The following is a 112,387-nucleotide window of genomic DNA, read 5'->3' as shown; positions in this document are numbered from 1 at the left end:
AGCATGATTCCGCACGATCCCGAAGAACGTCGCGCCTTGATCGGCGAGTACCTGCTCGGCCTGCTCGACGCGTCTGACGCTACCGAGATACGCCAGCTGCTGGAGGAGGATCAGGACGCCGCCCGCATGGCCCTGGAGTGGGAACGGCATTTCCTCGAACTGAGCGACCAGCTGCCGCCCCAGCAGCCCTCCCCGGCACTCTGGACGCGCATCAGGCACAGCCTGGGGACGACAGGCACGCCGCGCAGCGGTCTCGCGGCCAGCTGGTGGAACAGCCTGCTGACCTGGCGCCTCACCACTGCGGCTCTGGCCATGGCCCTGCTGGTCGCCATCCTGCTGCCCCTGCTGCAGGCTCCACAGGTCGAAGGTGAACGCTATACCGTCGTCCTGCAACAGCCAGGGCAAGCGGCTCAGCCCGGCTGGGTGATCCAGGTCGGCGGCGACGGCACGCTGCAACTCGAACCGCTGGTCGCCGATCGCATTCCCGAAGGCCGCACGTTGCAGTTCTGGACGCTGCAGGACCCGGCCGACGGCCCAAGATCGCTGGGGCTGGTCGAAGCTGGCCAGCCACTGCATCTGCCCGCCGAACGGATAGGCGCGGTACAGGCCGGGCAACTGTTCGAGCTCACCCTGGAACCCGCAGGCGGCTCACCCTACAACCGCCCGAGCGGACCGGTGCAATACATCGGCCGTGCCGTGCTGGCCAGCGCCAACTGATGGATCGCCGGCCCTGCGGCCGGCGATCTCACCCTCCGCAAAATATTTTCTGCCTGCCGACATCCAGCGGCGTTCCTCGCGGGTATCGCTATCAGGTGTTTCGTCGAGGCACCTGCGAAGCCGCCACGCGGCTTCGTCTCGATGCTGAACCGTTGAGAGGAACCATCATGAAGCGCATTACCCTCCTGTGCACCGCCAGCCTGCTGACCCTGGGTGCAGGCGCAAGCCATGCCACCGAACTGATCGCCCTGGGCGCCGATGGCAAGCTGTTCAAGATCGATGTCGCCGACCTCAGGGTCGCAGCCAGCATGAACGTCAGCGGTGCCAGCGACCTGCGCGGCCTGGACGTGCGCCCGGCCAGCGGCCAGCTCTACGCGCTGGGTGGCAACGACCGGCTCTACACCCTGGACGCCAGCAGCGGCAAGGCAACGCCAGCCAGCACGCTGAAGACCGCACTCCCCGGCAACAGTCAGGCCGTGGTCGACTTCAACCCGGTCGCCGACCGCCTGCGCCTGATGAGCCCGGACGGCACCAACCTGCGGGTCAATGTCGACACCGGCGAGGCGGTGGTCGACGGCAAGCAGGCCTACGGGGCGGACGGCCCCTACGCGGGGCAGCAGCCGCAGGTGGTTGCCGGCGCCTACACCAACTCCTATGCCGGTACGCCGAGCACGGCGCTCTACAACATCGACCTGGCCAGCGGCAGCCTGATGCTGCAGAACCCGCCAAACGATGGAGTGCAGCAGCTGGTGGGCAAACTGGCGGATGGCTTGCAGACGGCCGCACTGGACATCGCCAGCGACGGCATGGGTGGCAATACCGCCTACGTGCTGACAGGCAAGACCCTGCACCGGCTGGACCTGGCCAGCGGCAAGCCGACCACGCTGGGAGATATCGCGAACCTGCCTGACGGCATCATCGACATCAGCGTATTGCCAGCGAAATAGCGCCACCCAGGCTGCGTCCACCGGGCGCAGCCTCCCTCATGACGGATCACGGCTCGGCGAAGACCTCGTCGAACAGGTCGTTCATCGCCTTGAACGCCCGCGCGGCAACCACCGGGTGGTACTGATTGCGCCCCGGCACGTTGGCCTTGGGATCAGTGAACGAATGCACCGCGCCACCGTAGCTGACCAGCTGCCAGTCGACCCCGGCGGCCTTCATCTCGGCGACGAAGCCATCCACCTGTGCCTGAGGCACCGCCGGGTCATCCGCACCGTGCAGCACCAGCACCGGCGCCTGGATGTTCTTCGCATCCGCCGGGTTGGGGGTGTCCAGATTGCCGTGAAACGAGACGAAACCTTGCAGTGGCGCGCCCGAGCGAGCCAGTTCGAGCACCGCGCCGCCGCCGAAGCAGAAGCCGATGGCCCCCAGCTTGCGGGTATCCAGGGCGACCTCGTCACCCTGCGCCTTGAGCACCTCGACTGCCGCCTGGGCGCGCCTGCGCATCAGCGCGCGGTCGGCGCGCACGCTCGTGGCGGCGGCCCTGGCCTCGTCCGCATTGCTGGGGCGCACCGCCTTGCCATACATATCGGCGAGAAACACCACGTAGCGGCTGCCCGCCGCACGGGCGGCCTTGTCCACGGTGTCGTCGTTGACGCCCATCCAGTTGGGAATGGCCAGCAAGCCGGGACGTGGCGTGGTGACCGAATCGTCGTAGAGCAGAACGCCCTCGAAGGCTTCGCCGTCGATCTCGTAGGGAACCGCCTTGGCCACGACGGCCGCGTCGGCAAGGCCGGCGAATGCTGCACACAACAGGGGAACCCATGTCTTCTTCTGCATGCTGAGACCTGCCCTTGGCAATGGTGAGTGCTCAACGATAGACCGCCGGCGGTCGATGACCAAGCCGCAGCACCCGGCAGTGTTGCACAGGACATGTCAGGCGACGGGCTGCTCGGCCCAGCGTTCCTTGATCTGCAGAATCTCCGGCAGGCAGCCGATGAACAGCTCCACCAGGCGCGGATCGAAGTGCCGCCCGCTCTGCTCACGCAGAAAGGCCACCGCCTGCTCGACGGGCCAGGCCTGCTTGTAGGGCCGCACGCTGGTCAAGGCGTCGAACACATCGGCAATCGCGACGATGCGCCCCTCCAGGGGAATGTCCTCACCGCAGAGACCGTTGGGATAGCCGCTGCCATCCCACTTCTCGTGATGCGACAGGGCAACCCGCTGCGCCGTCCTGAGCAGCCCGGAGCTGTGTTCGCCGATGATCCTCGCACCGATCTCCACATGCTGGCGCATCACCTGCCATTCGGCATCATCCAGCTTGCCCGGTTTGCGCAGTACCGCATCGGGAATGCCGATCTTGCCGACATCGTGCATGGGCGCGGCGTGCAGCAACTCCTCCGCAGCGCTCTCGGAGAAGCCGGCAGCCAGGGCCAGCACCCGGGAGAAGTGACTCATGCGAATCACATGCAGGCCCGTCTCGTTGTCCTTGTACTCGGCCGCCATGCCCAGGCGCTGGACGATCTGCAGACGGGTGTGCGTCAGCTCGTCAATCCTGACCAGCGACAGGTGGGTACGTACCCGGGCGCGCACGATGGGCGGGCTGATCGGCTTGGTGATGTAATCCACCGCACCGACCTCGAAGCCGTGCGTCTCGTCCTCCACATCCCCCAGGGCGGTGACGAAGATCACCGGAATTCCCTGCAGCAGCGGGTTGGCCTTGAGCTGCTCGCACACCTGGTAGCCGGTCATGCCCGGCATCATCACGTCGAGCAGGATCAGGGCCGGTTGCTCGCGCTCGGCCATTTCCAGCGCGCGCGCACCCTCCTTGGCGAACAGCAGGCGGTAGTCATCCTGCAGTACATGCCGCAGCACCTGCAGGTTGGTGGGTTCGTCATCGACCAGCAGCAACAGCGGACGGGTATCGGCGACCGGGCTCATGATGGGGTGGTTTCCTCGTCTTGCAGCTGCAATAACAACCGATCCAGCGCAGCCAGGGCCTGATCGAAATCGAACTCGTCGAGGGCCTGGCGCAACTCGCTCATCCTGTTCGCAAAGGCCGTGCCGCTCAGTGCCTGCTCGAGCGCGGACAACGCCTGGTCGTCCAGCCCGCCCCTGGCCAGCACGGCCCGCAAGTGGCCGGCGCGCTCGCGCAGCAGGCCCGGATCAGCGGCCGCGGATTCTAGCGCATTGGTCTCCTCCGGCAACTGCGGCAACGTTTCGATGACGGCCTGCAGGGCCTGTTCGAGTTCGACCAGAAGCGCGCGCAGACTGTCCTCGTCACGCGCCTCGAAGCCCTGTTCGAGGCTGCGCCCCAGCTGCGTCAGACGGGTCAACGCCAGGTTGCCGGCAGCGCCGTGGAAGCGGTGTGCCAGTGCCCGGCCTTCGTCCCACTCGGCGGCCTCGAGGAACTGCCTCATGCTCGCCACCAGCGCGCCCTGCTCCTTGATGAAGGCGGCAATCGCCTGGGCCATGCGCAGCGGACCGCCCCACAGGTGGCTGCCGCGCACCCAGTCGAACAGCCCCGTCTCCAGGTGCGGCCCGCTGGCACCTGCGACACGGGCGGTCTCTGTCACACCGAGCAGCCTGGCCATTTCCCAGAGCAGCGCGGTCATGTCCAGCGGCTTCGAGGCGAATGCGTTCATCCCGGCGTCTAGCGCGGCCTGACGGTCGCGGTCCAGCACACTCGCCGTCAATGCGATGATCGGTATCGCCTGGCGCCCTTCGCTGGTTTCCAGCTGGCGAATCCGCCGCGTGGCCTCCAGGCCATCGACACCGGGCATCTGCACATCCATCAGAATCAGGTCGAAGCGCTCCTCGCCGAACGCCCGCAGGGCGCTCTCGCCATCGGCGACGCAGCGTACCTGGTGGCCCCGGTACTGCAGATTGAGCTGCAGCAGTTCGAGATTCTGCGGCACGTCATCGGCAGCCAGGATGTTCAGTACTCCCAGCTCCGGCAGCGTGGTCGGTTGCTGAGGCGCAGCGCGTTTACCGACCTGCAGGGGCAACTCGACACTGAAGCAGCTGCCCTGCCCCTCGACGCTTTCCACGCGCAAGCGCCCGCCCATCAGCTCGACGAGCTGACGGGAAATGGTGGTCCCCAGGCCGGTGCCACCGAAACGCCGGCTCATCGAGGCGTCGGCCTGGGCGAAAGGCTCGAAGATCTTCTCCAGGCGGTCGGCGGCGATGCCGATGCCGGTGTCCTTCACCGCCAGGCGGATCGCACCAGGCTCGCCAGAGACCTTCAGGCACACCTCGCCGTGCTGGGTGAACTTGACCGCGTTGCCCAGCAGGTTCGTCAGCACCTGCTGCAGGCGCAGCGGATCGCCGCAGAAGAAGTCGCTGACCGTGGCCGGGTAATCCAGGTGCAGTTGCAGCCCTTTGCCTTCGGCGCCGAGGCGCTGGGTCGTCACGACCTGCTCGCACAGCTCGCGCAGGGAAAAGTCCAGTTGCTCCAGCTCGATCGCGCCACGGTCGAGCTTGGCCGTGTCGAGGATGTCGTTGAGCAGCCCGAGCAGCGAGCGGGAAGACTGCTGCACCGTCGTCAGGTGCCGCCGCTGCTCGCCCGACAGCGAGGTTTCCAGGAGCAGCTCGGTAAAGCCGATGATGGCGTTCATCGGCGTGCGGATTTCATGGCTCATGTTGGCCAGGAAGCTGCTGCGCGCCGCAGCGGCCGCTTCGGCGTGATCGCGGGCGGCGCGCAGCTCCTGTTCCATCACCCGCCGCGGGGTCAGGTCAGTGGCCAGCTTGACGACCTTGAACGGCTTGCCATCGGTGTTCAGGATCGGGTTGTAGCTGGCCTGGATCCAGACCTCGCGCCCGCCCTTGCCGATGCGCCGGTATTCGCCCGTGCGGAAATGCCCGGCGCGCAGCTCCTGCCATATCTGGCGATACTTCGCACTGGCGACCAGTTCGGGGTCGCAGAACAGCGAATGGTGCTGCCCGAGCACCTCGGCCCTGTCGTAGCCATACAGGGCCAGGGCATTGTCGTTGATGTCGAGAATGGTACCGTCGAGGTCGAACTCCGTGAGCGCCATGGCCTTGCTGATGGCCGTCACCTTGCCTTCGTACTCGGCATTGCGCCGCTTGGTCTCGGTCTGATCCAGCAGCACGCCGTCGATCCAGCGCGGCACGCCATGCTCGTCGCAAACCGCACTGCCGCTCTCCCAGATCCAGTGCTCCGCCCCGGCGCTGTCGAACAGCCGGTACTCGACGGTGTAGTTGCGGCCCTGTTCGATCGCCTCCACCACCTCGCTGGCGACTCGCTCGTAGTCATCCGGGTGGTACATGTCGGCGATCGAGCAGCGCCGGTTGATGAAATCGTCAGCGCTGCGCCCGGTCAGGGTCTGCACCGCATCGCTGATGAACAGCATGCTCCAGTCGCGATCCAGCAGACAGCGGAACGACACCCCCGGAATGTTGCTGATCAACGAGCGGTATTGCTGCTCGCTGTCGCGCAGCGCCTTCTCCATGCGCTGCCGCTCGCTGATGTCGGCGACGAACACCACGAACAGCGGCCGGCTGTCGACATGGGTGATGCCGACGCTGATGCGTATGGGCTTTTCCTTACCCTGGCGCGTCAGGCCGATCAGGTCCTGCTCGCCCCTGGGCAGGCTCAGGTTGCCGGTGCGCAGGTAGCTGGCCAGCCGCTCCTCCACCTCGCGCACCAGGCGCGCAGGCACCAGCGAGCGGATGTGCATCCCCACCATCTCCTGCGGGCTCCAGCCGAACAGGCCCGTCACCGCGGGGTTGGCGGAACGCACCCGGCCTTCGTAATCGACGGTCACGATGGCGTCCAGGGCGGTGTCGAAGATCGAGCGCAGGTGCTGCTCGCTGGCCTTGAGCTGCAGGCTCAGGCGGCGATAGCGCAGCAGGGTGTTGGCGGCCACCACGAACACCGTCAGCGCCACGGTCAGCAGGGTAATGGCGATGGCGATGTAGCCGCTGTCGACCACGGCCATCGGGCTGTCCGACTCGGGCGTGCCCACGAAGCGAGCGGCCGCCATGCCGGTGTAGTGCATGCCACTGATGGCCAGGCCCATGACCATGGCACTGATCAGCAGGGCCCAGAGCGCAGGCAGGCGCCCTTCGAGGCCGAAGCGCACCCACAGCGCGATGATGGCCAGGCCGATGGCCACGACGATGGACAGCGCGAACATCCAGGGGTCATAGCGCAGCAACGGCGCCATCTCCATCGCCGCCATGCCGCTGTAATGCATCGCCCCGATCCCGGCGCCGACCAGCACGCCGCCGACGCACAGCTGCACCAGGCTCAGATTGGGCCGAGCCAGCAGGCTCAGGGCCACCCAGGAGGCGCCGAGGCTGGGCAGCATCGAGAGCAGCGTGATGCCCAGGTCGAAACGCACGGCGGCACACAGCTCGAACGCCAGCATCCCGAGGAAATGCATGGCCCAGATGCCCCCGCCAAGCGCGAGCGAGCCGGTGAGAATGGTGACCTGTCGAGCAATGGGTTGAGTGCTGTTGCGGGCTTCGCCTGCGAGTTGCAGTGCCATGCCCGCGGCGAATACGGAGATGGCAAGAGACAGCAGTACCAGGACGGGGTCGTAACTGCTGAGTATCAGGACGCCGGGGTCCGCCCCCATGATGAAGAATAGCTCGAGAATCGACATACAACCCCAAGGAAAACGCCGACAAATGCTATCGGAATGCAATCATCTGAAACGACGGGATAGTTCTTGTCAATTGCGGCCTGTCTATCGCGCCCCATGAAAAAAGCCCGCCGAAGCGGGCTTTTCACAAGCTTAGCCGGTCAGGCGGACAATTCCACCAGCAGCTTGTTGAGGCGCTGCACGTACGCGGCCGGGTCCTTCAGGCTGTCACCGGCAGCCAGCGCGGCCTGGTCGAACAGGATGTGCGACAGGTCGGTGAAGCGGTCTTCGTCCGGCTCGGCATCCAGGCGCTCGATCAGCGGGTGCGCCGGGTTGAACTCGAAGATCGGCTTCGCGTCCGGCACCTTCTGCCCGCTGGCTTCGAGAATCTGGCGCATCTGCAGGCCGAGGTCCTGCTCGCCGATGGCGAGAATCGCCGGCGAGTCGGTCAGGCGGTGAGACACGCGCACCTCGGCGACCTGCTCGCCCAGGGCACCCTTGAGGCGCTCGATCAGCCCTTCCTTGGCCTTGGCGACTTCCTCCTGGGCCTTCTTGTCCTCTTCCGAGTCCAGCTTGCCCAGGTCCAGATCGCCACGCGCCACGTCGACGAACTGTTTGCCGTCGAACTCGGTCAGGTAGCTCATCAGCCACTCGTCGATGCGATCGGTGAGCAGCAGGACCTCGATGCCTTTCTTGCGGAAGACTTCCAGGTGCGGGCTGTTCTTGATCTGTGCGTAGCTCTCGCCGGTGAGGTAGTAGATCTTGTCCTGCCCGTCCTTGGCACGGGACAGGTAGTCGGCCAGCGACACCGATTGCTCGTCGCCTTCACCGGCGGTGGACGCGAAGCGCAGCAGACCGGCGATCTTCTCCTTGTTGGCGAAGTCTTCCGCCGGGCCTTCCTTGAGCACCTGACCGAAGGCCTTCCAGAACGCCTTGTAGTCGTCCGGCTTGTCCTTGGCCAGTTTCTCCAGCATGTCCAGCACGCGCTTGGTCAGGGCCGACTTCATCGAATCGATGACCGGACCGGACTGCAGGATCTCGCGGGAAACGTTCAGCGACAGGTCGTTGGAATCCACCACGCCCTTGATGAAACGCAGGTACAGCGGCAGGAACTGGTCGGCCTGGTCCATGATGAACACGCGCTGCACATAGAGCTTCAGGCCCTTGGGCGCCTCGCGGTGGTACAGGTCGAACGGCGCGCGGCCCGGCACGTAGAGCAGCGAGGTGTACTCCAGCTTGCCCTCGACCTTGTTGTGGCTCCAGGACAGCGGGTTCTCGAAGTCGTGGCCGACGTGCTTGTAGAACTCCTGGTATTCCTCGTCCTTGATCTCGGTACGCGGACGGGTCCACAGGGCGCTGGCGCGGTTGACGGTTTCCCACTCGACCTCGGCCGGCGCGTCTTCGCCGTGCTGCTCCTTCGGCAACTCGATGGGCAGGGCGATATGGTCGGAGTACTTCTTGACGATGTTGCGCAGGCGCCAGCCATCGGCGAATTCTTCCTCACCACTCTTGAGGTGCAGGACGATACGCGTACCACGCTCGGCCTTGTCGATGCTGGCGACTTCGAACTCGCCCTCGCCCTTCGACGACCAGTGCACGCCTTCGCTGGCGGCAGCGCCGGCACGTCGCGTGAAGACTTCGACCTGATCGGCCACGATGAACGCCGAATAGAAGCCCACGCCGAACTGACCGATCAGGTGCGAATCCTTCTTCTGGTCGCCGGACAGGTTCTTCAGGAAATCGGCGGTACCGGATTTGGCGATGGTACCCAGGTGCGCGATCACTTCATCGCGGTTCATGCCGATGCCGTTGTCTTCGAGGGTGACGGTCTTGGCGTCCTTGTCGAAGGACAGGCGAATCTTCAGCTCGGCGCCGCCTTCGAGCAGCTCGGGCTTGGCCAGCGCCTCGAAACGCAGCTTGTCGGCGGCATCGGACGCGTTGGAGATCAACTCGCGAAGGAAGATTTCCTTGTTCGAGTACAGGGAATGGATCATCAGGTGAAGCAGCTGCTTCACCTCGGTCTGGAAGCCCAGGGTTTCTTTTTGAGTTTCCACACTCATGGTCTTCTAACTCCATCTGCAGGACAGGAACCGCTATCGCGGCGGATGTCCTGCAGATGGGGGCAACCTGATGGATTTCAAGGGCCTAGGGTTCCAGCAGCTCCAGGTTGCCGATCTCCTGCGGTTTGAAGCTGAAGCTGGCCTGCCCGCCGCCGCTACCCAGTTGCTGGCTGATGCGGATACTGCCGTCGTCGTCGACGCCGACGAAGCGCCCCTCCACGGTGCCCCCGCTGGCACGCTTGAGGCGCATGCTGAGGTTGCGGTACTGCTCCGGGTTGCGCTGCAGGCGTGCCAGGCTGAAGCGCTGACGACGATCGATACGCCGGCTGAGGCGCTCCTCCGTCGGGGTCGCCTCGGACGGCGGCGCGGCCTGCGCCACGGTGGCCTTGGGCAGCGCCGGGAAATGGTCGCCTTCGACACTCCAGCCCTGGCTGGCGCTCTTGTGCAGGCGCAGCGCCAGGCGCTCGTCGCGCTGCTCGACCCGGGCCTCGACCTCCAGCTCCAGGCGGTCGCCGCCAAAGGTGAACGGCGGCAACTTCAGGTCATGCACATCGCGGCTGGCGAAGCGTCGTTGCAGGTAGTCCTGCAGGACATGGGCAACGGTGTCGCGCGAGTCGAAACGCCTGTCGACCTGACCATCGACATAGCGCAGACGGTCACGATAGAGCTCGACACGGCCACTCAGGCTGGTTTTGAAGCGCGGCGGCAGGACCAGGTGAAAGTCACCGACCAGACGATTCGGCGCCTGCGGCTGCAGATCCAGGTGCAGGGTGTAGCCTCGGCTCAGGCGCCGCGCCTCGGGCAGGTCCTGTTCCGGAAGCAGCCAGCTCAGTTCCACCTCGGGCAGATCGCCGCTGTCCTGTGGCAGAACGTCGATGCGCACGGGGCCCTCGACAGGCTGTGGCAAACGGATGCTCAGTTCGCGCAGGGCAAAGAAGTCGAGCCCCTCACGCAGGCTCAGCACGCCATCGATCAGCTCGCCCTGTTGCGGCCGAAATGCGTGGCCGTTGAGCTCGCCATCCAGATCGATGGCCAGTTCGGCCGGTGCCTGGGCTTCGGGTTTCAGCCAGTCGAGGCGAACGATCGCGGCAAGCCGTTCGGCATCCTTGCTGGCGAGCAAGGTGAAACCGACCACCAGCGGGATCACCCCCAGGCCGATGAGCATCACGGCACTGCGCGCGCGCGCCCAATGGCGCACGACATAGATCAGGGTGAGCGGCGGCAGCAGGCTGCCCCACCCCCACAGCAGGCTCGTGGCGAAGGCCCGCATGACCAGCCAGACCAGACCGGCCAGCATCAACAGCAGACCACCGATTATCAGCAACGCATCCATCTACAGATTCCTTGTCATCATTTCGCTGCGCTACCGATCCGTTCCGTCATGCAAGCAATCACCTCGACAAGGGCTCAGGGCTCATCGACCTTGAAATGGGCACGGGCTGTGGCAATCGGCTCGGTCTGGCTGGTCTGCCAGGCATTGATCGCCACGTTGGCGACCCGTCGCCCCTGGCGCCAGACCTGGCACTGCGCATAGGTGTCACGATAATGGCCGGCGCGCAGGTAATCTATCGAGAAGTCGATGATTTTCGGCAAATGTGGAATTCCCATGAACATCAGCAGATGCAGCATGGCGGCATGCTCCATGAACCCGGCGATCACGCCGCCATGCAGCGCCGGCAGTACCGGGTTGCCGATGCAGTCACGATTGGCCGGCAGGCGAAAGACCATGTCATCGCCCAGGCGCAGGCACTCGATCCCCAGCAGCTTGGCGTAGGGGATCAGGCTGATCAGCGGGTCGTAGTCGTTCTGCTGGTGCGCGCGTGCGACCAGCTGCTCTAGGTTGAGCTCGCTCATGCCGCACCACCCTGCTGAATGTCTTGTTTCAGCTCACCGCCACCCTGCGCGGCCTTGCCCATGCGCATGAAGGCGCCGACCACGTGGGCGATGGGCTGCTCGGGGTCATCCTGATAGGCGTAGCCACGGGTGAAGATGACGTTGGGGGTCACGCGATAGCACTCAGCGAAACCGAACACATCCTTGCCCGGCTCGGCGGGATGCATGTAGTCGATGCGCAGGTCCAGCGTCGGGCAGATCTCGAACTCGGGCAGCACGCACACGGTGGAGATGCCGCAGGTGGTGTCCATCAGCGTGGTGATCGCCCCGCCATGGATAACGCCGGTATCCGGATTGCCGACGATGTGCGGCGCGTACGGCAGGCGCAGGGTCAGGCCCTTGCTGTCAGCGCGCTCGACCGCCATGCCGAGCACCTGACAATGACGCAATGCAGCAAGAAACCGCTGCGCGCGATCCTCAATCGACTGTTCACTCATCTCTCTACTCCCGACCGCACCAGCAGCAATGCCTGGGGCACTCCTGACGTCCGCATGCGTTGGACAATGGATCGCAGCTGCCAGGCGCGTTTCCGGGCGGCGCCGGCGCGGCGCAATGGCCCGACACGCGCGCTGGCAGGCTGCAAAAAGGGCTGCGCATCATAGCGCCTCGAGGCGCTGCCTCACACCGGCGTCGTGCCAGCGAAACGAAAACGCAGGGAACTTGCGCAGTCGATCAAGGTTCAGAGTGGGTGTGCGCTCTTGGGGTCAACCCAGCCACCTATAACTCTCACACATGGAGTGATGACTGTGAACAAACCTCTGACTTATGCCCTTCTGCTTGCCACCGCCCTGGGTCTCGCCGCCTGCGAGAAAACCCCGGAGGACAAGATGGAGTCAGCCAAGGAGTCAGTCTCCGAAGCCATGGAGAATCTGGGCAATGCGGCCGAGGAAACCGGCGAAGCCATCGAGCAGAAAACCAACGAGGCCCTGGGCAACGAGCCCACCACCGGCGAGAAGATCGAGAACGCAGCCGACGACGCAGCCAACGCCCTCGAAGATGCCGGCAACAAGGCCAAGGACGTCGTGGACGGCGAGTAAGCCTCAGGCGCCTGCGAAAAGGCCCGCATTTTGCGGGCCTTTTTTCATTTCAATGCCGGGCTGATCATCAGCAGCAGGCTGCACGCCAGGCCCACGACCCAGACCAGGCTGCGCTGCCAGTGCAGGTCCCACCAGTAGAGCAGCAGGTACAGCACGCGACTGACGACGAAGGTCACCGCCAGCACGTCGACGAGCACGCCGTAGGTCTGGGTGACATGCGCCATCAACACGCCGACGGCGAACAGCGGGAAGGCCTCGATGCTGTTCAGGTGCGCGGCCAGCGCACGTGCGCCAAAGCCGGTAAGACGCGCCTGCTGCGCGCGCGGATGGTGGTTGTCGTAGCGACCACCACCCTCCTTGGCCATCGCCTTGGCGACCGGCGCCTTGGCGATGAAGATCAACAGGGCACTGATGAACACACACCAGAACGGCAGACTCATTCACTCTTCTCCTTGGCCACGTCCGTAGCCGGTGTTGGGGTATAGACCATCACTTCCAGTACATCCGAATGGAACTCGCGGCGGTAGAGGATCAGCACCACGCCGGTGGTCACCAGCATGAAGAACCAGGGGTTGATGAACCAGGCCAGCGTCGACATCCCGAAATAATAGGCACGCAGGCCGAAGTTGAACTGGTTCGCGGCCATCGAGATGACCCGCGCGGTGCGCTCGGCGAACGCCTTGCGCTCCTGCTCGGTGACATGGCGCTCCCCCACCATCGGCGCGGAACCGACCAGCACCGCCGCGAAGTTGTACTGACGCATGCACCAGCTGAAGGTGAAGAAGGCGTAGACGAAAATCACCCCCAGGCACAGCAGCTTGATCTCGGACAGGCCGCGGCTGGCCGGTTGCACGAAGGGAATGTCGGCCAGCAGCGAAAGGGCCCGGTCGGACGCGCCGAGCACGGTGAGGATACCGGCCAGGATGATCAGCGTGCTGGAGGCGAAGAACGAAGCGTTGCGCTCCAGATTGCCGATCACGTTGGCATCAGCAATGCGGTTCTCGCGCAGCAGCATGCGGCGCATCCAGTCCTCGCGGTACAGGTGCAGCACGCTGGCGAGACAGGGCGTGGTCCGGCCCTTCCAGGAAGCGTAGCGGGTGTAGCCGCCCCAGCACAGGACGAACCAGAGCACGGCGAGAAAGTGAGGCAGGTACGGGTAGCTGTCGAGCATGCCAACTCCTTGTATGACTGCCGCGGATTATAGCCAGAGCGCCAGGCGACTTGTTCGACAAAAAGAAGGCCGCCTCGTGGGCGGCCTTGCTTTGACGGCGACGTGCCTCAGGCAGTGGCGCCCTGGCGCAGACCGAGGATGCGGTCGAGCACCACGACCAGCGCCAGCGTGATCGCCACCGGCAGCAGCCAGCCCAGGCTCTGCCCTGCCAGCGGCAACTGGCCGAACCACGCCGGCACCTTGTCTGCCCACGGCGTCGCTGCGACGCCATCGGCCACGCCGAAGATCAGCGTCACCGCCATCACCGGCACGAAAACCAGGGACTGCGAGAGCCACAGGCGGTTGGCCAGGCTCAGGGCGACCAGCACGATCGCCAGCGGATAGAGGCCGACCAGCACCGGGATGGAGAAGCTGATCAGCTGGGTCAGGCCCTGGTTGGCCACGATCAGGCTGAACAGGCCGAAAACGATCACCACGCTGCGATACGACACCGGCAGCAGCTTGCTGAAGAATTCGCCGCAAGCGGTCAGCAGGCCGACGGCGGTGGTCAGGCAGGCCAGGGTGATGACCACGGCCAGCAGCAGGCTGCCGGTGGTACCGAAGGTGTGCTGGACGTAGGTGGTCAGGACCTGCACGCCATTTTCCGCATCGCCGGCGATGCCCTGGCTGGTGGCGCCGAGGTAGAACAGCGCCAGGTACACCAGCGACAGGCCGATGGCGGCGATCACCCCGGCGACGATCGAGTAGCGGGTAACCAGGGCGCCGTCGGTGACACCACGGTCACGGATGGCACTGGCGATGACGATACCGAATACCAGGGCGCCAAGGGTGTCCATGGTCAGGTAGCCCTGGAGGAAACCCTGCACCAGGGGCGCCTCGCGATAGCTGTCGGCGACCACGCCGATCTCGCCAGCCGGTGCGAACAGCGCGGCACCGCCCAGTACCAGCAGTGCAGCCAGCAATACCGGGGTGATGAACTTGCCGATACGGTCAACCAGTTGCCCGGGGTTGAGCGAGAGGAACAGGACGGCGGCGAAATAGACCAGGGTGTAGATCAGCAGCGGCGTGCCTTCGTTGCCGGCGAACGGGGCGATGCCCATCTCGAACGACACCACCGCCGTGCGTGGCGTGGCGAACAACGGCCCGATGGCCAGGTACACCGCCACGGCCAGGATCGCACCGGCGACCTTGCCCAGCGGCGCGGTGAGCAGGTCCATGCCGCCGCCGACACGGGCCAGCGCCACGACGGTCAGCAGGGGCAGCCCGACACCGGTGAGGAGAAAACCGACTGCGGCAGGCAGCAGGTTGGCCCCGGCAGCCAGGCCGGCGCTGGGCGGAAAGATGATGTTGCCGGCGCCAAGGAACAGCGCAAATGTCATGAAGCCAAGGGCCAGGAGATCCGAGCCTTTCAAACGAGTCATAGAAGGGAATACCACGGGCAGGAAATCGAAGAGTTGCGGGGGTTTCCTCAGGGATCAGGGAAACGTCGCCCGAGCGTTTTGGCTCGAACCACTGCTGGTATCGCCAGGCGCTTGTGGCGCCACGGACACGATAAGCCGCGCATACTAGCGAAAACCGCACTGCAGCAGCACAGTTGCCGGACGAGCTGTCGAACTGGCGTAACTGCCTGTCGCCTCAGCAACAGTTACCGTGCATTTCCATGCGGCTGCTCACGCCACACCGTGCCAGAGCGGGCAGAAAAACAAAAAGGCCACCCGAAGGTGGCCTTTTTGCGAGCATCAGGAACGCTTAGGCGTTCTTGACTTCCCAACCGGTCAGCTCGGCCAGGGCCTTGCCGATGTCAGCCAGGGAACGCACGGTTTTCACACCCGCGTCCTGCAGTGCAGCGAACTTCTCGTCTGCAGTGCCCTTGCCGCCGGAAATGATGGCGCCAGCGTGGCCCATGCGCTTGCCGGGAGGAGCGGTCACACCTGCGATGTAGGAAACTACAGGCTTGGTGACGTTGGCCTTGATGTAGGCAGCCGCTTCTTCTTCAGCCGAACCGCCGATCTCACCGATCATGACGATCGCTTCGGTCTTCGGATCTTCCTGGAACAGCTTCAGGATGTCGATGAAGTTGGAGCCCGGGATGGGGTCACCGCCGATGCCCACGCAGGTGGACTGGCCGAAACCGGCGTCGGTGGTCTGCTTGACGGCTTCATAGGTCAGGGTGCCGGAACGCGACACGATGCCTACCTTGCCTGGCAGGTGGATGTGACCCGGCATGATGCCGATCTTGCACTCGCCGGGAGTGATCACGCCCGGGCAGTTCGGGCCGATCAGGGTAATGCCCAGCTCGTCGCAGATGACTTTGGCATCCAGCATGTCCAGGGTAGGAATGCCTTCGGTGATGCAGACGATCAGCTTGATGCCGCCGAATGCAGCTTCCAGGATCGAGTCCTTGCAGAACGGAGCCGGAACGTAGATGACCGAAGCGTCAGCGCCGGTGGCTTCTACGGCTTCTTTCACAGTGTTGAACACTGGCAGGCCCAGGTGGGTAGTGCCACCTTTGCCCGGAGTCACGCCGCCAACCATCTTGGTGCCGTAGGCGATGGCTTGTTCGGAGTGGAAAGTACCCTGCGAGCCGGTGAAGCCCTGGCAGATGACTTTGGTGTCTTTATTGATCAGGACGCTCATTACTTGCCCTCCGCAGCTTTGACGACTTGCTGAGCAGCGTCGGTCAGGCTGGTTGCCGCGATGATGTTCAGGCCGCTTTCAGCCAGGACCTTGGCGCCCAGCTCGGCGTTGTTACCTTCCAGGCGGACGACCACCGGGATCTTCACGCCGACTTCTTTCACGGCGCCGATGATGCCTTCGGCAATCATGTCGCAACGAACGATACCGCCGAAGATGTTCACCAGAACGGCAGCAACGTTGCTGTCGGACAGGATGATCTTGAAGGCTTCGGTCACGCGCTCTTTGGTCGCGCCGCCACCTACGTCGAGGAAGTTGGCTGGCTTGCCGCCGTGCAGGTTGACGATGTCCATGGTACCCATGGCCAGGCCGGCACCGTTGACCATGCAGCCGATGTTGCCTTCCAGGGCCACGTAGTTCAGCTCGAAGCTGGCAGCGTGGGCTTCACGAGGATCGTCTTGCGACGGGTCGTGGAAGGTCTTCAGCTTCGGCTGACGGTACATGGCGTTAGCGTCGATGTTGATCTTCGCGTCCAGGCAGTGCAGGTCGCCGTCGGCCTTGATGACCAGCGGGTTGACTTCCAGCAGAGCCAGATCGTGATCTTTGAACAGCTTGGCCAGACCTACGAAGATCTTGGCGAACTGAGCGACCTGCTTGCCTTCCAGGCCCAGCTGGAAAGCCAGCTCGCGACCCTGGTACGGCTGAGCGCCGACCAGCGGATCGACGGTGGCCTTGAGGATCTTCTCAGGGGTTTCGTGGGCCACTTTCTCGATGTCCACGCCACCTTCGGTGGACGCCATGAACACGATGCGACGGCTGGAGCGGTCCACTACAGCGCCCAGGTACAGTTCCTTGGCGATGTCGGTGCAGGATTCGACCAGGATTTTGCTGACCGGCTGACCGTTGGCGTCAGTCTGGTAAGTCACCAGACGCTTGCCCAGCCAGTTGGCGGCGAAGGCTTTGGCGTCTTCCTTGCTCTTGACCAGTTTTACGCCACCGGCTTTACCGCGGCCACCGGCGTGGACCTGGGCCTTGACGACCCACTCGCTGCCACCGATTTTTTCGCAGGCTTCTGCGGCTTCTTCCGGGGTGTCTACCGCGAAGCCCTTGGATACAGGCAGGCCGTATTCAGCGAACAGCTGCTTACCCTGATACTCGTGAAGATTCATGCTTGTCTACCGTCTTCGTTTAGGTATTGCGCATTCGGCGCTGTACTTTTGATACCGCGCCACCTGTGACTGCCGAGGCAGTCCGCCGGGCATTCCGCTGCGAGTCGAGCTCGACGCGGGCCACCCGCCGTGGTTCTGCTTGCAAAAACCACCGCGACGATGAGGCGATTACGCGACGCCCCACCTACCACGGCGGCTTACAACAACTCGGGTGGCCGGCAGATGTCGACCACCTTTCACACTTAGCGCTTCTTGCGGTTGGCGATGTGGATCGCGCCACCGTTCACTGCCAGGGCCGCTTCGTGCAGCGCCTCGGACAGGGTCGGGTGCGAGAAGACCATCATGCCCAGGTCTTCGGCGCTGGTGCCGAATTCCATACCGATGGCGCCTTGCTGTACCAGCTCGGCAGCGCTTGGGCCGATCACGTGAACGCCCAGTACGCGGTCGGTGTTGGCATCGGCGATGACCTTGACCAGGCCACCGGTGTCGTTGGCAGCCATGGCACGGCCGCTGGCAGCGAACGGGAAGGTACCGATGTTGATGGCAACGCCCTCACCTTTCAGCTGCTGCTCGGTCTTGCCGACCCATGCGATTTCCGGGTGGGTGTAGATGACCGATGGGATCAGGTCGTAGTTCATCTGCGCCTTGTGGCCGGCGATACGCTCGGCGACCATCACGCCCTCTTCCGAGGCCTTGTGCGCGAGCATGGCGCCACGCACCACGTCACCGATGGCGTAGACGCCCGGTACGCTGGTTTCGCACTGATCGTTGACGTAGATGAAGCCACGCTCGTCCAGGTCCACGCCGCTGTCGGCGGCCAGCAGATCGGTGGTCACCGGGCGACGGCCCACGGCCACGATCAGCTTGTCGAAGACCATCTTCTGCTCGCCGTTGGCGTCGGTGAAGCTGACGGTGACCTGCTTCTTCTTGACTTCCGAACCGGTGACGCGAGCGCCCAGGCGGATGTCCAGGCCCTGCTTGGTCAAGGTCTTCTGGGCTTCCTTGGCGATCTGCTCGTCAGCAGCGGCGAGGAACTTGTCCATCGCTTCGAGCACGGTGACTTCGGAACCCAGACGGGCCCATACCGAGCCCAGCTCCAGACCGATCACGCCAGCGCCGATGACGCCCAGCTTCTTCGGTACGCTCTGGAATTCCAGGGCGCCGGTGGAGTCGACGATGACGTCCTGATCGACCGGAGCCGGCGGAATCTCGACCGGCTTGGAGCCGGAAGCGATGATCACGTGAGCGCCTTCGACCACCTGGGTCTTGCCGTCGGTGCCGGTCACTTCGACCTGCTTGCCAGCCAGCAGCTTGCCGTGGCCTTCCAGCAGGGTCACGCCGTTGGCCTTGAACAGCGAGGCGATACCACCGGTCAGGTTCTTAACGATGGTGGCCTTGCGCCCGATCATCGCCGGAACGTCGATGGTCACACCCTTGGCTTCGATGCCGTGAACGGCGAAACCTTCCTTCGCTTCGTGGTACTTCCAGGAGCTGTCCAGCAGCGCCTTGGAGGGGATGCAGCCGACGTTCAGGCAGGTGCCGCCGAGGGCGGTCTTGCCGTCCTTGCCCTGATATTTTTCGATACAGGCGGTCTTCAGACCGAGTTGCGCTGCTTTGATGGCGGCAACATAGCCACCAGGGCCGGCACCGATGACTACCACGTCGAATTTCTGGGTCATAACGTATTCCTTCTCGAATAAACCGGACGGCCCTGTAAACAGGGCCGCCGTGGAGGAGACTGGCTTTTAGATGTCCAGCAGCAGGCGAGCCGGGTCTTCAAGCAAGTTCTTGATGGTCACCAGGAAGGTCACGGCTTCCTTACCATCAATCAGGCGGTGGTCGTAAGACAGCGCCAGATACATCATCGGGCGGATCACCACCTGGCCGTTGATCGCCATCGGACGCTGGATGATGTTGTGCATACCCAGGATGGCGGCCTGCGGCGGGTTGACGATCGGAGTCGACATCATCGAACCGAAGGTACCACCGTTGGTGATGGTGAAGGTGCCGCCGGTCATTTCTTCGATCGCCAGCTTGCCGTCACGGGCCTTCTTGCCGAAGGTGGCAATGCCGTTCTCGATTTCAGCCAGGCTCATCAGCTCGGCGTTGCGCAGAACCGGGACCACCAGGCCACGGTCGCTGGACACGGCGACGCCGACGTCGGCATAGCCGTGGTAAACGATGTCGTTGCCGTCGATCGAGGCGTTGACCGCCGGGAAGCGCTTCAGCGCCTCGGTAGCCGCCTTGACGAAGAACGACATGAAGCCCAGGCGTACGCCGTTGTGGGACTTCTCGAACAGGTCCTTGTACTTCGAACGCAGCGCCATCACTTCGGTCATGTCGACTTCGTTGAAGGTGGTCAGCATGGCCATGGAAGACTGCGCTTCGACCAGACGCTCGGCGATCTTGGCACGCAGGCGGGTCATCGGTACGCGCTTCTCGGTACGGTCGCCAGTGGCGACTACCGGAGCGGCAGCGGCCGGAGCGGCAGCCGGCTTGGCAGCAGCGGCCGGCGCGTTCTTCTTCGCTTCGACGGCGGCGACCACGTCTTCCTTGGTCACGCGGCCACCCTTGCCGGTGCCGGCGATGCTGTTCGGGTCGATGCCGTTCTCTTCGGCCAGCTTGCGCGCAGCCGGGGACAGGATCGCATCGTCACCGCCAGCAGCGGCCGGAGCAGCAGCCTGGGCAGGCGCTGCGGCAGGAGCGGCAGCCGGAGCAGCGGCGGCAGCGCCACCTTCGGTCAGTTTGCCCAGCAGCTCGTTGGACAGAACGGTGTCGCCTTCGTTCTTGATGACTTCAGCCAGGACACCATCGGCCTCGGCCAGGACTTCGATCACCACCTTGTCGGTTTCGATGTCGACGATCAGCTCATCGCGCTTGACCGCTTCGCCCGGCTTCTTGTGCCAGGTGGCCACGGTGCCGTCGGCAACCGATTCCGGGAAGGTTGGGGCTTTGATCTCGATAGCCATTGTATGCGTTTCCTTAAATTCGGTTTTACCGCCAGGTGGCACCTGCCACCTGGCGGATGAAGGCGTTAAACAGTAAAGGCGTCCTGCAGCAGTTTTTCCTGCTGCTCGGCGTGCATCGAGGCATAACCGCAAGCCGGCGCTGCCGACGCATCACGACCGGCGTACTCGAGGAACAGGGCTTTCTTGTGCGCAGTGGCGACGCGACGCATGTGGTGCTGACTGCAGTACCAGGCGCCCTGGTTCATCGGTTCTTCCTGACACCAGACGATGTGCTTGAGGTTCTTGTACGGTGCCAGCGCCTCGGCCAGGTCCTCTTCCGGGAACGGGTAGAGCTGCTCGATACGCACGATGGCGATATCTTCGCGGCCCTCGGCACGACGCTTCTCCAGCAGGTCGTAGTAGACCTTGCCGCTGCACAGGACCAGACGCTCGACCTTCTTCGGATCCAGCCCATCGATCTCGCCGATGACGGTCTGGAAGGAGCCTTCGGCCAGGTCGTCCAGGGTCGAGATGGCCAGCTTGTGGCGCAGCAGCGACTTCGGCGTCAGCACCACCAGCGGCTTGCGCAGCGGACGGATCACCTGGCGACGCAGCATGTGGTAGACCTGTGCCGGGGTGGTCGGTACGCAGACCTGCATGTTGTGCTCGGCGCACAGCTGCAGGTAACGCTCCAGACGCGCCGAGCTGTGCTCAGGCCCCTGCCCTTCGTAACCATGCGGCAGCAGGACGGTCAGGCCGCAGAGACGACCCCACTTGTGCTCGCCACTGGAGATGAACTGGTCGAATACCACCTGGGCACCGTTGGCGAAGTCGCCGAACTGGGCTTCCCAGATCACCAGCGCGTTAGGCGTGGTGGTGGCGTAGCCGTATTCGAAGGCCAGTACGGCTTCCTCGGAGAGGTAGGAGTCGTACAGTTCGAACTTCGGCTGACCGTCGTACAGGTTCTTCAGCGGAACGTAGGTCGCGGCGTCCTTCTGGTTGTGCAGCACCGCGTGGCGGTGCGAGAAGGTGCCACGGCCGATGTCCTGGCCGGTCATGCGGATCGGGTGACCTTCGACCAGCAGCGTGGCGTAGGCCATGGTCTCGGCGAAGCCCCAGTTGATCGGCAGGCCACCGGCACCCATCTTCTGGCGATCCTCGAGAATCTTCGCGACCTGACGCTGGACGACGAAGCCTTCCGGGATTTCCAGCAGCTTGGAGGACAGATCCTGCAGGGTCTTGAGGTCGAAACGCGTGTCGTGACGCGCGGTCCAGGCGTGGCCCAGGTACGGACGCCAGTCGACGAACAGTTCCTTGTTGGGCTCCTTGACCAGGCTCTTGACCACGTGCTGACCGTTGTCCAGCGCGGTGCGGTACTCGTCGATCTTGGCCTGCACGTCGTCGTTGCTCTGCACGCCGGCCGCAATCAGGGCATCCGCGTACAGCTCACGAGTGGTGCGCTGCTTGGAGATCTGCTGGTACATCAGCGGCTGGGTGCCGTTCGGCTCGTCGGCCTCGTTGTGACCACGGCGGCGGTAGCAGACCAGGTCGATGACCACGTCACGCTTGTACTGCATGCGGTAGTCGACGGCCAGCTGGGTGACGAACAGCACCGCTTCCGGATCATCGCCGTTCACGTGGAAGATCGGCGCCTGGATCATCTTGGCCACGTCGGTAGCGTACTCGGTGGAGCGCGCATCCAGCGGGTTGCTGATGGTGAAGCCGACCTGGTTGTTGATCACGATGTGGATGGTGCCGCCAGTCTTGTAGCCGCGGGTCTGCGACATCTGGAAGGTTTCCATGACCACGCCCTGACCGGCGAAAGCCGCGTCGCCGTGGATGGAGATCGGCAGGACCTTCTCACCACCGGCATCGCTGCGGCGATCCTGACGGGCACGTACCGAGCCCTCGACCACCGGGGAAACGATTTCCAGGTGCGAGGGGTTGAATGCCAGCGCCAGGTGCACTTCGCCACCCTGGGTCATCACGTTGGACGAGAAACCCTGGTGGTACTTGACGTCACCGGAGGACAGGCCCTCGGTCTTCTTGCCTTCGAACTCGTCGAACAGGTCGCGCGGGTTCTTGCCGAAGGTGTTGACCAGTACGTTCAGACGGCCACGGTGGGCCATGCCGATGACGATTTCCTTGGTGCCGTAGGAACCGGAGCGCTGGATGATCTCATCCAGCAGCGGGATCAGGCTCTCGCCACCTTCCAGGCCGAAACGCTTGGTGCCCGGGTACTTGGTGCCCAGGTACTTCTCCAGGCCTTCGGCAGCGGTGACGCGCTCGAGCACGTGCGCCTGAACCTCGGCGGAAAACTGCGGGCGACCGCGTACGCTTTCCAGGCGCTGGGCGAACCAGTTGCGCTGACCGGAATCGACGATGTGGGTGAACTCGGCCCCGATGGTGCGACAATATGTCTGCTGCAGCGCATCGCGGATTTCGCGTAGCGTTGCCTCTTCTTTGCCGATGTACAGTTCGCCAGTACGGAACGTGGTATCCAGATCCGCATCGGTCAGACCGTAGTGATTGATCGACAGATCAGACGGCGCAGTGCGCACCCACAGACCCAGAGGGTCGAGCTGGGCGGCCTGATGGCCACGCATGCGGTAGGCCTGGATCAGACGCAGCACTTCCACCTGCTTTTTCTCGTGCTCGCTGCTGACGGCCCCGGCGGAAACCGGCTGGGCACGACGCGAATTCTTGGCGAGCAGGACGAAATGATCGCGAATGGTCGAATGCGATACGTCCGTTGCAGCGCTGCCGTCGGTCGGCAACTTCTGGAAGTAAGTGCGCCACTCTTCTGGCACAGCGTTGGGATCGTGCAGGTAGAGCTCGTAGAGCTCTTCCACGTAGGCAGCGTTGCCACCGGATAGGTGGGCACTGTCCCACATGCGCTGCATCACGCTTTCTTGCATGCTTGGTCACCCTCGGTAAGGGGACACCACCGGCGTGAAAACCGCATGGTCCGATCAGAAGTCATGATGCTGCGACTCGGATACAGCCACTTGGGTTCCCGCAGATAGCCCGGGTACCAGCCCGGATGCCCCTGCTGGTCGTCATGTTTTTCGAGTATGAACCGCGGCTTTGTGGGCTGCGGTTCTGGCTTTTGCTGCGAAACCGACCGGAGTCGGTCCCGCAGGTGTTACAGGTATAGCAACTTGCGAATCAGGTACCGCTCTGCAGCAGCATGTTGCGCACGTGACCGATGGCCTTGGTCGGGTTCAGGCCTTTCGGGCAAACGTTGACGCAGTTCATGATGCCGCGGCAGCGGAACACACTGAACGGATCATCCAGGGACGCCAGACGCTCGGAGGTCTTGGTGTCGCGGCTGTCGGCCAGGAAACGATAGGCCTGCAGCAGCGCAGCGGGACCGAGGAACTTGTCCGGATTCCACCAGAACGACGGGCAGCTGGTCGAGCAGCAAGCGCACAGGATGCACTCGTACAGGCCGTCGAGCTTCTCACGCTCTTCCGGCGACTGCAGACGCTCGATGGCCGGAGCCGGCGTGTCATTCTGCAGGAACGGCTGCACTTTCTCGTACTGCTTGTAGAAGATGCTCATGTCGACGACCAGGTCACGAATGACCGGCAGCCCCGGCAGCGGACGGATCACCAGCTTGCCACCCTTCAGCCCCGCTGCGGACAGCGGAGTGATGCAGGCCAGACCGTTCTTGCCGTTGATGTTCATGCCGTCGGAGCCGCACACGCCTTCACGGCAGGAACGACGATAGGAGAAACCCTCGTCCTGTTCCTTGATCAGCGCCAGCACGTCCAGGACCATGATGTCCTTGCCGTTGGTGTCGATCTGGAAGTCCTGCATGAACGGAGCAGCGTCTTTCTCCGGGTTGTAGCGATAAACACTGACTTGCAACATATCAGTCACCCTTAATAAGTCCGAACCTTGGGTTCAAACGCCGGAACGGTCTTCGGCGCGAAGTTCACGTCACGCTTGGCTACGCGCTTCTCGCCCGGGAAGTACAGGGAGTGGCACAGCCAGTTCTGATCGTCGCGCTCTTCGAAGTCTTCACGAGCGTGGGCACCACGGGACTCCTTGCGAGCCTCGGCGGCAACCGCAGTCGCTTCGGCGACTTCGAGCAGGTTTTGCAGTTCCAGCGCCTCGATACGCGCAGTGTTGAACGCCTGGCTCTTGTCGGAGATCTTCACCGTCGCGATACGCTCGCGCAGGTCGGCCAGTTGTTGGATACCCTTCTGCATGTATTCGCCGGTACGGAATACACCGAAGTAGTTCTGCATGCACTGTTGCAGCTCGCGCTTGAGCGGCGCGACCTCTTCACCGGTGCTGCGCTCGTTGACGCCGGCCAGACGGGCCAGCGACTGCTCGATGTCGGTTTCGCTGGCGCCACGCACCTCGACACCTTCCTTGAGCGCTTTTTCCAGGTGCAGGCCAGCCGCGCGGCCGAATACCACCAGGTCGAGCAGCGAGTTGCCGCCCAGACGGTTGGCACCGTGCACCGATACGCAGGCGACCTCGCCCACGGCGAACAGACCTTCGATGATGGTGTCCTTGCCGTTGGCGTCCTGAGTGATGGCCTGACCATGGATGTTGGTGGCCACGCCGCCCATCATGTAGTGGCAGGTCGGGATGACCGGAACCGGGGCAACGACCGGGTCGACGTGCGCAAAGGTCTTGGACAGTTCGCAGATGCCCGGCAGACGGCTGTGCAGCACTTCTTCGCCGAGGTGATCGAGCTTCAGCAGTACGTGGTCCTTGTTCGGGCCCACACCGTTGCCGGCGATCACTTCCTTGACCATGGAACGGGCGACGACGTCACGACCGGCGAGGTCCTTGGCGTTCGGCGCATAGCGCTCCATGAAGCGCTCGCCATGAGCGTTGATCAGGTAACCACCCTCACCACGGCAGCCTTCGGTGACCAGTACACCAGCGCCGGCGATACCGGTCGGGTGGAACTGCCACATTTCGATGTCCTGCACCGGCACGCCGGCACGCAGGGCCATGCCCACGCCGTCACCGGTGTTGATCAGGGCGTTGGTGGTGGAGGCGTAGATACGGCCAGCACCGCCAGTGGCCAGGACCACGGCCTTGGAGCGGATGTATACGGTCTCGCCGGTCTCGATGCAGATGGCGATGATGCCGACGATGGCGCCGTCCTGGTTCTTCACCAGGTCGACGGCGTACCACTCGTTGAGGAACGAGGTGCCGGCCTTCAGGTTGGCCTGGTACAGGGTGTGCAGCAGCGCGTGACCGGTACGGTCGGCAGCGGCGCAGGTACGAGCAGCCTGGGTCGGATTGTCCGGACCCTTGGACTGGCCGCCGAACGGACGCTGGTAGATGCGGCCCTGTTCGGTACGGGAGAACGGCAGGCCCATGTGCTCAAGCTCGAACACGGCTTCCGGACCAACGGAGCACATGTATTCGATGGCGTCCTGGTCACCGATGTAGTCGGAGCCCTTGACGGTGTCGTACATGTGCCAGCGCCAATCGTCGTTCGGGTCGGCCGACGCGATGGCGCAGGTGATGCCACCCTGGGCGGAAACGGTGTGCGAGCGAGTCGGGAACACCTTGGTGACCACGGCAGTCTTGTGACCGCCCTGGGCCAGTTGCAGCGCAGCACGCATGCCGGCGCCGCCGCCACCTACGATGATGGCGTCATAGGAAAGAGTACGGATGCTAGACATGAATCAGAAACCCCACAGAATCTGCACGCCCCAGACGAACATCGCGAACATGGCGATGCCACACACGGCCTGGAACAGGAAACGCACACCAGTCGCCCACTTGCCCAGCGCCATCGGCGTCAGGTAGTCGGTGGAAATGGTCCACATGCCGACCCAGGCGTGCACGCTCAGTGCAACCAGTGCCAGCAGGCTGAAGATGCGCATTGCGGTACTGGAGAACAGGCCGTGCCATTCGGCGTAGCCCATGCCCGGATTGCAGATCACATAGCCCAGCAGGAACAGCGTGTAAGCCGCGAGAACGACCGCAGAAACGCGCTGAGCCATCCAGTCATAGAGGCCCGAACGCGAGAAGTTCGTGACATTAGTTACCATATCCATACCCCCAGCAGCACGATCACGACCGCAGCAACGGCGATGACGATTTTCGAGCCCAGCTTGCCGCCTTCCAGCGTCTCACCGATGCCCATGTCCATGATCAAGTGGCGCACACCGGCCACCAGGTGGTACAGCAGAGCGGACAGAAGACCCCAGATCACGAACTTGGCCAGCGGGCTGGTCAGGCATTCTTTCACCTGGGCGAAGCCCTCTTCGGACGCCAGCGACTTGTCGAGGCCGAACAGCAGAATGGCGATACCGACAAAGAGGATGACACCGGAGATACGGTGAAGAATGGACGTGTAAGCGGTGATTGGGAGCTTGATAGTCCTAAGGTCTAGGTTTACAGGTCGTTGGCTATTCACGGCTTTTTATCACACTGAGAGCCCCTAAACTTCAGGGCAAAGTTGTTGGGAAGTGCACTGGTCAGGTACCCATCACCCAAGGAGTGACGACCGCCATGATATGGCCGCAAAGCCCCTGGCGGTCGGGCGCAGAGTATAGACAGTTAGCAGACTAATGACAATGCAATGGCCTACCCCAAAAAGCGCATTGCAGCCTGCAAACAAATGGCGTAAATAGCGGCCTTTTTTCGCTGAAAATCCCGCCCAAACCCTTCTACCGCCTGGGTTCTCGCAAATTGACTTTCGAATTTATCCCACTATAGTGGTGCGGGCCCTGCGTGGGGGGCCGTCTGATGATTTCAAGCATAACTAGGAGGCCACATATGGCTGACAAAAAAGCGCAGTTGATCATCGAGGGCAATGCCCCCGTCGAACTGCCCGTTCTGACCGGCACTGTTGGTCCCGATGTAATCGATGTGCGGAGCCTGACCGCCACGGGTCGGTTCACATTTGATCCTGGTTTCATGTCGACCGCCTCTTGCGAGTCGAAGATCACCTATATCGACGGCGACAAAGGGATTCTGCTGCACCGCGGCTACCCCATCGAACAGCTCGCCGAGCAATCCGACTACCTGGAAACCTGCTACCTGCTGCTCAACGGCGAACTGCCGAGCAAGGAAGAGAAGGCCAAGTTCGTCAGCACCATCAAGAACCACACCATGGTTCACGAACAGCTGAAGACCTTCTTCAACGGTTTCCGCCGTGACGCCCACCCGATGGCCATCATGTGCGGCGTGGTCGGCGCCCTGTCCGCCTTCTATCACGACTCGCTGGACATCAAGAACCCGCAGCACCGTGAAGTGTCCGCCATGCGCCTGGTCGCCAAGATGCCGACCATCGCCGCGATGACCTACAAGTACTCCATGGGCCAGCCCATGATGTACCCGCGTAACGACCTGAACTACGCGGAAAACTTCCTGCACATGATGTTCAACACCCCGTGCGAGATCAAACCGATCAGCCCGGTGCTGGCCAAGGCGATGGACAAGATCTTCATCCTCCACGCCGATCACGAGCAGAATGCCTCCACCTCCACCGTACGCCTGGCTGGCTCCTCGGGCGCCAACCCGTTCGCCTGTATCGCAGCCGGCATCGCCGCGCTCTGGGGTCCGGCTCACGGCGGCGCCAACGAAGCCGTGCTGACCATGCTCGACGAGATCGGCAGCGTGGACAACATCGAGAAGTTCGTGGCCAAGGCCAAGGACAAGGATGACCCGTTCAAGCTGATGGGCTTCGGCCACCGCGTGTACAAGAACTTCGACCCGCGCGCCAAGGTCATGAAGCAGACCTGCGACGAGGTTCTGGCGGAGCTGGGCATCAACGATCCGCAGCTGGAGCTGGCCATGAAGCTGGAAGAGATCGCGCGCAACGATCCTTACTTCAAGGAGCGCAACCTCTACCCGAACGTGGACTTCTACTCGGGCATCATCCTCAAGGCCATCGGCATTCCGACCTCCATGTTCACCGTGATCTTCGCCCTGGCACGCACCGTGGGCTGGATCTCGCACTGGAAGGAAATGCTCTCCGGTCCGTACAAGATCGGCCGTCCGCGCCAGCTGTACACCGGCTACGAGCAGCGCGACCTGCCCGCCGACCGCGGCTGATCGATCGCTGCACGACAAGAAAGGCTGCCATCCGGCAGCCTTTTTTCATTCCCGCCCGTCAGCGCCCCTCGACCCGGGCACGCAAGCCCTGCAAGGTCTGCAACGGCGCGTCGACGACGAAGCTGTTGGCCAGCCACGAAGGCACGCTCCCGCCTGGCTCGGTATGCACCTCGTAGGTCACCTCTACCCTGCCCTCGCCCATTGGCTGCAGGTGCCACTGGCCGTCGACCCGCTGCACCCGCACGAAATCATCGTTTTCCGGCAGGCGCTGCGGCACCGCCTCCAGCACCCGCGTGACAGCGCCATCGGCATCCGTGCGCGTCGTGACCTCGATCACCGAGTCGCGCGCCTTGACCGGCCAGGGCATGTCGAAGCGCGTGTACACCTCGCTCACCTCGCCCTCGTGCTTGAGCAGGCGTTGCTGCTGGCAACTGAATATCCAGGCACAGGAGCCGGCGACATCCTCCTGGGCGGCCTGCACGGCGGCCAGATCCCCCTTGATCGTCACCACGCCGCGATAGGCCTTGTACTTGGAACCCGGCACGTCAGCCAGATAGACGCGCACGCCATCCTCCTCACGCTCCAGCTGCCATTGCCTTTCGGCAGCCTGGGCGGCGGTTGCACACAGCATCACGGCCAACACGGACATACGGATCATCTTGGAACCTGTTCTCTGGGTAGTGTTTGCGTTTCGACCGCAGCAAGGGGAAACGGGTTCAGCCGTCAGACCGTCGCCTGCTCCAGCCAGCCGAGCATGCGAATGGCGCTGTCGCGACTGTCGCCGCAAAGCTCGACCTCGGCCTTGAACGCCGAGCAGACGGGTGGCCGCTCCGGTTTGCCGAACAGGGCACAGAGCGCATCGACGGACAGATGAATGCAGCGCACACCCGCCGGCTTGCCGTCGGGCATGCCAGGGATGGGCGAACTGATGGAGGGCGCGACGCAACAGGCGCCACAGCCGGCACGGCATTCCATGGGGAACCTCGACGAGGCAGAACGAACGGCGCGATGCTAATGAGCCGCGCGCCGTCAGTCGAGGGCTTTCGTGATCAGCGGTTACGCTGCAGGCGCGCCAGCAGGCTGGAGGTATCCCAGCGTCCACCGCCCATGGCCTGGACGTCGGCGTAGAACTGATCGACCAGCGCCGTCACCGGCAACTGCGCACCGTTGCGACGCGACTCCTCGAGCAGGATCGACAGGTCCTTGCGCATCCAGTCGACGGCGAAGCCGAAGTCGAATTCCCCGGCCAGCATGGTCTTGTAGCGGTTCTCCATCTGCCAGGACTGCGCAGCGCCCTTGCTGATCACATCGACCACCGCCTGACCATCGAGCCCGGCGCACTGCGCGAAGTTCAGCGCCTCGGCCAGGCCCTGCACCAGGCCGGCAATGCAGATCTGATTGACCATCTTGCTCAGCTGACCGCTGCCCGCAGGCCCCATCAGACGCATCATCCGCGCGTAACTCTGGATCACCGGCTCGGCCACTGCATAGGTCTCGGCCTCGCCGCCCACCATGACCGTCAGCGCACCATTGACCGCCCCCGCCTGGCCACCGGAGACCGGCGCATCGAGAAAGCCCAGCCCGCTCTCGGCGGCCATGCTCGCCAGCTCGCGAGCGACATCGGCGGATGCCGTGGTGTGGTCGACCAGGATCGCCCCCGGCGACATCCCGGCGAAGGCACCCTGCTCGCCCAGGATCACGCTGCGCAGATCGTCGTCGTTACCCACGCAGCACATCACCAGCTCGGCGCCCTGCGCGGCCTCGCGCGGCGTCGGCGCCACACTGCCGGCGTACTCGCCGAGCCACTGCTCGGCCTTGCCCGGCGAGCGGTTGTACACCGTCACCTGGTGACCGTTGCGGGCGAGATGCCCGGCCATCGGATACCCCATCACGCCCAAGCCGATAAACGCGACCTTAGCCATAGCAACCTCCTGCGGACATAGGCGGCAGAGCCTAACACGACGTTTGCCCTCGCCGGAAAGCCCTTCCATACTGCCAGCGGACCCGCTCGAACCGGGCATCGGACGCTAAGGAGTGCCAATGGGACATTGGTTGGTCATCGACCTGGAAGCCACGACCGACGAAGGCGGCTGGCCGGTGGAAGAAATGGAAATCATCGAGATCGGTGCCAGCCTGGTCGGAGCGGACGGCCATGAACGCGACCACTTCCAGCGCATCGTCAGGCCGCAACGACGCCCCTGCCTGACCGACTTCTGCCGCCAGCTCACCCACATCACCCAGGCGGACGTCGACAGCGCGGCGCCACTGCCCCAGGTCTGGGCGCAGTTCGAGCGCTGGCTGACGCAGCATGCGCCGCGCCTGGTCGGCTGGAGCAGCTGGGGCGACTACGACCGCCGCCAGCTGCACCTGGAGTGGCGCCAGCACCAACTCCTCAGCCTGCTCGCCGACGTGCCCCACCTGAACCTCAAGCAGGCCTTCGCCAAGGCCCGCCAGCTGCAGCGCCCGGTAGGCCTGCACAGCGCCCTGCAACTGGCCGGCATGCAGTTTCAGGGGCAGCAGCACCGTGCGCTCGAGGATGCCCGCAACACCGCTCGCCTGCTGCCGCTGGTACTGCCCATCAAAGGGTGATGACGAAAAAAAGGCGCTTGGGCATACTGGCGCCCCTTTTGTGGCCATGCCCGCCGTGGCGGCCTGCCTTCGGGGCGGCGCCAGGCGACGTTGCAAATGGCTCCCAGCAGTTTGTCCACCCACTTCCGAGGAATCGCAGATGTTCAAGGTCAACGAGTACTTCGACGGCACCGTCAAATCCATCGGCTTCAGCATGGCTGAAGGCCCGGCCACCCTCGGCGTGATGGCCCCGGGCGAATACGAGTTCGGCACCAGCCAGCTGGAAGTGATGCACGTCGTCGCCGGCGCCCTGACCGTCAAGCTGCCGGGCACTGACAGCTGGACCACCTTCGAGGCCGGCAGCCAGTTCACCGTCGAGGCCAACAGCAAGTTTCAGCTGAAGGTCGCCGTGGATACCGCGTACCTCTGCGAATACCGCTAAGCCGCAAGCCTCATGAAGAACCGGCCCCTGCGGCCGGTTTTTTCGTTGAACAGCACCAGGACACAGCCTCATGCCCCGCCCCGCCCTCCTTGTCCCCATCGCCCTGCTCGTGGTGGCCATGACCTCGATCCAGAGCGGCGCATCGCTGGCCAAGAACCTGTTCCCCCTGGTCGGCGCCGAAGGCACCACGGCCCTGCGCCTGGTGCTTGGCGCGATCATCCTGTCGCTGGTGATGCAGCCCTGGCGCGCCAGGCTGGACCTGCGCAAGTGTCACGCCCTGCTCGCCTACGGCCTGGCCCTCGGCGGCATGAACCTGTTGTTCTACATGTCGCTGCAGAGCATTCCGCTGGGCATCGCCGTCGCCCTGGAGTTCACCGGGCCACTGGCCCTGGCGCTGTTCTCGTCGCGACGCCTGCTGGATTTCGTCTGGGTGATCCTGGCCATCGCCGGCCTGTGGCTGCTGCTGCCCACCGGCGCGACGCAGAGCGCCATCGACCCGCTCGGCGCGGGCCTGGCACTTGGCGCCGGCGTGTGCTGGTCGCTGTACATCATCTTCGGCCAGAAAGCCGGCGCGCAGCATGGCCGTCACACCGTCGCACTGGGCACCTGGGTCGCCGCATTGCTGGTCCTGCCGGTCGGCCTGTGGCACGCCGGCGGCGACCTGTTCGACCTCGACCTGCTGCCCATCGCCCTCGGCGTGGCGGTGATGTCATCGGCGCTGCCGTACAGCCTGGAAATGGTCGCCCTGACACGCATGCCCGCGCGCACCTTCAGCGTGCTGATGAGCCTGGAGCCGGCGATAGCCGCGCTCTGTGGCCTGATCTTCCTCGGCGAGAAGCTGCTCTGGGGGCAGTGGCTGGCCGTGGCGGCGATCATCATCGCCTCGACCGGCGCCGCAGCCACCATCAAGCCGCAGCGCTAACTGCCGAACTGCAGCTCTGCCAGACGCGCATACAGCGCGCTGCTGTCGATCAGCTCGGCATGCCGGCCAATGGCGGCCAGACGCCCGCGCTCGATCACCGCGATGCGGTCGGCCTGCTTCACCGTGGCCAGGCGATGGGCGATCACCAGGGTCGTGCGCCCGGCCATCAGCGACGGCAACGCCTGCTGGATCAGGTGCTCGCTTTCGGCGTCCAGCGCACTGGTCGCCTCGTCCAGCAGCAGGATCGGCGCATCGGCGAGCAAGGCGCGGGCAATCGCCAGGCGCTGGCGCTGCCCACCGGACAAGCCCAGCCCCGCCTCGCCCAGATGAGTCTGGTAGCCCTGCGGCAGGCGCTGGATGAACTCGTGCGCATGCGCGGCGCGCGCAGCGGCCTCGACCTCGGCCTGACTCGCATCCAGGCGGCCATAGCGGATGTTGTCTTCGATCGAGCCGTAGAACAGCGCCGGGTTCTGCGACACCAGCGCGAAGCAGGCTCGCAGCTCACGCGGATCGAGCTGATCGATCGGCACCCCGTCGATGAGGATGCGCCCTTGCTGCGGGTCGAAGAAGCGCAGCAGCAGATCGAACAGGGTCGACTTGCCGGCCCCGGAGGGGCCCACCAGCGCCAGCGTCTCGCCTGCGGCCACCTGCAGGTCGACGCCATCGATGGCATAGCTGTCCGCACGCGACGGATAGGCGAAGCGCACCCCCTGCAATTCGATGCGCCCCTGCACCGGCCGCTGCAGCGGCTGCGGCCGTTCCGGCGCCACGATGGCGTTGCGCGAACGCAGCAGCTCGCCGATGCGCTCCGCTGCCCCGGCTGCACGCTGCAGCTCGCCGACCACCTCGCTCAGCGTACCGAAGGACGAGCCGACGATCAGGCTGTAGAACACGAAGGCCGCCAGCTCGCCACCGGAAATGCGCCCGGCGATGACATCCATGCCGCCGACCCAGAGCATCACCCCCACCGCGCCGAGCACCAGCACGATCACCACCGTGATCAGCCAGGAGCGCTGGGCGATGCGCTTGCGTGCGACGTCGAAGGCCGCCTCGGCGGACTCGCCGAAACGCCGCTTGTCTTCATCCTGGTGGTTGTAGGCCTGCACGGTCTTGATCTGCCCCAGCACCTCGCCGACGTAGCTGCCGACGTCGGCCACGCGATCCTGACTCTGCCGCGACAGTGCCCGCACGCGCCGGCCGAACAGCAGGATGGGCGCCACCACCAGCGGCAAGGCCAGCAGCACGATGCCGCTGAGCTTGGGGTTGGTGACCACCAGCAGGATGCTGCCGCCGATGAGCATGATCAGGTTGCGCAGCGCCATCGACAGCGATGAACCGATCACCGATTGCAGCAAGGTGGTGTCCGCGGTCAGTCGCGACTGGATCTCCGAACTGCGGTTGCTTTCGTAGAAACCGGGGTGCAGCTCGATCAGGTGATCGAACACCCGCCGGCGGATGTCGGCCACCACCCGCTCACCGATCCACGACACCAGGTAGAACCGCGTATAGGTGCCGAACGCCAGTGCCAGCACCAGCACGAAGAACAGCAGCAGGGAATGCCGCAACGCGGCCGGGGACTGCGTGGCCAGGCCCTGGTCCACCAGCAGCTTGATGCCCTGGCCCATGGACAGGGTGATGGCCGCCGTGAACAACAGCGCCAGCAGTGCACCCAGCACCCGGCCGCGATACGGCGCGATGAAGCGCCAGGCCAGGCGGACGGCACCACGCTGGCGAGAAGAAAGCATCGATGTCATGACAGGTCTCAGGAGTCAGCAGCCGAGGGCGCTTCGGCCAGCCAGGCCACTGCGCACAAGGCCAGCGCAGCCAGGTTGGTGGAAAGCGGGTTGAACGCCTGAAGCAACAGATGGGGACTGAACAGCGCAACATCAAGCCGCAGCACCAGCAATACCGCGACAGCGACCCGCAGCGGCCAGCTCCGGCGACGCATCGTCAGCAGAACGATACCCGGAGTCTTTCCCCCACGCCGGCGATGCGGGCGATCAGCTCCGGCGCAAACAGCGGGTGCTGCGGGCGCCCATGGGCACCGATCATCGCCACCTCGTCAGGACTGAGCCAGAGGATCTTCGGCGCCAACCCATGCCAGATGAACGCCAGCGCCAGGGCCAGGCGATCCGCGCCAGACGCGGCTCAGTCATGCAGGAAGCGTTCGCCATGGTCGGCCGTGGGCAGCAGGCAGACGTCATGCCGACCGAACAGGCGGTAGCGATTCAGCGCGATCCGGTCATAGCACCAGTCACGCAGCGGCCTGGGCACCAGGCGCAGCCAGCTCAACCCGCGCCATGGCCAGGGCAGCCTGGCGAGAATGCGCAGCAGCGCGGAGGAACGCAGGTGCAAGCCCTGCTCGTCGATCAGCGCCATGCTGTCGAAGTGATCGGTCGGCAGGCCGTACCAGGCCAGCAGCGCCTGACCCTGTGCGGACTGCACCGAGGCCAGACGAAAGCGTCGTTCGGGGTCATGCCGGATGAGAAACTTCGCCCAGCCGTTGCACAGCTTGCAGACGCCGTCGAACAGCACGACGCGCTCTCCAGCGGCCAGCCCCGGCGGCAGATTCGACTGCGTCATCGCGCGGCACTCGCCTGTTGCGCCTGCGGGCGATAATGGCCGGTGATCCGGAAGGCGAACAGGATGTCCTCCTCCTGCGTGCCACGGCCGATGTTGTGCAGCACCAGTGGCACGCCATCTGGTGCCCGACGGTCGCTGACGATGCCGATATGGGTGAGACCACGCCCCAGATCCCAGGTGACGATATCACCGGCCGCGTAGGCGGCTGGCTCCTGGCTGACCGGCAGGGACCAGCCCTGGCGCGCGAACCAGGTCATCAGGTTCGGCACGCGGCGATGGTCGATGTTGCTGTCCGCCCGCTTCAGCCCCCAGTGCTGCGGATACACAGCGAAGTTGCCGCGCATGTCGCGGTGCACGGCCTCCTGCAGGTCCAGCCCCTGCTCGCGCAACGCCCGGATCACCACATCGGTGCAGACCCCGGTGGCCATGGGCACATCGCCGCCCGGGTAGCTCAAGCGCCGGTACGCCGGGTCATAGCTCAGGGTCACACCCACCTGCTTGCGCGCATCCAGCACCAGCCGGTCGGCCTCGATGGCCTGCGCGGCGAACGCCAGCGACCAGGCCAGCAGCAGCATCACTACCCGCATTTCGATCTCCTATCGACTCAGGGGATAAAGCAATTCTTCCTTGTAGCCCGCCCAGACCCGCACGGCATCGGGAAAGGCGTCGTCCAGCGTCACGTCGCCGCTGTCGACCAGCAGCGGGCGGCCTTCCAGCGTCGCCAGCTTGCGCTTGGTGGCGACCACCCGCAGGCGCTCCAGGCCGACTTCGCGCAGCACGCGCGGGCTGATCTGCTGATTGCCACGGCCGATGACATGCCCCTGGCCGCCGATGGCGGTCACCAGGATGTAGGCGGGATGGCCGGCGACCAGGGCGAACAGTTCGGCCTCGTTGACGTCGCGGGCGATCACCTGACCATCCTCGATCACGTCGACGCCCAGCAAGGTTGTTTCCAGTCCCAGATTCTGCGCCAGGCCGTGCAGGGTTGAACCGGGGCCGAACACATAGCGCACGCCCGACTCCCACTCTGCTTCCAGCCAGGCGGCGAGGTCGGCCAGCACCAGTTCCTCGGACTCCATGCCGCCCTGCTTGACCGCCTGCACATAGCCGCCCTCCTGCGGCACGCACAGCTCGCCGTACCAGCGCGCGGTAACGCGCCCCTCACGCAGGGCGCTCTCGTCGATATCGCGCACCTCGCCACTGGCCAGGCGCACCAGGCCGCCCTCCACGAGGCGAGCGGTCAACTCGCCCGCCGCGCGCGGGCTGATGGCATAGACCCCGGACTGGATCTTCACCCCGGCCGGGATGCCCAGCACCGGCTGCCCGTCTCGCACCACCGCGCAGACATCGCGCGCCGTCCCGTCACCCCCGGCGAAGAGGATCAGCGCCACACCGGCGTCCTGCAGTTGCTGCACGGCGCGCCGGGTATCCTCGGCAGTGGTCGGCTGCGCACCCAGCGAGCCCAGCAGGCGGTGCTCGAAGCCCATCTGCGCCAGCAGATCGCCGCCCATGGCACCGGGATAGGTGACGAACTCGATACGCTCATGCAAGCCCTGCAGTTGTTCGAGCGCGGTGCGCGTACGCTGCGCCGCCTTGGCCTCGACACCCAGCGCCAGCGCCTGCTCGGCCATGCCATCGCTGCCCTTGAACGCAGCCGGACCGCCAAGCCCGGCCAATGGATTGATGATCAGCCCAACATGAAAACGCGACATGTATTCCTCGTTCCACGCAGGCTGGCACGCAGCCTGCAATACCACTTTCGCACTGTGTTTCGTGACGGAATTCCGCCGTTGCAGCTGTCACCGCGCCTTCATCTGGACTTCCTAGAATGGCGCGCATCATTGATCAGGAGACAGGCCATGAACTTGCACGACAACGCCGCCCAACGCCCCGGCACATCGCTCCGGCAACTGCCGGTCGGGGGCTTCGTCATCGACGCCGAAGGCCGCGAAGTGCCCATCACCGAAGACATGATCCAGCGCGCCTGCAGCGAACTGGAAGAAAACCGCCAGACCAGCGACAAGCCGGATTGAATCGCACGCCAGACAGGATCGAGCCTGGCGCGCAGGCTCAATCGCGCGGCACCAGCTTCAGCGACAGCGAGTTGATGCAGTAACGCAGCCCGGTAGGCCGTGGCCCATCGGGAAACACATGCCCCAGGTGGGCATCGCACTTGGCGCACTTGACCTCGATGCGGTGCATGCCGTGGCTGAAATCATCGACGCTGGCGACCACCTCGTCGTTGACCGGCTGGAAATAGCTCGGCCAGCCGCTGCCGGAATCGTACTTGGCAGCGGAATCGAACAGCGCCTCGCCGCAGCAGGCGCAATGGTAGATACCTGGCGTCTTGCTGTCATGGTACTCGCCAGTGAACGGCCGCTCCGTGCCCCCCAGGCGGCACACGTGAAATTGCTCCTGCGACAGCTCTTCGCGCCAGGTTTCCAGGGATTTGTCGACTTTATCCACGGGCTGCTTTCCTCCTCGACGATCAGGTGAACGGTGGCGACGGTGAATCTTCGTGATCGCGGCCAGTCCAGGCGCAGTCCGCACGGCACTGCCGCCATCCTCCGCCTCGTTGCCAGGGTAGCAGGCATGAAAAAAGCCCGACTGGTACCTTTGCCGCGATCAGGTCGCCACGTATGATTCGACCCCAGTCTGTCACCCACGTTACAGGCTGCCAAGACTCACCCACGGGGAATCTCGGCAGCCTGAGCCGGTGGGTTCTTCATAGATCGGGATCCCATACATGCAGGTCAGCAAATCGAACAAGCTCGCCAACGTCTGCTACGACATCCGCGGGCCCGTGCTCAAGCACGCCAAACGCCTGGAAGAGGAAGGCCACCGCATCCTCAAGCTGAACATCGGCAACCCGGCACCGTTCGGTTTCGAAGCACCGGAAGAGATCCTCCAGGACGTCATCCGCAACCTGCCGACTGCACAGGGCTACAGCGACTCCAAGGGGCTGTTCAGCGCGCGCAAGGCGGTGATGCAGTACTACCAGCAGAAGCAGGTCGAAGGCGTCTCCATCGAGGATATCTACCTCGGCAACGGCGTCTCCGAACTGATCGTCATGGCCATGCAGGCCCTGCTCAACAACGGTGACGAAGTGCTGATCCCGGCGCCCGACTACCCGCTGTGGACCGCCGCTGTGGCGCTGTCCGGCGGCAAGCCGGTGCACTACCTGTGCGACGAACAGGCTGGCTGGTTCCCCGACATCGCCGACATGCGCGCCAAGATCACCCCGAACACCAAGGCGCTGGTACTGATCAACCCGAACAACCCGACCGGCGCGGTGTATTCGCGGGAAGTCCTGCAGGACATCGTCGAACTGGCCCGCCAGCACAACCTGGTGATCTTCTCCGACGAGATCTACGACAAGATTCTCTACGACGAAGCCGTGCACATCAGCACCGCCTCGCTGGCACCGGACGTGCTCTGCCTGACCTTCAACGGCCTGTCCAAGAGCTACCGCGTGGCGGGCTTCCGCTCCGGCTGGGTGGCCATCTCCGGGCCCAAGCACCGGGCACAGAGCTACATCGAGGGGCTCGACATCCTGGCCAACATGCGCCTGTGTGCCAACGTGCCGAGCCAGCATGCGATCCAGACCGCTCTCGGCGGCTACCAGAGCATCAACGACCTGGTGCTGCCCAACGGCCGTCTGCTGGAACAGCGCAACCGCGCCTGGGAGCTGCTCAACGACATCCCCGGCGTCAGCTGCGTCAAGCCCATGGGCGCGCTGTACGCGTTCCCGAAGATCGACCCCAAGGTCTGCCCGATCCACAACGACGAGAAGTTCGTCCTCGACCTGCTGCTCTCGGAAAAGCTGCTGATCGTGCAGGGCACCGCCTTCAACTGGCCCTGGCCCGACCACTTCCGCGTGGTCACGCTGCCCCGTGTCGACGACCTGGAGCAGGCCATCGGCCGCATCGGCAACTTCCTCAAGGGCTACAGCCAGTAAACCGGCATGGACCTGCAGATAGACGATTTCTACAAGGACGCGGCCAGCGGCCTGCTCATGCTCTACCAGGCCTTCCCGCGCAAGATGGCGCTGTACGTGGAAGACCTGATAGGGCGTGAGGAGCCGGATGAGTTCGGCCTGCCCAGCAAACGCCATCAGGCCTGTCTCGGCGCACTGCTGTGGCTGGCCGAGGAAGGCTACCTGCGCTTCGAGTCGACCATCGCCTACGACGCGCTGGATCAGGCGGTGCTGACCGAGAAAGGCTTCCTGCGCCTGTCGCGCTCCATTCCCCACGCCCTGCGCGAAGGCGAAGTGCTGCCGCCGAGCGTGCGCCGCGTGCACGCAACGCTGGCCTTCCAGCTGCGCGAAGCCCTGGCGCAGCGCCACGGCGAGCGCACCGCACGGCTGACTCGCCTGCTGTTCGAGAGCACGCTGCACGGCCAAGAGACATAGTTTGAAATAGTCGCCGGTTGAAAGCCCCGGGGGCGCGCCCTTATATAGCCCGCATTACTCGTACGTCTTTCCCGTGAGGAGTCCGTTCACACCATGATGCGCATTATGTTGTTCCTGGCCACCAACCTGGCGGTCCTGGTTATCGCCAGCATCACTCTCAAACTGCTGGGCGTCGACCGCTTCACTGGCCAGAACCACGGCAGCCTGCTGATCTTCTGCGCCGTGTTCGGTTTCGCCGGCTCGCTGGTCTCGCTGTTCCTCTCCAAGTGGATGGCAAAGATGAGCACCGGCACGCAGATCATCACCCAGCCGCGCACCCGCCACGAGCAGTGGCTGCTGCAGACCGTCGAGGAGCTGTCCCGCGAAGCCGGCATCAAGATGCCGGAAGTCGGCATCTTCCCGGCCTACGAGTCCAACGCCTTCGCCACCGGCTGGAACAAGAACGATGCGCTGGTCGCCGTCAGCCAGGGCCTGCTCGAGCGTTTCTCGCCGGATGAAGTACGCGCGGTGCTGGCCCACGAGATCGGCCACGTCGCCAACGGCGACATGGTCACCCTGGCGCTGATCCAGGGCGTGGTGAACACCTTCGTCATGTTCTTCGCACGCATCTTCGGCAACTTCGTCGACAAGGCGATCCTGAAGAACGAGGAAGGTCACGGCATCGGCTATTTCGTCGCGACCATCTTCGCCGAACTGGTACTGGGCATCCTGGCCAGCATCATCGTCATGTGGTTCTCGCGCAAGCGCGAATACAAGGCCGACGAAGCCGGCGCCCGCCTGGCCGGTACCGGCGCGATGATCGCCGCCCTGCAGCGCCTGCGTGCCGAACAGGGCGTGCCGGTGCAGATGCCCGACAGCCTCACCGCCTTCGGCATCAACGGTGGCCTGAAGAATGGCCTCGCCGGCCTGCTGATGAGCCACCCGCCGCTGGAAGACCGCATCGAGGCGCTGCGCCGCCTCGGCTGATCGACAGCCGCAAAAGAAAAGGCGACCCCAGGGTCGCCTTTTTCATGCCGCTGCCGAATCAGCGCCGCGTGAGGTGGAACACCACCTCGTCCACCGCCTCGAGCTGGTTCTCGCTGAAGCGCGGATTGCCGCTCAGCACATCCTTGCGTTCGACCTCCTGCAGCACCCAGCCCCCGCTGAAGAGGCGCTCGGCCTCGGCATCCTCGACCGAGAATGGCGGGCCATCCATGCGCTGCTGGTCATAGACCAGGGTCACCAGCAACCCCTGACAGGCAGCCGGCAATATCGCCTGCAGGTGCGCGGCATAGCGCTCGCGCATCTCGGCCGGCAAGGCGATCAGCGCCGCACGGTCATAGAACGCCTGGCACCCGGCAACGTCCTCGCCAGTCAGGGCGAAGAAATCGCCACAGAGAATCTGCAGGTTGCCGGCGGCATAGACCTTGTATGCACCGCGTTGCGAGATCTGCGGCTGCACATCGCGCTCGGCGAAGAAATCCTGCACGGCGCGCTCGGCCAGCTCCACGCCGATCACCGCATGCCCCTGCTCCGCCAGCCAGGCCAGGTCGAGGCTCTTGCCGCACAGCGGCACCAGCACCGTCGCCTGCGCCGGCAACCCCAGGGCAGACCAGTGACGACGCAGGTAGCCGTTGACCTTCTCCTGGTGAAAACCAATCTGGCTACGCGCCCAACGATCCTGCCAGAACGCCTCGTGCATCAGAAACCCTCCATGAAATTCGATAGGAATACTCAATAATTTATACTGGAAGTCGATACTTCCAGCGCCGAAGATGGCCACATCCTACTTCAGGAGCCAACTTCCATGCTGCCTTCCCTGTACATTTCCCACGGTTCCCCCATGCTCGCACTGGAGCCCGGCGCCAGCGGCCCGGCGCTGGCGCGCCTGGCCAGCGAGCTGCCGCGGCCGCAGGCCATCCTGGTGGTCTCCGCGCACTGGGAAAGCCGGCGCCTGCTGCTCACGGCGGGTGAACGACCGGAAACCTGGCACGACTTTGGTGGCTTTCCAGCGGCGCTCTACGCCGTGCAATACCCGGCACCCGGCGCTCCGCAGCTGGCCGAGGCGATCGCCCGGCAACTGGACGCCGCCGGCCTGCCGGCCGAGCTGGACGCACGCCGCCCCTTCGACCATGGCGCCTGGGTCCCGCTGTCACTGATGTATCCGGACGCGGACATCCCGCTGCTGCAACTGTCGCTGCCCAGCCAGCTCGGCCCCGAGCTGCAGACGCGCGTGGGCCGAGCGCTGGCGAGCTTGCGCGAGCAAGGCATATTGCTGATCGGCTCCGGCAGCATCACCCACAATCTCGGCGAACTGGACTGGCGGGCCGGGCCGGATGTCGTCACGCCCTGGGCCAAGGCGTTTCGCGACTGGATGGTGGAGCAACTCGAAGCCGGGGACGAGCAGGCGCTGCACCACTACCGCCAGCGGGCGCCAAGCGCCGTACGCAACCACCCCAGCGAAGAGCACCTGTTGCCGCTGTTCTTCGCCCGTGGCGCTGGCGGCAGCTTCTCCGTGGCGCACACAGGCTTCACCTACGGCGCACTGGGCATGGACATCTATCGCTTCGACTAGCCGCCGTTCCTCACGCTGTCCCAGGCGATCTGCGCCAGCAGCTCACGGCAATCGCGCAGCGCGCTGCGGGTCCGCCCAGCCAGCCAGTTGCGCGCCAGGTCCTGCGTCGGACCGATCACCACCGAGGCGAAGCAGTCATCCGGCAGTGCCTTGAACAGCCCCTGCTGACGGTATTCGGCCAGCGCCGCGAAAATCTGCGCGAAGTGCTCACGGTTGGCCTCGCGCAGCGCATCCCCCATCTCCCCCGCCTCGACCCGACTGCAGCTGTGCAGAATGAAGCGCGCCCAGTCCGGGTTGGCCACCACCCAGTCGATGTAGCTGGTCACCAGCAGCCTGACGCAGGCCTCGGCACTGTCTGCGCTGGCGAAACCGCGCTGCAGCATTTGCGCGTACTGCGCGGTGCCGCTCATGTACAGCGCAGCGATGATCCGCTCCTTGTTGCCGAAGTGGTGGTACAGGCTGCCGATGCTCGCACCGGAGCGGTCACGGATCATCTCGATGGTGGTGCCATCGACCCCCTGCTCGGTGACGCAGGCCAGTGCGGCCTGGAGGATTTCGTCTTTGCGTGATGGACGGGCCATGCCGCTCCTCGCTGACTAGAATATTTTTCTAGAATAATTTTCTAACGCTCGTATACTGCCTCGGCGCGCGCTCATCTTCAATCGCAGACACGCAGGAGAGAGTCATGAGTCAGATGTTGCAGATGTTCCAGCAGGCCGGTGCTGCCCAGTTCAGCGCGATGATCGGCCAGGTCGCCCCCTACTTCGCCAGCATCGCCCCGCAGATGGTCGAGTTGCGCCCCGGCTACGCCGAGGTGCATTTCGCCAAGCGTCGCGAAGTGCTGAACCATATCGGTACGGTGCACGCCATCGCCCTGTGCAACGCGGCGGAACTGGCCGCCGGCAGCATGACCGATGCCTCGATTGCCAGCGGTTGCCGCTGGATTCCCAAGGGCATGACGGTGGAATACCTGGCCAAGGCCGATGGCGACATCCGCACGGTGGCCGACGGCAGCGCGGTGGACTGGAGCCAGACCGGCGACATCAGCGTGCCGGTGATGGCCTACGTCGGCGACAAGCCGGTGTTCCGCGCCGAGATCACCATGTACGTCAGCCAGGCCTGAAAACACGAGGCCCGTCATCGACGGGCCCCGTGCCTGCATTCAGTCCAGCCGCACCAGGATACGGCCGACCATGCCGCCGGAGAGTATGCGCTCGATGGCTGCCGGCAACTCCGCCAGGCCAATTTCCTGGCACAGCGGCGCAAGGTCGAGTTTCCACTGCAGCGAGAGCTTGTCCCACATCGACGCCTTGACCACCAGCGGCAGCTCCACCGAGTCCACGCCCAGCAGGTTGACCCCACGCAGGATGAACGGCAGCACGTTGGCCTGGAAGCCAACGCCGGCCGTCAGCCCGCAGCAGGCCACACTGGCACTGTGACGCAGCGACTTGACCACGTTGAACAGAATCTCGCCGCCCACGGTGTCCACCGCGCCGGCCCAGCGCTCCTTGAGCAGCGGACGCTCCCCGCCCTGCTGCAGCTCCTCGCGGCTGACGATCTCGTCGGCCCCGAGCCCACGCAGGAAATCGCCCTGCTCGGCCTTGCCGGTCGCGGCGGTGACCCGGTAGCCCAGTTGCTTGAGCAGCACCACGGCAATGCTGCCAACACCACCCGTGGCGCCGGTGACCAGCACCGTGCCGGCCTCGGGAACCACACCGGCCTGCTCCAGCTTGTCCACGCACAGTGCGGCAGTCAGTCCGGCGGTACCGAGGATCATCGCCTCGCGCAGCGGCAAGCCCTGCGGGCGCTTGATCGCCCAGGCAGCCGGCACGCGGATGTACTGGCCAAAACCGCCCGCCGTGTTCATGCCCAGGTCGTAGCCGGTGACGATCACCTCGTCGCCCACCGCGAACTCGGCCACGCCGGACGCCTCGACCACCCCGGCGGCGTCGATCCCCGGCGTATGCGGATACGCCTTGGTGACACCACGGTTGCCGCTGGCGGACAGTGCATCCTTGTAGTTGAGCGAGGAGTAGCGCACCCGGATCAACAGCTCGCCCTGCGGCAACTGTTCGACGTTGCGCCCGACCACTTCACGCTTGAAGGCGCCAGTGGCGTCTTCGCTGACCAGCAAGGCCTTGAACTCAGTCATCACCCTCTCCTCTTGTCATTGTTCGCGCTGTACGCCGTACACGAAGCGCTACCAGAAACGCTGCTGATTGAGACGACTCAACCAGGTCAGGACGAAGCGGTCCAGCGCCATGCTGGCAGCCAGGCCGACACGCTCCTGCAGGCTCTTCTTCTGAGCGAAGTGCAGATGGAACAGTTCAGCCTCGGCGGCACGCTCGGCCAGGTACTGGTCGCTGGTCTTCAGCTCATCCACCAGCAGCCGCTCCTGCGCCGCCATGCCCAGCCAGACCTCGCCGGTGGCGATGGCATCGATATCCAGTTGCGGGCGATAGCGCGCGACGAAGCCCTTGAACAGCTCGTGCGTGGTTTCCAGGTCTTCCTGGAACTTCTCCCGGCCCTTCTCGGTGTTCTCGCCGAATACGGTCAGCGTACGCTTGTATTCGCCGGCGGTGAGCACTTCGAAGTCGATCTCGTGCTTCTTCAGCAGGCGGTGCACGTTCGGCAGCTGCGCCACAACGCCGATGGAGCCGAGGATGGCGAACGGCGCGCTGAGAATCTTCCCGCCGATGCAGGCCATCATGTAGCCGCCGCTGGCCGCCACCTTGTCCACGCATACCGTCAGCGGTATGCCGGCATCGCGGATACGCACCAGTTGCGAGGATGCCAGGCCGTAGCTGTGCACCATGCCACCCCCGCTTTCCAGGCGCAGCACCACCTCGTCATCGGCCTTGGCCATCGACAGCAGCGCCGTGACCTCGTGGCGCAGGTTCTCGGTGGCCGATGCCTTGATGTCGCCATCGAAGTCGAGCACGAACACCCGCGCCTTGCTCGACGGCGCCTTCTTCTCTTGCTTGGCCGCCTTGGCCTCGGCCTTGCGCACGGTCTTGAGCTGATCCTTCGACAGCACGCTGTGCTCGAGACGCTCGCGCAGGTCCTTGTAGAAATCGTTGAGCTTCTGCACCTGCAACTGGCCGTTGCCGCGTCGCCCCTTGCCGCGCGTGGCGGCCACCACCAGCAACACCGCGACGATGGCGACCAGCACGGTCAGGGTCTTCGCCAGAAAGCTGGCGTACTCGCTAAGAAACTCCACGGATCCCCCTTGGGTAATACAGCGGCGCCTGGGCGCACAAAGGCCCAAGCATACCGGCGCGGCAACGGGTCGGCCAAGCGCGATGGCGGTTCAGGAATGCCATACAAGCATTTCAAACAAGCGTATGTTTTTTCATTGACAGCCCCCGAGCTTCCTCATAACCTCGCGAAACCTTCAACGTGCCGAGACCGATACGGACGTGGGCAGCATTTACCTGATTCGACATGGCCAGGCTTCATTCGGTGCAGACGACTACGATGTCCTGTCTCCCGTCGGTGTACGCCAGGCCGAAGTGCTGGGCGAGCACCTCGAGCAGCTCGGCATCGCCTTCGATCGCTGCATCAGCGGCAGTCTGCGCCGCCAGCAGCATACGGCCACGTCGGCCCTGCAGCGCATGAGCAGTGCCCCGGCACTGGACATCGACGACGCCTTCAACGAGTTCGATGCCGACGCGGTGATCCGCAGCCTGCTGCCCGATCTGCTGCCCGAAGAACCCGAGGCGCTGCACATCCTGCGCAACGGCGCACAGAACCGTGCCGAGTTCCAGCGCCTGTTCGCCAAGCTGATCCAGCGCTGGGTATCGGGCGAGCACGACACGCCCGAACTGCAAAGCTGGCAGGCCTATGTCGAGCAGGTCGCTGGCGGCCTGCAGCGGATTCTCGAACAGGCCCACAGCAAACAGAACATCGCCATCTTCACGTCCGGCGGCACCATCACCGCCCTGCTGCGCCTGATCACCGGCGTACCGGCAGAGAAGGCCTTCGAACTGAACTGGCAAATCGTCAACACCTCGCTCAGCCTGCTGAAGTTTCGCGGCAGCGAGGTAAGTCTGGCTTCCTTCAACAGCCATGTGCATTTACAGCTGCTGAAGGCGCCGGAGCTCATCACCTACCGTTGAGCTCCAGCCCACTGCGGCCATCAGGCTGCGCGAAAAACCCGAGAAAAGGATAAGACCATGAGCGTTGCTGACATCGTCCAAACCATGCAATCCAAGTTCAACGCCAGCGCCGCTGCGGGCCTGGATCTGGTATTCCAGTTCAACATCGAAGATGGCGAGAACTACGCGCTGATCGTCAAGGATGGCACCTGCGCCATCGAACAAGGCGACAACCCGAACGCCAACGTGACCCTGATCATGGACAGCGAAACCCTCAAGGGTATCGTCAGCGGCGAAACCGACGGCATGCAGGCCTTCATGGCTGGCAAGCTGCGCGCCGAAGGCGACATGATGCTGGCGATGAAGCTGGGCGAACTGTTCCCGGTCTGATCGGCGAGCCGAGCGCAAGACACGAAAACCGGAGTCCTGGACTCCGGTTTTTTATTGCCCGGCATCCTGGGCGGCACCCTTGCAGACTGCCTCCAGGCGACGTCAAAAGCGTTCTCCTTGAATTTTTTCCACACCGGTGCACTGGCGAACGGCTCAGCGCGAAGATGACTGATCAGGCAGTTTGATCGTGGTGCAACACGCCCGCCTATAACGGCGCGTATTGCTTGTGACAGCCTGAGTGCAGCATTAGATTAGCCAATTATCTAGGGCACCCATCATAAGTAGAAGGGATAAGCATGGCGCTCACTGACCAGTCCACCCGTATCCGCTCAGGCGAAGAGCTCGACGCCAGCGTCATCGACGCCTACCTCAAGGCCAACATTCCCGGCCTGAGCGGCGAAGCCAGGATCAGCCAGTTCCCTGGCGGCGCTTCCAACCTGACCTACCTGATCGAGTACCCGCAGCAGGAGTTCGTCCTGCGCCGTCCGCCGTTCGGCCACAAGGCCAAGTCGGCGCACGACATGGGCCGCGAGTACCGCATCCTCAACCAGCTCAACGCAGGTTTCCCCTACTGCCCCAAAGCCTACGTGCACTGCACCGACGACGCGGTGATCGGCGCCGAGTTCTACGTCATGGAGCGCGTCAAGGGCATCATCCTACGCTCCGAGATGCCGGCCGAGCTGAACTTCACCCCGGAGCAGACCAGTGCCCTGTGCAAGAGCTTCATCGACAAGCTGGTGGAGCTGCACAACGTCGATTACAACGCCTGCGGCCTGGGTGACCTGGGCAAGCCCGAGGGTTACGTCGAGCGTCAGATCAAGGGCTGGAGCGATCGCTACGAGAAAGCCCTGACCCCGGATGCGCCGACCTGGGAACCGGTCAAGGCCTGGCTGAACGACAAGATGCCGGCCGACCATCACAAGCCGGGCATCGTGCACAACGACTACCGCTTCGACAACGTCATCCTCGATCCGAACAACCCGATGCAGATCATCGGCGTGCTCGACTGGGAAATGACCACCATCGGCGACCCGCTGATGGACCTGGGCAACACCCTGGCCTACTGGATCGAAGCCGGCGACCCGGCGCCGGTGCAGCTGATGCGCCGCCAGCCGAGCAACGCCCCCGGCATGCTCACCCGCCAGCAGTTCGTCGACTACTACGCCGAGCAGGCCGGCATCGAGATCAACAGCTTCGATTTCTACTACACCTACGGCCTGTTCCGCCTGGCCGGCATCGTGCAGCAGATCTACTACCGCTTCTATCACGGCCAGACCCAGGACAAGCGCTTCGCCCAGTTCATCCACATGAACAAGCTGCTGGAACAGATGTGCCTGCAGGTCATCGGCAAATCCACTCTCTAACCCCGGGGTAACCACCATGTCCAAGACCCAACTGTTCGATCTCGACGGCAAGATCGCCTTCGTCTCCGGCGCCAGCCGTGGCATCGGCGAGGCCATCGCCAAGCTGCTGGCCCAGCAAGGTGCCCACGTGATCGTCTCCAGCCGCAAGATCGAAGGCTGCCAGGCCGTGGCCGACGCCATCGTCGCGGAAGGTGGCAAGGCCACCGCGATCGCCTGCCACATCGGCGAGATGGAGCAGATCGCCAGCGTCTTCGCGCAGATCAAGGAGCAGTTCGGTCGCCTCGACATCCTGGTCAACAACGCCGCCACCAACCCGCAGTTCTGCAATGTGCTGGACACCGACCTGGGTGCCTTCCAGAAGACCGTGGACGTGAACATCCGTGGCTACTACTTCATGTCCATCGAAGGCGGCAAGCTGATGAAGGAAAACGGGGGTGGCAGCATCATCAACGTCGCCTCGATCAACGGCGTCTCCCCAGGCGAGTTCCAGGGCATCTACTCGGTGACCAAGGCCGCGGTGATCAGCATGACCAAGGTGTTCGCCAAGGAGTGCGCGCAGTTCGGCATTCGCTGCAACGCGCTGCTGCCGGGCCTGACCGACACCAAGTTCGCCTCGGCGCTGACCAAGAACGACGCCATCCTCAAGCACGCCCTGCAGCGCATCCCGCTCAAGCGTGTGGCCGACCCGAGCGAGATGGCCGGCGCCGTGCTGTACCTGGCCAGCGAAGCCTCCAGCTACACCACCGGTGTGGCCCTCAACGTGGACGGTGGCTTCCTCTCCTGAGGCCCCGGCCAGAATGAAAAAGGCACCCGATGGGTGCCTTTTTCGTTTCAGGACGACCAGCCACACACACGGACCGGTTTCACTGACGCATCCCGCGACCACTGACCAGCAGGCGGATGCACAGCGTGTAGAGCGCTGCGGTGGCCAGCAACATGAAGCCGATGGCCACGCCGATGCGGATGTCCGACACCCCGAGGATGCCGTAGCGGAAGGCGTTGACCATGTGCAGGATCGGGTTGCCCAGCGAGACCGCCTGCCAGAACGGCGGCAACAGGGTGATGGAATAGAACACCCCGCCCAGATAGGTCAGCGGCGTCAGCACGAAGGTCGGAATGATCGAGATGTCGTCGAAGTTGCGTGCGTACACCGCATTGACGAAGCCACCGAGGGAGAAGATGGTCGCCGTCAGCAGCACCACCAGCACGGTCACGCCGAGGTGATGCACCTGCAGGTGGGTGAAGAACAGCGACAGCATGGTGACGATCACGCCCACCGCCAGCCCGCGCAGCACGCCCCCGACGACGAAGCCGATGAGGATGGTGTGCGGCGATACCGGCGACACCAGCAGCTCCTCGACGTTGCGCTGGAACTTGCTGCCGAAGAAGCTCGACACCACGTTGCCGTAGCTGTTGGTGATCACCGACATCATGATCAGCCCCGGGACGATGTACTCCATGTAGGTGAAACCGCCCATGTCGCCGATCTGCCGGCCGATCAGATTGCCGAAGATGACGAAGTACAGAACCATGGTGATCGCCGGCGGCAGCAGGGTCTGCGGCCAGATGCGCAGGAAGCGCCGCACCTCACGGTGGACGATGGTACGCAGAGCCACCAGGTTGGCGGCGAATTCGCTGTTGAGGTACTGGGTATTCATTGCGCCACCTTGGCCAGGTTCTTTTCCACCAGGGAGACGAACAGCTCCTCCAGGCGATTGGTCTTGTTGCGCAGGCTGAGCACCTGCACCTGCTGCTGCGCCAGTTGCTGGAACAGGGCATTGAGGCCCTGGCTCTTCTCCACCTGCACCTCCAGGGTGTGGTGGTCGAGCAGGCGCGCCGGGTAGCCGACCAGGTCAGGCGCCTCGCGGTAGGAGTCCTGCAGGTCGAGCAGGAAGGTCTCGACGTGCAGCTTCTTCAGCAGGTCCTTCATGCTGCTCAGCTCGACGATGCGGCCATGGTCGATGATGCCGATGTTGCGGCACAGCTGCTCGGCCTCCTCCAGATAGTGAGTGGTGAGGATGATGGTGATGCCCTGCTTGTTCAGGTCGGTGAGGAAGCTCCACATCGAGCGACGCAACTCGATGTCCACCCCGGCGGTGGGCTCGTCGAGAATCAGCAGGCGCGGCTGATGCACCAGCGCGCGGGCGATCATCAGGCGCCGTTTCATGCCACCGGACAGCTCGCGCGAGGCGACATCACGCTTCTCCCACAAGCCGAGCTGGGTCAGGTACTGCTCGGCACGCTCCTTGGCGATGGAGCGCGGAATCCCGTAGTAGCCGGCCTGGGTGACGACGATGTCGAACACCTTCTCGAACTGGTTGAAGTTGAATTCCTGCGGCACCACGCCCAGACAGCGCTTGAGCGCATAGGGCTCGCGGTCGAGGTCGTGGCCGAACACATTGACCGTACCGCTGCTCTTGTTCACCAGAGTGGAGAGAATGCCGATGGTGGTGGACTTGCCGGCGCCGTTGGGTCCGAGCAAGGCGAAGAAGTCTCCCTCGGCGACGTCCAGATCGATGCCGTGCAGGGCCTGGAAGCCGTTTCCGTAGGTCTTGGTCAACTGGCGAATGGTCAGGGCGGAGCTCATGAAGATGGGGTTTCCCGCGCGAGTGAGGTCGTTGAAGGCAGCTCTGAAAACATGGGCGAAGCAGTCAGCACGATACCGACGGCGGCCCTGCGAGAACAGGCGAAAAGCGCTCGCAGCCGCGCTGCAGATCAGCCGGGCCAGCAAAGCGTTTTCAGAGATGCCTTGTTGATGAGGGCGAAGAGGCGTGATTGCAACCAGGTGTTTCCGCTCTTCGCAGGCATGCACCCTACCGACCCTGGCGTGCGGAGAAAAGGCCGTCGTGACGATCTTGACTATCGACTCAGTCGATAACACCCGCCTCGCGCTGCATGTCGCCGCTGGGTCGCTGCGCGCCCGGCTCGAACAGATGCGGGTAGCAGTGGCGCAGATGGCCGAAGAACAGCTGCTCGGGCAGGTCCTCGAACTGGCCGTGGTCCTGCAGGTATTCCATGTAGCGCTCGCCCTGCTCGTTGTAGGGGTGGAAGACGCTGTCACAGGTACCGTCGAACGCCAGCGGCGCCACCTTGAACACCCGGCACAGCGCCTCGTTGAACGCAGGCGTGGCCTTGACCCAGCGACCATCGAGGTACAGCTCGGTATAGCCATGCATGGCGAACACCTCGCTGCGCAACAGCTCCAGCAGACGCGGGGTGGACAGGTGATTGCGCACGTCGGCCAGGCCGATGCGCGCTGGAATGCCGCAGTGCCGGGCGCAGGCCGCGAGCAGGATGGCCTTCGGCACGCAATAGGACTCCCCCGCCAGCAGCGCATGGCTGGCCTTCAGCGTCTGCGCATCGAGGCTGAAGGCATAGGGGTTGTAGCGAATCTCGTCACGCACGGCGAGATAGAGTGCGACAACCTGACTGCGCGGTTCTCGTGACGCACCACGGTAACGTTCGGCGAACTCGATTACCCTCGGGTGGTCACTGTCAATGAAGCGGCCGGGACGTAGGTAGGTCTGCATGGGGGCTCCTGAAGTTCGTTTCAGTGTAAGCCTGCCGATTGCGCCAACTTAACGACGATCCGGCCAAGCTCACCGCCCTTGCCGCCATTTGTGGCTATGCTCGGGGCGTCGCCCGCTCGAATCATGGAGGAATGCAAATGCTCGTCATCTGGTTGCTGGTTCTGCTACTCGGGGTCGTCTATCTGGCCCATAGCCGTACCGCCGCCCTGCCCGCGCTGGGCATCACCGCCGCCTACCTGCTGGCCATGGCTCTGTTCAGCCCGGTACCCGGCTGGCTGCAGCTGCTGCTGTGGATCGTCACCGGCGCGGTCGCCGCCTTCATCCTGCTCGGCGACCTCCGCCGGCAGCTGTTCACCAGCCCGCTGTTCGCCTGGTTCCAGCGCGTGCTGCCGCCCATGTCGAGCACCGAGCGCGACGCCATCGAAGCCGGCACCGTCTGGTGGGATGGCGAGCTGTTCAGCGGCAGACCGAACTGGGACAAGCTGCTGGCCTACCCCAAGGCCACGCTGAGCGAGGAAGAGCAGGCCTTCATCGACGGCCCCACCGAGGAACTCTGCGGCATGATCAGCGACTGGCAGGTCGGCCAGCAGCTGGACCTGCCGGAGAAAGCCTGGCAGCACATCAGACAGCACGGTTTCTTCGCCCTGATCATCCCCAAGGAGTACGGCGGCAAGGGCTTCTCCGCCTACGCCCACTCGCAGGTGGCGATGAAACTGGCCACCCGCAGCGGTGACCTGGCCTCCACCGTGATGGTGCCCAACTCGCTCGGCCCCGCCGAGCTGCTGCTGCACTACGGCACCGACGCGCAGCGCCAGCACTACCTGCCGCGCCTGGCCAGCGGCGAGGACATCCCCTGCTTCGCCCTCACCGGTCCGCTGGCCGGCTCCGATGCCGGCGCGATGCCCGACACCGGGATCATCTGCAAGGGCCAGTGGAATGGCGAGGAAGTCATCGGCCTGCGCCTGAATTGGGAGAAGCGCTACATCACCCTGGGCCCGGTCGCCACCCTGCTCGGCCTGGCGTTCAAGGCCTATGACCCCGAGCACCTGCTGGGCGATCAGGAAGACCTCGGCATCAGCCTGGCCCTGGTGCCCACCGACACCCCCGGCGTGGAAATCGGTCGCCGCCACCTGCCGCTGGGCGCCGCCTTCATGAACGGGCCCAACAGCGGCAAGGACGTGTTCATTCCGCTGGACTACCTGATCGGTGGCCAGGAGTACCTCGGCAAGGGCTGGATGATGCTGATGAACTGCCTGTCGGTCGGGCGCTCCATCTCGCTGCCGGCCGTCGGCACCGGCGCCGCCAAGTTCACCAGCCTGACCACTGGCCAGTACGCCCAGCTGCGCGAGCAGTTCAACGTGCCGCTGGCCGCCTTCGAAGGCATTCAGGAGGCCCTCGCGCGCATCGGCGGCAACGCCTGGCTGATGGACAGCGCGCGCATCCTCACCGCCAATGCCGTCGACCTGGGCGAGAAACCGTCGGTACTGTCGGCGATTCTCAAGTACCACCTCACCGAGCGCGGCCGCGAGTGCATCGGCCACGCCATGGACGTGCACGGCGGCAAGGGCATCATCATGGGCCCGAACAACTACCTGGCCCGCTCCTGGCAGGGCGCGCCGATCTTCATCACCGTCGAGGGCGCCAACATCCTCTCGCGCAACCTGATGATCTTCGGCCAGGGCGCCATCCGCTGCCATCCCTATGTGCTCAAGGAAATGGCCCTGGCAGACCGCGAGGACAAGGACCAGGCGCTGGCCGAATTCGACACGCTGCTGATGAGCCATATCGGCTTCGCCGTGGGCAACGCCGCCAGCAGCTTGCTCCTGGGCCTGACCCTCAACCGCCTGGGCCAGGTTCCCGGCGACGACATCAGCCAGCCCTACTACCGTGCGCTCAACCGCCTGGCGGCTGCGTTCGCCCTGTGTGCCGACAGCAGCATGATGCTGCTCGGCGGCGACCTGAAGCGCCGCGAGCGCCTCTCCGCACGCCTCGGCGATGTGCTCAGCCACCTGTATCTGGGCTCGGCGGCGCTCAAGCGCTATCACGACCTGGACTACCCGGAGGCCCTGCGGCCGCTGCTGCGCTGGGCCATGGAGGAAAACCTGTACCACGCCGAGCAGGCCCTCGATGAGTTGCTGGGCAACTTCCCCAACCGCCTGTTCGGCTGCCTGCTCAAGGTGCTGGTGTTCCCGCTGGGCCGCCGCCATCAGGGCCCGAGCGACGAACTGGATGCCGAAGTCGCCGCGATCATTGGCCGCCAGGCCGGCGACCCGGCCCTGGAGTCGGTACTGGAAGGCTGCTACCGCCCGCAGGCCGACCAGGATTCGGTCGGCGCCCTGCAGCATGCGCTGAACCTGGTGCACGCCAGCCACGACGCCCGCAAGCGCCTGCACCAGGCACTCAAGGATGGCAGCCTGCAACCGGCCCCCGGCCAGGACGCCATCGAAGCGGCGATTGCCGCCGGCATTCTCGACGGCGAGCAAGGCCAGCGCCTGCAGGATGCCGAAGCGGCGCGGCGCCGCGTGATCGACGTCGACGACTTCGCCAAGGAAGAGCTCAAGCTCGGTCGCGGCAAGGTGCGCTGACAGCAGCCGGCACCAGGCCGGCAATCACCCGGACGGGACAGCGGGCGCCAGGAACTCTATACTCCTGCGCCCGTTTTACCCTTCAGGAAATCGCATCATGGCCAGCCATCTCGAACACCACCTCGCCCTGCTCAACCACCTGCGCGGCATCCTCGTCGCCCTGGGCGAAGCCGAACAGGTGCTCGACGACAGCCACGCCCTGTTCCTCGAACGTTACGACGAACTGCTCGCCGAACTGCCGCGTGATCCGGTCTCCAGCCAGTACCTGGGCCAGGACCTGATCAGCCAGGTGTTCAACCGCTACCCGCAGATCGCCCATCTGGTGCCGCGCGACCTGCTGTGGTTCTTCGGCGGTGATTGCCTGCACTTCATGCCGGACGAGGAAATTGCCCTGTACCAGACGCTCGATGAACGCCGCTTCGCCGCCGAAGAGAACGGCGAGCCGTTCGACTGGCACCAGGAAAAGCAACTGCTGACGCTGCCCACCGACGGCGCCCGGCACTGATCCGCACCTGAATGCACCACGAGTCGTCATGTCGCAGGTCGTGGCGATGACAGCGCGCAGGTTTCGTGCATAAATACCCCCACCAGTATTTATGAGGATCGATCATGCGCACCCTGCTGCTCGCCGCCCTGCTTACCAGCGACACCCTGTATGCCGCCACGCCCTGGCAAGACGACGCAGCCAAGCAAATACCCGCGTTCGCCGAACAGCTGCTCGGCACCGTGCGCCAGGCCATCGCCGATGGCGGGCCGGGTGCAGCGGTCCAGGCCTGCCACGCACTGGCGCCGCAGATCGCCAGCGAACACAGCCGGCAGGCCTGGCAGATCGGCCGCACGTCACTGAAGGTACGCAACCCGGACAACGCCCCCGATGCCTGGGAGCGCCGCGTACTGCACGATTTTGCCGCCGCAGCCGCCAGCGGCACGCCCGTCGCGCAGCTGCGCCATGCCGAGGAAGTCGACGGGCAGTACCGCTACATGCAGGCCATCGCCGTCGGCGAGCCTTGCCTGGCGTGCCACGGTGCGACGATCAGGACAGAGGTAGAGAATGCGATTGACCAGTACTATCCGCATGATCAGGCCCGCGGCTACCAGCTTGGCGAACTGCGCGGCGCCTTCACCCTGAGTCGCCCCATCGCACAGGACACGCCATGACCGAACCTACCGACCTGCACGCACGCATGCTCGAGCAGCAACAAGCGATGCTCAAACGCCTGGCCCGGGTCGAGGGCCAGATACGCGGCATCCAGGCGATGATCAGGCGCGGCGAGGATTGCGCCGCCATCGCCCAGCAGTTCTCGGCGGCGCGCAGTGCGCTGGACAAGTCCTATCGGCTGATGCTCACCTGCCTCATCGAAGAAGCCATGCTCGACCCGGAGCAGGACACCGAAGCGTCACTGCAGCGCGTACGCGAAATCTTCACCAAGTACACCTGATCCCCCTCTCCGGCGTGCGTTCGAGTCCGCCGGATCTGGCAAAGCCAAGTCATTCAACGACTTGCAGGACGGTTATGGCCGTCCTGAACAAGGCCACCCCCGCTTATTCCATATCAATCTATGCATAGAACCAAAACACAGTTAAGCTCTTTCTTAATTACATACTCCCACGGGTATAAGAAGGAGCCTGGTCATGCAGCCCGATGTCGTCGAATTCTTCGATCCTGCCACCTACACCTACAGCTATGTGGTCATTGACCCAGCCTCGCAGCATTGCGCGATCATCGACTCGGTGCTGGACTACGATGCCGCCTCCGGGCGCACCTCGCACGCCAGCGCCGAGCGCATCGTCGCCTTCGTCAGGGCACGCGGCCTGCACGTCGAGTGGCTGCTGGAAACCCACGTGCACGCCGATCACCTCTCCGCCGCGCCCTTCCTCAAGCGCGAACTGGGCGGCCAGTTGGCCATCGGTGAGAACATCAGGGTGGTGCAGAACACCTTCGGCAAGCTGTTCAACGCCGGCAGCGAGTTCGCCACCGACGGCAGCCAGTTCGACCGCCTGCTTCGCGATGGTGACGAGTTCCGCATCGGTGAGCTGCGTGGCCGGGCCCTGCACACCCCTGGCCATACCCCGGCCTGTATGACTTACCTGATCGGCGACGCCGGCTTCGTCGGCGACACGCTGTTCATGCCGGACTACGGCACCGCGCGCTGCGACTTCCCCGGCGGCGATGCCCATGTGCTGTTCCAGTCGATCCAGAAGCTCTTCGCCCTGCCCGACGACACCCGCCTGTTCATGTGCCACGACTACAAGGCACCGGGCCGCGACGATTTCCGCAACCAGACCACGGTCGCCGAACAGCGCGCGCACAACGTGCACGTTCATCAGGGCATCGCCGAGGCCGATTTCGTCGCCATGCGGCGCGAGCGCGACGCCACCCTGGGCATGCCCAACCTGATCCTGCCCTCGGTACAGGTCAACATGCGCGCCGGTCAGCTGCCGCCGGCCGAAGGCAACGGCACCCGCTACCTGAAGATCCCGCTCGACGTGCTCTGAGGTCATCACCATGGAATCGCTCAAGCGCCTGACCCCGTTCATCGCCGTGGCAGCCCAGTTGCAGCCGGCGGACATGGGCATGCTCGCCGCTGCCGGTTTTCGCAGCGTCATCAACAATCGCCCCGACGGCGAAGAGCAGGGCCAGCCCGGCTCCGCCGAACTGGCGGCCGCCGCCCAGGCCAATGGCCTGGAGTACTACCACCTGCCCGTGGTTTCCGGACAGATCGGCGATGACGACGTCAGCGCCTTCAATGCCCTGCTGACACAGGCGCGTGGCCCGCTGCTGGCGTTCTGCCGAAGCGGCACTCGCTCGACCAGCCTGTGGGCGCTGAGCGAGGCCCACCACCTCGACCCGCAGGTGCTGCTCAGCACCGCAGGCGAGCACGGTTACGACCTCAGTGGGCTGGCGCCACGCCTGCAGCAGCGCTGGCAGCAGGCGCCGCTGCCCCAGGCGCAGTCCGCCAGCACGCCCACCCAGCGCTACGACGTGGTCGTGGTCGGAGGCGGCGCGGCGGGCTGTGCGGTGACTGCCAGCCTGTTCAAGCGCAACCCCGAGCTGCGCATCGCGGTGATCGAACCGCGTGAGCAGCACTACTACCAGCCGGGCTGGACCCTGGTCGGCGCCGGCGTGTTCGATCGTGCCCGCACCGAGCGCCCGATGGCGCGCTGCATTCCCCATGGCGCGCACTGGATCCACGCGGCGGTGGCCGGCTTCGAGCCGGAGCAGCAACGGGTGGTGCTGGAGGACGGCAACCGGATCAGCTATCGCGCCCTGGTCGTGTGCCCCGGCCTCAGCCTGCACTGGGATGGCATCGAAGGTCTCAGGGAGACGCTGGGCAAGAACGGCGTGACCTCCAACTACCAGTTCGAACTGGCGCCCTATACCTGGCAACAGGTACAGAACCTGCGCGAGGGCCGCGCCCTGTTCACCCAGCCGGCCATGCCGATCAAATGCGCGGGAGCGCCGCAGAAGGCCATGTACCTGTCGTGCGACTGGTGGCTCAAGCAGGCGGTGCTGGCGCAGATCGACGTCGAGTTCTGCTCGGCAGGCGCGGTGCTGTTCGGCGTCGCGGCCTTCGTTCCGCCGCTGATGCAGTACGTCGAGCGCTATGACGCACAGCTCAACTTCAATACCGATCTGATTGCCGTCGATGGCCCCGCCAGACGGGCGTGGTTCCGGCAGACCGATGCCAATGGCGAAAGCCGGACAATCGAGAAGACCTTCGACTTCCTGCATGCCGTCCCACCCCAGCGCGCCCCCGAGTTCATCCGCCAGAGCCCGCTGGCGGGTGCCGATGGCTGGCTCGAGGCCGATCACGAAACCCTGCGCCACCCGCGCTTCGGCAACGTCTTCAGTCTGGGCGACGTCTGCGCGGCGCCCAATGCGAAAACCGCAGCCGCCGTGCGCAAGCAGGCCCCGGTCGTCGCCGAGAACGTGCTGGCGCTGCTCGCTGGCCGAGGCCCACAGGCGATCTATGACGGCTACGGCTCCTGCCCGCTGACGGTGGAGCGCGGCAAGGTGGTGCTGGCCGAATTCGGCTATGGCGGCAAGCTGCTGCCGACCTTCCCCCTGGACCCGACCGTGCCGCGCCGCCTGGCCTGGGACCTGAAGGTGAAGATGATGCCTGGCATCTACTTCGACCTGATGCTCCGGGGCCGCGAGTGGCTGGCCGAGCCCAGGCACCTGCCGCATCAGCCCCTGGCGGTGGAGGCACCCGCAGCGTGTGACTTCGACAAGGAGCAGAAATGAAGCTGAGCCACTGGCTGCCCTGTCTGCAATGGGGGCGGGCGTACAACCGCGCCAGCGCCTCGCAGGATGGACTGGCCGCGGTGATCGTCACGCTGATGCTGATCCCGCAGAGCCTGGCCTACGCCATGCTCGCGGGCCTGCCGCCGGTGACCGGTCTGTACGCCAGTATCCTGCCGCTGCTGGCCTATGCCGTGTTCGGCACCAGCCGCACCCTGGCCGTCGGCCCGGTGGCCGTGGTTTCGCTGATGACCGCCGCCAGCCTGGCACCGCTGTTCCCTGCCGGCAGCCCCGAATACATCGGCGCCGCGATGCTGCTGGCCTTGCTCTCGGGCCTGCTGCTGGCCGCGATGGCCATGCTGCGCCTGGGTTTCGTCGCCAACTTCCTCAGTCATCCGGTGGTTTCCGGCTTCATCAGCGCCTCCGGCATCCTCATCGCCGTCGGCCAGCTCAAGCACCTGCTGGGCGTCTCCGCCTCCGGCGAGAACCTGCTGCACCTGCTGCCAGAGCTGCTGCAGGCACTGCCACAGACGCACTGGCCCACCCTGATCATCGGCCTGCTCAGCCTTGCCTGGCTGGGATGGGCCAGGGGCTACCTCAAACAGACGCTGCAACGCCTCGGGCTGTCGGCGCAGCTGGCCGGCAACCTGGCCAAGGCCGGGCCGGTGCTGGCCATCGTCGTCGCGATCATCGCGGTCAGCCTGCTGCACCTGCAGCAGGCCGGGGTCAAGGTCGTCGGCAGCGTGCCCCAGGGCCTACCCGGCCTGACACTGCCGACGCTGAACCTGGAGCTGGCCGTGCAACTGCTGCCGGCCGCGCTGCTGATCAGCCTGGTGGGCTTCGTCGAGTCGGTCTCCGTCGGCCAGACGCTGGCGGCGAAACGCCGCCAGCGCATCCAGCCGGACAACGAGTTGCTCGGCCTGGGAGCGGCGAACCTTTCCGCAGCCTTCAGCGGCGGCTTTCCCGTCACCGGCGGCTTCGCTCGCTCGGTGGTCAATTACGATGCCGGGGCGCAAACCCCCATGGCCGGCGTGTTCACCGCCATCGGCATCGGCGTCAGCGTGATGCTGCTGACGCCCCTGCTGCACAACCTGCCGCAAGCGGTGCTGGCAGCCACCATCATCGTCGCGGTGCTCAGCCTGGTGGACCTGCGATCGCTGCGCCATACCTGGCGTTACTCGCGCCAGGATGGCGCAGCGCAGGCCGCGACCCTGTTCGGCGTGCTGCTGATCGGTGTCGAAGCCGGCATCCTCATCGGCGTCGGCCTGTCGCTGCTGCTGTTTCTCTGGCGCACCAGCCAGCCGCACATGGCCGTGGTCGGCCAGGTACCGGGCAGCGAGCACTTTCGCAACGTCGAGCGCTTCGCCGTGGTCGAGTCACCCAGCGTGCTGTCGCTGCGTGTCGACGAGAGCCTCTACTTCCCCAATGCCCGCTATCTGGAAGACCGTATCGGCGAGCTGATCGCCAGCCGCCCGCAGGTGCGTCACCTGGTGCTGATGTGTCCGGGCGTCAACCTGATCGACGCCAGCGCCCTGGACTCGCTGCACGCCATCGTCGAGCGCCTGCATGCGGCCGGCGTGCAGTTGCACCTGTCCGAGGTCAAGGGACCGGTGATGGATCAGCTGCGCCGCTCCGACTTCCTCGAACGCTTCGCCGGCCAGGTATTCATCAGCCAGTTCCAGGCGCTCAAGCACCTGGCGCCGCAGCTGACCCGGGAGACCCTGGAGCGTGCCGATACTCCCTCCCCCATACGCGACGAAAGGAACGTTTCATGAAAAGCGCACATGACCTGGTGGCCGCTGCCAGGAGCCGCATCGACGAAGTCGATCTGCCGCAGGCTGACGCGGCCATCCGGGCTGCCGACCTGCTGATCGACGTGCGAGAGGCGGACGAGTTCAGCGCGGCGCACATTCCCGGCGCCGTCCACATCCCTCGCGGGCTGCTGGAGTTCAGGCTGAGCAACGACCCGCAACTGGCCAACCGCGACCTCAGGCTGGTGCTCTACTGCAAGAACAGCGGACGCTCGGCGCTGGCCGCCGACGCCCTGCGGGAAATGGGCTACCGCCAGGTGCTTTCCCTGGCAGGCGGTATCGATGCCTGGCAGGCCGCCGGACGCGACGTGCTCGCCCCCAGCCTGCCGGAATTCGACTGAAACGGCCCGTGACCGGGAACGCCTGTCACCGTCGGCAGGCTAATCGCGGTTCTACTGACCTGCATCAATCCCCGGCACTTCTATACTCCCCCAGGTAATCAGTAACATTAGGACACACACTGCCAGCGAGCGTTGCCCGCTCAGGGCCGCCCGCTGCCGGCAAGGAGCTCCTGGATGTCCACACGCCAACCCTCCGCCTCCGTATGGCGCATCCCGCTGGTACGCGAGATCGCCGTGATCCTGCTGATCAAGCTGACCCTGCTGCTGAGCATCAAGGCCATCTGGTTCAACGAGCCGACCGTCCCCGGCGACGGCCAGCAACGCGTCGAGGCCCACCTGTTCGGCCCCGCTGCCACCCCCTCTTCAATACCCACCGAGGAGAAACCGAGATGATCTCGGAATCAGTCGTCGACCTGTCACGCCTGCAGTTCGCCATGACAGCGATGTATCACTTCATCTTCGTCCCCCTGACCCTGGGCCTGGCCTTCCTGCTGGCGATCATGGAGTCGGTCTACGTGATGACCGGCAAACAGGTCTATCAGGACATGGTCAAGTTCTGGGGCAAGCTGTTCGGCATCAACTTCGCCCTGGGCGTCACCACCGGACTGACCATGGAGTTCCAGTTCGGCACCAACTGGGCCTACTACAGCCACTACGTCGGTGACATCTTCGGCGCGCCACTGGCCATCGAAGGGCTGATGGCCTTCTTCCTCGAATCCACCTTCATCGGCCTGTTCTTCTTCGGCTGGGATCGCCTGTCCAGGCTGCAGCACCTGACCGTGACCTGGCTGGTGGCACTGGGCTCGAACCTCTCGGCGCTGTGGATCCTGATCGCCAACGGCTGGATGCAGAACCCGGTGGGCGCCGAGTTCAACTTCGAGACCATGCGCATGGAGCTGACCGACTTCGGCGCCCTGCTGTTCAACCCGGTGGCCCAGGTCAAGTTCGTGCACACCGTGGCGGCCGGCTACGTCACCGGTTCGATCTTCGTCCTGGCGATCTCCAGCTACTACCTGCTGAAAAAGCGCGACCAGGGCTTCGCCCGCCGCTCCTTCGCCATCGCTTCGGCCTTCGGCCTGGCCTCGATCCTCTCGGTGATCGTCCTGGGCGACGAATCCGGCTACGAGATCGGTGACGTGCAGAAGACCAAGCTGGCCGCCATCGAAGCCGAGTGGGACACCCACCCGGCACCGGCCGGCTTCACCCTGTTCGGCCTGCCCAACCAGCAGGAGCAGCGCACCGACTATGCGGTGAAGATTCCCTACGTGCTGGGCCTGATCGCCACCCGCTCGCTGGATGAAGAGGTCAAGGGCATCAAGGACCTGCTCATCGAGCACGAGGCACGCATCCGTACCGGCATGAGCGCCTACGCGCTGCTGGAGCGTCTGCGCGGCGGCGACAAGTCGGCAGAGACCATCGCCGCCTTCAACGAGGTCAAGAACGACCTGGGCTACGGTCTGCTGCTGAAGAAGTACACGCCGAACGTGGTCGATGCCAGCGAAGCGCAGATCAGGCAGGCGGCGCTGGATACCATCCCCAACGTGTTCAGCCTGTTCTGGACCTTCCGCATCATGGTCGCCTGCGGCTTCCTCATGCTGGCGCTGTTCGCCTGCGCCTTCTGGGCCTCGGCGAAGAAGAACGAGGAAAGCAAACCCTGGCTGCTGAAATGGGCGCTGTGGAGCCTGCCCCTGCCGTGGATCGCCGCGCAGACCGGCTGGTACGTGGCCGAGCATGGTCGCCAGCCCTGGTCGATCGGCGAAGTGCTGCCGACCCACCTGTCCGCCTCCAGCCTGTCGACCGGCGACATCTGGGGCTCGCTGACGGCGCTGATCGCCTTCTACAGCCTGCTGCTGGTGGTGGAGATGTACCTGATGATCAAGTTCGCCCGCCTTGGCCCCTCCAGCCTGCACAGCGGACGCTACCACTTCGAGCAACAGCAGCCGGCCCACGCCTGAGGACTTCGTCATGTTCGACTACGAAACACTGAAACTCGTGTGGTGGGTGCTGATCGGCGTGCTGCTGATCGGCTTCGCCCTGACCGATGGCTTCGACATGGGCGCCATGGCGCTGATGCCCTTCGTGGGCAGGACCGACAACGAACGCCGCGTCGCCATCAACACCATCGCCCCGCACTGGGACGGCAACCAGGTATGGTTCATCACCGCCGGCGGCGCGCTGTTCGCTGCCTGGCCAATGGTCTACGCGGTGGCCTTCTCCGGGCTGTACTGGGCGATGCTGCTGGTGCTGTTCGCCCTGTTCTGCCGGCCCGTCGGCTTCGACTACCGCAGCAAGGTCAGCGACCCGCGCTGGCGCAGCGCCTGGGACTGGGCCCTGTTCGTCGGTGGCGCGGTGCCTGCGCTGGTATTCGGCGTGGCCTTCGGCAACCTCTTCCTCGGTCTGCCGTTCCAGCTCGACGACATGATGCGTTCGACCTACCACGGCTCCTTCTTCGCCCTGCTCAACCCGTTCGCGCTGCTCTGTGGCGTGGTCAGCCTGAGCATGCTCTGCGCCCATGGCGGCGCCTGGCTGATGCTGCGCACCGAGGGTGACCTGGCAGCACGTTCGCGCCGCGCCACCTACCTCTGTGCCCTGGTATTCCTGGTTGGCTTCCTTCTCGCTGGCAGCTGGCTGGCCATGGGCATCGAAGGCATGACCCTGGCCAGCGCCGTGGATGCCGGCGCCGCCCTGAACCCGCTGAACAAGCAGGTGATCGCCGACAACGCCGGCTGGCTCGGCAACTATGCCCGTTACCCGGTGACCCTGGTCGCCCCCGTACTGGCCCTGCTCGGCGCCCTGCTGGCGATTCTCGCCAGCACCTGGCGACGCGCCGGCCTGGCCTTCGCCGGCAGCAGCCTGATGATAGTCGGGGCCATCTGCACCGCAGGCTTCGCCCTGTTCCCCTTCGTCTTCCCCTCGAGCCTCGATCCGGCCTCCAGCCTGACCCTGTGGGACGCGGTATCGAGTCGCAAGACCCTGGGCATCATGTTCGTCGTCGCCTGCATCTTCGTTCCGCTGATCCTCATCTACACCCTGTGGGGCTACGTGAAGATGTGGGGCAAGCTCAACGAGCAGAGCATCGAAGCCAACCCCCACGGCCTGTATTGAGGAGAAACGCGATGTGGTACTTCACCTGGATTCTTGGCGTGCTGCTGGCCTGCAGCTTCGGCATCATCAACGCCCTGTGGCTGGAAACCACCCAGGACCTCGACACCGAGAGCGAGCATGAGTGAACTGGCCCTGAGCGAGCGCGCGCCACTGCGCGCGCTCTCCTGGCTGCTGGCGGTGCCCATGGCGCTGGTGCTGCTGATCCATCCCGGCGCCATGCTCGACAGCCAGGGAGGCTACAGCCATTCGCTGCTGATGCTGGTGATGTGGGGTGTGTCCTGCGCCTTCATCCACGGCGTCGGCTTCACGCCGCGCCTGCGCCTCTGGCGCACGCTGTTCTCGCCCTGGCTGGGCTGGGGACTGTGCGGGCTGGGCTATGCCCTGCTGGGCCTGGCACAAGCGACCTGAAGGAAAATCGCAGAAACGAAAACGCCGCTCGAATGAGCGGCGTTTTCGTTTATTTGGAGCGGGAAACGAGACTCGAACTCGCGACCCCGACCTTGGCAAGGTCGTGCTCTACCAACTGAGCTATTCCCGCGGTACAACTTGAAGTGGCGTCCCCTAGGGGACTCGAACCCCTGTTACCGCCGTGAAAGGGCGGTGTCCTAGGCCACTAGACGAAGGGGACCTGGAACTTCGTTTGAAACCCTGCCGAAGCAGTATTTCGAAAATCTGGAGCGGGAAACGAGACTCGAACTCGCGACCCCGACCTTGGCAAGGTCGTGCTCTACCAACTGAGCTATTCCCGCATGTACAACTTAAAGTGGCGTCCCCTAGGGGACTCGAACCCCTGTTACCGCCGTGAAAGGGCGGTGTCCTAGGCCACTAGACGAAGGGGACACACCCCGGAACATCAAGCAAGTTTCCGGCTTCCTTCGCTCTGTTTCTAGCATTGCGCTGGAAGTGGCGCGCATTCTATGGAGCCTTTCGGAGTCCGTCAACCTCTCTCTAAAAAATTTTTAAAATCAAAGACTTCAGACCATAAATTGACATGGCACTAGGAGCCATGCGGCCAAGCCACTACACTCGGTCGAAAAGTCGATTTCCGAGAGGTCCCAAGCAGTGTCCGCACTCGTGATTACCCTGCTGATCGTCGGCGGCATCGCCCTGTTGATGGTGATTGCCTATATCAACCACGCCGTCGAGAACAGCAAGCTGGAGAAGGCGCGCCAACGTGCCGACCTGCTCGACCGCATCCGGCGCTGCCAGGACCTCTCCGAACGCCTGCCAGGCCAACTGATGACCCCGCAGCTGAAGCTGCTGCTCGCCAAGCTGCAACTGCAGGCCAGTGAACGCCTGCTGCCGCTGGAAAAACAGAACGCCACGCTCAAGACCGACATCGAGACGCTGAAGGCGCAGATCGCGCAAGGCGAATCCATCGCGGTGAAGAATCCCCCACAACCGATCGCCAACGAAGCCAAGGCCAAGGATGTGCGCTTCCTGCTGGAGAACCTTCACGCCCTGGTCACCGGTTCGGTACAAGGCGGGCTGCTGCCGGCCAACGAAGGCAAGCACTGGCTGAAGCAGATCCGTCAGATGCTGGTGCTGGTGCATATCGAGTTCTTCAGCACCCTGGGCCAGGCGGCCCTGCAACAGAAGCAGCCAGGACAGGCCCGCCTGGCCTTCGAGCGAGGCGTCCAGTACCTGCGCAAGCAGCCTGAGCCCGCCCAGTACCAGGCGCAGCTCAAGCGCTTCGAAGAGCAGCTGGCGCGCGCCAACGCCATGGTACTCAACAACAACGCCCCGAGCGTCGAGGAGTCCAGCGAGCTGACCGAAGGCCTGAAGAACCTGGGAGACGACGACTGGAAGAAGAAGAACATCTACGACTGAGCCTCGCGCGACTTCATCCGGCCCAGTCGAAAACACCGTTCGCCGATAGCAAGGAACCGCAATGAGCCTGACCGTCTACGGGGCACCCCTGTCCCCTTTCGTCCGCAAACTCTGCCTGTGCCTGATCGAAAAGGAGCTGGATTACGAGCTCGAGGTGGTCATGCCCTTCGGCCAACCCGACTGGTTCCGTGAGCTCAACCCGCTGGGGCGCATTCCGGCCTTTCGCGACGGCGACCTCAAGCTGGCCGACTCCAGCGTCATCTGCCAGTACCTGGAAGAACGCTACCCCGAGCGCAAGCCTCTCTATGGTGCGGACGCGCAGCAGCGCGCCCAGGTCCGCTGGCTGGAGAAGTACGCCGACTACGAGCTGGCCCCCTTGTGCACCTTCACCGTGTTCCGCCATCGCGTGCTGAAAACCAGCATGGGCCAGCCCTGTGACGAGGACAAGGTGCAGCAGACGCTCAAGGACAAGCTGCCCGGCCATTTCGACTATTTCGAGACAACCCTGGGCGACGCGCCCTACTTCCTGGGCGAGCAACCGAGCATGGCCGACCTGGCGCTGGCCAGCCAATTGCTGAACATGGAACACGGCGGGGAGACGCTGGACGCTGCGCGCTGGCCGAAGCTGGCTGCTCACTACCTGCGCATCAAGGCCAGCGCCTCGATGCAGCAATTGCTCCCGCGCGAACTGCGCACGCTGGAAAAGATCGGCATCAAGCGCTGAACCGCAACGCACGCGCGGGCAAACAACCCCGCCGAAATTCCCCCTGAAAGAACAATGCCCCTGATCCTTGCGAGGATCAGGGGCATTTCACGTCACCTGAGCGCTGCGCTCACCAGTCCTTCAGCGCCGCCTCGGCAGCAGAATTCATCGGCTCGGCCAGCAGCCCCGTCGGGGTCAGGCTCACGCTGTACACGGCATCCGCCGCGATCGGCAGGTAGGTCACGCGCAGCGCCTGCGGATCGAACAGCAGCAGGTCACGCTGGCTCAGGCGCAACCAGCGCCAAAGGTCGACGCCATAGGGACTCTCGGCCAGCTGCACGCGGCCATGCTGCGCCAGTGCCTGCTGCTCGATGGCGAGAAAACGCCCGGAAAGGCGCTCCAGGCGGTAACCGGGCTCGAGGCCGATCAGCTCGGCCAGGCCCTTCCAGCGAATCAGCCGGCCATCGAGCTGCCACATGTCACCCTCGAGGGTGACGACCCGCTCCCGCCCGCCTTCCAGCAGGCTGACCCGATAGCGCTGCGGGCCATCCGCCTTGAAGCTCAGCGTCACCAGCGGCTTGCCCGGCTCCAGCGGCTCGTAGGTATACAGGTCGTAGGCCACCAGGCCAATCAGGCCGGCCAGTGCGAGAAACGCCAGGCCGCAGGTGCCGCGCAGCCAACCGAGGAACCAGCCTGTATTGAGCAGAACGCGCAATGCCACCAGTAGCGCCAGCACGGCCAACAGCGCCACGGCCCAGGCCAACCCATCGTATTGCATCGCTCGCATTCCTTCTCTGACGAAATCCCGGCATTATGCGCAGCTCTCCCTGCCACGAACAGCCGCCAGGCTGCGCACTTGCCCACAAGTCGACATTTTTAATATGCCCCTGCTCGAACTCGCCATCGACCCCAGCACGCTGGCCATCCTCGCTCTGGTTGCCTTCATCGCCGGTTTCATCGACGCCATCGCCGGCGGCGGTGGCCTGCTGACCATCCCGGCACTGCTGACCGCTGGCCTGCCACCACACCTGGTGCTGGGCACCAACAAGCTCTGCGCCACCTTCGGCTCGGGCACCGCCGCACTGACGTTCTACCGGCGCAAACTGTTCGATCCGAAACAGTGGCGCAACGCCCTGCTGGCCACCCTGATCGGCGCCCTGCTCGGCGCCGTCATCGCCCACTGGATGCCGGCCGCCTGGCTCAATCAGATGCTGCCGGCCGTGGTCTTCGCCTGCGGCATCTACCTGCTGTTCGGCCGCATGCCGGAGGCCCCGGCCGAACACGACCTGCCGATCGCCAAAGCCCGCCAGTGGCCTCAAGGCCTGGGGCTCGGTCTCTATGACGGGGTGGCCGGCCCTGGCACGGGCGCATTCTGGACGGTCAGCAGCCTGCTGATGTACCCGCTGGACCTGGTTCGTGCCAGCGGCGTCGCACGCACCATGAACTTCGTCAGCAACGCGGCGGCACTGGTGGTCTTCATCGCCTTCGGCCAGGTGGCCTGGGTGCTCGGCCTGAGCATGGGCGCAGCCCTGATGATCGGTGCCTTCCTGGGCGCGCGCACCGCGATCAAGGGCGGCTCGAAGTTCATTCGCCCGGTATTCATTCTGGTGGTATTGGCACTGACCGCCCGCCTGGTCTGGCAACACTGGGTCGCCTGAGCGACCTCGCACCGCGCACGAGCAGGCCTTGCGCCTGCTCTGTCAGGCCTGCAGCTCGGGCTCCGGCAGGCCCAGGCGGCGTGCCACGTAGAGATCGATCAGGTGGCGCGCGATGGAGCGCGAAGCCGGCAGCGGTGGCAGGTCGTCGACACGGAACCAGCGCGCGTCCTCGATCTCGTCCTCCTGCATGACGATGTCGCCGCCGGCGTACTCGGCATGGAAGCCCAGCATCAGCGAGTGCGGGAACGGCCAGCCCTGGCTGCCGATGTACTGCAGGTTCTGCACCTCGACACCGACTTCCTCGCGCACTTCACGCGCCACGCAGTGCTCCACCGACTCGCCTGGCTCGACGAAACCGGCCAGGGTGCTGTAGATCCCCGTGACGAAGCGCGGCGAGCGCGCCAGCAGGACCTCATCGCCACGCGTGACCAGGACGATCATGCTCGGTGAAATCCGCGGATAGTGCTGCGATTCGCAGTTGTCGCAGCGCATCGCCCGCTCGCCAGGCAACTGGTGGGTCGCAGCCCCGCAGCTGCCACAGAAACGGTGCTCGGCATACCAGGTGCCGATCTGCGCGGCGTAGGCGAGCATGCGGAAGGTTTCCGCCTCGCCCTGCAACATGAACTGACGCAGGCTCTGCCAGCTGCAGCCCTCGAGCTGGGTCGACGGTTTCACCTGCAGCAGGTAGACCGCATCCTCGCCGAAGTAGCCAATGCCCTGCTCACCGACTATTTCCAGGTCCTGGCGCTTGATCCAGTCTCGCGGGAACAGGACGCCGTTGCTGTCGGCCAGAAAGTGCTGCTGGTTGTACAGCAGCGCCCAGCCCCCCGCCTGCGCGGGGTCGAGAAAGGCATTGCGCCAGGCCATCAGGCGGCCACCGGCATGCCCAGCGCCTTGACGCTTTCCTCGGCCAGGTCGAGCACGCTGGGCCGCGTTTCCGGACGCATCACGGCACCGGCTTCCAGGTAGTACTCCAGGCTGCTGAGGGCATCAGCCAGGGTTTCGAGCATCTGCTCGGAGGGCATCTGCCCCGAATCGAGCATGCGCGTCTGGATGTAGTCGGCGCAGGCGCCGACCAGGTTCGCCGCACGACGCTGCTCGAGGAACCACAGACCACCCCGGACGGCCTGCAGGCTGAACGGTACGTTGGCCAGGTGCATCTTGTCGCCACCCGCTTCCAGGTAGGCGGTGATGGCCCGCTTGGCCAGCGCCAGGCCGGCCTGAGCCTCGTCGACCACCACGATGCGCGCTTCGTTGAGCTGGTGATGGGCGAAGGAGTCGGCCTCGTTGCCAGGCTCGGCCGCCGCCGGCCGTACCTCTCGCCCTTCGCCCCGCTCCAGGCTGGCCACCATGCCCTCGACGTACAGCACCGCGTCGGCGAGCTTGTGCAGCTGCTCCGGTTGCGGCGGTGTCTCGGCATTCCAGGCGGCGACGTGCGGCAACTGGGCGCTGAGCGAGTTGCCAGCGGAGTTCAGGCCGACCATGCCAAGGGTCTTGGCCAGCTTGCCCAGCAACGCATGCAGGGTCCCCAGGGTCTCGCCCTGCAGGGTGCCGCGCTCGAGCAGGTCGAGCATGTCCTTGACGCTGGCCAGCTCCTCACGGATCGCCGAGGACAGCGAACGCATCACCGCCTTGCCCGGCCCGGACAGGCGCTGGTATTCCTCTTCCAGCAGGTGATCGGTGAACGGCAGCGGCGTCAGACCGAATACCTCGCGCATGGCGCTCGCCTGGGGACCATGGCTGTCCGCCAGCGCGACGAGATACAGCAGTTCCTTCAGCAGACTGCGCGGGGCTTCGTACTGCGGGTTGCCCAGCATCAGCTTGAGTTCGCGGTCGACCCGCGAGAACAGCTGCTTGCGGGACTTGCGCGCCAGCAACTGCGCGTCGCACTGCGCCTCGATGGCCGCCGCGCCGATCCAGCACATGCGCCCGCGCGGCTCGTTGGCGAACAGGTTGTCGAGGCGCACCATCGCCCGCACCATCAGCTTCAGGCTGGCCTGCGGGTTCTGTTCGCGGATGAAGCCCAGCAGGCCGACCTGGTACATGTGACGCAGGCGCTTGCCTTCCGTCAGCTTGGCCGCGCCATCGAGCGGCTGGGTCGCGGTGTGCGGCCGCGCATGATCGAGGCGCACGCTGAAGAAGAAGCTCTCCGGCAAGGGCTGCTGCGCACCGGCCTGGCGCAGGTCATTGATCGCCGGCAGCAGCAGCTCGGGCATTTCCTGGCGATGGGCATCGACGTTTTCCAGGTAGCGGCGCAGCACGTGCAGCGCATTGCTCAGCGCCGCCAGTTGCACGTCACGCTCCTCGCCCGCCCCGACCGGAATGTCGGTGGCCTGGTCCAGCACTTCCTGGGCCAGCAGTTCGGCCCCGGCCAGCTCGATCAGGTTGAGCGTGCCACGCACCTGCTGCAGGCTCTCTACCGCCTGCTGCAGCAGGCTGCCGTTGTGCCGCTCGGCAATGAAATGCTCCAGGCTCTGCTCGGCCTCTTCCATGGTGACGAACAGCTCGTCGCGCACCAGACTCAGGGATGTGGCTCCACTTACCATGCTCTATGCACCTCGCGGTTCGCTCGCATCAAACGACAGTGGAACGGCATCAGTCGGCGAACTCCGGCTTCTGCTTGCTCATGTGCGCGGTCATCGCCAGGCGCAGGTCTTCCGACTGCAGCATGGCGGCATTCCAGGTGGCAATGTACTCGAGACCATCGTCGACCCGATGATCACGCATGTAGCGAATCATTTCCTTGGTTCCTCGTACCGCAACCGGTGATTTGCTGGCGATCTCCGCAGCGATGCCCATGACCCCGTCCAGCAGCGCCTCCTGGCTGGCATAGGTGCGGTTGACCAGGCCGATACGTGCGGCCTCGGTGCCATCGATGCTGCGCCCGGTGAAGGCCAACTCGCGCATCATGCCGTCACCGATGATACGCGGCAGACGCTGCAGGGTGCCGACATCCGCGGCCATGCCCATGTCGATCTCCTTGATGGAGAACTGCGCATCGACCGTCGAATAACGCATGTCGCAGGCACTGACCAGGTCGATGGCACCACCGATGCAGTAACCCTGGATCGCCGCCAGCACCGGCTTGCGGCAGTTGTCGACGGCATTGAAGGAGGCCTGCAGCTCGAGAATCTTGCGGCGCAGGGCGTCGGCGTTGCGACCGACGTCCTTGCCCAGCTGCGCGCCGACCGAAGCCAGCAGCATCAGGTCGATGCCCGAGGAGAAATGCTTGCCCGCACCGGAAAGCACCACGACACGCACTGCGTCGGTGGCATCGACCCAGCGGAAGATCTCGATGATCTCCCGCCAGAAATCGGCGTTCATCGCGTTGACCTTTTCCGGACGATTGATCTGCACATGGGCGATCTTGTCCGCCAGGTCGACGCGGAAGGCTTTGTAGTCGGACATGGCAGGCATCCTCAGCCGCAGCTCGGCACAATGATTATTTTGTGATTAATAACCGAGCAACTATAACAAGCACGCCATAAAAGTCGATGCTTGCCAGTGTGACGCAGGGCACGCCCCGGATGTTAACGAACGCTTTGAATATCTGTGGTAAGGGTTTGATCTGCCGAGAATCCTGATCCCCGGCAGAGCGACCCTGCGGTCATTCCACCAGGCAATCCACGCAGTACTGCCCCGCCTCGGTCTGCAATCCGTGCACGTCGATGTCGAAGCCCGGGAAGGCCTGGTCGAAGGTCCGCGCGAAGGCCAGATAGTCGAGAATAGAGCGCGTCGCTGCCGTGAAGCGCTCGCCCGGCATGATCAGCGGAATGCCCGGCGGATAAGGCACCAGCATCACCGCCGCGATGCGCCCCTGCAGCTGATCGATGGGCACCGCCTCGACCTCGCCGCGCACCAGCCGGTCATAGGCATCGGCCGGTTTGATCGCCACTTCGGGCAGCGCCGTGTACATGCTCTTCAGCGCCTTGGCCGTGGCGTTGTCGCGGTAGCAGCCATGCAGCGCATCGCACAGGTCGCGCAAGCCCATGCCCTGGTAGCGCCCGGCGCCGGCATGGGTGATGGACGGCAGCACGTCGATCAGCGGCAGGTTGGCATCGAAGCTGCGTTTGAACTCCAGCAGCTCGGTCAACAGCGTGCTCCACTTGCCCTTGGTGATGCCCATGGAGAACAGCACCAGGAAGGAGTACAGGCCGGTCTTCTCCACCACCAGGCCGCGCTCCCAGAGGAACTTGCTGACCACGGCGGCGGGAATGCCCTGTTGCTCCAGCTTGCCCGCCGCGTTCAGGCCGGGCATGACCAGCGTGACCTTGATCGGATCGAGCAACACGTAGTCGTCGGCCACCTCGCCGAAGCCATGCCAGTCGGCATCCGGCTGCAGCACCCAGTCGGCCGTGGCCAGCTCATCGGCACCGTCGACCGCCCCCGGCTGCCAGATGCTGAACCACCAGTCGTCAGCACTGAGGTTGCGGCGCACGTTGGCCAGGGCGCGGCGGAAGCTCAGCGCCTCGTCGAAGGTTTCCTGGATCAGCGAACGACCGGCCGGCCCCTCCATCATCGCCGAGGCCACATCCAGCGAAGCGATGATGCCGTACTGCGGCGAGGTCGAGATGTGCATCATGAACGCCTCGTTGAAGCGATCACGGTCGAGCTGGCGCTGCCCGCCATCCTGCACATGGATCATCGACGCCTGGCTGAAGGCCGCCAGCAGCTTGTGCGTCGAATGCGTGGTGAACACCAGCGGCGAGTGCTCGTCGCACTGGGTGCCCATGCCAAAGCGCCCGGCGTAGAAGTCGTGGAAGGCGGCGTAGGCGTACCAGGCCTCGTCGAAGTGCAGCACCTCGACCGAATCGCCCAGGGCCTGCTTGACCATCTCGGCGTTGTAGCAGAGCCCGTCGTAGGTGGAGTTGGTCACCACGGCCAGCTTGACCTTCGGCGCCCGGCCGCGCGCCAGTGGGCTGGCGTCGATCTTGGCCTGGATCGACTCCCGGCTGAACTCGCTCAGCGGAATGGGGCCGATGATGCCCAGCTCGTTGCGCTCGGGGCAGAGATACAGGGGGATCGCCCCGGTCATGATGATCGAATGCAGGATCGACTTGTGGCAGTTGCGGTCGACCAGCACCAGGTCGTCACGGCCGACCATCGAGTGCCAGACGATCTTGTTCGCCGTGGAGGTGCCGTTGATCACGAAGAAGGTGTGATCGGCGCCGAAATTGCGCGCAGCCCGTGCTTCGGCCTCGGCCAGCGGCCCGGTGTGATCGAGCAGCGAGCCCAGTTCCGGTACCGACACCGAGAGGTCCGAGCGCAGCGTGTTCTCCCCGAAGAACTGGTGGAAGGCCTGGCCCACCGGGCTCTTGCGATAAGCCACGCCACCGCCGTGCCCGGGCGTGTGCCAGGAGTAGTTGGACTGCGCGGTATGCTGCACCAGCGCCTTGAAGAAGGGCGGCAGCAGGCCTTCCAGGTAGTTGTGCGCGGCACGCGCCACCTGCCGCGCCAGGAAGGACACGGTGTCTTCGTAGAGGTAGAGGATGCCACGCAGGTGGTTGAGATCGGCCATCGCCTCGGCCGGGGCATTCTCGATGGTGACCTGTTCGCCGAGGGCGAAGATCGGCAGCTGCGGCGCCCTGACCCGCGCCACGCGAATCAGCTCGACCATGTCCTGCAGCAGCCGGCTGTTCTCACCGGCGCCCTCGGCGGCGACGAGGATGCAGGCCAGGCCATGGTGGGTCGAGGCAACGATACGCCCCTCGGCCGCACTGGCCGTGGGCAGGATGCTGAAGCCGTCCTGGGTGAGTTCCTGAGCGATGGCGCGCACCCGATCACCGGCCACGGTGTCGGCCTTGATGTCGCGGTGCACGATTAGGACGGGAAACTTGAGATCTTTATACATTGTGACGTCCTGAAGGCTGGCAGGCCTGGCCTGCCCATCGCCTCAGGTTAGAGGCTCCCCCCTGGCGGCGGAACCCCCTGTGCATCACGCTATAAGAAAAGGTCGCAATTGCGCTGTTCGGTTATTCCGGCGCCTTTTCCAGCTGGGCCCACAATGCCGGGCCGCCGGAGGATTTCTCGATGGCGGCGAGCCGCGTCAGATGCGCCGCCAGCTCGTCTTCACTGGCGCGGATGACCCGCGTGCGAGGACGAGCGGCATCCAGCCGGCGAATCGGCGTGGCCTGCTGGCGCCCGCTGCCATCGCCATCACCGCCCTCGCCCGCCAGCGACAGGTGGGTCTGCCCACCGGTCATGGCCAGGTAGACGTCGGCCAGGATCTCGGAGTCGAGCAGTGCGCCGTGCAACTCACGGTTGGAGTTGTCCACGCCGTAACGCTTGCACAGCGCATCCAGGCTGTTGCGCTGCCCCGGATGGCGCTCACGCGCCATCATCAGGGTATCGAGCACCGAGCAGTAGTCACTGACATCGGCGCGTTCGCTCTGCCCCAGCAGGGCGAACTCGTTGTTGATGAAGCCGACGTCGAACGCCGCGTTGTGGATGATCAGCTGGGCGCCCTTGATGAACTCGTAGAATTCATCGGCCACTTCCCTGAAGCGCGGCTTGTCGGCCACGTAGTCGTTGGTGATGCCGTGGACCGCGATGGCGCCTTCGTCGATCTCGCGGTCCGGATTGAGGTAGACATGGAAGTGACGCCCGGTCAGGCGCCGCCCCAGCAGCTCGACACAACCGATCTCGATGATCCGGTGCCCGTCCGTGACCGGCATGCCCGTGGTTTCGGTATCCAGCACCACATAGCGGTTGGGGGTGTTTTCGGTCGTCACGCCTTGTCTCTCTCATCGTTCAGGTTGCCGCACAAGCGCGACATGTTAACCCAGGTTGCCGGGCATCACTCAGCGCGCTGCGCGCACCTCGTCGACACCGCGGTTGGCCAACTGGTCGGCACGCTCGTTGCCCGGATGACCGGTGTGACCACGCACCCACTGCCAGCTGACCTGGTGGCGATTCACCTCCTCGTCCAGCTTCTGCCAGAGGTCGGCATTCTTCACCGGCTCCTTCGAGGCGGTTTTCCAGCCACGCTTCTTCCAGTTCGGCATCCATTCCTGGATACCCTTCATCACGTACTGCGAATCGGTCACCAGCTTCACCGCGCAAGGGCGGGTCAGCGCGATCAGGCCGGCAATCGCGGCCATCAGCTCCATGCGATTGTTGGTGGTACTCGGGTCGCCGCCCCACAGTTCCTTCTCCACGCCCTTGTAGACCAGCAACGCGCCCCAGCCGCCGGGGCCGGGATTGCCCTTGCAGGCGCCATCGGTGTAGATCACCACTTCATCGGTTTCAGACATTCATCAGCTCTGTACGGGTTTGACCAACCGGGGCGCGGCGCCTAGCTGTCCAGATCGCGCCGGCTGACCTTCGCCACCGGCATCGGCAACAGCTTGCCCATCGGCTCGCGGCGCGCCTGCCGCAGCGGACGCAAGCCGACCACCAGCTTGCGCGCCACCAGCAGGTAGAAGCCGGCACCCGGCAGCTGCCAGGTATCGCCCCAGCGCTCCATCCGGCGCAGGCGCATCTGCCAGGCCAGTGAAGCGAGCGGCGGACGATAGCACCCGAACCGGCGTTTCTCCAACGCAAAGCCGAGCAGCGCCAGCCAGTCGCCAACGCGTCCGGGGTCGATGCAACGCGCCTTGCTCAGACCATCGCGCGCGAACAGGCGGCGAGCGCCCCACGCGCTCCAGGGGTGAATGCCCAGAATCAGCAGATGCCCACCGGGCCTGACGCTGCGCGCCGCCTCGCGCAGCAGGCCGTGAGGCGACAGGCTGAAATCCAGGCCGTGCTGCAGCAGCACCACATCGGCAGCGTGCTCGCCCAGCGGCCAGGACTGTTCTTCGCAGACGATCTGCACACCGGGCAGCGGCGCCCCCAGGCGCACGTTGTGCTGAATCTGCCCGGCCTCCGGCGTGCGCTCGGCACCCGGACCGTAACTCACCAGATAGCCGCCGAAGAAACGCGCCAGCTCGTCTTCCAGCAAGCGCCGCTCCTCCTCCAGCAGCAACTGCCCAAGCGGCCCGGAAAGCCAGTCGCGCGCCTCGCTGATGAGCTTGAGCCACTCAGGATCAGCCTGAGCGAATACCTGATCGGTCATCGCTGCCTCCGCATGACAGTCTCTGCATCCAGTGTCTAAGATGCACCTTTATATCCAGCTTAGCGACCCACAATGATTCAGATCGACGCGCTACCGGCCTTCAACGACAACTACCTCTGGCTGCTGCAGGAGCCGACCAGCAAGCGCTGCGCGGTGGTCGACCCGGGCGATGCGGCGCCGGTGCTGGCGTGGCTGGAGGCGCACCCCGGCTGGTGCCTCAGCGACGTTCTCATCACCCACCATCACTTCGACCATGTCGGCGGCGTCGAGACGCTGAAGAACGCCACCGGCGCCCGCGTGGCCGGCCCGGCGGCAGAGAAGATCCCGGCACGCGAGCTGGGCCTGGGCGACAACGACACGCTCGAGGTGCTCGGCCTGCGCTTCCAGGTCCTTGCCGTTCCGGGGCACACCCTCGGCCACATCGCCTACTACAACGCAGAACAGCAGCTGCTGTTCTGCGGCGACACCCTGTTCGCCGGTGGCTGTGGCCGCCTGTTCGAAGGAACGCCGCAGCAGATGCACGCCTCGCTCGGTCGCCTGGCTGCCCTGCCCGGGAGCACGCAGGTCTACTGCACCCACGAGTACACCCTCAGCAACCTGCGCTTTGCCCATGCCGTGGAGCCGGACAACCTGCGCCTCAGCGAGCGCCTGGCCGAAGTGACGCGCTGGCGCGAGGCGGGGCGCATCAGCCTGCCCTCCTCGATCGAGCTGGAACTGGCCACCAACCCGTTCCTGCGCACCGATGCGCCAGGCGTCATCGCGGCGGCTGCGAACCGTGCTGGCGAGTCCCTCGACGAAGCCAGTGCGGTGTTCGCCAGCCTGCGTGCGTGGAAGGATAAATTCTGAGTCGCCGACGAACGCGCTGGCGCCTTGCCAGCAGCGGTTTTCTGGCGCCATGACCCAGGCATATTGAACCAAGTGAGAGGGATGCAGGTCACAATTGGCTGGTGAAAACTTGACCAACCTTGACCCGATTCCTAGAATCGCCCGATCTTTTTGTCGGGAAAAACACCTCACCCAATGCCTTTTTTGTCACGTAAGCCATTGAATTTCAAGGCATTGGCGCGAAGCTCTCGAGTGCTCGCGGTGATGTGTTGCATAACCCTGGCCGGCTGCCAGAGCCTGCCCAGCGAGGGCCCGGACGGCGCGACCGATACCTCGCGCGCCGTCGGCCTGGAGCGCGAGCCCGAGTGGCTGAGCAACGAGATCAAGCCGCGCGAGTACAACGATATCTGGGAGCGTCTGCGCGACGGCTTCCAGCTGCAGGACGAGATCGGCGTCAACCCGCGCATCGAGCGTCTGCGTCTCTGGTACGCCAGCAACCCCCGGCACGTCAACGCCGTCAGCGAACGCAGCGCGCCGTACATCCATTACATCGTCGAGCGACTGGCAGAGCGCGACATGCCGATGGAACTGGCGCTGCTGCCGGTCATCGAGAGCGCCTACGACCCCCAGGCCTATTCCCCGGCGAATGCCGTCGGCCTGTGGCAGTTCATCCCCTCCACGGGCCGCCACTTCAATCTGCGCCAGACCAACTGGTATGACGGCCGTCGCGACGTCACCGCCTCCACCCAGGCGGCGCTGAACTACCTGAGCCGCCTGCACGAGATGTTCAATGGCGACTGGCTGCTCGCCCTGGCCGCCTACAACGCTGGCGAAGGCCGCGTCAGCCGCGCCATCGAACGCAACGAGAAACTCGGCCTGCCCAGCGACTACTGGAACCTGTCGCTGCCCAAGGAAACCGAAGACTACGTGCCCAAGCTGCTGGCCCTGTCGCAGGTGATCCTCACCCCCGAGGCCTACGGCGTGAACCTGGCGCCGATCGCCGACGCGCCCTACTTCGAACAGATCGCCATCAAGCAGCACATGGACCTGTCCCGCGTGGCCAAGCTGGCCGACCTGGACGAAGAGGAACTGCTGCAACTGAACCCTGCCTACAAGCGCGGCATCACCCTGGACGGCCCGCAGCATCTGCTGGTGCCTACCGACAAGGCGGAAATGCTCAGCGCCAACCTGGCACTGATGAAGCCCCAGGAGCTGGTCGACTGGCAGACCTATACCGTGCGTTCCGGCGATAGCCTGCATGCTATTGCCAATCGCAATCACCTGACCGTCAGCATGCTCAAGGACGTCAACCGCCTGAGCAGCAACAACCTGCGCATCGGCCAGGTGCTGACCATTCCGGGCAAACCCGGCGCCCAGCCGAGCGAGCCGCTCTACCAGCAGCGCACACTGGCCAGCGCTAGCCGCACCTACAAGGTGAAGAATGGCGACAACCTCTGGCAGATCGCCCGCGAACACCAGGTTGCAGTGCACGACCTGCGCCGCTGGAACGCACTGCAGGGCAACAACCTCAAGGTCGGCCAGGTGCTCAATCTGGCCGCCGCCGAGAGCGCACCCCAGGCCGTCGCCACGACACGCCGGCAGAACGCCGCACGCGACAAGGCGACCTACTATCGCGTGCAGCAAGGTGACTCGCTCTACGTCATCGCCAAGCGCTTCAAGATCGAGCTCAAGCACCTGCAGGCCTGGAACCCGCGCAGCAACACGCTGCGCCCAGGGCAGATGCTGACGCTCTACCTGCCCTGATCAGCGTTTGCTGATCGCCTCCAGGCAACGCCCGGTCAGCTGGGTAAAACGCTGGAACGCCACGAACTGCTCGTGGCGCAAGGCGCGGCCGGACAAGCGACTGTCGGCATAGAGCACGCCGATCTCCCGCGTACCCGCAACGATCGGTGCGATGAAGAACATGCCACTGCCGAGGCTGCGGCGAATCGGCTGGGTGACCAGCTCGGCCAGGTTGTAGCTGGCCGGCACCCCCATCCAGATCGCTTCGCGATGGCGCAGCACGTAGCTGAAGATGTGCGGCTGCTCCGTCTGCTCCGCTGGCAGGACGAAGTCGTCCAGCCAGTGCTGGGTGTCTTCGCCAACCACGCGCTTGGCGCGAAAGCGACTCTGGCCATCGGCCAGCACCGTGAGCATGACCCGCTCCAGCCCCACCCCACGATGCAGGCCCTTGAGCAGGGTATCGAGCACCAGGCCTACATCGGCTCGCGCACTGACCATCAACCCCAGGTCCTGCAGCGCCTGCTGCATCAGCAGCAGGTCCGGCTGCAGCAGCCGCGCGCGCCGCTCCTCCTGCTGCAGGCGAATCTGCTCCGGGTCGGTATTGGGTATCAGGCGGCAGAGCTTGCTGGCACCGAAGGTCGAGGCGACCTTGACGGCCTCCTCGGCGCTGGCCAGCACCTGCTGCAGGGTTTCCTCCTGGGTCAGCGCGGTGAAGCTGGCCACCTTGGCCAGCACCTCCTCCATCTCTGCGCAATCCCAGCCATCGAGCGCAGCCTCGCTGATACGCACGCCCAACTGCACGGCATAGGCGGCGGGGTCATGCTGATTGCTCCCGGCCTGCGCCAGGCTGGCGGTCTCACCCAGGTTCCAGCTCTTCAGCAAGGCCTGCGTCAGCTGTCGGAAGCTGGTGCCGAGAACCTCGCGCACCGCTTCATCGACGTCCACCCCCGGCCGCTCGAGCACCGCGACCAGCTCATCGGCCTGCTCGCCAGCGCAGCCCCAGAACGCCAGCTCACCCAGATGATGCAGCAAGGCGGCGATGAACACCTCCTCGGCATGCCCGGAGAGGGCGTAGCCCGCAATGTTGCGCGCCTGCACGGCGGCGTGGAAGGAACGCGCGAGCAGCATCTGCAGCTGCTCGCGCGGGGTTCGGGTCAGCAACCCGTCGATCAGGCTGACCGACAGGCCGATCAGGCGCACGTTCTCGAAACCGATCAGGACGATGGCCCTGGAGATGGTCTTGATCGCTTCCTGCGACGGGTTGTAATAGACGCTGTTGCCGACGCGCAGCACCTTGGACGTCAGCGACGCGTCGCGCAGCAGCACATCGGCCAGTTGCTGCACCGAGGCGGAGTCCTGCTGGGCAAGGCGCTGCAGGTCCTGCACGACGGCGGCCAGCGCGGGGAGTTCGGCTTGGTTGAGGCGATCGATCCATGACTGCAAACCATGGCTACGTTCCGGCAAAATCTTACCCTCTAGGTGTCTCCTTCAAGTGTATGTCAAAGCGCCACGACTGCTCGCTCGCCAGCCCACTCTTTTTCCTGCCGATACAAGCTGTTACTGTACCGCTCAAGAAGCCCAAACGCCGCCATGGATCGGATCTCACCTCCCGATGCGACCCCTCCTCCTGCTGTTCCTCAGCCTGGCCTTGAGCTTTCCCGCCTCTGCGACTATCAGCGAGAGCCACGGCTACGCCCAGTTCGGGACACTCAAGTACCCTGCCAGCTTCAGTCACTTCGACTGGGTCAACGCCGACGCGCCCAAAGGCGGCACGTTGCGCGTCATGGCGTCCGGCACCTTCGATACGCTCAACCCCTACACGTTCAAGGGTACCAGCCCGATCTCCACTGCACATTTCCTGCAGTACGGCGTCAATGAACTGAACGAACCGCTGATGGTGGGCACCGGCGCCTACGATCCCTCGGGTGACGAGCCGGCCTCCAGCTATGGCCTGATCGCCGGAAGCGTGGAGTACAGCGAAGACCGCAGCTGGGTGGTCTTCAACCTGCGCCCGGAGGCGCGCTTCAACGATGGCAAGCCGATCACGGCCTATGACGTGGCTTTCTCCTATCGCCTGCTGCTTGCCGAAGGCCATCCGCAGTACCGGACCAACCTGCAGGAGGTGAAGCGTGTCGACATCCTCGGCCGTCACCGCATTCGCTTCGTCTTCAAGCGTGCCGGCAACCCCCTGCTGATACTGCGTCTGGGTGAACTGCCGGTCCTGCCGCAGCACTACTGGAAAGGCCGCGACTTCAAGAGCACCACCTTCGAGCCACCACTGGGCAGCGGCCCCTACCGCATCGTCGAAGTCGTGCCCGGGCGACGCCTGGTGTTCGAACGGGTGAAGAACTGGTGGGGCAAGGACCTGCCGGTCAATCGCGGCAAGTACAACTTCAACCGGGTTGAAGTGGAGTTCTACCGCGACAACAACGTGGCCTTCGAAGCGTTCAAGGCCGGTGAATTCGACTTCTACATCGAGAACCAGGCGAAGAACTGGAGCAACGGCTACAACTTCCCGGCCGTCGCCCGCGGCGAGGTGGTCCGCGCCGAGATTCCGCACCGCATCCCGACCCAGACCCAGGCGCTGTTCATGAACAGCCGGCGCGCCCTGTTCAGCGACCGTCGGGTGCGCGAGGCGCTGGGCCTGATGTTCGACTTCGAGTGGACCAACCGCACGCTGTTCAACAACGCCTACGTGCGCGCCGCCAGCTACTACCCCAACAGCGAATTCTCGGCGACCGGCAAGCCCGAGGGCGCCGAGTGGCTGCTGCTGTCACCGCACCGCGACAAGCTCCCCGCCCGCCTGTTCACCGAACCACCGACCCAGCCGGTGACCAACGGCCGTGGCATCCCCCGGGAAACCTTGCGCCGTGCCCTCGGTCTATTGGCCGAAGCCGGCTGGAAGCCGGTCGGTCAGGAGCTGCGCAATGCCCGCGGGCAGCGTCTCGAATTCGAGATCATGCTGGTCAACCCCAGCCTCGAGCGCATCCTCCAGCCCTACACCGCCAACCTTGCCAGCATCGGCATACAGGCCAACCTGCGTACCGTGGACCGCGCCCAGTACAAGCAACGCCTCGATCAGTTCGACTACGACATGATTCTGCTGACCCTGCCACAAACCCTCAGCCCGGGCCTGGAGCAGTCGCTGTATTTCCACTCCAGCCAGGTGAACGTCAAGGGCGGCAAGAACTACGCCGGGATCAACGACCCGGTGGTCGACGAGATGATCGACAAGCTGCTCTCGGCGCAGACCCGCGACGAACAGATCGCCGCCACCCGCGCCCTCGACCGCGTGCTGCTGTGGCAGTACTACAGCATCCCCAACTGGTACATCAATTATCACCGCCTGGCGTACCGCAATCGGTTCGCCTTCGTCACCACGCCGCCCTACACGCTGGGCCTGCGTACCTGGTGGCTGAAGCCAACGGAGAACGCTCGATGACCCACCCGCTGCGCAGTTTCCTGCTTCACGGCAGCAGCCTCATTCTGCTCGGCCTGGCCGGCCTGGCCTCCGCCGCCCCGCAACACGCCGTCACGCTGTATGACGAACCGCCCAAGTACCCCGCCAACTTCACCCACTTCGAGTACACCAATCCCGATGCGCCCAAGGGCGGCACTTTCCGCGAGGCCGGTTTCGGTGGCTTCGACAGCCTCAACCCGTTCATCAGCAAAGGCGTGGCCGCCGACGACATCGGCCTGATCTACGACACCCTCGCCGTACAGAGCATGGATGAGCCCTTCACCGCCTACGGTCTGATCGCGGAGAAGATCGAGAAGGCGCCGGACAATGCCTGGGTGCGCTTCCTGTTGCGCAAGCAAGCGCGCTTTCATGACGGCACCCCCGTCACCGCCGAGGACGTCAAGTTCACCTTCGACACCCTGATGGAAAAAGGCGCGCCCATGTACCGCGGCTACTACGCCGACGTCGACCACGTCGAGGTGGAGTCGCCACACAGCGTGCGCTTCGTGTTCAAGCATGCCGGCAACCGCGAGCTGCCGCTGATCGTCGGCCAGTTGCCGGTGCTGCCCAAGCACTGGTGGGCCGAGCGCGACTTCGCCAAGGGCAATCTCGATGCTCCGCTGGGCAGCGGCCCGTACCAGGTCGGCCGGGTCCAGGCCGGGCGCAGCATCCGCTACGAACGGGTCAAGGACTGGTGGGCCAAGGACCTGCCGGTCACCCGTGGCTTCTACAATTTCGACGCCATCCAGATCGACTACTACCGCGACAACACCGTCGCCCTGGAAGCACTCAAGGCGGGCCAGTTCGACTATTGGCTCGAGACCAGCGCGAAGAACTGGGCCACGGCCTACAACACGCCGGCCGTCGCCAACGGCCAGCTGATCAAGGAAGAGATCCAGAACCGTAACCCCACCGGCATGCAGGGCTTCATCTTCAACACCCGCCGCCCGCAGTTCCAGGACCGCCGGGTGCGAGAGGCGCTGGGCCTGCTGTTCGACTTCGAGTGGGCCAACAAGCGCCTGTTCAACGGCGCCTACAGCCGCACCCACAGCTACTTCGACAACTCCGAGCTGGGCTCCAGCGGCTTGCCGGGCGACGAGGAACTGGCGATTCTCGAGCCGCTGCGCAACCAGATTCCGCCCGAGGTGTTCAACGAGGAGTTCCGCGTGCCAGTCACCGACGGCAGCGGCATCATCCGCGAGCAGCAGCGCCGCGCCTATCAGTTGCTGCAACAGGCCGGCTGGCGCATCGACGGCGACCGCATGCTCGACGCCAACGGCCAGCCGGTGACGTTCGAATTTCTCCTCGCGCAGACGGAGTTCGAGCGCATCCTCCTGCCCTTCAAGCGCAACCTTTCCGACCTCGGCATCGAACTGGTCATCCGCCGTGTCGACGTCTCGCAGTACATCAACCGCCTGCGCTCGCGTGATTTCGACATGATCGTCGGCGGCTTCGGCCAGTCCAACTCGCCCGGCAACGAGCAGCGCGAGTACTGGCACTCCTCCAGCGCCGACAACCCGGGCAGCCGCAACTACATCGGCCTGAAGGACCCGGCCATCGACCAGCTCGTCGAAGGGCTGATCAACGCCGACTCCCGGCAGGACCTGATCAATCACACCCGCGCCCTGGATCGCGTGCTGCTGTGGGGCTACTACGTGATCCCCAACTGGCATATCAAGACCTGGCGCGTGGCCTACTGGAATCGCTTCGAGCATCCCAAGGTCACTCCGCTCTACGACATCGGCCTGCATACCTGGTGGGTACGCCCCGGCCTCGAGCAACCGGACGAAGAACAGCAGCAAGCCGCTGAACAGGCGGAGCAATAAGCATGCTGGCCTATATCATCCGCCGCTTGCTGCTGATCATTCCGACCCTGTTCGGCATCCTGGTGATCAACTTCATCATCATCCAGGCCGCGCCAGGCGGCCCGGTCGAGCAGATGATCGCCAAGCTCGAGGGCTTCGAGGGCGCCACCAGCCGCATCGCCGGTGGCGGCGCCGAAGTCTCGGTGGCCGGCTCCAACTACCGCGGTGCCCAGGGCCTCGACCCGCAGCTGATCAAGGAAATCGAGAAGATGTACGGTTTCGACAAGTCGGCGCCGGAACGCTTCTGGATCATGCTGAAGAACTACGCGCAGCTGGACTTCGGCTCCAGCTTCTTTCGCGACGCCCAGGTCATCGACCTGATCATCGAGAAGATGCCGGTCTCCATATCACTGGGCCTGTGGAGCACCCTGATCATGTACCTGGTCTCCATCCCGCTGGGGATCGCCAAGGCTACCCGGCACGGCAGTGCCTTCGACATCTGGACCAGTTCGGCGATCATCATCGGCTACGCCATTCCCGCCTTCCTCTTCGCCATTCTGCTGATCGTGCTGTTCGCCGGCGGCAGCTACTGGGACTGGTTCCCGTTGCGCGGCCTGACCTCCAACGACTTCGAGTCGCTCAGCCTCGGCGGCAAGATCCTCGACTACCTCTGGCACCTGGTGCTGCCGGTCACGGCACTGGTCATCGGCAACTTCGCCACCCTGACGCTGCTGACCAAGAACAGCTTCCTCGACGAGATCAACAAGCAGTACGTGATCACCGCCCGCGCCAAGGGGCTGACCAACCACCGCGTCCTCTATGGTCACGTCTTCCGCAACGCCATGCTGCTGATCATCGCCGGCTTCCCGGCGGCCTTCATCGGCATCTTCTTCACCGGTTCCCTGTTGATCGAAGTGATCTTCTCCCTCGACGGTCTCGGCCTGATGAGCTTCGAGGCGGCGATCAACCGCGACTATCCGGTGGTCTTCGGCACCCTGTTCATCTTCACCCTGCTGGGGCTGATCGTGAAACTGATCGGTGACATCACCTACACCCTGGTCGACCCCCGTATCGACTTCGAAAGCCGGGAGTGTTGAGCATGAAACTGTCCCCGCTCAATCGCCGCCGTCTCGACCGTTTCAAGGCCCACAAGCGTGGCTGGTGGTCGCTCTGGCTGTTCCTCATCCTGTTCGGCCTGAGCCTCGGCGCCGAACTGATCGCCAACGACAAGCCGCTGGCCGTGCGCTACGACGGCGAGTGGTACTTCCCCGTGCTCAAGCGCTACCCGGAGACCGTGTTCGGTGGCGAATTCCCGCTGCAGGCCAACTACAAGAGCCCGTACATCCAGGACCTGATCGCGGAGAAGGATGGCTGGATGCTCTGGCCGCCGATCCCGTTCAGCTATTCGAGCATCAACTACGACCTGGAAGTCCCGGCCCCGGCGCCGCCCTCGGCGCAGAACTGGCTCGGCACCGACGACCAGGGGCGCGACGTGCTGGCGCGGGTCATCTACGGCTTCCGCATCTCGGTGCTGTTCGCCCTGACCCTGACCCTGGCCAGTTCGGTGATCGGCGTCATAGCCGGCGCCCTCCAGGGCTTCTATGGCGGCTGGGTCGACCTGCTCGGCCAGCGCTTCCTGGAAATCTGGTCCGGACTCCCCGTGCTCTATCTGCTGATCATCCTGGCCAGCTTCGTGCAGCCGAACTTCTGGTGGCTGCTGGGCATCATGCTGCTGTTCTCCTGGATGAGCCTGGTCGACGTGGTGCGCGCCGAGTTCCTCCGTGGGCGCAACCTGGAATACGTGCGCGCCGCACGCGCGCTGGGCATGGGCAATGGCGCGATCATGTTCCGCCACATCCTGCCCAACGCCATGGTCTCGACCATGACCTTCATGCCCTTCATCCTCACCGGCGCGATCGGCACCCTGACCGCCCTGGACTTCCTCGGTTTCGGCCTGCCCCCGGGCGCGCCCTCGCTGGGGGAACTGGTCGCTCAGGGCAAGAGCAACCTGCAGGCGCCCTGGCTGGGCATCAGCGCCTTCGCCGTGCTGGCGCTCATGCTGAGCCTGCTGGTGTTCATCGGCGAGGCCGCCCGCGATGCTTTCGACCCGAGGAAATGACATGAGCCAGAACGAAACCCTGCTGCAAGTTCGCGACCTGGCCGTCGAGTTCGTCATGGGCGAGCAGTGCCAGCGCGTGGTCGAGGGCGTCAGCTTCGACATTCACAAAGGCGAGACCCTCGCCCTGGTTGGCGAAAGCGGCTCGGGCAAGTCGGTCACCGCGCATTCCATCCTGCGCCTGCTGCCCTACCCCCTCGCCCGCCACCCGTCCGGCAGCATCGAGTACGCCGGTGAAGACCTGCTCAAACTCGGCGAGGGTCGCCTGCGTGGCATTCGCGGCAACCGTATCGCCATGGTCTTCCAGGAGCCGATGACCTCGCTCAACCCGCTGCACAGCATCGAGAAACAGATCAACGAGGTGCTGGCCCTGCACAAGGGCCTGCGCGGCAAGGCCGCCAGTGCGCGCACGCTGGAGCTGCTGGAGCTGGTCGGCATTCCCGAGCCGAAGAAACGCCTGAAGGCCTACCCCCACGAGCTGTCCGGCGGCCAACGCCAGCGCGTGATGATCGCCATGGCCCTGGCCAACGAGCCGCAACTGCTGATCGCCGACGAACCGACCACCGCGCTGGACGTCACGGTGCAGCTGAAAATCCTCGAGCTGCTCAAGGATCTGCAGGCCCGCCTGGGCATGTCGCTGCTGCTGATCAGCCACGATCTCAACCTGGTGCGCAGAATTGCGCATCGCGTATGTGTCATGCAGCGCGGTCGCATCGTCGAACAGGCGTCGTGTGAAGAATTGTTCCAGGCTCCGCAGCATCCCTATACCAGGGAACTGCTCGGTGCCGAGCCCAGCGGCGAACCTGCGGCCAACCCCGTGGGCCAGCCGCTGCTGGAAGTGGACGACCTGCGCGTGTGGTTCCCGATCAAGAAGGGCCTACTGCGTCGGACGGTGGATCATGTCAAAGCGGTGGACGGCATCAACTTCAGCCTGCCCCAGGGCCAGACCCTGGGCATCGTCGGCGAGAGTGGCTCCGGCAAATCCACCCTGGGCATGGCCATTCTGCGGCTGCTCGCCAGCCAAGGTGACATCCGCTTCCAGGGCCAGCATCTGCAGGGCCTTAGCCAGCAGCAGGTACGTCCGCTGCGCCGGCAGATGCAGGTGGTGTTTCAGGACCCCTTCGGCAGCCTGAGCCCACGCATGTCGGTGAGCCAGATCGTCGGTGAGGGTCTGCGCATTCACGGTATGGGCAACGAGGCGGAACAGGAACAAGCCATCATCGACGCGCTTTTGGAGGTAGGGCTGGACCCGCAGACGCGGCATCGCTACCCCCACGAGTTTTCTGGCGGACAACGGCAGCGGATTGCCATTGCCCGAGCACTGGTGTTGAAACCGGCGCTGATCCTGCTCGACGAGCCCACTTCGGCGCTCGACCGCACGGTACAGCGTCAGGTGGTGGAGTTGTTGCGCGGCTTGCAGGCCAAGTACAACCTGACCTATCTGTTTATCAGCCATGATCTGGCGGTAGTCAGAGCGCTGAGCCATCAGCTGATGGTGGTCAAGCAGGGCCAGGTAGTCGAACAGGGGTCTGCCGAGTCGATCTTCAGTGCACCGCAGCACCCTTATACGCAGCAGTTGCTGGAAGCCGCTTTCATGGCCCCGGCAACGGCTCACTGATCCTTGAAACAGGAAGAGGAATAGCACAATGGGTTTTCTAACCGGTAAGCGCGTACTCATCGTTGGCGTAGCCAGCAAACTGTCCATCGCCTCGGGTATCGCCGCCGCCATGCACCGCGAAGGTGCCGAGCTGGCTTTCACCTACCAGAACGAAAAGCTCAAGGGTCGCGTCGAAGATTTCGCTGCCGGCTGGGGCTCCAGTGCCGACCTGTGCTTCCCTTGCGATGTGGCCAGCGACGAGGAAATCGCCGCGGTATTCGAAGCGCTGAGCAAGAAATGGGATGGCCTGGACTGCATCGTCCACTCCGTCGGTTTCGCTCCGGGTGACCAGCTGAACGGCGACTTCACCGACGTCACCACCCGTGAAGGCTTCAAGATCGCCCACGACATCAGCGCCTACAGCTTCGTCGCCCTGGCCAAGGCCGGTCGCGAGATGATGAAAGGCCGCAATGGCAGCCTGCTCACCCTCTCCTACCTGGGTGCCGAGCGCACCATGCCCAACTACAACGTCATGGGCATGGCCAAGGCCAGCCTGGAAGCCGGCGTTCGCTACCTCGCCGGCAGCCTCGGCCCGGAAGGCACCCGCGTCAACGCCATCTCCGCCGGCCCGATCCGCACCCTGGCCGCCAGCGGCATCGCCAGCTTCCGCAAGATGCTGGCTGCCAACGAGAAGCAGACCCCGCTGCGCCGCAACGTCACCATCGAGGAAGTCGGCAACGCCGGCGCGTTCCTCTGCTCCGACCTGGCTTCGGGCATCAGCGGTGAAATCATGTACGTCGACGGCGGCTTCAACACCACCGCCATGGGCGCCATGGAAGACTGATCCGCGCCGCTCCCGGCAGAGCAGTTGCCGGGAGCGTCTCGCTGTCATCCCCGGATGGCAGGCAATAAAAAACCCGCACGCCGTGCGGGTTTTTTATTGCCTGTTCCAGCACCTCGCCAGAGGCACTGGAGGAGCGACTCAGAAGCGCTCGATATCGGCTTCGGCGGCCAGCTGCTTGCGCAGTGCAGCGAAGTCCTGCTGGCCTTCGCGCGACGCCAGGAAGTTGCGGTACATGGCCAGTTGCTCGGCCGCCAGCGCTTCTTCCGGCACGTTGACGCCGTCCAGGCGCAACAGCACGTAGTCACCCGTGTTCAGGGTCACACCGGCAAAGGTCGGCTCGCCCGCCTTGCTCGGCTTGGCCATGCGGAACAATGCCTGCAGTACCTTGGGCTCCACGCCGTCCTGGCTGCGGGTAGCCGCTTCCTGGACCTGCCAGCCGGCATCCTGGGCCTCGCCGGCCTGGGCTGCGGCCAGGCGCTTCTCACCCTCGGCCTTGGCTGCCGCGCTTGCGCGCTCCTGCAGCAGATGACCGCGAATGCTCTCGGCAACCTGCTCCAGCGGCAACTGCTCAGGCTGGTTGTGCTCCTTGACGCGAACGACGACGACGGTGCTCGGGTCCAGCTCGATGGTCGAGCTGTTGGCGCCATCCTCGAGAACCTCGGGGCTGAATGCCGCCTGCAGCACCTGACGATTGGCCGTGATGCCGGTAGCGCCGCCTTCGCGACCAACGGGCTCGCTGACCTTGACCTCGAGACCGAGATCCTGAGCCGGCTGCGCCAGATCCGACGCCTCGAACGCCGCATCTTCCAGTTGCTTGGTCGCCTCGACGAAACGCTGCTCGACCTGCTGCGCCTTGAAGTCACGCGCCAGCTTGTCCTTGAGGCTGTCGAAGCTCGGCACCTCAGGCGACTGGACACCCAGCAGCTTGATCAGGTGCCAGCCGAACGCGCTCTTCACCGGCGCGGAGACCTGCCCCTGCTGCAGTGCGTAAAGCGCCTCTTCGAAGGCCGGATCGTAGACGCCAGGGCCGGCATAGCCCAGATCACCGCCGTCGGCGGCCGAACCCGGGTCCTGGGAGAACTCCTTGGCCAGTGCCGCGAAGTCTTCGCCAGCGTCGATGCGCGCCTTGATTTCCTCGGCCTTGGCACGGGCCGCCTCGTCATCACCCTCGATGAGGATGTGCGCGGCATGGCGTTGCTCGGCGAGGTTGGCGATCTCGCTCTCGTACGCCGGCTTGAGGTCCTCGTCGCTCACTTCGATCTGATCGAAGAAGCTGTCCTTCTTCAGCTCGACGTACTCCAGCACCACCTGTTCAGGGCTCATGAACTCGCTGGCGTGCTCGTCGTAGTAAGCCTTGACATCGCCGTCGCTGAGCTCGACCGCAGCGGTGTCGGCCTTGATGGTCAGGCTGGCGAAATCACGCGTCTGACGCTCGAGATTGGCGAAGGCAAGCGCCTGCTGCTCGGTGACGAAGCTGCTGGCACCGATGCCTGCGCGCAGCTGCCCGATCAGCATTTCCTCTTCCAGCATCTGGCGGAACTGCAGGCGGGTGTAGCCCATCTGGCGAATCACCTGGTCGAAACGCGCCGCGTCGAAGCGGCCTTCGGCCTGAAACTCCGGCGTCTGCAGGATGACCTGGTCGAGCGCGGGCTGCGAGAAGGCGAAACCGGCGTCGCCAGCGGCCTGCAGCAGCAGCTTGCGGTCGATCAGACCTTTGAGCGAAGACTCGCGCAGCAGCTTGTCGTCGAGCAGCGAGGCATCGAAATCACGCCCCAGTTGCTGCAGCAGCTGACGACGCTGCATCTCAACGGCCTGGTTCAGCTCGTTGAGGGTAATGGTGTCACCGTTCACGTCCGCAGCGTTGTTGCGATTGCTGGTCCCCGTGACGATGGCTTCGAAACCGGTAAAGGCCATCAGCATGACGATGAGGCCGATGATGGTTTTGGCAATCCAACCGCGTGAATTGTCCCTGATGTTTTGCAGCATGCTTCCCCCAGAACGACTGTACAGAGCCACCAGCCGCGCAGTGTGGGTAATGTCCAGATAGAAGAAAGGCGCATCCTTGGATGCGCCTTCTCGTAACGCGTTAAGCGGTCAGTGCAGAAGAGTCGAAACCACCTGCTCTGCCTCCTAACAGCCGCTGGGCATGGCCCTGACGGCGAGGCAAACCCGGAAGACGCTTAGTTGACGGCGTCTTTCAGAGCCTTGCCAGCTTTGAAGCCTGGGATCTTGGCGGCGGCGATGCTGATCGGCTTGCCGGTCTGCGGGTTGCGGCCAGTGCGAGCAGCACGCTCTTTGACAGCGAAGGTGCCGAAGCCAACCAGGACAACGGAGTCACCAGCCTTCAGGGCGCCAGTGACGGATTCAATCACTGCATCCAGCGCGCGGCCAGCAACAGCTTTCGGGATATCAGCAGATGCAGCGATGGCATCGATCAGTTCCGACTTGTTCACTCTAAGTCCCCTTATTTCTGTTGAGTTTGTTTCTTGATTTTTAGTGTAAGCAAAGCGGGTGCTGGATGGCCTGCCGACACAATAAAAGCCGCTTTATAGCAAGGGCTGAAAAATTGTGTCAAGAAAGCCCCCCGGCTAATGCGTGCTGATTCGCTCCTTGGAATCAGACTCGCGCTTGTCATCCGTTGCAACCATCTCGGGAGCCGCATCAGGCAAGGGCTCCGGGGCGTATTGCAGCGCAATTTGCAGGACCTCGTCAATCCATTTAACCGGTTTAATCTGCAGGTCTTGCTTAATATTTTCCGGAATTTCTTTCAGGTCACGCACATTTTCTTCCGGAATGATCACCGTCTTGATCCCACCACGGTGAGCGGCCAGAAGTTTTTCCTTGAGCCCGCCAATCGCCAGCACCTGACCACGCAGGGTGATTTCCCCCGTCATGGCGACGTCCGCGCGCACCGGAATCTGCGTCAGCGCCGACACCAGCGCCGTGCACAGGCCGATGCCTGCACTCGGGCCGTCCTTGGGCGTCGCACCTTCCGGCATATGGATGTGAACGTCGCGCTTCTCGTTGAAATCGCTGGGAATTCCGAGGCTTCTGGCGCGACTGCGGACCACCGTCATGGCAGCCGTCATGGACTCCGCCATGACATCGCCGAGGGAACCGGTCTTGATCAGATTGCCCTTGCCCGGCACCACCGCCGTCTCGATGGTGAGCAGCTCGCCCCCCACCTGAGTCCAGGCCAGACCGGTCACCTGACCGATCTGATCCTGCTGTTCGGCAAGGCCATAGCGATGCTTGCGCACGCCCAGGAAGTGCTCCAGCGACTCCGCCGTCACCGTGACCTGGAAGCGCTTCTCGCGCATGTGCTCCTTCACCGCCTTGCGGCACACCTTGGCAATCTGCCGTTCCAGGCTGCGCACACCCGCCTCGCGGGTGTAGTAACGAATGATGTCGCGAATCGCCGCCTCGTCGAATGCCAGCTCGCCCTTCTTCAGGCCGTTGGCCTGGATCTGCTTGGGCGCCAGGTACTTGATGGCGATGTTGACCTTCTCGTCCTCGGTGTAACCCGGCAGGCGGATGATTTCCATCCGGTCCAGCAGCGGGCCGGGGATGTTCATCGAGTTGGCCGTACAGAGGAACATCACGTCCGACAGGTCGTAGTCGACCTCCAGATAGTGATCGTTGAAATTGTGGTTCTGCTCGGGATCGAGGACTTCGAGCAGCGCCGAGGCGGGATCGCCGCGCATGTCCTGGCCCATCTTGTCGATCTCGTCGAGCAGGAACAGCGGGTTGCGCACGCCGACCTTGGTCAGCTTCTGGATCAGGCGCCCAGGCATCGAACCGATGTAGGTGCGGCGATGGCCGCGGATCTCGGCCTCGTCACGCACGCCACCCAGTGCCATGCGCACGAACTTGCGGTTGGTCGCGGTAGCGATGGACTCGGCCAGCGAGGTCTTGCCCACGCCAGGCGGCCCCACCAGGCACAGCACCGGCCCCTTGAGCTTCTTCACCCGTTTCTGCACGGCGAGGTACTCGAGAATGCGTTCCTTGACCTCTTCGAGGCCATAGTGGTCGGCATCGAGGATGCTCTCGGCACGGGCCAGATCGAGGCGCACCTTGCTTTCGGCCTTCCACGGCACGTTCACCAGCCAGTCGATATAGGAGCGCACCACGGTGGCTTCGGCGGACATCGGCGACATCTGCTTGAGCTTGTTCAGCTCCGCATTGGCCTTGGTCAGCGCCTCCTTGGACAGGCCCGCGTTGTCGATGCGCTTGCGCAGTTCATCGAGCTCGTTGTGCCCCTCGTCAATGTCGCCCAGCTCTTTCTGAATGGCCTTCATCTGCTCATTCAGGTAGTACTCGCGCTGGCTGCGCTCCATCTGCTTCTTGACGCGACCACGGATGCGCTTCTCGACCTGCAGCAGGTCGATCTCGGCATCCAGCAGGGCCAGCACGTGCTCGACACGCGCGGACAGGGAGGTGATTTCGAGGATTTCCTGCTTCTGCTCGATCTTCAGCGCCATGTGCGCGGCCATGGTGTCGACCAGGCGACTGGGCTCATCGATGCTGTTGAGCGACGAAAGCACCTCGGCGGGCACCTTCTTGCCCAGCTGCACGTACTGTTCGAACTGGCTCAGCAGGCTGCGCGTGAAGACTTCGGACTCGCGCTCGGCGGTTTCGCCCTCTTCGATCAGCAGCACCTCGGCACGGCAGTGCTCGTCCACTTCGAGGACACGCTCGATGGAGCCGCGCTGCTCGCCCTCGACCAGCACCTTGACGGTGCCATCGGGCAACTTGAGCAGCTGCAGCACGGTGGCGACGGTGCCAACGCGATAGAGGTCCTGATCATCCGGATCATCGACCGCCGGGTTCTTCTGGGCCACCAGCAAAATCTGCTTGTCACCCGTCATCGCGGCCTCGAGGGCCTCGATGGATTTCTCACGCCCGACGAAAAGCGGGATGACCATGTGCGGATAGACCACAACATCGCGCAACGGCAGGAGAGGCAATTCGATGGTTGTCTTCATGATTTCGGCTCAGCGGCGGCCATAAGGCCGTAAACAGGCGGGATTACCCTTGGCTTTTAAGATGGGGGCAGTGCCCGTAAAAAACAAGCGCAATGTCCAGAAAAGCGAAGGGGCCCTGGGGGCCCCTTGCGTGCATCGTGTGACAGGCGTTACGCGTCTGGCGCGGCCTTTGCAGGCGGCTCGCTGTTCTCGTAGATCAGCAGCGGCTTGGAAGATCCGTCGATGACGCTCTCGTCGATCACCACCTTGCTCACGTCCTGCTGGGACGGGATTTCATACATGGTGTCGAGCAGAATGCCTTCCAGGATCGAACGCAGGCCACGTGCGCCGGTCTTGCGCTCCAGGGCCTTCTGCGCCACGGATTTCAGCGCATCCGGACGGAACTCCAGGTCCACGCCTTCCATCTCGAAGAGCTTGCCGTACTGCTTGGTCAGCGCGTTCTTCGGCTCGGTCAGGATCTGCACCAGGGCCGCCTCGTCCAGCTCCTCGAGGGTCGCGATGACCGGCAGACGACCGACGAACTCGGGAATCAGGCCGAACTTGACCAGATCGTCCGGCTCGACCTCACGCAGCGACTCGCCGATCTTCTTGCCTTCCTGCTTGCTGCGCACCTCGGCACCGAAGCCGATACCGCCTTTGGTGGAGCGGGCCTGAATCACCTTCTCCAGGCCAGCGAAGGCACCGCCGCAGATGAACAGGATGTTGCGCGTGTCGACCTGCAGGAACTCCTGCTGCGGGTGCTTGCGACCGCCCTGCGGCGGCACCGAAGCCACGGTCCCCTCGATCAGCTTGAGCAGGGCCTGCTGCACGCCCTCGCCCGATACGTCACGAGTGATCGACGGGTTGTCGGACTTGCGCGAAATCTTGTCGATTTCGTCGATGTAGACGATGCCCATCTGGGCCTTCTCGACATCGTAATCGCACTTCTGCAGCAGCTTCTGGATGATGTTCTCGACATCCTCGCCCACGTAACCGGCCTCGGTCAGCGTGGTCGCATCGGCGATGGTGAACGGTACATTGAGCAGGCGCGCCAAGGTTTCCGCCAGCAGCGTCTTGCCCGAACCGGTCGGACCGATCAGCAGGATGTTGCTCTTGCCCAGCTCGACATCGTCTTTCTTGTCGCGCTGATTGAGACGCTTGTAGTGGTTGTACACCGCTACCGACAGCACCTTCTTCGCACGCTCCTGACCAATCACATACTGATCGAGGATGCTGCTGATTTCCTTGGGTGCCGGGAGTTTGTGCGCGCTGCTCTCGGCCTGGGCTTCCTGCACCTCCTCACGGATGATGTCATTGCACAGGTCGACGCATTCGTCGCAGATGAAGACGGAAGGACCGGCGATCAACTTGCGCACTTCGTGCTGGCTCTTGCCGCAGAAGGAGCAATAAAGCAGTTTGCCGCTGTCCTCACCGTTACGGGTATCAGTCATTCGATCAATCCAATACGGTAGGCTTGAAACACAAGATGAAGGCAAATGCGGGCATTTTCAAGGGCACGAATCGTCCCCGTGCAGAATGCCCGCAGCCGGTGCCTCATCTACACCGGCATTTGACGCTTCTCATGCACCGCATCGACCAGGCCGTACTCGACGGCGCGCGACGCGCTCATGAAGTTGTCGCGGTTGGTATCACGCTCGATGGTTTCCAGGCTCTGGCCCGTGTGATGCGCCAGCAACTCGTTCAGGCGCTCACGGATGAAGAGAATCTCCTTGGCGTGGATCTCGATATCCGAGGCCTGGCCCTGGAAGCCGCCCAGCGGCTGGTGGATCATCACGCGCGAGTTCGGCAGGCAGAAACGCTTGCCCTTGGCGCCACCGGCCAGCAGGAAAGCGCCCATGCTGCAGGCCTGACCGATGCAGGTGGTGGACACGTCCGCCTTGATGAACTGCATGGTGTCGTAGATGGCCATACCGGCCGTCACCGAACCACCCGGCGAGTTGATGTACAGGTGAATGTCCTTGTCCGGGTTCTCTGCTTCCAGGAACAGCAACTGGGCGCAGATCAGGTTGGCCATGTAGTCCTCGACCTGGCCCACCAGGAAGATCACACGCTCCTTGAGCAGGCGCGAGTAGATGTCATAGGCACGCTCGCCACGAGCGGACTGCTCGATGACCATCGGCACCAGGCCGCCAGCGGCCTGGATTTCAGGCATGTTTTGCATAAAAGGATTGTGGGACATGTCTTGCGCTCACTCCCTAATAGTCATGTCTCAAATACACATAAGCCAGCACGGAGGCTGGCTTATGGTGGTGTTCTCGAACGAGGTGACCCGATCAGTCGGCTTTAGGAGCTTCCGCCGGCTTGACTGCGTCTTCGTAGGAAACCGCTTTATCGGTCACGTTGGCCTTCTGCAGAACAGTATCTACAACTTGTTCTTCCAGTACAACCGAACGCACTTCGTTCATCTGCTGATCGTTCTTGTAGTACCAGGCGACCACTTGCTCGGGCTCCTGGTAGGCGGAGGCCATCTCTTCGATCAGCTCACGCACACGGGCTTCGTCAGGCTTCAGCTCGAACTGCTTGACCACTTCCGCGACGATCAGGCCCAGCACGACGCGACGCTTGGCCTGCTCTTCGAACAGCTCGGCCGGCAGTTGGTCTGGTTTGATGTTGCCACCGAACTGCTGAACGGCCTGCACGCGCAGACGATCCACTTCGTTGCCGATCAGCGCCTTCGGCACTTCGACCGGGTTGGCAGCCAGCAGGCCATCCATTACCTGGTTCTTGACCTTGGACTTGATGGCCTGGCGCAGTTCGCGCTCCATGTTCTTGCGAACTTCGGCGCGGAAGCCTTCCAGACCGCCTTCCTTGATGCCGAACAGAGCGAAGAACTCGTCGTTCAGCTCAGGCAGCTGCGGTGCGGAAACGCTGTTCACGGTAACGATGAACTCGGCAGTCTTGCCGGCCAGATCGAGGTTCTGATAGTCCTCGGGGAAGGTCGGGTTGATGACGCGCTCTTCACCCGCCTTGACGCCGACCAGAGCCTCTTCGAAGCCCGGGATCATGCGGCCGGAGCCCAGCACCAGCTGAGTGCCCTTGGCGCTGCCGCCGGCGAAGGCTTCGCCGTCGATCTTGCCAACGAAGTCGATGTTCAGCTGGTCGTCGTTCTCGGCAGCACGCTCGACGGTTTCGAAGCGGGTGTTCTGCTTGCGCAGGATGTCCAGCATGTTGTCGACATCGCTGTCAGCCACGTCGGCCTGCAGGCGCTCGATGGCGATGGAGTCGAAGCCGGAAACCTCGAACTCGGGGAAAACTTCGAAGGTCGCGACGTATTCCAGATCCTTGCCCTTCTCGAAGGACTTCGGCTCTACCGCAGGAGCGCCGGCCGGGTTCAGCTTCTGCTCGACCACGGCTTCATAGAAGGTGGCCTGGATCAGGTCGCCCAGTGCTTCCTGACGAGCGGCGTCTTCGTAACGCTGACGAATGACGCTCATCGGCACCTTGCCAGGACGGAAGCCAGGAACCTTGGCACGACGGGCAGTCTGTTGCAGACGCTTGTTGACTTCGGTCTCGATGCGCTCGACGGGGACGCCGACGGTCATGCGGCGCTCAAGAGCAGAAGTGCTTTCAACAGAAACTTGCATGGATATTCCTCGTTGCACAGACATAAGCCGGCTCGAACCGGCCCCGAATCAAGGCCAAGCATTCTAGAGGGTCGATATGAAGAAGTCACCCTAGAAACAGGCGGCAATGCGGGGGGATTTGTAAGATGGTGCGGACGGAGAGACTCGAACTCTCACACCTTGCGGCGCCAGAACCTAAATCTGGTGTGTCTACCAATTTCACCACGTCCGCGTGGTTTCAAGCTAAAAACAAAAACGCCAGGCTTTTGGCCTGGCGTTCTGGAATATGGGGTGGACGATGGGAATCGAACCCACGACACCAGGAGCCACAATCCTGTGCTCTACCAACTGAGCTACGCCCACCATATTGCATTGCTTACTCAAATTGCCTGACCGCCAAATGGCGCACCCGGCAGGACTCGAACCTGCGACCATCCGCTTAGAAGGCGGATGCTCTATCCAGCTGAGCTACGGGCGCCTATCCATCCGCTAATGCAGACTTAGAAGCTTTCGGCTCCAGCCTCACCACCGGGGCTTGGCTCTTGCCGTCTCACCCAGCGAGTGGCTGTTCCTGAGAAGCGGGGCGAATGTTATAGACGCTTACGCACCTCGTCAACAGAAAAAATCAAAAAAAATCAGCGATATAAAGGAGTTACGCGAAAACGACGGCAGGCGCCTTTGCCCGGGTGAGCACCCATGCGAGAATGCGCGTCCTTTTTTCATCCTTATTAATGGTTAACCAGCGTAATGACCGCACAACTGATCGATGGCAAGGCGATCGCCGCCAGCCTCCGCCAGCAGATTGCCAAACGCGTCGCCGAACGCCGCGAACAAGGCCTTCGCACTCCGGGTCTGGCCGTGATCCTGGTCGGTACCGATCCTGCCTCCCAGGTCTATGTGTCACACAAACGCAAGGATTGCGAGGAAGTCGGCTTCCTCTCGCGCGCCTATGACCTGCCGAGCAACACCAGCCAGACCGATCTGCTGGCCCTGATCGACGAGCTCAACGACGACCCGGCCATCGACGGTATCCTGGTGCAGTTGCCGCTGCCCGAGCACCTGGACAGCTCGCTGCTGCTCGAGCGTATTCGCCCCGACAAGGATGTGGACGGTTTCCACCCCTACAACATCGGCCGCCTGGCCCAGCGCATGCCGCTGCTGCGCCCCTGCACGCCCAAGGGCATCATGACCCTGCTGGAAAGCACCGGCGTCGATCTCTACGGTCTGCACGCGGTGGTGGTCGGCGCCTCGAACATCGTCGGCCGCCCGATGGCCATGGAGCTGCTGCTGGCCGGCTGCACGGTCACCGTCACCCACCGTTTCACCAAGGACCTCGCCGGTCATGTCGGCCAGGCCGACATCGTCGTGGTCGCCGCCGGCAAGCCGGGGCTGGTCAAGGGCGAGTGGATCAAGCCGGGTGCCATCGTCATCGATGTCGGGATCAACCGCCAGGAAGACGGCAAGCTGGTCGGCGACGTGATCTACGAGACCGCCCTGCCCCGCGCCGGCTGGATCACTCCGGTACCGGGCGGTGTCGGCCCGATGACCCGCGCCGGCCTGCTGGAAAACACCCTGCACGCGGCCGAGCACCTGCATGAGTGATCGCTGCGGCTGAATCGAAAACGGCACCCAAGGGTGCCGTTTTTTTTCGCGGCTGAAACCGCTCCTACAGCACAGGCATCGGCCTCACTTGCGCGCCTGCTCCCAGGACTTGAGCAGCTCGTCGTAGGCGATGGTTTCGCCCTTGGGCTTCTCGTTGGCCAGCTTGGGCTTGGGTGCACCCGGCTGATCGAACCAGTACTGCGGATCGCGCGGCTCGTTCAGCTTCGGCCCGCACTCGCCAAGCACGTTGGAACGCTCCAGGCGACCGAGCATGGTGTCCTGCGCGGCAGCCAGACCATCGAGCGCCTGCTGTGGCGTCTTGTCGCCACTCGCGGCTTCGGCGATGAACTGCCACCACAGCTGGGCCAGACGCGGATAGTCCGGCACGTTGGTGCCGGTCGGCGTCCACTGCACGCGAGCCGGGCTGCGGTAGAACTCCACCAGACCGCCAAGCTTCGGCGCTATGTCCGTCATGGCCTGCGAGTTGATGTCCGATTCGCGAATCGGGGTCAGGCCGACCAGGGTCTTCTTCAGCGAGACGGTCTTGGAGGTGACGAACTGGGCGTACAGCCAGGCCGCCAGACGTTGCTTCTCCGGGGTCGACTTGAGGAAGGTCCAGGAACCGGTGTCCTGGTAGCCGAGCTTCATGCCCTCCTCCCAGTACGGCCCCTTCGGCGACGGCGCCATGCGCCATTTCGGCGTGCCGTCCTCGTTGACCACCGGCAGGCCCGGCTTGGTCATGTCGGCGGTGAAGGCGGTGTACCAGAAGATCTGCTGGGCAATGGCGCCCTGCGCCGGCACCGGACCGGCCTCGGAGAAGGTCATGCCCTGGGCTTCCGGCGGTGCGTACTGACGCATCCAGTCGACGTACTTCTGCGTGGCGAACACTGCCGCCGGGCCGTTGGTGTCGCCGCCACGGGCAACGCTGGAGCCCACCGGGCGGCAGCCGTCGACGCGAATGCCCCACTCGTCCACCGGCAGGCCATTGGGCAGGCCCTTGTCGCCGCCGCCAGCCATGGAGAACCAGGCATCGGTGAAGCGCCAGCCCAGCGACGGGTCTTTCTTGCCGTAGTCCATGTGGCCATAGACGCGCTGGCCGTCGATTTCCTTGACGTGCTTGGAGAAGAACTCGGCAATGTCTTCATAGGCCGACCAGTTGACCGGCACGCCCAGCTCGTAGCCGTAGATTTCCTTGAACTTGGCCTTGAGTTCCGGGCGCTCGAACCAGTCGGCGCGGAACCAGTAGAGGTTGGCGAACTGCTGGTCCGGAAGTTGGTACAGCTTGCCGTCCGGCCCGGTGGTGAAGGACGTGCCGATGAAGTCCTCGAGATCCAGGGTCGGCGAGGTGTAGTCCTTGGCTTCGCCGGCGATCATGTCGCTGATGGCCACCGCCTTGCCGTAGCGCGCATGGGTGCCGATCAGGTCGGAGTCGTTGACCCAGCCGTCGTAGATGTTCTTGTCCGACTGCATCTGCGTCTGCAGCTTCTCGACCACGTCGCCTTCCTGCAGCAGGTCATGGCGCAGCCTGATCCCGGTGATCTCGCTGAACGCCTTGGCCAGCACCTTGGACTCGTACTCGTGGGTGGTGATGGTTTCCGACACCACGCTGATATCCATGCCGCGGAACGGCTCGGCGGCCTTGATGAACCATTGCAGTTCGGCGAGTTGCTGCTCGGGTGTCAGGGTCGAGGGGTTGAACTCCTCGGCGATCCATTTCTTGGCGGCCTCTTCATAGGCATCCGCCCAGGCCGCACCGCTCAAACCGGACAACGCCAGCAAGGCGGCCAACGCCATGCTATGTCGGGTCTTGTTGTTATTGTCGAACATAGAGACCTCCATCTCAGGATATGGGAGAGGCAAACCGGTGGCAGCCCGGCTCAGCCCCAGCGCATGACTGCGCACAACCACAACAGCGATAGCAGTGACGCTATCCACACGCTCCACTCGGTCACGCCTATCACCAGCAGGTGCAGGTAGGCGCTACCGAGCAGACCGATGAACAACCGGTCGCCACGGGTCGTGGCGATCGGCAGAAACCCCTTGCGCTCCACGCAAGGCCAGCGCAGCTCCACCAGCGTCATGCCGGCCAGCAGCACGGCGATGACGGCGAAGAACAGCGCAGTCGGCAGAGTCCAGGCCATCCAGCTCATGACGAACCTCCTTACACGCGACCGAGGGCAAAGCCCTTGGCCACATGATTGCGAACGAACCAGATCACCAGCATGCCGGGAATGATGGTCAGCACCCCGGCGGCGGCCAGCACGCCCCAGTCGATCCCCGACGCGGATACCGTACGGGTCATCACCGCGGCGATGGGCTTGGCGTCCACGGATGTCAGGGTGCGCGCCAGCAGCAGCTCGACCCAGGAGAACATGAAACAGAAGAAAGCCGTGACGCCGATGCCGGAACGGATCAGCGGGATGAAGATCTTCACGAAGAATTTCGGGAAGCTGTAGCCGTCGATATAGGCCGTCTCGTCGATTTCCTTGGGCACGCTGGACATGAACCCCTCCAGGATCCACACCGCCAGCGGCACGTTGAACAGGCAGTGCGCCAGCGCCACGGCGATATGGGTGTCGAACAGGCCGATGGACGAATACAGCTGGAAGAACGGCAGCAGGAACACCGCCGGCGGCGCCATGCGGTTGGTCAGCAGCCAGAAGAACAGGTGCTTGTCGCCGAGGAAGCGGTAGCGCGAGAAGGCATAGGCCGCCGGCAATGCCACACTGAGCGAGATCAGGGTGTTGAGGCTGACGTAGTACAGCGAGTTGAGATAGCCCTCGTACCAGCTGCGATCGGTGAAGATCACCCGGTAGTTTTCCAGGGTGAAATGCTGCGGCCACAGGCTCAGGCCACCGAGAATCTCGGTGTTGCTCTTGAACGACATGTTCAGCAGCCAGTAGATCGGCACCAGCAGGAAGAGGAAGTAGATCAGCAGAGCCAGGCGTTTGCGTAGCATCATGGTCGGCCTCAGCGATTCTTGTCGTCGTGGGTCATGGCGGTATAGAACAGCCAGGACACCAGCAGGATGATCAGGAAGTAGACCAGCGAGAACGCCGCCGCCGGGCCCAGGTCGAACTGACCGATGGCCATCTGCGTCAGGGTCTGGCTGAGGAAGGTGGTGGCGTTGCCCGGGCCGCCCCCGGTCAGCACGAACGGCTCGGTGTAGATCATGAAGCTGTCCATGAAGCGCAGCATCACCGCGATCAGCAGCACGCTCTTCAGCTTGGGCAGCTGGATATGGCGGAACACCGCCCAGTTCGACGCACGGTCGATGCGCGCCGCCTGGTAGTAGACGTCGGGTATCGCCCGCAGCCCCGAGTAGCACAGCAGCGCCACCAGCGACGTCCAGTGCCAGACGTCCATGATCAGCACCGTCACCCAGGCATCCATGGTGTTGGCGGCATAGTTGTAGCTGAGGCCCAGCTTGTTCAGCGCCCAGCCCATCAGGCCGATGTCGGCACGGCCGAAGATCTGCCAGATGGTGCCCACCACGTTCCATGGAATCAGCAGCGGGATGGCCATCAGGATCAGACACAGCGACGCCCAGCGCCCGCGGGTCGGCATGCACAGGGCGATGGCGATGCCGAGTGGAATCTCGATCAGCAGCACGCAGGCGGAGAAGATGAACTGGCGCAGCAGCGAGTCGTGCAGGCGCGGGTCCTGCAACACCTGGCGATACCAGTCGACGCCGACGAAGTAGCGCGTGGCCGGATCGAAGATGTCCTGCACCGAGTAGTTGACCACCGTCATCATCGGCACGATGGCACTGAAGGCCACCAGCAGGAACACCGGCAGGACCAGCCACCAGGCCTTGTTGTTCTGTACTTTCATGGCGCCACCTCCACCAGGTAGTCATCGGCATAGAGCATCAGCCACTGCGCCGGAAAGTTCAGGTAGACCTGTTCGCGTGGCACCGGCTGGTCCTCCTGCAGGCGCGCCTTGAGCACCTGGCCGTCGAGGTCGAAGGTGAGGATCTTGTAGGTGCCGAGGTCCTCGACGTGCAGCACGCGCCCGCACAGCGCGTCTTCATAGGCGCCGTCCCAGACATGCACGAACTCGGGACGGATGCCCACCTGCAGGCGCCTGCCTTCCAGTTCGGCCAGGCGCTGGTTGAGCGCCTCGGAAAGCGGCAGCACGGTATCGGCGAAACGCACGCCACCCTCGCAGCGCTGCACGTCGATCAGGTTCATCCCCGGGCTGCCGATGAAGTAGCCGACAAAGGTATGTCCGGGGCGCTCGAACAGTTCGCGCGGGGTGCCGAACTGGACGATCTGCCCGCCGTACATCACCGCGATCTTGTCGGCGAAGGTGGAGGCCTCCAGCTGGTCGTGGGTGACGTAGACCATGGTGATATTGAACTGCTCGTGGATCTGCTTGAGCTTGCGCCGCAGCTTCCACTTCAGGTGCGGGTCGATCACCGTCAGCGGCTCGTCGAAGAGAATCGCCGACACGTCGTCACGCACCAGGCCACGCCCCATGGACACCTTCTGCTTCTCGTCGGCGGTGAGGTTGCGCGCCTTCTTGCGCAGCAGCGGATGGAGTTCGAGCACCTCCGCGATCTCATGCACCTTGCTGGTGATGCGCGCCTCGTCCATGCCCTGGTTACGCAGCGGGAAGGCCAGGTTGTCGAACACCGTCATGGTGTCGTAGACCACCGGGAACTGGAACACCTGGGCGATGTTGCGCTGCTGTGGCGACAGTGCGTTGACCGCCTTGCCGTCGAACTGCACCTCGCCCTGGGACGGGCTGAGCAGGCCGGAGATGATGTTGAGCAGGGTCGACTTGCCGCAGCCCGAGGGGCCCAGCAGCGCGTAGGCACCGCCCTGTTGCCAGATGTGGTTCATCTCGCGGATCGCATAATCTTCCGGCGCCTTCGGTGCGCCGCTGTAGCTGTGCGCAAGGTTGTGCAGACGAATCTCGGCCATCAGGCAGCCCTCCCCTGGCGACGACTGGGTGCCTGGACCAATTGCCCATCGGCGGCGAAGACGAACAGCTTGTGGGTCGGGATGTAGATGAGTATCGGCGTGTCCACCGCGTACTCGTGCACGCCTGGCAGGTGCAGTACCAGCACGAACTGTTCGTTGCGCACGTGCAGGAAGGTTTCCGAGCCACTGATCTCGGCCAGCTCCACGGTGACCGCCAGTTCCAGGTCATCGTCGTTCGACGGTACCAGGCCGATATGGCTCGGGCGCACGCCGAAACGGTACTCGCCCTCGGCGATGTCGCGCAGGTCCTGATTGAGCGGGAAGTGCACGCAGTCGGCAAAGCTCACCTCGCTGCCGCTGATCCGCCCCGGCATCAGGTTGATCGCCGGCTCGGAGAACAGCTCGGCGGCCAGCACCTGCTGCGGACGGTGATAGACATCGGCGGTCTTGCCACTCTGCACCACCCGCCCCTCGTGCAGGATGGTGGTGGTGCCACCGAGGGCCAGCGCCTCGTTCGGCTCGGTGGTGGCGTAGATGGCGATGGTGTGGCGCGCCTGGAACAGCTCGCGCATTTCCTGGCGCAACTCCTCGCGCAGCTTGTAGTCGAGGTTGACCAGGGGCTCGTCGAAGAGGATCAGCGACGCGTCCTTGACCAGTGCCCGCGCCATGGCCGTGCGCTGCTGCTGACCACCGGACAGTTCCAGTGGGTAGCGTGACAGCAGGTTGTCGATGCGCAGCATGCGCGCCGTGCTCTCGACCTTGTCGGCGATCAGCTCCCTGGCCATTCCGGCCTGGCGCAGCGGCGACGCGATGTTCTCGAACACCGTCAGGGTCGGGTAGTTGATGAACTGCTGATAGACCATCGACACGTTGCGCTGACGCACCGGGACGCCGGTGACATCGGCGCCGTTCATCATCACGCGGCCGCTGCTGGGTCGATCCAGGCCGGCCATCAGGCGCATCAGGCTGGTCTTGCCGGCCAGGGTGCGGCCCAGCAGAACGTTGAAAGAGCCGGGTTCGAAACTCAGGCAGGCATCATCGATATGCACCTGGCCGTCGACGATACGGGTGACGTGTTCGAGCTTGAGCGACATGGCCTGTCCTTTTTCTTGTCGTGCCATTCGATTACGAACACCTTAGCGACAAGCATGCCAGGGCCAAAAAACATCAACTATCCATCTGATAAACAAGAAAAAACGCGAATTTCCGGAAAAGCTCATCGCGACCTGATTGAACAGCTTTGCACAAGCGGATGTGAACAACTGAACAGTTCGACTGTTGACTTTGAACAGTTTTGAACAAGACTGGACGGACGCGACGCAGGTCGCGAGCACATCGCGGCGCAGATCGCGAACCTACAAGAAGAGAGCGTCCATGACAGAAGCTGCCCGCGCGCAGGCGCACGACACCATCATCGAGCAATCCTGGTCGCGCTGCCGTGACTACGGCCTGACCCACCAGAGTCCGCCCTGCTTCGACCCGCCCCCTCCCGGTGAACTCTCGGCCCTGCTGGAGAGCCGCCAGGCGCTGGTACAGACCACCCACCAGGAAGTGCTGCCCTACTACGGCACCATCCTGGCCAACTCCAACTGCCTGATCATGCTCGCCGACGAGCAGGGCCGGCTGTTGCAGTCCTGGGGCGACCAGCGCTTCATCGAACCGCGCCAGGCCGCGGGCTTCGTCGCCGGCGCCAGCTGGCTGGAGCGCTACACCGGCACCAATGCCATCGGCACCGCGCTCAGCTGCGGCCAGGCCGTGCACATCCAGCACGACGAGCACTTCCTCAAGGCCAACCGCTTCATGACCGGCTCGGCCTCACCGATCTTCGACGAACAGCGACGCATGGTCGCCGTGCTCGACGTGTCCAGCGACAGCTACCTGCCGCCCGCGCACACCCTGGGCATGGTCAAGATGATGAGCCAGTCGGTGGAGAACCGCCTGATCCTCAAGCTGTTCGCCGAGCAGTACCACCTGCTCAGCTTCAATACCAGCCTGGACAACCTCGACAGCCCCTGGGCCGGGCTGGTGGTGTTCGACGAGCAGGGCCACGTGGTCTCGGCGAACCGCCGCGCCGACAACCTGCTCGGGCAACCCCTTGCCTACTGCGCCATCGAGCAGCTGTTCGACGTGCCGCTGCAGCAGTTGCTCAACCAGCCGGACAACCTGCCCTTCAACCTGCGTACCAGCGGCCACTTTCGCTTCCACGCGCGGGTGCGCCGCCCTACCCGGCCAGCCCCCGTTCAACCCCGCGACTTCCGCCCGCCGCTGACCAGCCGCAGCGAGCAGGAGCCGCCCCTGCACGCACTCAACCTGGGCGACGCCAGAGTGGACAAGGCCATTCGCCAGGCCGAACGCCTGCTGGAGAAGGACATCCCGATTCTGGTGCAGGGTGAAACCGGCGCCGGCAAGGAGGTCTTCGTCAAGGCCCTGCACCGCTCCAGCTCACGCGCAAGCCAGGCGTTCATCGCGGTCAACTGCGCCGCCATCCCGGCGGAGCTAGTGGAGTCGGAGCTGTTCGGCTACGAGAAAGGCGCCTTCACCGGCGCCAGCCAGAAGGGCCATATCGGCCTGATCCGCAAGGCGCACAAGGGCACGCTGTTTCTCGACGAAATCGGCGACATGCCGCTGCGCGTCCAGGCTCGATTGCTACGCGTCCTGCAGGAACGCTGCGTGCAGCCGCTGGGCAGCAGCGAGTTGCACCCGGTGGACGTGCGCCTGATCTCCGCGACCAACCGCCCGTTGCGCCAGGACATCGACAATGGCCAGTTTCGCGCCGACCTCTACTACCGCATCAGCGGCTTGAACCTGGAGCTGCCGCCGCTGCGCGAACGCACCGACAAGGCGGCCCTGTTCCAGAAACTCTGGGAACAGCACCGCGAACCCAGGCAGTGGGCGGGGCTCAGTCGCGAGGTGCTCGAGCTGTTCCAGCGCCACCCCTGGCCGGGCAACCTGCGCCAGCTCAGCAGCGTGCTGCGCGTCGCGCTGGCCATGGCCGACGACCAGCCGATTCGCGCCGAACACCTGCCGGACGACTTCTTCACCGACCTGCCCAGCGCGGCGCCGCAGCCGTCACAGCCCGTGGCAGAAAGCGACGACCTGGCCAGCCAGTACCAGGCCTGCGGCGGCAACATCTCCTACCTGGCGCGCCACCTCGGCCTGAGCCGCAACACCCTGTACAAGCGCCTGCGTGAACAGGGCGTCAGGCCTTGATCACGCGCCGCACCCAGACAGCGGGCCGCCATCCGCGCTGCATGCCCGCCGCCGCCAGCAGGATGGCCGCGACACCGAACCACTGCAGCGGGCTCAGCCAGTGGTCGAAGGCCAGCCAGTCGACCAGAATCGCCGCCACCGGGTAGATGAATGACAGTGCGCCGGTCACCGCCGTCGGCAGTTTCTGGATCGCGCCATACAGCAGCAGGTACATCAACCCGGTATGCACCAGCCCCAAGGCCAGCAGGCTGGCCCAGGCGACCTCGCCCTGCGGCAGTTCACGCCCCATCAGCGGCGCCAGCAGGATCACCCCGGTCACCAGCTGGATCAGCGCGATCAGGTGCGGCGGCGTGTCGCTGAGGCGTTTGACGATCAATGCAGCGATCGCATAGAGCAGCGCCGCCCCCAGCGCCAACCCGATGCCCATCAGGTAGTTGGCACCGGCCACGGCACCCCGGCCATGGGCACTGACGATGGCCAGCATGCCGACGAAGGCCAAGGCCAGCCAGGCGAGCTTGAGCCATGTCAGGCGTTCGCCGAGAAACAGCGCCGCCAGCCCCACCAGCATGAACGGCTGAACGTTGTACACCACCGTGCTGACGGCGATGGAGGCCTGCGCGTAGGAGGCGAACAACAACAGCCAGTTGCCGACGATGGCCACGCCGCTGAGCACGCCCAGCAGCAGCACGCGCCGCCCGAGCAGCTCGGCGCGCAACAGACCGAGCGCGGCGCAGACCAGCAGCAACGTGCCGCCACCGATCAGGCAGCGCCAGAACACCACGTCCACCACCGCCTGGCCGGAAAGCAGCACGAACCAGCCGATGGTGCCGGAAATCAGCATGGCGGCGATCATTTCCAGCGAGCCACGCTTGAGCTTGTCGTCCACGGGTCGATCCTCATTGAAATGAGCTGCCATTATGCGAAGGTGCAACTTCTCGCTCCATGGAGAATCTGAGGCAGAATCCAGCCCTCACCTTTTTTACAACGGCAGATTCCGGCTTTTACCTAACGAGGCCTGCAATGACCGATGAAATCGACCAGACCCTGATCGCCGCATTGATGGCCGACTCGCGGCGCTCGCTGAAAGCACTGGCGCAGCTCAGTGGCCTGTCCTCCCCCAGCGTGGCCGAACGCCTGCGCCGCCTGGAGGAGCGCGGCGTGCTGAGGGGCTACACCGTGGAGATCGACCCACGGCATTTCGGCTACCAGTTGCAGGCCATCGTTCGCGTCAGGCCGCTGCCCGGCAAACTGCACGAAGTCGAACGACTGATCCAGGCCACCCCCGAATTCACCGAATGCGACAAGGTCACCGGCGAGGACTGTTTCATCGCACGCCTGCACGTGCGCTCCATGGAACAGCTGGACGAGGTGCTCGATCGCCTCAACGGCCATGCCGAAACCAACACCGCCATCGTCAAGAAGACCTCGGTCCCGCGCCGACTGCCACCGATGAACTGACAAGGAACGCTCATGCCCTCCTCCCTACGCCCCCTGCTCGCCGCCCTCGGCCTCTGCCTGGCCAGCCAGAACGCGCTCGCCGAACTGCACCCGGCCGTCGATGCCGCCGTAAAACCCGTGATGCAGGCCTACGCCATCCCCGGCATGGCCATCGCCATCAGCCACAAGGGGCAGCAGCACTTCTTCGACTATGGCGTCGCCTCCCGCGAAAGCGGCCAGGCCGTGGATCGTCACACGCTGTTCGAGCTGGGCTCGATCAGCAAGCTGTTCACCGCCACCCTCGGCGCCTATGCGGAGGCGCGTGGCACCCTGAACCTCAGCGACAACGCCAGCCAGTACCTGCCAGCCCTGCAAGGCAGCGCATTCGACCATATCAGCCTGCTGGACCTGGCGACCTACAGCGCCGGCGGCCTGCCGCTGCAGTTCCCGGACGCGGTAGGCGACGAGCGCCAGATGCTCGACTACTACCGCAACTGGCAGGCCGTCTATCCGGCCGGCACCCGTCGCCGGTATTCCAACCCGAGCATCGGCCTGTTCGGCCACCTGGCGGCGGCCAGCCTGGCCGAACCCTTCCAGCAGGTGATGGAGCAGGACCTGCTGCCACGACTGGGCATGCAGGAAAGCTACGTGCAGATACCGGCCGGGCAGATGCAGCATTACGCCTGGGGCTACCGCGACGACAAGGCCATGCGCGTAGGCCCCGGTGCTCTGGATGCCGAAGCCTACGGGTTGAAATCCAGCGCCACCGACATGCTGCGCTTCATCGAGGTCAACCTGCACCCGGATCGCCTGCCCTCGCCGCTGCACCAGGCCGTCAGCGCCACTCATCGCGGCTACTACCAGGTCGGTGACATGACCCAGGCCCTCGGCTGGGAACGCTACGCCTACCCCATCAGCCTGGAACGGCTGCAGGCCGGCAACTCCGCCGACATGGCCCTGCAGCCACATCCCGTCGAGCGTTTCGCCGTGGCCAAGCCTGCCGAAGGCGATCTGCTGCTGAACAAGACCGGCTCGACCAATGGCTTCGGCGCCTACATCCTGCTGCTGCCCGCACGGGACACCGGGCTGGTGATACTCGCCAACCGCAACTACCCCAACGCCGAGCGTGTGCGCCTGGCACTAAGGATCATCGAGGCGCTATCGCCCTGAGTCAGACGTTCGCCAACCACCACTGCTGCGCGCGCATGGCCAACGGCGACAGCGTGCGCCCTGCCAGACGAACCAGTGCACAAGGCAGCGCCAGCGCCTCGGCAGGCATGGCCAAACCTGCCGCCTGGGGCAATTCGACCACCTGGCCGCTGGCCAACTCAGCGGCCACGGCTTGCCGCCAGGTCAACAACAGCTCGTTGCTCGCGAGCAACCGCCGCCGCAACAGACCCAGGTCACTGCAGGTCAGACGCACCGGTAGTTGCGCGGCATCGATATGCAGCAGGCTGCACAACCGCTGAGCAATACTGGCGTCGAAGCGCACACAACTCCAGGGATAGTCGAGCAAGCGCGCAGGCGTGATGGCCGCGCCATTAAGCAAAGGATGCTGCGCACGGCAAAACAATGAGGCTGCCTGTGCCGGCAGCTCATGCACAACGAAACGGCTATCCTCGACCAGTGGCCTGGCGTAGGCGACGAAGAACTCGATACGCTCGGCCAGCAGCGCCTCGCGCAAAGCCTCCCAGTGATTGACTTCGATATCGAGGCGCACCTCGCTGCCCGCAGGCTGCAGTTGCTCGATCAGCCGTTCAAGCCGGTCAGCCTCCACCAACTGACTGACCCCGAAAGCCAGACGCCCAGCCTGCAGCCCACGCAACTCATCAACCTCGAATTGCAGACAGGTGGCCTGGGCGATCAGCTCGCGAGCGCGCGCAACGATCTGTCGACCGGCGGCCGTCAGGCTCACCCGACGCGTGTCGCGGTCGAACAAACGCACGCCCAGCTCGCGCTCCAGGGTCTGGATGCTACGACTGAATGCGGTCTGCGACAGGTTCGCGCGCTGCGCAGCCCGAGAGAAGTGCAACTCCTCGGTCAACAGCAGTAGGTGCTGCAAGCGTTTCAAGTCCATTCAGGCACCACCTGCATCAATAAGACTGCAATTTTGCATTGGACGACTTTATAGCCCAGCCAGCAGGATGCGTCATCGCCCTGAAGGTATCGCCTATCCATGCTCTTGCGTGCCCTGATACTCGCCAGCTTTACGTTGCTCGCCGCCTGCCAGCCATCAGCCCCTCAGCTGATCTTCGTCGGCGGTCCGATTCTGACCGTCGACCCAGAGGATCGGGTGGTCGAAGCACTGGCAGTGCAGGATGGTCGCATCCTAGCCACAGGCTCACGCCAGCAGATACTGGCGCTGGCAGGATCTGACAGCGAGATCGTCGATCTGCACGGCAAGACCCTGCTACCTGGGCTGATCGCCGCACACGAACACCCGACCCTCAGCGCCCTGTTCGCAGGCGCAGTGGATCTGTCCGGTTTCACTCATCGTGATAATCAATCGGTTTGGCAGGCGCTACGCCAGCGCGTGGCAAGCACTGCGCCGGGCGAATGGGTGTACGCCGTCGGCCTCGATCTGATCCTGGTGCCGGATCTGCAGATTCCACCCCGCCAGCAGCTCGATCAGTTGGCGCCAAACAACCCGGTGCTGCTGATCGGACAGAACCTGCACTCGTTCTGGGCCAACTCGCGCGCCTTCGCCGTTGCTGGTGTGGATCGCCACACCCCGAACCCGAGCGCGGCCTCCTACTACCAGCGCGACGACCAGGGCGAACTGACCGGGATGATCGTCGAAACCCAGGCAGCCAGGCCCTTCATGACCGAGCTCAGACGCCCCTGGGCACTGCTGCAGCGCTATGAGCGCACGCTCGATGATTTGCTAGCCAATGGCTTCACCACGGTGGCATCGCTGGGCTACAACGTGCCGCCGCTGATGGCACGCTACGCCGCGCTGCGCCACTGGCGACCACGCATCCGCCAATACTTCTATCTGACCGAACAGGAACTCGATGCCCTGCCAGAAAGCCCTGACAACGGCTCGGACAGCTTCGCCGTGCTCGGCGTCAAACTCTGGGCAGACGGTTCGCCCTACACTGGCAGCATGTTCAGCCGTAGCGCCTACCTCGACAGCCCGCTGAACCGCACCCTGGGCATCACGCCCGGCAGCTACGGCCAGCCATTGCTCGGTGTGGCGGCACTGCGCGAAAAAATCGAGCACTACAATCGCGCCGGCTGGCAGGTCGCGATCCACAGCCAGGGCGATGCCTCACTGCTCGAAGTGGCCCGAGCCCTCGAACAGGCCGCGCCACTGAGCGGGCAAGCCCCAGCCGTACGTCTGGAACACGCCATCGAACTACCGAAGCCGCTGATGCCGGAGCTGACCGCCCAAGGCGTGGCCGTGTCGTTTCATATCAACCACCTGCTCTATTACGGCGATGCCTTGCAGGACTCGGTGATAGGTCGCTTCATGACTCAACGCAGCCTGCCTGTGCACAGCGCCTTCAGCGCCGGCCTGCACCCCACCTTGCATGCGGACAGCCCGATGTTTCCGGCCCAGCCGTTCAGCCTGATGCATACGGCGATGCTCAGGCGTAGCCAGAGTGGTACTCCAATCAACCCCAGCGAGGCCATCGACGCCCACCAGGCGCTACGCGCCATGACCATAAATGCCGCCTACCAACTGCGCCAGGACTCACTCCTGGGCAGCCTGGAACCAGGCAAATGGGCGGACTTGACGGTGGTCAGCGACAATCCTTATCGGATGCCGCCAACGCAATTGCAGCAGATGCGGGTCAACGCCGTTTACCTGGGTGGGCGCCAGGTATACAGCGACTGATAACAAAAGGCCGCCCGTGGGCGGCCTTGGAGTGGCACTCGCTTACTCGGCCAATCGCCAGGTGGTGCCGCCCTTGCCGTCTTCCAGTACCACGCCCATGGCGGTGATCTGGTCACGGATGCGGTCGCTTTCCGCCCAGTTCTTCTCGGCACGCGCCTGCAGGCGCGCGGCGATCAGTGCCTCGACCTCGGCCGCATCGACCTTGCCGGCAGCGCCCGCCTGGAGGAAGGCTTCCGGCTCCAGCTGCAGCACGCCCAGCACGGCGGCCAGCCGCTTGAGCTGGGCAGCCAGGCCGGCAGCGGCCTGCACGTCGGATTCGCGCAGGCGGTTGACCTCACGGATCATCTCGAACAGCACCGCACAGGCTTCCGGCGAGTTGAAGTCGTCGTCCATCGCCGCACCGAAGCGCTCGACGAAGGCTTCGCCACCGGCAGGCGCCAGCTCCGGCAAGCCCTTGAGGCCGTTGTAGAAGCGTTCCAGGGCGCCCTTGGCTTCCTTGAGGCTCTCTTCGGAGTAGTTGATCGGGCTGCGGTAATGGCTGGACACCAGCAGGTAACGCACCACCTCCGGGTGATACTTCTCCAGCACCTCGCGGATGGTGAAGAAGTTGCCCAGGCTCTTGGACATCTTCTCGCCATCGACGCGCACCGCCCCGGCATGCATCCAGGCCTTGGCGTACTGCTTGCCGGTGGCCGCCTCGCTCTGCGCGATCTCGTTCTCGTGGTGCGGGAACACCAGGTCCGGGCCGCCGCCGTGGATGTCGAAGGTCTCGCCCAGGCAGCAGGTGGACATCACCGAGCACTCGATGTGCCAGCCCGGACGGCCCTTGCCCCACGGCGAATCCCAGCTCGGCTCGCCCGGCTTGGCGCCTTTCCACAGAACGAAGTCCAGCGGGTCTTCCTTGATTTCGTCGACCTCGATGCGTGCGCCGATCTTCAGCTCGTCGATCTTGCGCCGCGACAGCTTGCCGTAGGTCTCGAACTTGGTGACGCGGTAGTACACGTCACCGTTGCCCGGC

General features: G+C 64.2%; 105 protein-coding genes, 7 tRNA genes and 1 pseudogene (2 of these 113 running past the window's edge). 47 read left to right on the top strand and 66 right to left on the bottom strand.

What is annotated here, in order from left to right; translation table 11 throughout:
* The 3 genes from EWH21_RS11870 to EWH21_RS11860 all read left to right on the top strand — a co-directional run.
* On the top strand, positions 1-7 hold the 3' portion of the coding sequence (locus tag EWH21_RS11870) for a sigma-70 family RNA polymerase sigma factor (protein ID WP_277700567.1). The gene continues 542 nt to the left of window position 1, outside the view; only the last 7 of its 549 coding nucleotides appear in the window; the start codon falls outside the window, past its left edge; its stop codon occupies positions 5-7.
* A complete protein-coding gene (locus EWH21_RS11865; RefSeq protein WP_047589001.1) occupies positions 4-717 on the top strand; it encodes an anti-sigma factor in 714 nt (237 codons plus the stop codon). The genes EWH21_RS11870 and EWH21_RS11865 overlap by 4 nt, the downstream gene beginning before the upstream one ends.
* Positions 718-884: 167 nt before the next feature.
* Positions 885-1,664: a DUF4394 domain-containing protein gene (locus EWH21_RS11860; protein WP_047588998.1), complete on the top strand. Its 780-nt coding sequence runs from the start codon at positions 885-887 to the stop codon at positions 1,662-1,664.
* Positions 1,665-1,710: 46 nt separating this feature from the next.
* On the opposite strand, the gene EWH21_RS11855 is transcribed toward EWH21_RS11860, so the two are convergent.
* The 7 genes from EWH21_RS11855 to EWH21_RS11825 form a co-directional block, all read right to left on the bottom strand.
* Positions 1,711-2,499 (bottom strand): dienelactone hydrolase family protein, encoded by a 789-nt coding sequence (locus EWH21_RS11855; protein WP_277700566.1) that lies wholly within the window; start codon positions 2,497-2,499, stop codon positions 1,711-1,713.
* Between the two features lie 96 nt (positions 2,500-2,595).
* Positions 2,596-3,600 (bottom strand): two-component system response regulator, encoded by a 1,005-nt coding sequence (locus EWH21_RS11850; protein ID WP_277700565.1) that lies wholly within the window; start codon positions 3,598-3,600, stop codon positions 2,596-2,598.
* Positions 3,597-7,289: a PAS domain S-box protein gene (locus EWH21_RS11845; protein ID WP_277700564.1), complete on the bottom strand. Its 3,693-nt coding sequence runs from the start codon at positions 7,287-7,289 to the stop codon at positions 3,597-3,599. Before EWH21_RS11845 ends, EWH21_RS11850 begins: the two co-directional genes overlap by 4 nt.
* 140 nt (positions 7,290-7,429) lie before the next feature.
* On the bottom strand, positions 7,430-9,328 hold the full coding sequence (gene htpG, locus EWH21_RS11840) for a molecular chaperone HtpG (RefSeq protein WP_150609440.1): 1,899 nt from the start codon (positions 9,326-9,328) through the stop codon (positions 7,430-7,432).
* A gap of 85 nt (positions 9,329-9,413) precedes the next feature.
* On the bottom strand, positions 9,414-10,661 hold the full coding sequence (locus tag EWH21_RS11835; RefSeq protein WP_277700563.1) for an MFS transporter: 1,248 nt from the start codon (positions 10,659-10,661) through the stop codon (positions 9,414-9,416).
* A gap of 74 nt (positions 10,662-10,735) precedes the next feature.
* Positions 10,736-11,182 carry a PaaI family thioesterase gene (locus EWH21_RS11830; protein ID WP_037051907.1) on the bottom strand — a complete coding sequence of 149 codons (447 nt, stop codon included), beginning with the start codon at positions 11,180-11,182 and terminating at the stop codon, positions 10,736-10,738.
* Entirely contained in the window at positions 11,179-11,658 is a 480-nt protein-coding gene (locus tag EWH21_RS11825; protein ID WP_037051900.1) for a PaaI family thioesterase, read from the bottom strand. The genes EWH21_RS11830 and EWH21_RS11825 overlap by 4 nt, the downstream gene beginning before the upstream one ends.
* A 303-nt stretch (positions 11,659-11,961) precedes the next feature.
* Between EWH21_RS11825 and EWH21_RS11820 the strand changes: the two genes are divergently transcribed.
* Positions 11,962-12,258, top strand: a complete 297-nt coding sequence (locus EWH21_RS11820; RefSeq protein WP_047588985.1) for a hypothetical protein — start codon at positions 11,962-11,964, stop codon at positions 12,256-12,258.
* 44 nt (positions 12,259-12,302) lie between these two features.
* On the opposite strand, the gene EWH21_RS11815 is transcribed toward EWH21_RS11820, so the two are convergent.
* The 12 genes from EWH21_RS11815 to sdhC form a co-directional block, all read right to left on the bottom strand.
* Positions 12,303-12,698: an MAPEG family protein gene (locus tag EWH21_RS11815; protein WP_047588983.1), complete on the bottom strand. Its 396-nt coding sequence runs from the start codon at positions 12,696-12,698 to the stop codon at positions 12,303-12,305.
* Entirely contained in the window at positions 12,695-13,429 is a 735-nt protein-coding gene (locus tag EWH21_RS11810) for a DUF599 family protein (protein ID WP_037051894.1), read from the bottom strand. The genes EWH21_RS11815 and EWH21_RS11810 overlap by 4 nt, the downstream gene beginning before the upstream one ends.
* Before the next feature lie 107 nt (positions 13,430-13,536).
* Positions 13,537-14,850 (bottom strand): branched-chain amino acid transport system II carrier protein, encoded by a 1,314-nt coding sequence (gene brnQ, locus EWH21_RS11805; RefSeq protein ID WP_152488614.1) that lies wholly within the window; start codon positions 14,848-14,850, stop codon positions 13,537-13,539.
* A gap of 328 nt (positions 14,851-15,178) precedes the next feature.
* Positions 15,179-16,066 (bottom strand): succinate--CoA ligase subunit alpha, encoded by an 888-nt coding sequence (gene sucD, locus EWH21_RS11800; RefSeq protein ID WP_037051890.1) that lies wholly within the window; start codon positions 16,064-16,066, stop codon positions 15,179-15,181.
* Complete coding sequence (sucC, locus tag EWH21_RS11795) at positions 16,066-17,232, bottom strand: ADP-forming succinate--CoA ligase subunit beta (protein WP_037051889.1); 1,167 nt, start codon at positions 17,230-17,232, stop codon at positions 16,066-16,068. Before sucC ends, sucD begins: the two co-directional genes overlap by 1 nt.
* A 242-nt stretch (positions 17,233-17,474) precedes the next feature.
* Complete coding sequence (gene lpdA / locus EWH21_RS11790) at positions 17,475-18,911, bottom strand: dihydrolipoyl dehydrogenase (protein ID WP_037051888.1); 1,437 nt, start codon at positions 18,909-18,911, stop codon at positions 17,475-17,477.
* Positions 18,912-18,977: 66 nt separating this feature from the next.
* Positions 18,978-20,201, bottom strand: a complete 1,224-nt coding sequence (odhB, locus tag EWH21_RS11785) for a 2-oxoglutarate dehydrogenase complex dihydrolipoyllysine-residue succinyltransferase (protein ID WP_277700562.1) — start codon at positions 20,199-20,201, stop codon at positions 18,978-18,980.
* A 65-nt stretch (positions 20,202-20,266) separates the two neighbouring features.
* Positions 20,267-23,098 carry a 2-oxoglutarate dehydrogenase E1 component gene (locus tag EWH21_RS11780; RefSeq protein ID WP_037051886.1) on the bottom strand — a complete coding sequence of 944 codons (2,832 nt, stop codon included), beginning with the start codon at positions 23,096-23,098 and terminating at the stop codon, positions 20,267-20,269.
* A gap of 250 nt (positions 23,099-23,348) precedes the next feature.
* Positions 23,349-24,056 carry a succinate dehydrogenase iron-sulfur subunit gene (locus EWH21_RS11775; RefSeq protein WP_037051885.1) on the bottom strand — a complete coding sequence of 236 codons (708 nt, stop codon included), beginning with the start codon at positions 24,054-24,056 and terminating at the stop codon, positions 23,349-23,351.
* An 11-nt stretch (positions 24,057-24,067) separates the two neighbouring features.
* Positions 24,068-25,840 (bottom strand): succinate dehydrogenase flavoprotein subunit, encoded by a 1,773-nt coding sequence (gene sdhA, locus EWH21_RS11770; RefSeq protein WP_037051884.1) that lies wholly within the window; start codon positions 25,838-25,840, stop codon positions 24,068-24,070.
* Positions 25,841-25,843: 3 nt separating this feature from the next.
* Entirely contained in the window at positions 25,844-26,212 is a 369-nt protein-coding gene (gene sdhD, locus EWH21_RS11765) for a succinate dehydrogenase, hydrophobic membrane anchor protein (protein ID WP_037051883.1), read from the bottom strand.
* The gene (sdhC, locus tag EWH21_RS11760) at positions 26,206-26,580 is read right to left on the bottom strand and encodes a succinate dehydrogenase, cytochrome b556 subunit (protein WP_037051882.1); all 375 of its coding nucleotides are present in this window, start codon (positions 26,578-26,580) and stop codon (positions 26,206-26,208) included. Before sdhC ends, sdhD begins: the two co-directional genes overlap by 7 nt.
* 362 nt (positions 26,581-26,942) lie before the next feature.
* Here sdhC and gltA point away from each other — a divergent pair, with 362 nt between their 5' ends.
* A complete protein-coding gene (gltA, locus tag EWH21_RS11755) occupies positions 26,943-28,223 on the top strand; it encodes a citrate synthase (RefSeq protein WP_037051881.1) in 1,281 nt (426 codons plus the stop codon).
* 58 nt (positions 28,224-28,281) lie between these two features.
* Here the strand turns inward: gltA and EWH21_RS11750 are convergent, their stop codons facing one another.
* The 3 genes from EWH21_RS11750 to EWH21_RS11740 form a co-directional block, all read right to left on the bottom strand.
* A complete protein-coding gene (locus EWH21_RS11750; protein ID WP_037051880.1) occupies positions 28,282-28,881 on the bottom strand; it encodes an START domain-containing protein in 600 nt (199 codons plus the stop codon).
* A 65-nt stretch (positions 28,882-28,946) separates the two neighbouring features.
* Entirely contained in the window at positions 28,947-29,198 is a 252-nt protein-coding gene (locus EWH21_RS11745; protein ID WP_037051879.1) for a YkgJ family cysteine cluster protein, read from the bottom strand.
* A 74-nt stretch (positions 29,199-29,272) separates the two neighbouring features.
* On the bottom strand, positions 29,273-30,145 hold the full coding sequence (locus EWH21_RS11740; protein ID WP_277700561.1) for an NAD(P)-dependent oxidoreductase: 873 nt from the start codon (positions 30,143-30,145) through the stop codon (positions 29,273-29,275).
* 118 nt (positions 30,146-30,263) lie between these two features.
* Here EWH21_RS11740 and EWH21_RS11735 point away from each other — a divergent pair, with 118 nt between their 5' ends.
* The 3 genes from EWH21_RS11735 (at position 30,264) to rhtA (ending at position 32,155) form a co-directional block, all read left to right on the top strand.
* Complete coding sequence (locus EWH21_RS11735) at positions 30,264-30,812, top strand: exonuclease domain-containing protein (RefSeq protein WP_277700560.1); 549 nt, start codon at positions 30,264-30,266, stop codon at positions 30,810-30,812.
* Positions 30,813-30,951: 139 nt separating this feature from the next.
* On the top strand, positions 30,952-31,233 hold the full coding sequence (locus EWH21_RS11730; protein WP_037051876.1) for a pyrimidine/purine nucleoside phosphorylase: 282 nt from the start codon (positions 30,952-30,954) through the stop codon (positions 31,231-31,233).
* Positions 31,234-31,303: 70 nt separating this feature from the next.
* The gene (gene rhtA, locus EWH21_RS11725) at positions 31,304-32,155 is read left to right on the top strand and encodes a threonine/homoserine exporter RhtA (protein ID WP_277700559.1); all 852 of its coding nucleotides are present in this window, start codon (positions 31,304-31,306) and stop codon (positions 32,153-32,155) included.
* On the opposite strand, the gene EWH21_RS11720 is transcribed toward rhtA, so the two are convergent.
* The 5 genes and pseudogenes from EWH21_RS11720 to EWH21_RS11700 form a co-directional block, all read right to left on the bottom strand.
* A complete protein-coding gene (locus EWH21_RS11720; protein ID WP_277700558.1) occupies positions 32,152-33,909 on the bottom strand; it encodes an ABC transporter transmembrane domain-containing protein in 1,758 nt (585 codons plus the stop codon). The genes rhtA and EWH21_RS11720 overlap by 4 nt on opposite strands.
* Positions 33,910-33,917: 8 nt before the next feature.
* Positions 33,918-34,311 (bottom strand): annotated as a pseudogene (locus EWH21_RS11715) (DoxX-like family protein).
* Positions 34,304-34,738 (bottom strand): thiol-disulfide oxidoreductase DCC family protein, encoded by a 435-nt coding sequence (locus EWH21_RS11710; protein WP_047584302.1) that lies wholly within the window; start codon positions 34,736-34,738, stop codon positions 34,304-34,306. The pseudogene EWH21_RS11715 and the gene EWH21_RS11710 overlap by 8 nt, the downstream one beginning before the upstream one ends.
* Complete coding sequence (locus tag EWH21_RS11705) at positions 34,735-35,325, bottom strand: DUF1287 domain-containing protein (RefSeq protein ID WP_134675938.1); 591 nt, start codon at positions 35,323-35,325, stop codon at positions 34,735-34,737. The genes EWH21_RS11710 and EWH21_RS11705 overlap by 4 nt, the downstream gene beginning before the upstream one ends.
* 9 nt (positions 35,326-35,334) lie before the next feature.
* A complete protein-coding gene (locus tag EWH21_RS11700) occupies positions 35,335-36,450 on the bottom strand; it encodes an ATP-NAD kinase family protein (RefSeq protein WP_037051871.1) in 1,116 nt (371 codons plus the stop codon).
* A gap of 147 nt (positions 36,451-36,597) precedes the next feature.
* On the opposite strand from EWH21_RS11700, the gene EWH21_RS11695 reads away from it, so the two are divergent.
* Positions 36,598-36,771 carry a PA1571 family protein gene (locus tag EWH21_RS11695; protein ID WP_277700557.1) on the top strand — a complete coding sequence of 58 codons (174 nt, stop codon included), beginning with the start codon at positions 36,598-36,600 and terminating at the stop codon, positions 36,769-36,771.
* A 37-nt stretch (positions 36,772-36,808) separates the two neighbouring features.
* On the opposite strand, the gene msrB is transcribed toward EWH21_RS11695, so the two are convergent.
* A complete protein-coding gene (msrB, locus tag EWH21_RS11690; protein WP_037051870.1) occupies positions 36,809-37,204 on the bottom strand; it encodes a peptide-methionine (R)-S-oxide reductase MsrB in 396 nt (131 codons plus the stop codon).
* A gap of 280 nt (positions 37,205-37,484) precedes the next feature.
* On the opposite strand from msrB, the gene EWH21_RS11685 reads away from it, so the two are divergent.
* The 3 genes from EWH21_RS11685 to htpX all read left to right on the top strand — a co-directional run bounded on the left by EWH21_RS11685 (position 37,485) and on the right by htpX (position 40,115).
* Positions 37,485-38,696: a pyridoxal phosphate-dependent aminotransferase gene (locus EWH21_RS11685; protein WP_037051869.1), complete on the top strand. Its 1,212-nt coding sequence runs from the start codon at positions 37,485-37,487 to the stop codon at positions 38,694-38,696.
* 6 nt (positions 38,697-38,702) lie between these two features.
* Complete coding sequence (locus EWH21_RS11680; RefSeq protein ID WP_037051868.1) at positions 38,703-39,149, top strand: hypothetical protein; 447 nt, start codon at positions 38,703-38,705, stop codon at positions 39,147-39,149.
* A 93-nt stretch (positions 39,150-39,242) separates the two neighbouring features.
* A complete protein-coding gene (gene htpX / locus EWH21_RS11675; protein ID WP_037051867.1) occupies positions 39,243-40,115 on the top strand; it encodes a protease HtpX in 873 nt (290 codons plus the stop codon).
* 58 nt (positions 40,116-40,173) lie between these two features.
* Here the strand turns inward: htpX and EWH21_RS11670 are convergent, their stop codons facing one another.
* A complete protein-coding gene (locus tag EWH21_RS11670) occupies positions 40,174-40,830 on the bottom strand; it encodes a thiopurine S-methyltransferase (RefSeq protein ID WP_150609423.1) in 657 nt (218 codons plus the stop codon).
* Positions 40,831-40,935: 105 nt separating this feature from the next.
* Here EWH21_RS11670 and EWH21_RS11665 point away from each other — a divergent pair, with 105 nt between their 5' ends.
* Positions 40,936-41,703: a class III extradiol ring-cleavage dioxygenase gene (locus EWH21_RS11665; protein WP_277700556.1), complete on the top strand. Its 768-nt coding sequence runs from the start codon at positions 40,936-40,938 to the stop codon at positions 41,701-41,703.
* Here EWH21_RS11665 and EWH21_RS11660 read toward each other — a convergent pair.
* Positions 41,700-42,284 carry a TetR/AcrR family transcriptional regulator gene (locus EWH21_RS11660; protein ID WP_277700555.1) on the bottom strand — a complete coding sequence of 195 codons (585 nt, stop codon included), beginning with the start codon at positions 42,282-42,284 and terminating at the stop codon, positions 41,700-41,702. The genes EWH21_RS11665 and EWH21_RS11660 overlap by 4 nt on opposite strands.
* A gap of 104 nt (positions 42,285-42,388) precedes the next feature.
* On the opposite strand from EWH21_RS11660, the gene EWH21_RS11655 reads away from it, so the two are divergent.
* Positions 42,389-42,826, top strand: coding sequence for a hotdog fold domain-containing protein (locus EWH21_RS11655; protein ID WP_134675943.1), 438 nt, complete (start codon positions 42,389-42,391; stop codon positions 42,824-42,826).
* A 39-nt stretch (positions 42,827-42,865) separates the two neighbouring features.
* On the opposite strand, the gene EWH21_RS11650 is transcribed toward EWH21_RS11655, so the two are convergent.
* Both EWH21_RS11650 and sohB read right to left on the bottom strand, forming a co-directional pair.
* The gene (locus tag EWH21_RS11650) at positions 42,866-43,855 is read right to left on the bottom strand and encodes a YhdH/YhfP family quinone oxidoreductase (protein WP_277700554.1); all 990 of its coding nucleotides are present in this window, start codon (positions 43,853-43,855) and stop codon (positions 42,866-42,868) included.
* 48 nt (positions 43,856-43,903) lie between these two features.
* On the bottom strand, positions 43,904-44,923 hold the full coding sequence (gene sohB / locus EWH21_RS11645; RefSeq protein ID WP_037051861.1) for a protease SohB: 1,020 nt from the start codon (positions 44,921-44,923) through the stop codon (positions 43,904-43,906).
* A 199-nt stretch (positions 44,924-45,122) separates the two neighbouring features.
* Between sohB and EWH21_RS11640 the strand changes: the two genes are divergently transcribed.
* The 4 genes from EWH21_RS11640 to EWH21_RS11625 all read left to right on the top strand — a co-directional run bounded on the left by EWH21_RS11640 (position 45,123) and on the right by EWH21_RS11625 (position 48,338).
* Positions 45,123-45,821: a histidine phosphatase family protein gene (locus EWH21_RS11640; protein WP_277700553.1), complete on the top strand. Its 699-nt coding sequence runs from the start codon at positions 45,123-45,125 to the stop codon at positions 45,819-45,821.
* 57 nt (positions 45,822-45,878) lie between these two features.
* Positions 45,879-46,190 (top strand): SCP2 sterol-binding domain-containing protein, encoded by a 312-nt coding sequence (locus tag EWH21_RS11635; protein ID WP_037051859.1) that lies wholly within the window; start codon positions 45,879-45,881, stop codon positions 46,188-46,190.
* A gap of 296 nt (positions 46,191-46,486) precedes the next feature.
* Positions 46,487-47,554 (top strand): phosphotransferase family protein, encoded by a 1,068-nt coding sequence (locus EWH21_RS11630; RefSeq protein WP_037051858.1) that lies wholly within the window; start codon positions 46,487-46,489, stop codon positions 47,552-47,554.
* A 16-nt stretch (positions 47,555-47,570) separates the two neighbouring features.
* The gene (locus EWH21_RS11625; protein WP_277700552.1) at positions 47,571-48,338 is read left to right on the top strand and encodes an SDR family oxidoreductase; all 768 of its coding nucleotides are present in this window, start codon (positions 47,571-47,573) and stop codon (positions 48,336-48,338) included.
* Between the two features lie 79 nt (positions 48,339-48,417).
* Here the strand turns inward: EWH21_RS11625 and EWH21_RS11620 are convergent, their stop codons facing one another.
* The 3 genes from EWH21_RS11620 to EWH21_RS11610 form a co-directional block, all read right to left on the bottom strand.
* On the bottom strand, positions 48,418-49,212 hold the full coding sequence (locus tag EWH21_RS11620) for an ABC transporter permease (protein WP_037051856.1): 795 nt from the start codon (positions 49,210-49,212) through the stop codon (positions 48,418-48,420).
* Complete coding sequence (locus EWH21_RS11615; RefSeq protein ID WP_037051855.1) at positions 49,209-50,141, bottom strand: ABC transporter ATP-binding protein; 933 nt, start codon at positions 50,139-50,141, stop codon at positions 49,209-49,211. Before EWH21_RS11615 ends, EWH21_RS11620 begins: the two co-directional genes overlap by 4 nt.
* A gap of 280 nt (positions 50,142-50,421) precedes the next feature.
* The gene (locus tag EWH21_RS11610) at positions 50,422-51,084 is read right to left on the bottom strand and encodes a transglutaminase family protein (RefSeq protein WP_277700551.1); all 663 of its coding nucleotides are present in this window, start codon (positions 51,082-51,084) and stop codon (positions 50,422-50,424) included.
* Positions 51,085-51,221: 137 nt separating this feature from the next.
* Between EWH21_RS11610 and EWH21_RS11605 the strand changes: the two genes are divergently transcribed.
* The 13 genes from EWH21_RS11605 to EWH21_RS11545 all read left to right on the top strand — a co-directional run bounded on the left by EWH21_RS11605 (position 51,222) and on the right by EWH21_RS11545 (position 63,577).
* Positions 51,222-53,669, top strand: coding sequence for an acyl-CoA dehydrogenase (locus EWH21_RS11605; RefSeq protein WP_277700550.1), 2,448 nt, complete (start codon positions 51,222-51,224; stop codon positions 53,667-53,669).
* 94 nt (positions 53,670-53,763) lie between these two features.
* Positions 53,764-54,174, top strand: a complete 411-nt coding sequence (locus EWH21_RS11600; RefSeq protein WP_134675946.1) for a PA2817 family protein — start codon at positions 53,764-53,766, stop codon at positions 54,172-54,174.
* Positions 54,175-54,278: 104 nt separating this feature from the next.
* Positions 54,279-54,827, top strand: coding sequence for a DUF3365 domain-containing protein (locus tag EWH21_RS11595; protein WP_277700549.1), 549 nt, complete (start codon positions 54,279-54,281; stop codon positions 54,825-54,827).
* A complete protein-coding gene (locus EWH21_RS11590; RefSeq protein WP_037051846.1) occupies positions 54,824-55,108 on the top strand; it encodes a metal-sensing transcriptional repressor in 285 nt (94 codons plus the stop codon). The genes EWH21_RS11595 and EWH21_RS11590 overlap by 4 nt, the downstream gene beginning before the upstream one ends.
* A 193-nt stretch (positions 55,109-55,301) precedes the next feature.
* A complete protein-coding gene (locus EWH21_RS11585; RefSeq protein WP_277700548.1) occupies positions 55,302-56,165 on the top strand; it encodes an MBL fold metallo-hydrolase in 864 nt (287 codons plus the stop codon).
* Positions 56,166-56,175: 10 nt separating this feature from the next.
* Positions 56,176-57,915 (top strand): bifunctional protein tyrosine phosphatase family protein/NAD(P)/FAD-dependent oxidoreductase, encoded by a 1,740-nt coding sequence (locus tag EWH21_RS11580; protein WP_277700547.1) that lies wholly within the window; start codon positions 56,176-56,178, stop codon positions 57,913-57,915.
* Positions 57,912-59,687, top strand: coding sequence for a sulfate permease (sulP, locus tag EWH21_RS11575; protein ID WP_277700546.1), 1,776 nt, complete (start codon positions 57,912-57,914; stop codon positions 59,685-59,687). The genes EWH21_RS11580 and sulP overlap by 4 nt, the downstream gene beginning before the upstream one ends.
* Positions 59,684-60,064, top strand: a complete 381-nt coding sequence (locus tag EWH21_RS11570; RefSeq protein ID WP_152488595.1) for a rhodanese-like domain-containing protein — start codon at positions 59,684-59,686, stop codon at positions 60,062-60,064. Before sulP ends, EWH21_RS11570 begins: the two co-directional genes overlap by 4 nt.
* Positions 60,065-60,238: 174 nt before the next feature.
* Positions 60,239-60,457 carry a cytochrome oxidase putative small subunit CydP gene (gene cydP, locus EWH21_RS11565; protein WP_277700545.1) on the top strand — a complete coding sequence of 73 codons (219 nt, stop codon included), beginning with the start codon at positions 60,239-60,241 and terminating at the stop codon, positions 60,455-60,457.
* Entirely contained in the window at positions 60,454-62,019 is a 1,566-nt protein-coding gene (locus tag EWH21_RS11560; protein ID WP_150609409.1) for a cytochrome ubiquinol oxidase subunit I, read from the top strand. The genes cydP and EWH21_RS11560 overlap by 4 nt, the downstream gene beginning before the upstream one ends.
* A 10-nt stretch (positions 62,020-62,029) precedes the next feature.
* Positions 62,030-63,169, top strand: a complete 1,140-nt coding sequence (cydB, locus tag EWH21_RS11555) for a cytochrome d ubiquinol oxidase subunit II (protein WP_277700544.1) — start codon at positions 62,030-62,032, stop codon at positions 63,167-63,169.
* 11 nt (positions 63,170-63,180) lie between these two features.
* Positions 63,181-63,294 carry a cytochrome bd-I oxidase subunit CydX gene (gene cydX, locus EWH21_RS11550; RefSeq protein ID WP_037051820.1) on the top strand — a complete coding sequence of 38 codons (114 nt, stop codon included), beginning with the start codon at positions 63,181-63,183 and terminating at the stop codon, positions 63,292-63,294.
* On the top strand, positions 63,287-63,577 hold the full coding sequence (locus tag EWH21_RS11545; protein WP_037051816.1) for a cyd operon YbgE family protein: 291 nt from the start codon (positions 63,287-63,289) through the stop codon (positions 63,575-63,577). The genes cydX and EWH21_RS11545 overlap by 8 nt, the downstream gene beginning before the upstream one ends.
* A 54-nt stretch (positions 63,578-63,631) precedes the next feature.
* On the opposite strand, the gene EWH21_RS11540 is transcribed toward EWH21_RS11545, so the two are convergent.
* The 4 genes from EWH21_RS11540 to EWH21_RS11525 form a co-directional block, all read right to left on the bottom strand.
* Positions 63,632-63,707 (bottom strand) — tRNA-Gly (locus tag EWH21_RS11540).
* A gap of 14 nt (positions 63,708-63,721) precedes the next feature.
* Positions 63,722-63,797 (bottom strand) — tRNA-Glu (locus EWH21_RS11535).
* Positions 63,798-63,842: 45 nt separating this feature from the next.
* Positions 63,843-63,918: transfer RNA gene (locus tag EWH21_RS11530), tRNA-Gly, on the bottom strand.
* Between the two features lie 15 nt (positions 63,919-63,933).
* A tRNA-Glu gene (locus EWH21_RS11525) sits at positions 63,934-64,009 on the bottom strand.
* Between the two features lie 273 nt (positions 64,010-64,282).
* Here EWH21_RS11525 and EWH21_RS11520 point away from each other — a divergent pair.
* Positions 64,283-64,999: a hypothetical protein gene (locus tag EWH21_RS11520; protein ID WP_256663125.1), complete on the top strand. Its 717-nt coding sequence runs from the start codon at positions 64,283-64,285 to the stop codon at positions 64,997-64,999.
* 61 nt (positions 65,000-65,060) lie between these two features.
* Positions 65,061-65,723: a glutathione S-transferase family protein gene (locus tag EWH21_RS11515; RefSeq protein WP_277700543.1), complete on the top strand. Its 663-nt coding sequence runs from the start codon at positions 65,061-65,063 to the stop codon at positions 65,721-65,723.
* A gap of 109 nt (positions 65,724-65,832) precedes the next feature.
* Here the strand turns inward: EWH21_RS11515 and EWH21_RS11510 are convergent, their stop codons facing one another.
* The gene (locus EWH21_RS11510) at positions 65,833-66,480 is read right to left on the bottom strand and encodes a membrane protein (protein ID WP_047589564.1); all 648 of its coding nucleotides are present in this window, start codon (positions 66,478-66,480) and stop codon (positions 65,833-65,835) included.
* Positions 66,481-66,583: 103 nt separating this feature from the next.
* Between EWH21_RS11510 and EWH21_RS11505 the strand changes: the two genes are divergently transcribed.
* Positions 66,584-67,360 (top strand): TSUP family transporter, encoded by a 777-nt coding sequence (locus EWH21_RS11505; RefSeq protein ID WP_037052932.1) that lies wholly within the window; start codon positions 66,584-66,586, stop codon positions 67,358-67,360.
* Positions 67,361-67,402: 42 nt separating this feature from the next.
* Here EWH21_RS11505 and nudC read toward each other — a convergent pair whose 3' ends face one another.
* The 7 genes from nudC to EWH21_RS11470 form a co-directional block, all read right to left on the bottom strand.
* Positions 67,403-68,227: an NAD(+) diphosphatase gene (gene nudC, locus EWH21_RS11500; protein WP_277700542.1), complete on the bottom strand. Its 825-nt coding sequence runs from the start codon at positions 68,225-68,227 to the stop codon at positions 67,403-67,405.
* The gene (locus EWH21_RS11495; protein WP_277700541.1) at positions 68,227-69,906 is read right to left on the bottom strand and encodes a ferrous iron transporter B; all 1,680 of its coding nucleotides are present in this window, start codon (positions 69,904-69,906) and stop codon (positions 68,227-68,229) included. Before EWH21_RS11495 ends, nudC begins: the two co-directional genes overlap by 1 nt.
* Before the next feature lie 49 nt (positions 69,907-69,955).
* A complete protein-coding gene (locus EWH21_RS11490) occupies positions 69,956-70,768 on the bottom strand; it encodes a crotonase/enoyl-CoA hydratase family protein (RefSeq protein ID WP_037052935.1) in 813 nt (270 codons plus the stop codon).
* A gap of 199 nt (positions 70,769-70,967) precedes the next feature.
* Positions 70,968-73,211 (bottom strand): Orn/Lys/Arg decarboxylase N-terminal domain-containing protein, encoded by a 2,244-nt coding sequence (locus EWH21_RS11485; protein ID WP_277700540.1) that lies wholly within the window; start codon positions 73,209-73,211, stop codon positions 70,968-70,970.
* Positions 73,212-73,332: 121 nt separating this feature from the next.
* The gene (gene dnaQ / locus EWH21_RS11480) at positions 73,333-74,061 is read right to left on the bottom strand and encodes a DNA polymerase III subunit epsilon (RefSeq protein WP_268988787.1); all 729 of its coding nucleotides are present in this window, start codon (positions 74,059-74,061) and stop codon (positions 73,333-73,335) included.
* Between the two features lie 99 nt (positions 74,062-74,160).
* Positions 74,161-74,613 carry a ribonuclease HI gene (rnhA, locus tag EWH21_RS11475; RefSeq protein WP_037052942.1) on the bottom strand — a complete coding sequence of 151 codons (453 nt, stop codon included), beginning with the start codon at positions 74,611-74,613 and terminating at the stop codon, positions 74,161-74,163.
* 41 nt (positions 74,614-74,654) lie between these two features.
* Complete coding sequence (locus EWH21_RS11470; RefSeq protein WP_152488590.1) at positions 74,655-75,413, bottom strand: methyltransferase domain-containing protein; 759 nt, start codon at positions 75,411-75,413, stop codon at positions 74,655-74,657.
* A 72-nt stretch (positions 75,414-75,485) separates the two neighbouring features.
* Here EWH21_RS11470 and gloB point away from each other — a divergent pair, with 72 nt between their 5' ends.
* Positions 75,486-76,259 (top strand): hydroxyacylglutathione hydrolase, encoded by a 774-nt coding sequence (gene gloB / locus EWH21_RS11465; RefSeq protein WP_277700539.1) that lies wholly within the window; start codon positions 75,486-75,488, stop codon positions 76,257-76,259.
* Positions 76,260-76,433: 174 nt separating this feature from the next.
* Positions 76,434-78,002 carry a LysM peptidoglycan-binding domain-containing protein gene (locus EWH21_RS11460; RefSeq protein WP_277700538.1) on the top strand — a complete coding sequence of 523 codons (1,569 nt, stop codon included), beginning with the start codon at positions 76,434-76,436 and terminating at the stop codon, positions 78,000-78,002.
* Here EWH21_RS11460 and EWH21_RS11455 read toward each other — a convergent pair whose 3' ends face one another.
* The gene (locus tag EWH21_RS11455; RefSeq protein WP_150609393.1) at positions 78,003-79,445 is read right to left on the bottom strand and encodes an HDOD domain-containing protein; all 1,443 of its coding nucleotides are present in this window, start codon (positions 79,443-79,445) and stop codon (positions 78,003-78,005) included.
* A 148-nt stretch (positions 79,446-79,593) separates the two neighbouring features.
* On the opposite strand from EWH21_RS11455, the gene EWH21_RS11450 reads away from it, so the two are divergent.
* From EWH21_RS11450 to fabI, 6 genes are read left to right on the top strand one after another with little or no spacing between them, the layout of a single operon-like run.
* Positions 79,594-81,423, top strand: a complete 1,830-nt coding sequence (locus tag EWH21_RS11450; protein ID WP_152488587.1) for an extracellular solute-binding protein — start codon at positions 79,594-79,596, stop codon at positions 81,421-81,423.
* Entirely contained in the window at positions 81,420-83,267 is a 1,848-nt protein-coding gene (locus EWH21_RS11445; RefSeq protein WP_277700537.1) for an extracellular solute-binding protein, read from the top strand. The genes EWH21_RS11450 and EWH21_RS11445 overlap by 4 nt, the downstream gene beginning before the upstream one ends.
* Positions 83,268-83,269: 2 nt before the next feature.
* Positions 83,270-84,343, top strand: coding sequence for a microcin C ABC transporter permease YejB (locus EWH21_RS11440; protein WP_037052957.1), 1,074 nt, complete (start codon positions 83,270-83,272; stop codon positions 84,341-84,343).
* Between the two features lie 2 nt (positions 84,344-84,345).
* Complete coding sequence (locus EWH21_RS11435; protein ID WP_037052959.1) at positions 84,346-85,365, top strand: ABC transporter permease; 1,020 nt, start codon at positions 84,346-84,348, stop codon at positions 85,363-85,365.
* Between the two features lies 1 nt (position 85,366).
* Entirely contained in the window at positions 85,367-86,980 is a 1,614-nt protein-coding gene (locus EWH21_RS11430) for an ABC transporter ATP-binding protein (RefSeq protein ID WP_037052961.1), read from the top strand.
* A 28-nt stretch (positions 86,981-87,008) separates the two neighbouring features.
* Positions 87,009-87,803 (top strand): enoyl-ACP reductase FabI, encoded by a 795-nt coding sequence (gene fabI / locus EWH21_RS11425; protein ID WP_003461408.1) that lies wholly within the window; start codon positions 87,009-87,011, stop codon positions 87,801-87,803.
* Positions 87,804-87,941: 138 nt separating this feature from the next.
* Here fabI and EWH21_RS11420 read toward each other — a convergent pair whose 3' ends face one another.
* The 9 genes from EWH21_RS11420 to EWH21_RS11380 all read right to left on the bottom strand — a co-directional run bounded on the left by EWH21_RS11420 (position 87,942) and on the right by EWH21_RS11380 (position 96,829).
* Positions 87,942-89,789, bottom strand: a complete 1,848-nt coding sequence (locus tag EWH21_RS11420; protein ID WP_277700536.1) for a SurA N-terminal domain-containing protein — start codon at positions 89,787-89,789, stop codon at positions 87,942-87,944.
* 194 nt (positions 89,790-89,983) lie between these two features.
* Positions 89,984-90,256, bottom strand: a complete 273-nt coding sequence (gene hupB / locus EWH21_RS11415) for a nucleoid-associated protein HU-beta (RefSeq protein WP_003239952.1) — start codon at positions 90,254-90,256, stop codon at positions 89,984-89,986.
* Positions 90,257-90,391: 135 nt separating this feature from the next.
* Complete coding sequence (lon, locus tag EWH21_RS11410) at positions 90,392-92,788, bottom strand: endopeptidase La (protein WP_152488584.1); 2,397 nt, start codon at positions 92,786-92,788, stop codon at positions 90,392-90,394.
* Positions 92,789-92,937: 149 nt separating this feature from the next.
* Positions 92,938-94,218, bottom strand: coding sequence for an ATP-dependent Clp protease ATP-binding subunit ClpX (gene clpX / locus EWH21_RS11405; RefSeq protein ID WP_152488583.1), 1,281 nt, complete (start codon positions 94,216-94,218; stop codon positions 92,938-92,940).
* 107 nt (positions 94,219-94,325) lie between these two features.
* A complete protein-coding gene (clpP, locus tag EWH21_RS11400; protein WP_277700535.1) occupies positions 94,326-94,967 on the bottom strand; it encodes an ATP-dependent Clp endopeptidase proteolytic subunit ClpP in 642 nt (213 codons plus the stop codon).
* Between the two features lie 94 nt (positions 94,968-95,061).
* The gene (gene tig, locus EWH21_RS11395; RefSeq protein WP_277700534.1) at positions 95,062-96,372 is read right to left on the bottom strand and encodes a trigger factor; all 1,311 of its coding nucleotides are present in this window, start codon (positions 96,370-96,372) and stop codon (positions 95,062-95,064) included.
* A 126-nt stretch (positions 96,373-96,498) separates the two neighbouring features.
* Positions 96,499-96,583: transfer RNA gene (locus EWH21_RS11390), tRNA-Leu, on the bottom strand.
* Between the two features lie 55 nt (positions 96,584-96,638).
* Positions 96,639-96,714: transfer RNA gene (locus EWH21_RS11385), tRNA-His, on the bottom strand.
* A gap of 38 nt (positions 96,715-96,752) precedes the next feature.
* Positions 96,753-96,829, bottom strand: a tRNA-Arg gene (locus tag EWH21_RS11380).
* A 269-nt stretch (positions 96,830-97,098) separates the two neighbouring features.
* Here EWH21_RS11380 and folD point away from each other — a divergent pair.
* Positions 97,099-97,953: a bifunctional methylenetetrahydrofolate dehydrogenase/methenyltetrahydrofolate cyclohydrolase FolD gene (gene folD, locus EWH21_RS11375; RefSeq protein ID WP_277700533.1), complete on the top strand. Its 855-nt coding sequence runs from the start codon at positions 97,099-97,101 to the stop codon at positions 97,951-97,953.
* An 84-nt stretch (positions 97,954-98,037) separates the two neighbouring features.
* Here folD and EWH21_RS11370 read toward each other — a convergent pair whose 3' ends face one another.
* Genes EWH21_RS11370 through EWH21_RS11345 form a run of 6 tightly spaced genes read right to left on the bottom strand, consistent with a single transcriptional unit; the run spans position 98,038 to position 103,975 of the window.
* Entirely contained in the window at positions 98,038-99,780 is a 1,743-nt protein-coding gene (locus tag EWH21_RS11370) for an ABC transporter substrate-binding protein (RefSeq protein ID WP_277700532.1), read from the bottom strand.
* 50 nt (positions 99,781-99,830) lie between these two features.
* Positions 99,831-100,103 carry a DUF2160 domain-containing protein gene (locus EWH21_RS11365; protein WP_277700531.1) on the bottom strand — a complete coding sequence of 91 codons (273 nt, stop codon included), beginning with the start codon at positions 100,101-100,103 and terminating at the stop codon, positions 99,831-99,833.
* Positions 100,104-100,114: 11 nt separating this feature from the next.
* Positions 100,115-100,915, bottom strand: a complete 801-nt coding sequence (locus tag EWH21_RS11360) for a carbohydrate ABC transporter permease (RefSeq protein WP_037053055.1) — start codon at positions 100,913-100,915, stop codon at positions 100,115-100,117.
* An 8-nt stretch (positions 100,916-100,923) separates the two neighbouring features.
* Entirely contained in the window at positions 100,924-101,787 is an 864-nt protein-coding gene (locus EWH21_RS11355; RefSeq protein ID WP_037053057.1) for a sugar ABC transporter permease, read from the bottom strand.
* Complete coding sequence (locus EWH21_RS11350) at positions 101,784-102,881, bottom strand: ABC transporter ATP-binding protein (RefSeq protein ID WP_152488581.1); 1,098 nt, start codon at positions 102,879-102,881, stop codon at positions 101,784-101,786. The genes EWH21_RS11355 and EWH21_RS11350 overlap by 4 nt, the downstream gene beginning before the upstream one ends.
* Positions 102,881-103,975: an ABC transporter ATP-binding protein gene (locus EWH21_RS11345; RefSeq protein WP_277700530.1), complete on the bottom strand. Its 1,095-nt coding sequence runs from the start codon at positions 103,973-103,975 to the stop codon at positions 102,881-102,883. The genes EWH21_RS11350 and EWH21_RS11345 overlap by 1 nt, the downstream gene beginning before the upstream one ends.
* A 280-nt stretch (positions 103,976-104,255) precedes the next feature.
* On the opposite strand from EWH21_RS11345, the gene EWH21_RS11340 reads away from it, so the two are divergent.
* Positions 104,256-106,091, top strand: coding sequence for a sigma-54-dependent Fis family transcriptional regulator (locus tag EWH21_RS11340; protein WP_277700529.1), 1,836 nt, complete (start codon positions 104,256-104,258; stop codon positions 106,089-106,091).
* Here the strand turns inward: EWH21_RS11340 and EWH21_RS11335 are convergent.
* Entirely contained in the window at positions 106,081-106,977 is an 897-nt protein-coding gene (locus tag EWH21_RS11335; protein ID WP_037053062.1) for a DMT family transporter, read from the bottom strand. The two genes, EWH21_RS11340 and EWH21_RS11335, sit on opposite strands and share 11 nt — an antisense overlap.
* 134 nt (positions 106,978-107,111) lie before the next feature.
* Here EWH21_RS11335 and EWH21_RS11330 point away from each other — a divergent pair, with 134 nt between their 5' ends.
* A complete protein-coding gene (locus EWH21_RS11330; RefSeq protein ID WP_037053063.1) occupies positions 107,112-107,549 on the top strand; it encodes an Lrp/AsnC family transcriptional regulator in 438 nt (145 codons plus the stop codon).
* 12 nt (positions 107,550-107,561) lie between these two features.
* Positions 107,562-108,698 carry a class C beta-lactamase gene (ampC, locus tag EWH21_RS11325; RefSeq protein WP_277700528.1) on the top strand — a complete coding sequence of 379 codons (1,137 nt, stop codon included), beginning with the start codon at positions 107,562-107,564 and terminating at the stop codon, positions 108,696-108,698.
* A gap of 1 nt (position 108,699) precedes the next feature.
* Here ampC and EWH21_RS11320 read toward each other — a convergent pair whose 3' ends face one another.
* A complete protein-coding gene (locus EWH21_RS11320) occupies positions 108,700-109,605 on the bottom strand; it encodes a LysR family transcriptional regulator (RefSeq protein WP_277700527.1) in 906 nt (301 codons plus the stop codon).
* 99 nt (positions 109,606-109,704) lie between these two features.
* On the opposite strand from EWH21_RS11320, the gene EWH21_RS11315 reads away from it, so the two are divergent.
* The gene (locus tag EWH21_RS11315; RefSeq protein ID WP_277700526.1) at positions 109,705-111,369 is read left to right on the top strand and encodes an amidohydrolase; all 1,665 of its coding nucleotides are present in this window, start codon (positions 109,705-109,707) and stop codon (positions 111,367-111,369) included.
* A gap of 42 nt (positions 111,370-111,411) precedes the next feature.
* On the opposite strand, the gene cysS is transcribed toward EWH21_RS11315, so the two are convergent.
* Positions 111,412-112,387, bottom strand: the 3' portion of a protein-coding gene (gene cysS / locus EWH21_RS11310) for a cysteine--tRNA ligase (RefSeq protein ID WP_277700525.1). The gene runs 407 nt beyond the window's last position; only the last 976 of its 1,383 coding nucleotides appear in the window; the start codon falls outside the window, past its right edge — the gene reads right to left on this strand; it ends in the stop codon at positions 111,412-111,414.

It is taken from the genome of Pseudomonas sp. REST10, from assembly GCF_029542605.1.
Lineage (GTDB): Bacteria > Pseudomonadota > Gammaproteobacteria > Pseudomonadales > Pseudomonadaceae > Aquipseudomonas > Aquipseudomonas khazarica.
The sequence above is the reverse complement of the archived record's forward strand: the minus strand, read 5'-3'. Positions and strand labels throughout refer to the sequence as shown.

Bases quoted from the DNA above. Each gene is read 5' to 3' on its own strand.
- EWH21_RS11825 (WP_037051900.1), bottom strand. From the start codon at position 11,658: ATGAGTGAACAGTCGATTGAGGATCGCGCGCAGCGGTTTCTTGCTGCA.
- sdhD (WP_037051883.1), bottom strand. From the start codon at position 26,212: ATGGTAACTAATGTCACGAACTTCTCGCGTTCGGGCCTCTATGACTGG.
- EWH21_RS11590 (WP_037051846.1), top strand. From the start codon at position 54,824: ATGACCGAACCTACCGACCTGCACGCACGCATGCTCGAGCAGCAACAA.
- EWH21_RS11700 (WP_037051871.1), bottom strand. From the start codon at position 36,450: ATGTCGCGTTTTCATGTTGGGCTGATCATCAATCCATTGGCCGGGCTT.
- rnhA (WP_037052942.1), bottom strand. From the start codon at position 74,613: ATGTCTGAAACCGATGAAGTGGTGATCTACACCGATGGCGCCTGCAAG.
- sdhA (WP_037051884.1), bottom strand. From the start codon at position 25,840: ATGTCTAGCATCCGTACTCTTTCCTATGACGCCATCATCGTAGGTGGC.
- EWH21_RS11430 (WP_037052961.1), top strand. From the start codon at position 85,367: ATGAGCCAGAACGAAACCCTGCTGCAAGTTCGCGACCTGGCCGTCGAG.
- EWH21_RS11815 (WP_047588983.1), bottom strand. From the start codon at position 12,698: ATGAGTCTGCCGTTCTGGTGTGTGTTCATCAGTGCCCTGTTGATCTTC.
- EWH21_RS11630 (WP_037051858.1), top strand. From the start codon at position 46,487: ATGGCGCTCACTGACCAGTCCACCCGTATCCGCTCAGGCGAAGAGCTC.
- EWH21_RS11820 (WP_047588985.1), top strand. From the start codon at position 11,962: ATGACTGTGAACAAACCTCTGACTTATGCCCTTCTGCTTGCCACCGCC.
- EWH21_RS11440 (WP_037052957.1), top strand. From the start codon at position 83,270: ATGCTGGCCTATATCATCCGCCGCTTGCTGCTGATCATTCCGACCCTG.
- brnQ (WP_152488614.1), bottom strand. From the start codon at position 14,850: ATGACTCGTTTGAAAGGCTCGGATCTCCTGGCCCTTGGCTTCATGACA.
- EWH21_RS11850 (WP_277700565.1), bottom strand. From the start codon at position 3,600: ATGAGCCCGGTCGCCGATACCCGTCCGCTGTTGCTGCTGGTCGATGAC.
- EWH21_RS11545 (WP_037051816.1), top strand. From the start codon at position 63,287: ATGAGTGAACTGGCCCTGAGCGAGCGCGCGCCACTGCGCGCGCTCTCC.
- EWH21_RS11625 (WP_277700552.1), top strand. From the start codon at position 47,571: ATGTCCAAGACCCAACTGTTCGATCTCGACGGCAAGATCGCCTTCGTC.
- EWH21_RS11745 (WP_037051879.1), bottom strand. From the start codon at position 29,198: ATGGAATGCCGTGCCGGCTGTGGCGCCTGTTGCGTCGCGCCCTCCATC.
- EWH21_RS11655 (WP_134675943.1), top strand. From the start codon at position 42,389: ATGAGTCAGATGTTGCAGATGTTCCAGCAGGCCGGTGCTGCCCAGTTC.
- clpP (WP_277700535.1), bottom strand. From the start codon at position 94,967: ATGTCCCACAATCCTTTTATGCAAAACATGCCTGAAATCCAGGCCGCT.
- EWH21_RS11780 (WP_037051886.1), bottom strand. From the start codon at position 23,098: ATGCAAGAAAGCGTGATGCAGCGCATGTGGGACAGTGCCCACCTATCC.
- EWH21_RS11810 (WP_037051894.1), bottom strand. From the start codon at position 13,429: ATGCTCGACAGCTACCCGTACCTGCCTCACTTTCTCGCCGTGCTCTGG.
- EWH21_RS11720 (WP_277700558.1), bottom strand. From the start codon at position 33,909: ATGACATCGATGCTTTCTTCTCGCCAGCGTGGTGCCGTCCGCCTGGCC.
- EWH21_RS11460 (WP_277700538.1), top strand. From the start codon at position 76,434: ATGCCTTTTTTGTCACGTAAGCCATTGAATTTCAAGGCATTGGCGCGA.
- EWH21_RS11505 (WP_037052932.1), top strand. From the start codon at position 66,584: ATGCCCCTGCTCGAACTCGCCATCGACCCCAGCACGCTGGCCATCCTC.
- sucC (WP_037051889.1), bottom strand. From the start codon at position 17,232: ATGAATCTTCACGAGTATCAGGGTAAGCAGCTGTTCGCTGAATACGGC.
- EWH21_RS11695 (WP_277700557.1), top strand. From the start codon at position 36,598: ATGAACTTGCACGACAACGCCGCCCAACGCCCCGGCACATCGCTCCGG.
- EWH21_RS11370 (WP_277700532.1), bottom strand. From the start codon at position 99,780: ATGTTCGACAATAACAACAAGACCCGACATAGCATGGCGTTGGCCGCC.
- EWH21_RS11775 (WP_037051885.1), bottom strand. From the start codon at position 24,056: ATGTTGCAAGTCAGTGTTTATCGCTACAACCCGGAGAAAGACGCTGCT.
- EWH21_RS11330 (WP_037053063.1), top strand. From the start codon at position 107,112: ATGACCGATGAAATCGACCAGACCCTGATCGCCGCATTGATGGCCGAC.
- gltA (WP_037051881.1), top strand. From the start codon at position 26,943: ATGGCTGACAAAAAAGCGCAGTTGATCATCGAGGGCAATGCCCCCGTC.
- EWH21_RS11845 (WP_277700564.1), bottom strand. From the start codon at position 7,289: ATGTCGATTCTCGAGCTATTCTTCATCATGGGGGCGGACCCCGGCGTC.
- EWH21_RS11605 (WP_277700550.1), top strand. From the start codon at position 51,222: ATGCTCGTCATCTGGTTGCTGGTTCTGCTACTCGGGGTCGTCTATCTG.
- cydB (WP_277700544.1), top strand. From the start codon at position 62,030: ATGTTCGACTACGAAACACTGAAACTCGTGTGGTGGGTGCTGATCGGC.
- EWH21_RS11750 (WP_037051880.1), bottom strand. From the start codon at position 28,881: ATGATCCGTATGTCCGTGTTGGCCGTGATGCTGTGTGCAACCGCCGCC.
- EWH21_RS11560 (WP_150609409.1), top strand. From the start codon at position 60,454: ATGATCTCGGAATCAGTCGTCGACCTGTCACGCCTGCAGTTCGCCATG.
- EWH21_RS11710 (WP_047584302.1), bottom strand. From the start codon at position 34,738: ATGACGCAGTCGAATCTGCCGCCGGGGCTGGCCGCTGGAGAGCGCGTC.
- EWH21_RS11485 (WP_277700540.1), bottom strand. From the start codon at position 73,211: ATGTATAAAGATCTCAAGTTTCCCGTCCTAATCGTGCACCGCGACATC.
- EWH21_RS11740 (WP_277700561.1), bottom strand. From the start codon at position 30,145: ATGGCTAAGGTCGCGTTTATCGGCTTGGGCGTGATGGGGTATCCGATG.
- fabI (WP_003461408.1), top strand. From the start codon at position 87,009: ATGGGTTTTCTAACCGGTAAGCGCGTACTCATCGTTGGCGTAGCCAGC.
- EWH21_RS11510 (WP_047589564.1), bottom strand. From the start codon at position 66,480: ATGCAATACGATGGGTTGGCCTGGGCCGTGGCGCTGTTGGCCGTGCTG.
- odhB (WP_277700562.1), bottom strand. From the start codon at position 20,201: ATGGCTATCGAGATCAAAGCCCCAACCTTCCCGGAATCGGTTGCCGAC.
- EWH21_RS11570 (WP_152488595.1), top strand. From the start codon at position 59,684: ATGAAAAGCGCACATGACCTGGTGGCCGCTGCCAGGAGCCGCATCGAC.
- EWH21_RS11860 (WP_047588998.1), top strand. From the start codon at position 885: ATGAAGCGCATTACCCTCCTGTGCACCGCCAGCCTGCTGACCCTGGGT.
- EWH21_RS11620 (WP_037051856.1), bottom strand. From the start codon at position 49,212: ATGAATACCCAGTACCTCAACAGCGAATTCGCCGCCAACCTGGTGGCT.
- folD (WP_277700533.1), top strand. From the start codon at position 97,099: ATGACCGCACAACTGATCGATGGCAAGGCGATCGCCGCCAGCCTCCGC.
- EWH21_RS11660 (WP_277700555.1), bottom strand. From the start codon at position 42,284: ATGGCCCGTCCATCACGCAAAGACGAAATCCTCCAGGCCGCACTGGCC.
- EWH21_RS11345 (WP_277700530.1), bottom strand. From the start codon at position 103,975: ATGTCGCTCAAGCTCGAACACGTCACCCGTATCGTCGACGGCCAGGTG.
- EWH21_RS11320 (WP_277700527.1), bottom strand. From the start codon at position 109,605: ATGGACTTGAAACGCTTGCAGCACCTACTGCTGTTGACCGAGGAGTTG.
- lpdA (WP_037051888.1), bottom strand. From the start codon at position 18,911: ATGACCCAGAAATTCGACGTGGTAGTCATCGGTGCCGGCCCTGGTGGC.
- EWH21_RS11450 (WP_152488587.1), top strand. From the start codon at position 79,594: ATGCGACCCCTCCTCCTGCTGTTCCTCAGCCTGGCCTTGAGCTTTCCC.
- EWH21_RS11635 (WP_037051859.1), top strand. From the start codon at position 45,879: ATGAGCGTTGCTGACATCGTCCAAACCATGCAATCCAAGTTCAACGCC.
- EWH21_RS11585 (WP_277700548.1), top strand. From the start codon at position 55,302: ATGCAGCCCGATGTCGTCGAATTCTTCGATCCTGCCACCTACACCTAC.
- gloB (WP_277700539.1), top strand. From the start codon at position 75,486: ATGATTCAGATCGACGCGCTACCGGCCTTCAACGACAACTACCTCTGG.
- EWH21_RS11495 (WP_277700541.1), bottom strand. From the start codon at position 69,906: ATGGTAAGTGGAGCCACATCCCTGAGTCTGGTGCGCGACGAGCTGTTC.
- EWH21_RS11650 (WP_277700554.1), bottom strand. From the start codon at position 43,855: ATGACTGAGTTCAAGGCCTTGCTGGTCAGCGAAGACGCCACTGGCGCC.
- EWH21_RS11580 (WP_277700547.1), top strand. From the start codon at position 56,176: ATGGAATCGCTCAAGCGCCTGACCCCGTTCATCGCCGTGGCAGCCCAG.
- EWH21_RS11420 (WP_277700536.1), bottom strand. From the start codon at position 89,789: ATGCTGCAAAACATCAGGGACAATTCACGCGGTTGGATTGCCAAAACC.
- EWH21_RS11680 (WP_037051868.1), top strand. From the start codon at position 38,703: ATGGACCTGCAGATAGACGATTTCTACAAGGACGCGGCCAGCGGCCTG.
- EWH21_RS11350 (WP_152488581.1), bottom strand. From the start codon at position 102,881: ATGGCCGAGATTCGTCTGCACAACCTTGCGCACAGCTACAGCGGCGCA.
- EWH21_RS11520 (WP_256663125.1), top strand. From the start codon at position 64,283: ATGGTGATTGCCTATATCAACCACGCCGTCGAGAACAGCAAGCTGGAG.
- lon (WP_152488584.1), bottom strand. From the start codon at position 92,788: ATGAAGACAACCATCGAATTGCCTCTCCTGCCGTTGCGCGATGTTGTG.
- EWH21_RS11490 (WP_037052935.1), bottom strand. From the start codon at position 70,768: ATGTCCGACTACAAAGCCTTCCGCGTCGACCTGGCGGACAAGATCGCC.
- EWH21_RS11445 (WP_277700537.1), top strand. From the start codon at position 81,420: ATGACCCACCCGCTGCGCAGTTTCCTGCTTCACGGCAGCAGCCTCATT.
- sulP (WP_277700546.1), top strand. From the start codon at position 57,912: ATGAAGCTGAGCCACTGGCTGCCCTGTCTGCAATGGGGGCGGGCGTAC.
- EWH21_RS11340 (WP_277700529.1), top strand. From the start codon at position 104,256: ATGACAGAAGCTGCCCGCGCGCAGGCGCACGACACCATCATCGAGCAA.
- EWH21_RS11470 (WP_152488590.1), bottom strand. From the start codon at position 75,413: ATGACCGATCAGGTATTCGCTCAGGCTGATCCTGAGTGGCTCAAGCTC.
- EWH21_RS11615 (WP_037051855.1), bottom strand. From the start codon at position 50,141: ATGAGCTCCGCCCTGACCATTCGCCAGTTGACCAAGACCTACGGAAAC.
- EWH21_RS11610 (WP_277700551.1), bottom strand. From the start codon at position 51,084: ATGCAGACCTACCTACGTCCCGGCCGCTTCATTGACAGTGACCACCCG.
- rhtA (WP_277700559.1), top strand. From the start codon at position 31,304: ATGCCCCGCCCCGCCCTCCTTGTCCCCATCGCCCTGCTCGTGGTGGCC.
- clpX (WP_152488583.1), bottom strand. From the start codon at position 94,218: ATGACTGATACCCGTAACGGTGAGGACAGCGGCAAACTGCTTTATTGC.
- EWH21_RS11730 (WP_037051876.1), top strand. From the start codon at position 30,952: ATGTTCAAGGTCAACGAGTACTTCGACGGCACCGTCAAATCCATCGGC.
- cydX (WP_037051820.1), top strand. From the start codon at position 63,181: ATGTGGTACTTCACCTGGATTCTTGGCGTGCTGCTGGCCTGCAGCTTC.
- htpX (WP_037051867.1), top strand. From the start codon at position 39,243: ATGATGCGCATTATGTTGTTCCTGGCCACCAACCTGGCGGTCCTGGTT.
- EWH21_RS11435 (WP_037052959.1), top strand. From the start codon at position 84,346: ATGAAACTGTCCCCGCTCAATCGCCGCCGTCTCGACCGTTTCAAGGCC.
- EWH21_RS11360 (WP_037053055.1), bottom strand. From the start codon at position 100,915: ATGATGCTACGCAAACGCCTGGCTCTGCTGATCTACTTCCTCTTCCTG.
- EWH21_RS11355 (WP_037053057.1), bottom strand. From the start codon at position 101,787: ATGAAAGTACAGAACAACAAGGCCTGGTGGCTGGTCCTGCCGGTGTTC.
- EWH21_RS11865 (WP_047589001.1), top strand. From the start codon at position 4: ATGATTCCGCACGATCCCGAAGAACGTCGCGCCTTGATCGGCGAGTAC.
- EWH21_RS11830 (WP_037051907.1), bottom strand. From the start codon at position 11,182: ATGAGCGAGCTCAACCTAGAGCAGCTGGTCGCACGCGCGCACCAGCAG.
- EWH21_RS11855 (WP_277700566.1), bottom strand. From the start codon at position 2,499: ATGCAGAAGAAGACATGGGTTCCCCTGTTGTGTGCAGCATTCGCCGGC.
- EWH21_RS11365 (WP_277700531.1), bottom strand. From the start codon at position 100,103: ATGAGCTGGATGGCCTGGACTCTGCCGACTGCGCTGTTCTTCGCCGTC.
- EWH21_RS11665 (WP_277700556.1), top strand. From the start codon at position 40,936: ATGCTGCCTTCCCTGTACATTTCCCACGGTTCCCCCATGCTCGCACTG.
- htpG (WP_150609440.1), bottom strand. From the start codon at position 9,328: ATGAGTGTGGAAACTCAAAAAGAAACCCTGGGCTTCCAGACCGAGGTG.
- ampC (WP_277700528.1), top strand. From the start codon at position 107,562: ATGCCCTCCTCCCTACGCCCCCTGCTCGCCGCCCTCGGCCTCTGCCTG.
- tig (WP_277700534.1), bottom strand. From the start codon at position 96,372: ATGCAAGTTTCTGTTGAAAGCACTTCTGCTCTTGAGCGCCGCATGACC.
- EWH21_RS11315 (WP_277700526.1), top strand. From the start codon at position 109,705: ATGCTCTTGCGTGCCCTGATACTCGCCAGCTTTACGTTGCTCGCCGCC.
- EWH21_RS11595 (WP_277700549.1), top strand. From the start codon at position 54,279: ATGCGCACCCTGCTGCTCGCCGCCCTGCTTACCAGCGACACCCTGTAT.
- cydP (WP_277700545.1), top strand. From the start codon at position 60,239: ATGTCCACACGCCAACCCTCCGCCTCCGTATGGCGCATCCCGCTGGTA.
- sucD (WP_037051890.1), bottom strand. From the start codon at position 16,066: ATGAGCGTCCTGATCAATAAAGACACCAAAGTCATCTGCCAGGGCTTC.
- nudC (WP_277700542.1), bottom strand. From the start codon at position 68,227: ATGGCCTGGCGCAATGCCTTTCTCGACCCCGCGCAGGCGGGGGGCTGG.
- EWH21_RS11835 (WP_277700563.1), bottom strand. From the start codon at position 10,661: ATGGATGCGTTGCTGATAATCGGTGGTCTGCTGTTGATGCTGGCCGGT.
- EWH21_RS11705 (WP_134675938.1), bottom strand. From the start codon at position 35,325: ATGCGGGTAGTGATGCTGCTGCTGGCCTGGTCGCTGGCGTTCGCCGCG.
- EWH21_RS11735 (WP_277700560.1), top strand. From the start codon at position 30,264: ATGGGACATTGGTTGGTCATCGACCTGGAAGCCACGACCGACGAAGGC.
- EWH21_RS11670 (WP_150609423.1), bottom strand. From the start codon at position 40,830: ATGCACGAGGCGTTCTGGCAGGATCGTTGGGCGCGTAGCCAGATTGGT.
- EWH21_RS11515 (WP_277700543.1), top strand. From the start codon at position 65,061: ATGAGCCTGACCGTCTACGGGGCACCCCTGTCCCCTTTCGTCCGCAAA.
- EWH21_RS11685 (WP_037051869.1), top strand. From the start codon at position 37,485: ATGCAGGTCAGCAAATCGAACAAGCTCGCCAACGTCTGCTACGACATC.